Origin of the sequence: Mucilaginibacter tolerans, from assembly GCF_030519375.1 — a bacterium.
Classification (GTDB): Bacteria; Bacteroidota; Bacteroidia; order Sphingobacteriales; family Sphingobacteriaceae; genus Mucilaginibacter.
The window spans coordinates 1-107,990 of record NZ_JAUMKB010000016.1 but is presented as its reverse complement, the minus strand read 5'-3'; the positions used below and the strand labels follow the sequence as shown (position 1 = coordinate 107,990).

General features: G+C 42.2%; 80 protein-coding genes. 24 read left to right on the top strand and 56 right to left on the bottom strand.

Annotated elements, in window-relative coordinates; all coding sequences use genetic code 11:
* Positions 1 to 20 precede the first annotated feature (20 nt).
* The 3 genes from Q3A68_RS19060 (at position 21) to Q3A68_RS19050 (ending at position 11,501) form a co-directional block, all read left to right on the top strand.
* Positions 21 to 9,875 carry an MBG domain-containing protein gene (locus Q3A68_RS19060; protein ID WP_302902718.1) on the top strand — a complete coding sequence of 3,285 codons (9,855 nt, stop codon included), beginning with the start codon at positions 21 to 23 and terminating at the stop codon, positions 9,873 to 9,875.
* 20 nt (positions 9,876 to 9,895) lie between these two features.
* A complete protein-coding gene (locus Q3A68_RS19055) occupies positions 9,896 to 10,804 on the top strand; it encodes a PorP/SprF family type IX secretion system membrane protein (protein ID WP_302902717.1) in 909 nt (302 codons plus the stop codon).
* Positions 10,805 to 10,967: 163 nt separating this feature from the next.
* Complete coding sequence (locus tag Q3A68_RS19050) at positions 10,968 to 11,501, top strand: CAP domain-containing protein (protein ID WP_302902716.1); 534 nt, start codon at positions 10,968 to 10,970, stop codon at positions 11,499 to 11,501.
* 24 nt (positions 11,502 to 11,525) lie between these two features.
* On the opposite strand, the gene Q3A68_RS19045 is transcribed toward Q3A68_RS19050, so the two are convergent.
* From Q3A68_RS19045 to Q3A68_RS19025, 5 genes are all read right to left on the bottom strand, one after another.
* Complete coding sequence (locus Q3A68_RS19045) at positions 11,526 to 13,895, bottom strand: GAF domain-containing protein (protein WP_302902715.1); 2,370 nt, start codon at positions 13,893 to 13,895, stop codon at positions 11,526 to 11,528.
* A gap of 125 nt (positions 13,896 to 14,020) precedes the next feature.
* The gene (locus Q3A68_RS19040; RefSeq protein WP_302902714.1) at positions 14,021 to 16,582 is read right to left on the bottom strand and encodes a BamA/TamA family outer membrane protein; all 2,562 of its coding nucleotides are present in this window, start codon (positions 16,580 to 16,582) and stop codon (positions 14,021 to 14,023) included.
* A gap of 1 nt (position 16,583) precedes the next feature.
* Positions 16,584 to 17,186: a phosphatase PAP2 family protein gene (locus tag Q3A68_RS19035; protein ID WP_302902713.1), complete on the bottom strand. Its 603-nt coding sequence runs from the start codon at positions 17,184 to 17,186 to the stop codon at positions 16,584 to 16,586.
* 23 nt (positions 17,187 to 17,209) lie between these two features.
* On the bottom strand, positions 17,210 to 19,264 hold the full coding sequence (gene ppk1, locus Q3A68_RS19030) for a polyphosphate kinase 1 (protein ID WP_302902712.1): 2,055 nt from the start codon (positions 19,262 to 19,264) through the stop codon (positions 17,210 to 17,212).
* A gap of 5 nt (positions 19,265 to 19,269) precedes the next feature.
* Entirely contained in the window at positions 19,270 to 20,514 is a 1,245-nt protein-coding gene (locus tag Q3A68_RS19025; RefSeq protein ID WP_302902711.1) for a Pycsar system effector family protein, read from the bottom strand.
* A gap of 338 nt (positions 20,515 to 20,852) precedes the next feature.
* Here Q3A68_RS19025 and Q3A68_RS19020 point away from each other — a divergent pair, with 338 nt between their 5' ends.
* A complete protein-coding gene (locus Q3A68_RS19020) occupies positions 20,853 to 21,599 on the top strand; it encodes an ankyrin repeat domain-containing protein (protein ID WP_302902710.1) in 747 nt (248 codons plus the stop codon).
* Positions 21,600 to 21,712: 113 nt separating this feature from the next.
* Entirely contained in the window at positions 21,713 to 22,186 is a 474-nt protein-coding gene (locus Q3A68_RS19015; protein WP_302902709.1) for a VOC family protein, read from the top strand.
* Positions 22,187 to 22,191: 5 nt separating this feature from the next.
* Here the strand turns inward: Q3A68_RS19015 and Q3A68_RS19010 are convergent, their stop codons facing one another.
* Genes Q3A68_RS19010 through leuC form a run of 3 tightly spaced genes read right to left on the bottom strand, consistent with a single transcriptional unit; the run spans position 22,192 to position 25,771 of the window.
* A complete protein-coding gene (locus Q3A68_RS19010; protein WP_302902708.1) occupies positions 22,192 to 23,685 on the bottom strand; it encodes an alpha-isopropylmalate synthase regulatory domain-containing protein in 1,494 nt (497 codons plus the stop codon).
* A gap of 53 nt (positions 23,686 to 23,738) precedes the next feature.
* Positions 23,739 to 24,335 carry a 3-isopropylmalate dehydratase small subunit gene (leuD, locus tag Q3A68_RS19005; RefSeq protein WP_302902707.1) on the bottom strand — a complete coding sequence of 199 codons (597 nt, stop codon included), beginning with the start codon at positions 24,333 to 24,335 and terminating at the stop codon, positions 23,739 to 23,741.
* Between the two features lie 32 nt (positions 24,336 to 24,367).
* Complete coding sequence (gene leuC, locus Q3A68_RS19000; protein WP_302902706.1) at positions 24,368 to 25,771, bottom strand: 3-isopropylmalate dehydratase large subunit; 1,404 nt, start codon at positions 25,769 to 25,771, stop codon at positions 24,368 to 24,370.
* A gap of 1,203 nt (positions 25,772 to 26,974) precedes the next feature.
* On the opposite strand from leuC, the gene Q3A68_RS18995 reads away from it, so the two are divergent.
* The gene (locus Q3A68_RS18995) at positions 26,975 to 27,538 is read left to right on the top strand and encodes a nuclear transport factor 2 family protein (protein ID WP_302902705.1); all 564 of its coding nucleotides are present in this window, start codon (positions 26,975 to 26,977) and stop codon (positions 27,536 to 27,538) included.
* A 119-nt stretch (positions 27,539 to 27,657) separates the two neighbouring features.
* The gene (locus tag Q3A68_RS18990; protein WP_302902704.1) at positions 27,658 to 28,224 is read left to right on the top strand and encodes a dihydrofolate reductase family protein; all 567 of its coding nucleotides are present in this window, start codon (positions 27,658 to 27,660) and stop codon (positions 28,222 to 28,224) included.
* Positions 28,225 to 28,260: 36 nt separating this feature from the next.
* Here Q3A68_RS18990 and Q3A68_RS18985 read toward each other — a convergent pair whose 3' ends face one another.
* Genes Q3A68_RS18985 through Q3A68_RS18935 form a run of 11 tightly spaced genes read right to left on the bottom strand, consistent with a single transcriptional unit; the run spans position 28,261 to position 41,314 of the window.
* Positions 28,261 to 29,211 carry a Nif3-like dinuclear metal center hexameric protein gene (locus tag Q3A68_RS18985; RefSeq protein WP_302902703.1) on the bottom strand — a complete coding sequence of 317 codons (951 nt, stop codon included), beginning with the start codon at positions 29,209 to 29,211 and terminating at the stop codon, positions 28,261 to 28,263.
* 10 nt (positions 29,212 to 29,221) lie between these two features.
* Complete coding sequence (locus Q3A68_RS18980; protein WP_302902702.1) at positions 29,222 to 29,989, bottom strand: glucosamine-6-phosphate deaminase; 768 nt, start codon at positions 29,987 to 29,989, stop codon at positions 29,222 to 29,224.
* Entirely contained in the window at positions 29,986 to 31,164 is a 1,179-nt protein-coding gene (nagA, locus tag Q3A68_RS18975; RefSeq protein WP_302902701.1) for an N-acetylglucosamine-6-phosphate deacetylase, read from the bottom strand. The genes Q3A68_RS18980 and nagA overlap by 4 nt, the downstream gene beginning before the upstream one ends.
* Before the next feature lie 7 nt (positions 31,165 to 31,171).
* A complete protein-coding gene (locus Q3A68_RS18970) occupies positions 31,172 to 32,719 on the bottom strand; it encodes a beta-N-acetylhexosaminidase (protein ID WP_302902700.1) in 1,548 nt (515 codons plus the stop codon).
* Between the two features lie 59 nt (positions 32,720 to 32,778).
* Positions 32,779 to 34,080, bottom strand: a complete 1,302-nt coding sequence (locus Q3A68_RS18965) for a sensor histidine kinase (protein WP_302902699.1) — start codon at positions 34,078 to 34,080, stop codon at positions 32,779 to 32,781.
* Positions 34,064 to 35,437: a sigma-54-dependent transcriptional regulator gene (locus tag Q3A68_RS18960; protein WP_302902698.1), complete on the bottom strand. Its 1,374-nt coding sequence runs from the start codon at positions 35,435 to 35,437 to the stop codon at positions 34,064 to 34,066. The genes Q3A68_RS18965 and Q3A68_RS18960 overlap by 17 nt, the downstream gene beginning before the upstream one ends.
* Positions 35,438 to 35,457: 20 nt before the next feature.
* Positions 35,458 to 36,639, bottom strand: coding sequence for an ABC transporter permease (locus tag Q3A68_RS18955; RefSeq protein ID WP_302902697.1), 1,182 nt, complete (start codon positions 36,637 to 36,639; stop codon positions 35,458 to 35,460).
* A 25-nt stretch (positions 36,640 to 36,664) separates the two neighbouring features.
* Complete coding sequence (locus tag Q3A68_RS18950; RefSeq protein ID WP_302902696.1) at positions 36,665 to 37,897, bottom strand: ABC transporter permease; 1,233 nt, start codon at positions 37,895 to 37,897, stop codon at positions 36,665 to 36,667.
* 21 nt (positions 37,898 to 37,918) lie between these two features.
* On the bottom strand, positions 37,919 to 38,629 hold the full coding sequence (locus Q3A68_RS18945; RefSeq protein WP_489671738.1) for an ABC transporter ATP-binding protein: 711 nt from the start codon (positions 38,627 to 38,629) through the stop codon (positions 37,919 to 37,921).
* Positions 38,607 to 40,061: a TolC family protein gene (locus tag Q3A68_RS18940; protein WP_302902695.1), complete on the bottom strand. Its 1,455-nt coding sequence runs from the start codon at positions 40,059 to 40,061 to the stop codon at positions 38,607 to 38,609. Before Q3A68_RS18940 ends, Q3A68_RS18945 begins: the two co-directional genes overlap by 23 nt.
* A 2-nt stretch (positions 40,062 to 40,063) precedes the next feature.
* On the bottom strand, positions 40,064 to 41,314 hold the full coding sequence (locus Q3A68_RS18935) for an efflux RND transporter periplasmic adaptor subunit (RefSeq protein ID WP_302902694.1): 1,251 nt from the start codon (positions 41,312 to 41,314) through the stop codon (positions 40,064 to 40,066).
* Positions 41,315 to 41,530: 216 nt separating this feature from the next.
* On the opposite strand from Q3A68_RS18935, the gene Q3A68_RS18930 reads away from it, so the two are divergent.
* Positions 41,531 to 43,288, top strand: coding sequence for a family 43 glycosylhydrolase (locus Q3A68_RS18930; protein ID WP_302902693.1), 1,758 nt, complete (start codon positions 41,531 to 41,533; stop codon positions 43,286 to 43,288).
* Between the two features lie 6 nt (positions 43,289 to 43,294).
* On the opposite strand, the gene Q3A68_RS18925 is transcribed toward Q3A68_RS18930, so the two are convergent.
* From Q3A68_RS18925 to Q3A68_RS18825, 21 genes are all read right to left on the bottom strand, one after another.
* Positions 43,295 to 43,786: a hypothetical protein gene (locus tag Q3A68_RS18925; RefSeq protein WP_302902692.1), complete on the bottom strand. Its 492-nt coding sequence runs from the start codon at positions 43,784 to 43,786 to the stop codon at positions 43,295 to 43,297.
* A complete protein-coding gene (locus tag Q3A68_RS18920; RefSeq protein ID WP_302902691.1) occupies positions 43,783 to 45,225 on the bottom strand; it encodes a phytoene desaturase family protein in 1,443 nt (480 codons plus the stop codon). The genes Q3A68_RS18925 and Q3A68_RS18920 overlap by 4 nt, the downstream gene beginning before the upstream one ends.
* Before the next feature lie 15 nt (positions 45,226 to 45,240).
* Complete coding sequence (locus Q3A68_RS18915; protein ID WP_302902690.1) at positions 45,241 to 46,017, bottom strand: NIPSNAP family protein; 777 nt, start codon at positions 46,015 to 46,017, stop codon at positions 45,241 to 45,243.
* 4 nt (positions 46,018 to 46,021) lie between these two features.
* Positions 46,022 to 48,475, bottom strand: a complete 2,454-nt coding sequence (locus Q3A68_RS18910; protein ID WP_302902689.1) for a glutaminase family protein — start codon at positions 48,473 to 48,475, stop codon at positions 46,022 to 46,024.
* 181 nt (positions 48,476 to 48,656) lie between these two features.
* The gene (locus Q3A68_RS18905; protein ID WP_302902688.1) at positions 48,657 to 49,424 is read right to left on the bottom strand and encodes a 3-keto-disaccharide hydrolase; all 768 of its coding nucleotides are present in this window, start codon (positions 49,422 to 49,424) and stop codon (positions 48,657 to 48,659) included.
* A 28-nt stretch (positions 49,425 to 49,452) separates the two neighbouring features.
* Positions 49,453 to 50,331, bottom strand: coding sequence for a sugar phosphate isomerase/epimerase family protein (locus Q3A68_RS18900; protein WP_302902687.1), 879 nt, complete (start codon positions 50,329 to 50,331; stop codon positions 49,453 to 49,455).
* A 31-nt stretch (positions 50,332 to 50,362) separates the two neighbouring features.
* Positions 50,363 to 51,253 carry a hydroxypyruvate isomerase family protein gene (locus tag Q3A68_RS18895; RefSeq protein WP_302902686.1) on the bottom strand — a complete coding sequence of 297 codons (891 nt, stop codon included), beginning with the start codon at positions 51,251 to 51,253 and terminating at the stop codon, positions 50,363 to 50,365.
* A 106-nt stretch (positions 51,254 to 51,359) separates the two neighbouring features.
* The gene (locus Q3A68_RS18890) at positions 51,360 to 52,610 is read right to left on the bottom strand and encodes a nucleoside permease (protein WP_302902685.1); all 1,251 of its coding nucleotides are present in this window, start codon (positions 52,608 to 52,610) and stop codon (positions 51,360 to 51,362) included.
* A gap of 32 nt (positions 52,611 to 52,642) precedes the next feature.
* The gene (locus Q3A68_RS18885; protein WP_302902684.1) at positions 52,643 to 53,080 is read right to left on the bottom strand and encodes a c-type cytochrome; all 438 of its coding nucleotides are present in this window, start codon (positions 53,078 to 53,080) and stop codon (positions 52,643 to 52,645) included.
* Between the two features lie 55 nt (positions 53,081 to 53,135).
* The gene (locus tag Q3A68_RS18880; protein WP_302902683.1) at positions 53,136 to 54,347 is read right to left on the bottom strand and encodes an MFS transporter; all 1,212 of its coding nucleotides are present in this window, start codon (positions 54,345 to 54,347) and stop codon (positions 53,136 to 53,138) included.
* A 53-nt stretch (positions 54,348 to 54,400) separates the two neighbouring features.
* Positions 54,401 to 55,456, bottom strand: coding sequence for a sugar phosphate isomerase/epimerase family protein (locus Q3A68_RS18875; protein WP_302902682.1), 1,056 nt, complete (start codon positions 55,454 to 55,456; stop codon positions 54,401 to 54,403).
* Positions 55,457 to 55,461: 5 nt separating this feature from the next.
* On the bottom strand, positions 55,462 to 56,634 hold the full coding sequence (locus tag Q3A68_RS18870) for a Gfo/Idh/MocA family protein (protein WP_302902681.1): 1,173 nt from the start codon (positions 56,632 to 56,634) through the stop codon (positions 55,462 to 55,464).
* 134 nt (positions 56,635 to 56,768) lie between these two features.
* On the bottom strand, positions 56,769 to 57,338 hold the full coding sequence (locus Q3A68_RS18865) for a gluconate 2-dehydrogenase subunit 3 family protein (protein ID WP_302902680.1): 570 nt from the start codon (positions 57,336 to 57,338) through the stop codon (positions 56,769 to 56,771).
* Positions 57,339 to 57,415: 77 nt separating this feature from the next.
* Positions 57,416 to 58,846 carry a Gfo/Idh/MocA family protein gene (locus Q3A68_RS18860; RefSeq protein WP_302902679.1) on the bottom strand — a complete coding sequence of 477 codons (1,431 nt, stop codon included), beginning with the start codon at positions 58,844 to 58,846 and terminating at the stop codon, positions 57,416 to 57,418.
* Positions 58,847 to 58,985: 139 nt separating this feature from the next.
* Positions 58,986 to 60,668 carry a GMC oxidoreductase gene (locus Q3A68_RS18855; RefSeq protein WP_302902678.1) on the bottom strand — a complete coding sequence of 561 codons (1,683 nt, stop codon included), beginning with the start codon at positions 60,666 to 60,668 and terminating at the stop codon, positions 58,986 to 58,988.
* A 155-nt stretch (positions 60,669 to 60,823) separates the two neighbouring features.
* Positions 60,824 to 62,539 (bottom strand): GMC oxidoreductase, encoded by a 1,716-nt coding sequence (locus Q3A68_RS18850; protein ID WP_302902677.1) that lies wholly within the window; start codon positions 62,537 to 62,539, stop codon positions 60,824 to 60,826.
* Positions 62,532 to 63,080, bottom strand: a complete 549-nt coding sequence (locus Q3A68_RS18845; RefSeq protein ID WP_302902676.1) for a gluconate 2-dehydrogenase subunit 3 family protein — start codon at positions 63,078 to 63,080, stop codon at positions 62,532 to 62,534. Before Q3A68_RS18845 ends, Q3A68_RS18850 begins: the two co-directional genes overlap by 8 nt.
* A 175-nt stretch (positions 63,081 to 63,255) precedes the next feature.
* Positions 63,256 to 64,179, bottom strand: coding sequence for a sugar phosphate isomerase/epimerase family protein (locus Q3A68_RS18840; protein WP_302902675.1), 924 nt, complete (start codon positions 64,177 to 64,179; stop codon positions 63,256 to 63,258).
* Positions 64,180 to 64,209: 30 nt separating this feature from the next.
* On the bottom strand, positions 64,210 to 65,739 hold the full coding sequence (locus tag Q3A68_RS18835) for a TolB family protein (protein WP_302902674.1): 1,530 nt from the start codon (positions 65,737 to 65,739) through the stop codon (positions 64,210 to 64,212).
* Between the two features lie 154 nt (positions 65,740 to 65,893).
* The gene (locus Q3A68_RS18830; RefSeq protein ID WP_302902673.1) at positions 65,894 to 67,810 is read right to left on the bottom strand and encodes a tetratricopeptide repeat-containing sensor histidine kinase; all 1,917 of its coding nucleotides are present in this window, start codon (positions 67,808 to 67,810) and stop codon (positions 65,894 to 65,896) included.
* A 63-nt stretch (positions 67,811 to 67,873) separates the two neighbouring features.
* Positions 67,874 to 68,440: an acyl-CoA thioesterase gene (locus Q3A68_RS18825; RefSeq protein WP_302902672.1), complete on the bottom strand. Its 567-nt coding sequence runs from the start codon at positions 68,438 to 68,440 to the stop codon at positions 67,874 to 67,876.
* 109 nt (positions 68,441 to 68,549) lie between these two features.
* Between Q3A68_RS18825 and Q3A68_RS18820 the strand changes: the two genes are divergently transcribed.
* On the top strand, positions 68,550 to 69,251 hold the full coding sequence (locus Q3A68_RS18820; protein ID WP_302902671.1) for a toxin-antitoxin system YwqK family antitoxin: 702 nt from the start codon (positions 68,550 to 68,552) through the stop codon (positions 69,249 to 69,251).
* Positions 69,252 to 69,330: 79 nt separating this feature from the next.
* Here Q3A68_RS18820 and Q3A68_RS18815 read toward each other — a convergent pair whose 3' ends face one another.
* On the bottom strand, positions 69,331 to 69,831 hold the full coding sequence (locus Q3A68_RS18815) for an FKBP-type peptidyl-prolyl cis-trans isomerase (protein ID WP_302902670.1): 501 nt from the start codon (positions 69,829 to 69,831) through the stop codon (positions 69,331 to 69,333).
* Between the two features lie 24 nt (positions 69,832 to 69,855).
* Positions 69,856 to 71,853, bottom strand: coding sequence for a thioredoxin domain-containing protein (locus tag Q3A68_RS18810; RefSeq protein WP_302902669.1), 1,998 nt, complete (start codon positions 71,851 to 71,853; stop codon positions 69,856 to 69,858).
* Positions 71,854 to 72,019: 166 nt separating this feature from the next.
* Between Q3A68_RS18810 and Q3A68_RS18805 the strand changes: the two genes are divergently transcribed.
* The 4 genes from Q3A68_RS18805 to Q3A68_RS18790 all read left to right on the top strand — a co-directional run bounded on the left by Q3A68_RS18805 (position 72,020) and on the right by Q3A68_RS18790 (position 77,093).
* On the top strand, positions 72,020 to 73,981 hold the full coding sequence (locus tag Q3A68_RS18805) for a M1 family metallopeptidase (protein WP_302902668.1): 1,962 nt from the start codon (positions 72,020 to 72,022) through the stop codon (positions 73,979 to 73,981).
* Between the two features lie 137 nt (positions 73,982 to 74,118).
* A complete protein-coding gene (locus Q3A68_RS18800; RefSeq protein ID WP_302902667.1) occupies positions 74,119 to 74,988 on the top strand; it encodes an ABC transporter ATP-binding protein in 870 nt (289 codons plus the stop codon).
* Positions 74,989 to 74,993: 5 nt separating this feature from the next.
* Positions 74,994 to 76,574: a hypothetical protein gene (locus tag Q3A68_RS18795; RefSeq protein ID WP_302902666.1), complete on the top strand. Its 1,581-nt coding sequence runs from the start codon at positions 74,994 to 74,996 to the stop codon at positions 76,572 to 76,574.
* Positions 76,575 to 76,700: 126 nt separating this feature from the next.
* Positions 76,701 to 77,093, top strand: coding sequence for a hypothetical protein (locus Q3A68_RS18790; protein ID WP_302902665.1), 393 nt, complete (start codon positions 76,701 to 76,703; stop codon positions 77,091 to 77,093).
* A 9-nt stretch (positions 77,094 to 77,102) separates the two neighbouring features.
* Here Q3A68_RS18790 and Q3A68_RS18785 read toward each other — a convergent pair whose 3' ends face one another.
* Positions 77,103 to 77,633, bottom strand: coding sequence for a hypothetical protein (locus Q3A68_RS18785; RefSeq protein WP_302902664.1), 531 nt, complete (start codon positions 77,631 to 77,633; stop codon positions 77,103 to 77,105).
* A 264-nt stretch (positions 77,634 to 77,897) separates the two neighbouring features.
* Here Q3A68_RS18785 and Q3A68_RS18780 point away from each other — a divergent pair, with 264 nt between their 5' ends.
* The 3 genes from Q3A68_RS18780 to Q3A68_RS18770 all read left to right on the top strand — a co-directional run bounded on the left by Q3A68_RS18780 (position 77,898) and on the right by Q3A68_RS18770 (position 81,312).
* Positions 77,898 to 80,177, top strand: coding sequence for an ATP-dependent helicase (locus Q3A68_RS18780; protein ID WP_302902663.1), 2,280 nt, complete (start codon positions 77,898 to 77,900; stop codon positions 80,175 to 80,177).
* A 251-nt stretch (positions 80,178 to 80,428) separates the two neighbouring features.
* On the top strand, positions 80,429 to 80,797 hold the full coding sequence (locus Q3A68_RS18775) for a helix-turn-helix domain-containing protein (protein ID WP_302902662.1): 369 nt from the start codon (positions 80,429 to 80,431) through the stop codon (positions 80,795 to 80,797).
* 227 nt (positions 80,798 to 81,024) lie between these two features.
* Positions 81,025 to 81,312 carry a hypothetical protein gene (locus Q3A68_RS18770; RefSeq protein WP_302902661.1) on the top strand — a complete coding sequence of 96 codons (288 nt, stop codon included), beginning with the start codon at positions 81,025 to 81,027 and terminating at the stop codon, positions 81,310 to 81,312.
* An 85-nt stretch (positions 81,313 to 81,397) separates the two neighbouring features.
* Here the strand turns inward: Q3A68_RS18770 and Q3A68_RS18765 are convergent, their stop codons facing one another.
* Positions 81,398 to 82,837 (bottom strand): tetratricopeptide repeat protein, encoded by a 1,440-nt coding sequence (locus Q3A68_RS18765; RefSeq protein WP_302902660.1) that lies wholly within the window; start codon positions 82,835 to 82,837, stop codon positions 81,398 to 81,400.
* A 476-nt stretch (positions 82,838 to 83,313) separates the two neighbouring features.
* Here Q3A68_RS18765 and Q3A68_RS18760 point away from each other — a divergent pair, with 476 nt between their 5' ends.
* The gene (locus tag Q3A68_RS18760) at positions 83,314 to 83,577 is read left to right on the top strand and encodes a hypothetical protein (RefSeq protein WP_302902659.1); all 264 of its coding nucleotides are present in this window, start codon (positions 83,314 to 83,316) and stop codon (positions 83,575 to 83,577) included.
* Positions 83,578 to 83,918: 341 nt separating this feature from the next.
* Positions 83,919 to 85,289 carry a dipeptidase gene (locus Q3A68_RS18755; protein ID WP_302902658.1) on the top strand — a complete coding sequence of 457 codons (1,371 nt, stop codon included), beginning with the start codon at positions 83,919 to 83,921 and terminating at the stop codon, positions 85,287 to 85,289.
* A gap of 71 nt (positions 85,290 to 85,360) precedes the next feature.
* Here Q3A68_RS18755 and Q3A68_RS18750 read toward each other — a convergent pair whose 3' ends face one another.
* A complete protein-coding gene (locus tag Q3A68_RS18750; protein WP_489671737.1) occupies positions 85,361 to 86,473 on the bottom strand; it encodes a mandelate racemase/muconate lactonizing enzyme family protein in 1,113 nt (370 codons plus the stop codon).
* Between the two features lie 146 nt (positions 86,474 to 86,619).
* Positions 86,620 to 87,201, bottom strand: a complete 582-nt coding sequence (locus Q3A68_RS18745) for a hypothetical protein (RefSeq protein WP_302902657.1) — start codon at positions 87,199 to 87,201, stop codon at positions 86,620 to 86,622.
* A 761-nt stretch (positions 87,202 to 87,962) separates the two neighbouring features.
* On the opposite strand from Q3A68_RS18745, the gene Q3A68_RS18740 reads away from it, so the two are divergent.
* The 4 genes from Q3A68_RS18740 to Q3A68_RS18725 all read left to right on the top strand — a co-directional run bounded on the left by Q3A68_RS18740 (position 87,963) and on the right by Q3A68_RS18725 (position 92,230).
* The gene (locus Q3A68_RS18740; RefSeq protein ID WP_302902656.1) at positions 87,963 to 88,667 is read left to right on the top strand and encodes a DUF4290 domain-containing protein; all 705 of its coding nucleotides are present in this window, start codon (positions 87,963 to 87,965) and stop codon (positions 88,665 to 88,667) included.
* Positions 88,668 to 88,805: 138 nt separating this feature from the next.
* On the top strand, positions 88,806 to 90,113 hold the full coding sequence (gene murA / locus Q3A68_RS18735; protein WP_302902655.1) for a UDP-N-acetylglucosamine 1-carboxyvinyltransferase: 1,308 nt from the start codon (positions 88,806 to 88,808) through the stop codon (positions 90,111 to 90,113).
* Between the two features lie 117 nt (positions 90,114 to 90,230).
* A complete protein-coding gene (locus Q3A68_RS18730) occupies positions 90,231 to 91,772 on the top strand; it encodes an ArnT family glycosyltransferase (protein WP_302902654.1) in 1,542 nt (513 codons plus the stop codon).
* Between the two features lie 86 nt (positions 91,773 to 91,858).
* Positions 91,859 to 92,230 carry a DMT family protein gene (locus tag Q3A68_RS18725; protein ID WP_302902653.1) on the top strand — a complete coding sequence of 124 codons (372 nt, stop codon included), beginning with the start codon at positions 91,859 to 91,861 and terminating at the stop codon, positions 92,228 to 92,230.
* Positions 92,231 to 92,306: 76 nt separating this feature from the next.
* Here the strand turns inward: Q3A68_RS18725 and Q3A68_RS18720 are convergent, their stop codons facing one another.
* The 7 genes from Q3A68_RS18720 to Q3A68_RS18690 form a co-directional block, all read right to left on the bottom strand.
* A complete protein-coding gene (locus Q3A68_RS18720) occupies positions 92,307 to 93,665 on the bottom strand; it encodes a pyridoxal-phosphate dependent enzyme (protein ID WP_302902652.1) in 1,359 nt (452 codons plus the stop codon).
* Between the two features lie 99 nt (positions 93,666 to 93,764).
* Positions 93,765 to 94,619, bottom strand: coding sequence for an AMP nucleosidase (locus Q3A68_RS18715; RefSeq protein ID WP_302902651.1), 855 nt, complete (start codon positions 94,617 to 94,619; stop codon positions 93,765 to 93,767).
* Positions 94,620 to 94,779: 160 nt separating this feature from the next.
* On the bottom strand, positions 94,780 to 96,018 hold the full coding sequence (clpX, locus tag Q3A68_RS18710; protein ID WP_302902650.1) for an ATP-dependent Clp protease ATP-binding subunit ClpX: 1,239 nt from the start codon (positions 96,016 to 96,018) through the stop codon (positions 94,780 to 94,782).
* Positions 96,019 to 96,118: 100 nt separating this feature from the next.
* A complete protein-coding gene (gene clpP / locus Q3A68_RS18705; protein ID WP_302902649.1) occupies positions 96,119 to 96,826 on the bottom strand; it encodes an ATP-dependent Clp endopeptidase proteolytic subunit ClpP in 708 nt (235 codons plus the stop codon).
* Between the two features lie 158 nt (positions 96,827 to 96,984).
* Positions 96,985 to 98,331 (bottom strand): trigger factor, encoded by a 1,347-nt coding sequence (tig, locus tag Q3A68_RS18700; protein ID WP_302902648.1) that lies wholly within the window; start codon positions 98,329 to 98,331, stop codon positions 96,985 to 96,987.
* Between the two features lie 195 nt (positions 98,332 to 98,526).
* The gene (locus tag Q3A68_RS18695; RefSeq protein WP_302902647.1) at positions 98,527 to 99,249 is read right to left on the bottom strand and encodes a head GIN domain-containing protein; all 723 of its coding nucleotides are present in this window, start codon (positions 99,247 to 99,249) and stop codon (positions 98,527 to 98,529) included.
* A gap of 122 nt (positions 99,250 to 99,371) precedes the next feature.
* Entirely contained in the window at positions 99,372 to 99,992 is a 621-nt protein-coding gene (locus Q3A68_RS18690) for a GIN domain-containing protein (RefSeq protein WP_302902646.1), read from the bottom strand.
* A gap of 262 nt (positions 99,993 to 100,254) precedes the next feature.
* On the opposite strand from Q3A68_RS18690, the gene Q3A68_RS18685 reads away from it, so the two are divergent.
* Positions 100,255 to 100,659 (top strand): protease inhibitor I42 family protein, encoded by a 405-nt coding sequence (locus tag Q3A68_RS18685; RefSeq protein WP_302902645.1) that lies wholly within the window; start codon positions 100,255 to 100,257, stop codon positions 100,657 to 100,659.
* Between the two features lie 79 nt (positions 100,660 to 100,738).
* Here Q3A68_RS18685 and Q3A68_RS18680 read toward each other — a convergent pair whose 3' ends face one another.
* The 3 genes from Q3A68_RS18680 to Q3A68_RS18670 form a co-directional block, all read right to left on the bottom strand.
* Entirely contained in the window at positions 100,739 to 101,344 is a 606-nt protein-coding gene (locus Q3A68_RS18680) for a GIN domain-containing protein (protein ID WP_302902644.1), read from the bottom strand.
* A gap of 217 nt (positions 101,345 to 101,561) precedes the next feature.
* Positions 101,562 to 102,491 (bottom strand): hypothetical protein, encoded by a 930-nt coding sequence (locus tag Q3A68_RS18675; protein WP_302902643.1) that lies wholly within the window; start codon positions 102,489 to 102,491, stop codon positions 101,562 to 101,564.
* Positions 102,492 to 102,557: 66 nt separating this feature from the next.
* Positions 102,558 to 104,450 (bottom strand): RecQ family ATP-dependent DNA helicase, encoded by a 1,893-nt coding sequence (locus Q3A68_RS18670; RefSeq protein ID WP_302902642.1) that lies wholly within the window; start codon positions 104,448 to 104,450, stop codon positions 102,558 to 102,560.
* 140 nt (positions 104,451 to 104,590) lie between these two features.
* Between Q3A68_RS18670 and Q3A68_RS18665 the strand changes: the two genes are divergently transcribed.
* A complete protein-coding gene (locus Q3A68_RS18665) occupies positions 104,591 to 107,824 on the top strand; it encodes an amidohydrolase family protein (protein WP_302902641.1) in 3,234 nt (1,077 codons plus the stop codon).
* Positions 107,825 to 107,990 lie beyond the last annotated feature (166 nt).

The following is a 107,990-nucleotide window of genomic DNA, read 5'->3' as shown; positions in this document are numbered from 1 at the left end:
ATGTGAATGGTACACTGACCGTGGATTCTGCTACTTTGACGATTACTGCTAACAGCAATCATAAGACTTATGGTTCTGCTCAGTCTTTCGCAGGCACAGAGTTTACGACTTCAGGTCTACTCAACTCGGATGCGGTCAATTCAGTAACCCTGGCCAGTGATGGCGCTGCTGCTTCAGCTTCGGTTGGCAGCTATGCTACTGTACCTTCTGCTGCGGTGGGCTCTGGTTTGTCTAACTACCATATCAGCTATGTGAATGGTACGCTGACCGTGGATTCTGCTACTCTGACTATTACTGCTAATAATGCGACCAAAGTATTTGGTGCATCGCAAACCTTTGCCGGTACTGAGTTTACAACTTCTGGCCTGCAGAACTCTGACGCAGTTACCAGTGTAACTTTAACTAGTTTGGGTAGTGTTGCTACCGCACCTGTGGGTGGTTATGACATTGTTCCTTCCGCTGCTGTGGGCTCTGGCCTGTCTAACTACCATATCAATTATGTAAATGGTACAAACGCCGTTGGGCAGGCGCTTCTGACTGTAACAGCCAATAATGCAACAAAGGTGTATGGCGCAACACAAAACTTTGCAGGCACGGAGTTCACAACGTCCGGTCTTCAGAATAGTGACGCTATTAATACAGTTACACTAGTAAGTGCCGGTACCCCAGCTTCTGCTCCGGTTAACAATTATCCTATTGTTCCATCAGCACCAGTTGCTGCGCAGGGGACTAATCTTTCGAATTATGTTATTAGTTATGTAAACGGAACAGATGCTGTAGGGCAAACATTATTAACAGTAACGGCTGATAATAAGAGCATATCTTATGGCGATCCGATTCCACAATTGACAGCTAGTTATAGTGGCTTTGTAAATGGTGAAAGTTCTGCAAACTTTATTGAACAACCATCAATAACCACTACTGCAACTGCAGGATCACCTGTAGGCAGTTACCCAATCGCAGTTACCGGTGCTGTAGACAGCAATTATTCATTCAATTACATTGCCGGTACTTTATCTATCAATGCTGTTCCTATCACATTTAATAGTATCCCTTCTCAGGTATACGGAACTGCTGACTTTGATCCGGGAGCTACAAGTGCTGCAACTATCACATATACCAGCAGCAATACTTCGGTAGCAACCATAGTTTCTGGAAAGATTCATATTAAGTCTGTAGGCACATCTTCTATCACTGCCAATAATGGAAGCAGTACAGTAAGTCAGACATTAGTTGTCACTCCTGCTGCTTTGACCATCGTGGCTGACGGTAAATCTAAAAACTACGGCCAGGCGAACCCTGCTCTGACAGCTAGCTATAGTGGATTTGTAAATGGTGATAATTCATCAAACTTAACTACTCAGCCTACAATAACTACTACAGCAACGCAGGCATCGCCGGTAGGCAGCTATCCTATTACTGCAAGCGCGGCGGCAGACTCAAACTATACTATCAGTTATATCCCTGGTAATCTGGTTGTAAATGCTGTATCGCTCGTAATTACTGCAGATAACCAAACTAAAGCATATGGAGCTACACTGCCAACATTAACTGCATCGTACAGCGGTTTTGTAAATGGTGATTCCGCTGCAAGCTTAACTGTTCCTCCTGCAGTTACAACAATTGCAGATCAGACTTCTCCTATAGGTCACTACCCTATTACAGCCGCAGGCGCCGTAGATCCAAACTATAACATCAGTTATAATCCAGGCACATTGACTGTTACCCCAGTGGTACTGGCAGTTAAAGCAGATAACCAATCTAAATATTATGGCGATGCTAATCCACCGTTGACAATAACCTATACCGGTTTCGTAAATGGTGACAATGTAAATAGCTTAACCACCCAGGCAACCGCTTCAACTACTGCAACATCATTGTCAACAGTGGGCACTTACCCTATTACTGTGAGTGGCGCTGCTGACTCGAACTACACTTTCAACTATGTTAGTGGTACTTTAACCATTAACGCAGTACCATTAACATTTAATCCTATTGCTTCACAGGTGTATGGTACAGCTGATTTTGATCCGGGTGCTACAAGCGCAGCGACAATCAATTACTCCAGCAGCAATACTAACGTTGCAACTATTGTATCCGGCAAGATTCATGTTGTAGCTCCGGGTTCTACCAACATTACTGCGAATAACGGAAGTACTATTGTTACTCAGCCGTTGGTTGTAACCCAGGCTCCTCTTACCATTACAGCTGATAATCAAAGTAAAACTTATGCTTCAGCCAATCCGGCGCTGACTATAAGCTATAGCGGATTTGTAAATGGTGAAACTTCAGCAAATCTGACCACACAGCCTACTGCAAGTACTACAGCTGTTACAAGCTCACCTGTGGGTACTTATCCAATCACAGTAAGTGGCGCTGTGGATCCTAACTATAGCATTACATACGTGAGCGGCACGTTGACAGTAGGCCAGGCAACATTGACCATCACGGCTAATAATCAGTCTAAAAATTATGGCGCAGCCAACCCTGCCCTGACAGTAAGTTATAGTGGATTTGTGAACGGTGACACTCAGGCTAACCTGACCTCTCAGCCAACGATCACCACTACTGCAACCACATCATCGCCAATCGGTAATTATACAATCACGGCAAGTGGCGCGGCCAGTCCTAACTATGCTATCAGTTATGTTGCAGGTACGTTAACAGTAGGTAAGGCTACACTGACGATCACAGCTAACAACCAGACAAAAGCGTACGGTACAGCCAATCCTGCCTTTACCGTTGCCTATAGCGGATTTGTAAATGGCGACACTCAGGCAAACCTGACCACTCAACCTACAGTTACAACCGCTGCTACTACCGCATCTCCGGTTGGTAATTATACACTTACACCTGGTGGTGCTGCAGATTCAAACTATGTATTCAATTACGTCCCAGGTACATTGGCAGTAACCCCGGTTGGCTTGCTTATTACTGCGAATAATCAAAACAAGGTTTATGGCGCAGGTATTCCTGTTCTAACTGTAAGCTATAGTGGATTTGTTAACGGTGATAATTCATCAAACCTGACTACTCAGCCTACGGTTACAACTACTGCTACTGCAAGCTCTCCGGTAGGAGGATATCCTATTACTGCCAGTGGCGCTGTTGATCCAAACTATACCATTACTTATGCTCCGGGTACATTAAGTATCAATCAGGCTAACCTGGTTATTACTCCTGATAATCTGAGTAAAACTTATGGTGCAGCTGTACCAACGCTGACAGCAAGTTATAGCGGCTTTGCTAATGGTGATACACCAAGCAGCCTGACGACCTTGCCTACGCTGTCTACTACGGCTACCACAAGTTCACCTATCGGTTCATATTTGATTACTGCTACAGGTGCAGTTGATCCGAATTATAACATTACTTATAATACCGGTAGCTTAACTGTAACTCCTGCTACGCTAACAATCACTGCAAACAATCAGAGCAAAACTTATGGCACTGCGAATCCAACACTGACTGTAAGCTATAGCGGATTCGTGAATGGTGAGACAAGGGCCAATCTGACTACCAGACCTACAATCACTACTACTGCGACTACTACATCGCCTGCAGGCGCATATCCTATTACTGCAAGCGGAGCGGTTGATCCTAACTATACTTTCGTGTACGTTCCGGGAACATTAACCATCAATCCGGCTGTATTAACTGTAACAGCTAATGATCAGTCGAAGATTTATGGTGCAAATAACCCAACTCTTACAGTGATTTACAGCGGCTTCGTAAACGGCGATACCAAAACCAGTCTGACTACCCCTGCAACTGCCACAACTACGGCTACTGCAGCGTCTCCAGTTGGCACTTATCCTATTACAGCGAGCGGTGCGGTAAATCCTAACTATACTTTCGTTTACTTTGACGGTACATTAACTGTTAACCAGGCTACACTTACCATTGCAGCAAATACGCTGGCTAAAACTTATGGTTCGCCAAATCCCGCTCTATCTGTATCCTACAGCGGTTTTGTGAATGGCGATACCCAGGCAAGTTTGTTAGCACAGCCGACTATTGCAACAACAGCAGTTACCAGTTCACCTGTGGGTAATTACCCTATAACTGCCAGTGGTGCATATAGTCCTAACTATACCATCAATTATTTACAAGGCACCATGATTGTTACCCAGGTAGCGTTGTTTATCTCGGCTGATAATCAAACTAAGGCAGCTGGTAGTCCTAACCCAACATTAACTGCAAGCTATAGTGGTTTTGTGAACGGTGATACTCCAGCAAGTTTAACAACTGCGCCGACATTGTCAACTACAGCAACTACCAACTCACCTGCAGGAACTTATCCTATCACTGTGAGCGGGGCTGTAGATCCTAACTATTCTATTGCTTACGCTAATGGTACATTAACGGTAACTAATACTCCATTGACCTTCGCCGCTATCCCGGCTAAAACTTACGGCGCAGCCGACTTTGATCCGGGAGCAACAAGTTCATCATCGATAACTTATAGCAGCAGTAACCCTGCTGTGGCAACTATCGTAGGCGGTAACATTCATATCGTTGGTGTTGGTAATTCGGTAATCACTGCAACAGCCGGTTCGAGCAGCTTAACACAGTTATTGATCGTAAACCCTGCTTCGTTGACGATAGCAGCCAATAATGTTACCAAAACTTATGGCGTTGCACTAGCCGGTGGCGCTGGTTCAACAGCCTTCACTCCATTCGGCCTTGTTAATGGCGAAAATATCGGTAGTGTAACTATCACTTACGGCGCAGGAGCAGCAGCTTCAGCATCAGTAGGTACTTATAGCGGATCAGTAACACCATCTGCGGCTACGGGCGGGACATTTAACGCTAACAATTACTCTATCACTTATAATACCGCAAGTATTATGGTGCAGCCGGTAGCGTTGACAATTACCGCAAACAATCAATCTAAGAACTATGGTTCTGCTAATCCTGTATTGACTGTAAGCTACAGCGGATTTGTAAATGGTGATACCCAGGCAAGTTTAACTACTCCGCCTACTGTAACCACAACGGCCACCACTAACTCACCTGTGGGTACTTATCCTATAAATGTTAGTGGTGCAGCAAGTGCTAACTATACCATTTCGTACAATTCAGGTACTTTAACTGTAGGGCAGGCAGCATTGGTAATCTCTGCTGACAACCATGCGAAGACTTATGGTTCAGTTAATCCTCCATTGACAATAACCTACAGTGGCTTTGTAAATGGTGAGAATCAGACTTACTTAAGCACCTTACCAAACATCAGCACCACTGCAGTCACAGGCTCGCCAATTGGCAATTATCCGATTGTTGTGAGCGGTGCAGTAGCTTCAAACTACAGTATTTCTTATACTGCAGGTACGATGACTGTAACCCCGGCTGCATTGACCATGACTGCTGATAATCAGACTAAGGTTTATGGCTCTGCTAATCCTGCATTAACCATCAGCTACAGTGGTTTTGTAAATGGTGATACCCAGGGTAGCTTAACTACTCTACCAACTGCAGGCACTACTGCAAGCACAAGCTCCGGAGCAGGAACTTATCCTATCACTGTAAGTGGTGCGGTAGATCCTAACTACAGCTTTATATACAACGCAGGTACTTTGACAGTAACCCCTGCTGCCTTGACTATTACAGCTAATAATCAAACCAAGACCCAGGGGTCTGCTAATCCTCCGTTAACTGTAAGCTACAGCGGATATGTAAATGGTGATAACCAAAGCAGCTTAACTACTCCGCCTACAGTAACCACAACGGCTACTACTAATTCGCCTATCGGTGCTTATCCGATTACAGCAAGTGGTGCCTATAGCAATAACTATAGCATCAACTATGTACAAGGCACGTTGACCGTAACAGGTACTCCTTTAGCGTTCGGCCCGATACCGTCTAAGGTTTATGGTGCAGCTGACTTTAACGCAGGGGCAACAAGTTCGAATTCGATAACCTATTCAAGCAGCAACACAGCTGTTGCGACAATTGTGTCTGGCAATGTCCATATCGTAGGCGTTGGCAGCTCAAGTATCACGGCTAATGATGGCACGACCAGCTTGCAACAAACATTGACTGTAACAACTGCTTCACTGACTATTACGGCTAATAATGCGTCGAAAACTTACGGCGCTACTAACCCATCCATGTCAGTAAACTATAGCGGATTTGTAAATGGTGATACCCAGGCTAATTTAACTACGCTGCCAACAGTTAGCACCACTGCCACTACAAGCTCATCTGTAGGCACTTATCCTATAACAGCAAGTGGCGCAGCGAGCAACAATTACAGTATTACCTACAATGCAGGTACACTGACTGTTGGTCAGGCTTCATTGACTATTACTGCTAACAATCAATCTAAATCCTATGGTTCGGCTAATCCATTGCTGACTGTAAGCTATGGCGGATTTGTAAATGGTGATACTCAGGCTAACCTAACCACGGCGCCTACAGTTACAACAACTGCGGTTACAGGTTCGCCTGTGGGTGCTTATCCTATTACTGCAAGTGGTGCGGCAAGTGCTAATTATAGCATCAGCTACGTACAAGGCACCTTAACTGTAGGACAAGCTGCATTGACTATTACTGCTGATAACCAGACTAAGGTTCAGGGCGCTGCAAATCCACCATTAACTGTAAGCTATAATGGATTTGTAAATGGCGATACCCAGGCAAACCTGACCACTGCGCCAACAGTAACTACTACTGCAACTACCGGTTCGCCTGCAGGAACTTATCCTATCACGGCAAGTGGCGCAGTGGGCGCTAACTATAGCATCAGCTATGTACAGGGTACTTTGACAGTAACCAGTAGTCTGGCCTTTAACCCTATTCCATCTAAGGTTTATGGAGCTGCCGACTTTAATCCTGGTGCAACAGGTTCGGGTACTATAACTTATACAAGCAGCAATACCTCTGTTGCAACAATAGTGTCCGGCAATATCCATATTGTTGGCGTTGGAACTTCAACCATCACGGCCAGCAATGGCACCAGCAGTCTGCAACAGACATTAACCGTAACCCCTGCTGCATTGAGCATCACAGCTAACAACGTCAACAAGGCTTATGGCACGGCAATTTCCGGTGCATCTGGTTCGACAGCCTTCACCTCATCGGGCCTGGTTAATGGCCAGACTATCGGCAGCGTGACCATCGCTTATGGTACAGGCTCGGCAGCTAATGCGGCCGTGAACACCTATACCGGCTCGGTAACACCATCAGCTGCTACAAGCGGTACATTTACCCCAGCTAACTACACAATTACTTACAATGCCGGTAATATCGTGGTGACTCCTGTTTCGCTGACCATTACTGCTAATAATCAGACCAAGGTGCAGGGTACTGCTAACCCAACACTGACCGTAAGTTACAGCGGCTTTGTAAATGGAGAAACTAATACTGCACTGGCTACTCAGCCAACGGTAACTACTACGGCTGTTACCAACTCGCCTGTAGGTACTTATCCTATCACTGCAAGTGGTGCAGTTGACGCCAACTATACCATCAGTTATGTACAAGGTACATTGACAGTAACAGCAGCTAACACCCTAACCTTTAATCCAATTCCATCTAAGGTATATGGTGCAGCTGACTTTAACCCTGGTGCAACTACTACCACTGGTTCAATTACTTATACCAGCAGTAACACTTCAGTTGCAACCATTGTATCCGGTAATATCCACATCGTTGGTGTTGGTACTTCAACTATCACAGCCAGCAATGGTACCAGCAGTCTGCAGCAGACATTAACTGTAACACCTGCAGCCTTGACTATCACAGCTACTAATGTGAACAAGACCTATGGCGCAACCCTGACTGGCGGTGCTGGCTCAACTGCCTTCACTTCATCAGGTCTGGTTAATGGGCAAACTATTGGCAGTATAACGATCGCTTATGGTACTGGTTCTGCAGCTACTGCGGCCGTGGGTACTTATACCGGTTCGGTGACTCCATCAGCTGCTACAGGTGGTACATTTACTGCAAGTAACTATACCATTACTTATAATAGTGGTAATATCGTAGTAGGTGCTGCAGCCTTAACCATAACTGCTAACAATGTAAACAAGACCTATGGCGCAACCCTGACTGGCGGTGCTGGCTCAACTGCCTTTACTTCATCAGGCCTAGTTAATGGGCAAACCATTGGCAGTGTAACCATCGCTTATGGTACCGGTTCTGCAGCTACTGCGGCTGTAGGTACTTATACCGGTTCGGTAACTCCATCAGCTGCTACAGGTGGTACATTTACTGCAAGCAACTATAACATCACTTATAATAGTGGTAACATAGTTGTTGGCAAGGCACCGTTGACCATTACTGCCGATAACAAAACCAAAACTCAGGGCTCTAATAATCCAACATTAACAGTAAGCTACAGTGGTTTTGTTAACGGTCAGACAAATTCTGTACTGACTACCCAGCCAACAGTGACTACTACCGCCACCAAAAACTCGCCTGTAGGTACTTATCCTATTACAGCAAGTGGCGCTGCTGCGGCAAACTATAACATCAGCTATGTACAGGGTACCTTGACCATAACATCATCTAGTAACATAACCTTTAATCCTATTCCATCCAAAGTTTATGGTGCAGCTGATTTCAGTCCGGGCGCAACAAGCACTGCAACGGGTACAGGTACTATAACTTATACAAGCAGCAACACTGCAGTTGCAACTATTGTATCAAGTAATATCCATATCACAGGTGTAGGTACATCAACCATTACTGCAAGTAACGGATCAGGCAGTGTATCGCAAACCTTAACAGTAACACCAGCCACTCTATCTATCGCTGCTAATAATGTAACCAAAACTTATGGGGCAACTCTGACAGGTGGCGCAGGCTCGACAGCCTTTACTGCAACTGGGCTTGTATATAACGAGACTATTGGCAGTGTAACTATCAGTTACACTGCAGGTGCAACTGCAACGTCAGCGCCAGCCACCTATTCTGGCGCAATAACCGCATCTTCCGCAACCGGCGGCACATTTAAGGTGGCAAACTATAACATTACCTACGTTTCCGGTACCTTAACTGTAAGCAAAGCTCCGCTGACCATCACGGCCAATAATGTGAATAAGACTTACGGAGCAACCCTGACCGGAGGCGCTGGTTCGACGGCATTCACTGCAACTGGTTTAGTTAATTCACAAACTATAGGATCAGTGACAATATCTTATGGCACCGGATCGGCAGCAACAGCGGCAGCAGGCACTTACACAGGTTCGGTTATTCCATCTTTAGCGACAGGCGGCACATTTATAGCTGCGAACTATACAATTACTTACGCTAATGGTAATATAGTAGTTAATAAAGCTCCATTGACCATCACAGCTAATAACAAGACCAAAACTCAGGGCACTGCTAACCCTCCATTGACTGTGAGCTACAGTGGTTTTGTGAATGGACAAACAAACTCAGTACTGACCACTCAGCCAACGGTGACTACTACCGCGACAATAAGTTCACCTGCCGGTAATTATCCGATCACGGCAAGTGGCGCTGCTGCAGCAAATTATAGCTTCACTTATGTACAGGGTACACTGACTATTACTAACCCTCAGGCTGCAAGTATCATCTCGGTGAACAATCCGTTGCATGAAACGTATGTGCCAGTTGATGAGCCTTCAGTAAGGCAAGCTGTTTCGCCAAACGGTGACGGTATAAATGATGTATTGCACATTGATAACATCGAAAGCTACCCTGATAACAAGGTAATGCTGATGAACAGAAACGGTACAACCATTTATGAAATGACCGGGTACGACAACGTGAACAAAGTGTTCGATGGGCATTCAAATATCACTAAGCAAATGCAGCAGCCTGGTACTTACTTCTACATGATTGAGTACAAAGTGAAGAGCGGTGAGGTGAAACGTAAGACAGGTTACTTTATCATCAAGTATTAATGAACTTAAAGAATTGTAATATGAAAGCAATCAAAAAGTGGGGTATTTGCCTTCTATTCCTGGGATTTGCGCTGGGCCTCAGGGCCCAGCAGCAACAGGAGTTCGGCTATACCCAGTACATGGACAACCTGACCCCTTTTAACCAGGCTTATTCAATGCTTGATAAAAACGGATCTGTAAGTGCATTGGTTCGCAAACAGTTTGTCGGTATTCAAGGAGCGCCGAGTACCTTCATTTTTAACGGCAATCTGCCAATTGAGTCAATTAACGGTGCATCCGGTTTGCTGGTGATGAATGATCAGTTTGCAATCGAATCAAACACTCAATTCAGTGCCTACTTTGCCAAATCCATACAAATGAGTGATGCGGATTTTCTGGCGGTATCTATAAGTGGAGGTATAAAAAGCTACAGAGCTAGTTTTTCAACGCTCGCCCCTACCGATCCGCAATTTAAAGATGATGTCCGCCAAACCCGTCCTAATCTTGGTTTTGGAATAATGTATTACAGCGATAATTATTTCGTGGGGCTGTCGATGCCTGAACTAACTATTACAGGATTAGGTACAGCCAGCGTACAAAACAATACTAATTTCAGAAACCACTATTATTTTTCGGGAGGCTTCATTACGGAAATTGCGGACGGCATTAAATTAAAACCAGCTGCGATGGTAGCCTACGCCAATGGCGTACCAGTTACTGCTAATATATCGGGTACTATCTTCCTGAAAGATATGCTTGGGGTTGGTTTGAACTATCGTTCTGACAACGAAGCTGCAGGGATCATATCTATTAATATGAATTCATTCAAATTAGGATATAGCTACCAGTTTGGCACATCGTCAAGTAACCTGGGTGGTTTTAATAACTCCATACACGAAGTTACCCTGACCTATCGTTTCGGTACCAACCTGGTTCCTAAACTATTGTAAGTAATAATCATTTATCTAATCTGATGTTAAAAGCCTTTTATCACGAAAGGCTTTTTTTATTTTCTCAGGCATTGTTCTTATTAACTATAACATCAAGTCAAACAATTACGTTCTATAATTAATTAACTACATACCGGTCGGCCGGTAGTAAAAGTGCAACGGGATGAAGAGATTATTATACCTTGGGATATGTGCGGCGATATGTTTTTTCTCCTGCGAGAAAAACTCATCTGATGTAAAACCGACAAACAAAACTGATACCACAGGCGGCACATCTAATAATAGCAATGTAGCAACAGGTTTGGATAATGCGGCTATGCTGCAAATGGTGAATAATGTCCGTGCAACCGGTTGTACTTGCGGCACAACGGCAATGCCGGCAGTTGCACCTTTAACCTGGAACGATGTACTGGCTGCCGCTGCTTTAGCACATAGTCAGGATATGAATACCACAGGTAACTTTTCCCATAATTCATCCGATGGTACCTCTTTTAGCGATCGTATTACGGCAACCGGGTATACGAACTGGCGTTCGCTTGGAGAGAATATTGCATACGGCTATACTACAGAACAAGCTGTCTTTAACGGCTGGCTGCAAAGTGAAGGTCACTGCAAAAATATTATGAATGCCTCTTTTAAAGAAATGGGTGCTGCTAAAGCGAGCACCTATTGGACTCAGGATTTCGGCGCAAAGTAATAATTGATTTCTGACTGCTGACTTTTATACAGCAACCCGGGACTTTTTAGGATCGAGTAATTCCTGATATAAGCCGTCATATGAAAAATCCTGAGAGAGGAATCTACTGGTTTCATAGGCTACCCCAACACGCAGCGCTTTTAGTCCGGATACTGCTTGCAGATCTTCCACATCAAGATGCTCCACTTTGTAAGTTAGTATACCTGCCGACCGCAGAATACGAATATATCGGCCATATTCGGCCTGTTCTTCTGCTTTTGAATACACGATGGTTATGGTACCTTCCGAGGTTATACGTTCGCGGGTTCCTTTTATATAAGCCTTATCAATCCGTTTCTTGATTACCTCATAACGGATATTGTAGGCACCGTCTACATCAAAGTGCTTTTCATCCATCCTGAAGCGAATAGCGATCGGCGCACTGAATACTAATATCAATGATGTTACGCCGAGATGATAGGGCAATATATGCTTCAATCGGTGCTGCTCTATTTCCATTTCGGCAGTAACCAGCAATTGCCAGAGGCGCAAACGCTCCAAATCGGCAACATCGAATTTTTTTTCAGGAGCTATCGAAGCACCGATATACACATTATGTTCAACGCCGTCAGTTTTAAAGCGCTCAAAATAATGCGGAAAATGTTTCTGAATCTCAGCCTGGCGCTCATCCAGGATAGTAATCAGTTTTTCATTTACCAGCGACAGCGTTTTTTCATAATTGCGGCGATTGGCATAGAAGTCCCCTGTCAATGGATTAGCATGTTTAAAATATGCCTCAATATCCTCTTTAAAAGAGCCCTGTACTTTTGAAAACAGGGGATATATATTTATTTCCAGGTAATGAAGGACATTTTGCTCTGTATCTGCTTTAATTCCCAATGACAGTTCATTAAGAAGCCTCTGCAGATCCGGCAGATATTGTTCAGAACCTTTTACTGCGCCTCCCAGTTCGAGCTGCTCCAGTAAAACAATCAGCCCGTTGAGTTGATTTTTGAGGTCATTTTTAACACTCAGATTCCTTGTCACCGACGAGTTTTTTATGTCAACTTCTCCGTAAAGCGGATAAACATCCTTAAAGGCAATTTCTTTCAGGTTATAAGCCAATCCCAGATTAAGATTGTAAATATAATTTTTAGCCTCGCGCCTGAACTTCCAATTGACGCTCGGGTGCATGTTAGTGTAATTTTTTTGTATGACTGCGTCTACTTTGTTTTGATGTTCTTTTATCCTATGGTCGATAGTTTCAACAAAAAAAGGCATCACAATTTCCAACCGGTGTGCGTTTACACTGTTCAGAACATTCACCTTAGACGAAACAAGTTCCAATATTCCCAGCAAAACGCCATCTTTGATAAATGGAGCAAGGATAAAACTTCCAATATCCTGATCCTTTAGCCGGGCTGCCCTAAGGTTTGACGGATCATTGGCCGAATATTCCGCCACATCAGATACAGCATAATACTCGTGTTCATTGATCAGGCTTTGATAAGAAGCTTTTGAAAGAATTTCGTGACACTCACCTTCATCCTTATCTGTTAATAAAAAGCTGCGTATTTCTTTCCCAAATACCCTGGTGCTGAACTTACCCTCAGCCTTGTCAAATGCGGTAAACCCTATGCGCAGGTCAGGTATTCTAAATATCGACCTGAAAGCTGAGTCGATGATATTCTGCATCTCTGGCTCTGCCTTATCTGACAGCAGGCTTGTTTTTAATATAGCTACCGCATTTTCGGTCGTGGCGTCAAACAAACTGACAAGGGCAAAGCCTTTGAGTATCCAGCTTCCTGCCGGGAATTTTTGCTTCCACAGAGCCAGGTCATCATAATTATCGATCAGAAGCTTGATATCGGCATCTGTTAACTTAATAGCTTTTTCAGTGGGAACAACTTCAATAAAATCGGCATTGTACAATATACGGTAATGTTTTACAATGCCATCCGCTGTGGGTATATCGTAAAAAAGCGGTTTGGAAAAATCCAGTTCAGTACCATAAAACTGGTTCAGGATCATGCAGCAACTGCCAACGTAAAACTGGTGATCGTTAAAGTCGCGGATATTCATGTCAAAAGACATCCCTGCCGCTTTCAGAATATTCCGGAACCTTTCTGTCTGGTTAAATATCAACCCCTGGTACGGGATACTTACCCCTTTTATTTCATTATAGCTCAATAAAGGCGGAAACAGCGGCGTCAGTAACCTCGAGATCAGAAGCTCATTCTCTTTTATCTGCGATATATCAGTAATCCCATCTCTCAATTCTGGGTGCGCATTCACCTGGTCCAGTAATTTTTTGGCCCCCTCGCTATCGCGAGCAGTCTCTTCCAGTTGCTCTATCACCTTGTGAAACGAGAGCCTTATCTGAAATGGGTTATCAAAAAATTGTGGCAACAGCATAATTTCTACAGGTTCTGTATCACCAAAGTTATATAAAAAATAGCCAGTCGATTATATGCCTGTAAGTTTCTGACAAGCAGATGAATGTAAAATGTCTTTTGTAAAACACAACCAGCAATTAACGGCTAAAATCGCAACAGCAAGGAAAAATACGGATACCATCCCTCTGTTGAGTGTGCTGCCACAACCTGGAATAACGTCAGTCCCGCCGGCATAAAATAGATGCCGCCACCATTGCCCACATGCCATTTATCCGAGCGGTCATTATCGGTCCATACCCTGCCTGTATCAAAAAAGCCAGTTAAGCCAAGTTCACCGGGTAACACATAGCTGGCAATCGAAAATAGTTTAATTCGCGCTTCAAAATTATTATAGGCCATAGCCTTACCTGCAAAACGATAGGCCCGGTACCCCAGCAGGTTTCCTTGTCCACCTAAAAATAATGACTGGTAAAACGCCGCGTCACCAAAAGTGGCTCCGCCTCCTATCCTGTCCGCCAGGGTGACCACCGTATCTGCAAAATGAACATAAAACGCTGCTTCGCCGGTTATTTGGGTAAAGCCCCTCGAATAACTATTTAAGCCTGCCATACTTTGGAGTTTAATATTCAGATAACTCCCTTCTGTGGGCAATAGTTTATTGTTTCGTCTGTCATCAATCAAAAGTGCTGTTGCTCCCAGATGAATCTTATCTTTTGCGATGGTAAGACTGTCGTATGAATGGATGAGGGAGGTATTTTCTATAAGTCTTCCAACATTCTCTCCGGGATTAAAATGATAATATTGGAATGACGGACCTATGCTAACGCTAAAACCCTTTTCATTTCGCCATCTTAATGCAGGATCGAGCAAGTAAGTATTGAAACGTGTACGGTAATATCTTACATAATCACCTGTTTTGTCAAATGATGTTTCGTTACCCAGACCGAAAAAGTTTATGGTATTGTTAGGCGCTTTTACATTCGCGTCGATCAATATGTCCGTGTTACCGATGGCATGTATCCATTCGCCATGATATTTTAGATCAAAAGCCTGGGTGGAGAATGAATGCGTCACCATCAACTCCTGTATCTGGCTGTATGGCTTTGTGCGGAAGCCATCCTTACCTGTATATCTAAAGCCCAATCCCAGTAAAAAGCCATCGTCTTTATTTATCTGGACATTGGCTAAAGGAGCCCATACATGAATTAGATTTACAGGCAAAAAAGTAGTGTTTGCACTATCTTTTGAGATATGCAGGCTTGCCCGCGAGGCATCGCCGGTGAGCGTTAAATTTTCTTTTGATTGATCATAGATGCCCACCGTGTTTGCCGATTTTTCAATATGATATTCTTTATGGTCAATACTATCGATAAATCTTAGCTTGATGGGCGACTTGCTATTGTTCAACACAATTTTATCGTTACCTGCCCCCATATAAAATCTTATTTCCTGGGTAATTTTCGGATCAAAGGTAAAATCAAGCAAAACATCTTTCACATCTCCATCTTTGTTGATCTTATTAATTACTACGCTTAGTCCATTGTCAGGCGCATCCTTAATAGTCACTAATTCATGTTTGTTACTCACACGCATATCAACTATCCTATTAAAGAAGTAGTAATACCAGGAAAAAGCTGTGGGCAAATTACTCCGTCTCTCTTTTAGCTGACTTAATAACCAATCATGCCTTAACTTGAATACCTCCTTGGGTAGCCTTTTTAGTCCATCTTCCAAAACTGCATCGGTTTCTTCGGCGCAAAAGTCATTAACCACTTTCATCCATTCGGCATAAGTGATGCGGCTATAGGGAAACCTGTCAAACCATTGTGAATTGATCAGCGAGTAACGTATATCCCTGATATTACCACCAAAAGTTTGCAGGTAAGGTCCTATCCAATCACGTGAGGCCAGCCAGGGGATCACACCGGTGTTCAAATACAATGCCTGGTCCCTGTCGCGGGGTACAGGCCTATATATCCTTTTCTTATCGTCCTTCTCTTTGGTAAAGCGCCAGTTGTCGTCATGCCTGTCCCAGTCTCCTATCAGAACATCCAGACATCTTGCTTTCAAAAATGCTTTCGCATCAAACGAGTAATCATTATCATCCGTCATGTTCTGCACAGCTTCCAGTGTATTATCTGATTTTCCGGTTGGTTCCCTTTCTTCAAATAAGCACACTTTGTTTACCAGTAAAGGCAGAAATTTCCCGAGCGCTTTATCCGGTGAAACCACACCAATTACAGGATTAGCGTGAGGAATACCGCCAGCCTCGGCCATGGGTGGCACGATCAATGCTGAAAAAGGATGCTGTGCACTCATTGCATCAATAAATAGTTCGCGGGCAAAAGTCTGCTGAAGCTCTAATGGCAATATTTTTACAGGATCTTTTTCGATGCTCCGCAATACCCATTCCTTTCCGGTCGGGTCGATCAACCTTAGTGAAGTGGTCTGGAACCCACCACCCTTTCGTTCGGGCGTAAGTCCGCCCTTCATTTCGGATATCCGGAAAACAGGCAACTTTACGTCCATTCCCCACTCTTTGCGATAGCCCTCACCCAGGAAGAACCGGTGCATCCCGCTCACTTTATCATATTGAGCATGTACTTTCACCACAATACTATCCTGAGTGATAGGTTTGATGTCGTCTTGTGCCCTGGCCAACAGACCGGGCAACATAATCAAAAGGATAAGGATGATCTTCTTCATGTTATTTCATATTATAGCTTTTCAAAACATTGATACTAAAACGGTGACTAACAACCCCGCTTGCTATTCCTAATATCGTACCTACTAAAACATCTGAGGGATAATGTTTGCCCAAATACATTCTTGAGAATCCTACCGACCCAGCCCATAAAAATGCCGGCCCGGTTATATACCATTTATTATACTCCAATGCCAATGAAGTTGCCATCGCAAAGGCCACCAGTGTATGACCGGAGGGGAAAGACGGGTCTTTTGTGTCGCTATTAGCGAAGATGACACCGGGGTATCGCGTAGAAGGCCGCACCTCCTTAATTGTATATTTTAGCACTTCTCCTATTATGCCACTAATTCCGATGCTAATTAATGTTTCATAAGAGCGGTTACGTGTTAAGCCACTTCCCTGGAAAATTCCGTACGATAATTGTCCCAACGAGATGGTTGCCGGTATATAATAAAGGGAATTACTTGTGTATAACCAGTATTTCGAATCGGGGTGCTCAGGGTTGATTGTCTTTAATATATCGACATCAAGATTCTGGGCAAAAAGCCCAGGTCCGCAAAACAGCAGCAGTATAATTGTGATATAGAATCTGATGAATCGCATAAATAAAGTCTAAGGGCGTATTGCTATTGTAAAACCGGTTCCTGCAGCTTGTTTTTCAGTAAAATATATATTTGTTTTTGGGATTCATTCAATGGTTCGCCATTCTCTACCTTCACATTATTCAATTTTTCATCAATCTGTACGGCCTGCACATTATCATTCAACTGCAAATTCAGCATTTCAATAATTTGTTGTTTCATAGTTGGCTCTGTCACCGGGAAACACACCTCAATACGGTGATAAATGTTCCGGTTCATCCAATCAGATGAGCCCATGTACAGGTCCTGCCGGCCATTGTTATGAAACAGAAATACACGGCCGTGTTCCAGGTATCTGTCCACTATCCTGATAATGCTGATGTTCTCGCTAAGGCCTGCAATACCAGGCACAAGACAGCAAATACTGCGAACGATCATTTTTATTCTCACACCAGCCTGCGAGGCTTCATAAAGTTTATTGATCAGCACCCGCTCCTCCAGATTATTCATTTTGATAGTAATGGATGCAGCAAGTCCTTTTTTTGCGTTGGCAATTTCACGGTCGATCAGTTCAAGGAATCTGGATTGCAGATTGAACTGCGCCACAAGCAAATATTTAAAATTTATTTTGTCTTCAGATCCGGGTTTCTTTCGTTTCAACAGGAAAATAAAAAGCAGTTCCACTTCCCGAAGTATATCATGATTAGTAGTAATCAGTATATGATCGGTATAAAAGGCGGCGGTAGTTTCGTTAAAATTTCCGGTGGAAAGTAAGCCTGAATAACTATTGCGACCGTCGATATTTCGTTTTATCAGTGCTACTTTGGCATGTACTTTCAGCGCAGCTACACTATAAACAATTCTCACCCCGGCATTCTTCATTTTCTTGGCCCATTTGATGTTATTCGCTTCATCGAAACGTGCCTTCAATTCAATCATCACAAATACCTTCTTACCATTTTCGGCCGCGCTGATCAAGGCGTTTACTATTCTTGAATTACTGGCTACCCGGTATAAGGTGATGTAGATTTCTTCGACCGCAGGGTCAATCGCTGCTTCATTGAAAAATCTTAATATGGTATTATAAGATTGGTAAGGTGCATGAATACAGATATCCTTCTTTTTTAACTGATCAAATAATGACAACTTATAGTTGATCTCTTTTACCGGCAAAGCAGGCCATTGGTCATAATTGAGCTGAGGATTTTTCACTGGCATCTGGCCGAGGTCTTTCAGGTTATGATACCTGCCACCCTCAGTAATACTATCAACCGATAAATTAAGACGGCTTTGAACAAGATATAATAATCGCAAAGGCAATCCGGGTTCATAAAGAAAACGCGTAGCCAGGCCTGAATCCCGCTTTTTCAGTTCGTTTTCTATTCCGTCTAATATATCCCCCGAATATTCGTCTTTCACATCAATCTCTGCATCACGGGTTATTTTAATACTAAAACAGCCTTTGACGCTGGCACCCTTAAAAATTTTATCGAGGTTGAACCTGATAATATCATCCAGGAACACAACATATTGTGTTTTATCGATGTTTACAGGATAAAATCTCGGCAGCTGATCGGAAGGGATATTAAGGATCATATTCTTTTCCAATCCACCCTGCTCAATCATTACAACGAAGTATATCTTGTTATTTTCAGGAAAAAATGGCGTGTTGTTATCCGTCAGATCGATCGGTTGCAAAAAAGCCAATATCTGACTATACAAGTAATCGTTAACAGCTGCTAATACTTCTTCCGGCAGCGACTCTTGGTAAAATAAATGAACGTTATTCTTTTTAAGCGACGGAATAATATGCTGCGTAAGCGTTTGCCCAAACAATTCCAGTTGTGCGCCAATGACCTTTCGTACCTCCTTGAGGTTCGTTTTGGCGAGCTCTTCACCACCATCGCCTGACAAATAATGTAATGCCATCTGAACTGGCATACGCACCCGGTAAAACTCATCCAGGTTAGATGAATAAATAGACAAGAACCTGATCCGTTCCATTAAAGGCACGGCCGGTTTGCCTGCTTCGCGCAGTACAAGCTCATTAAACGCCAGCCAGCTTATATCACGGTCAAAGTATTGCACCGATGTTTCCATATCAGCTACTGTGGGATTACTGGTACAGGTTCCGTATGAAACATAACCGCTATAACAAAAGCAAGCACGGAGAGAATAAGCCCAAACATAAAGATATTATAAGCAATCCTTAATTGTAGGTATTTTCTGCCTAAAACAACTCCCTGTGAGTACACATCCATGATGAGGGTATGGTACAATAAATCCTTGTCAGCCATCACCTGTTGCATACCTGATGAATAATCATCCAATTTCATCTTGTAGAAGTTGCCAAAAAAAAGCAGGTTTACTTTTTTCTCACCAACCTCGTCAGAAGAAAATATACCTTTTGGTATAGAAGGCCGGGTGGCAAGAATTGAAAAGATGATGCTCAATACACTCACAGAAAGCAGCATAAACGTAGGTATAATAATAAAGCTATTGTTATCCAGTTTACGAAGAACCAAACTGATAATGGCTGATAAAATAATAGAGTTAACTGTAATAAGTATATGCGCCTTCCCATCAGCCATATCGCTCAGGCGTTGATTATTGCCTGACGTAATGCGGAACATGGTTTCAATACCCCGTTCAGGGATGTCTTTATTTTTTTTAGACCGTTCGGTATGTTCTGCATGATCTACATGTTCTTCATGATTAATTTGCGGCAGATCTGTTTCCAATTGTTTCAGATCTTCTTTATTCAGGCGCTCTTTTAGTTTTTCCAGGTTTTGTTTCTTTTTATCGTTCAGCAAAAGATTACAGTAATCAGTAAAATAATGGTGTTGCTCCATAAATTCAACTGTTTTCAGCCTCCATTGCTCCTTTGATATTTCAGTTTTTGTAGCAGCTTCAATCTCTTTCCTGAGCAGTTTGTTCTTCTCAGAGAACGTATCCGATCCAAAATGAAACATGTCGGCGTCGCATATAATTTCTTCCAGCAGGTCTTGAGGATTTTGTGGCATTTCAGTCGCCATAATGCATTGATTGATCTTTGCAATAGTTGCCTGATCTATCTCCTGCTTTCTTAAATAATTGTCGGCAATTTTCACACTTTCCCGTTCATGGTGATCGCGTGTCTTTAAATAACCTGTATCATGAAACCAGGCGGCTGTAACTACCACAAAAAAATCACTGTCGGATAATTGATAGTGATTGGCAATCTGTATAGTGGAATCGACCACAAGCTGGGTGTGCGCCTTGTTATGATAAGGCAATCCGTTATCGGCTTGTCCGCCGAACATCGACGTCACATATTGTGCTACTTGTTCGAGTGAGGCTTTGTAATTCATCGGCAAAAATTTGATATCATTATAATAGCTGTAGTAAAGGCAGTTTTAAGTCTAAAACTACAACTAAAGGTCGAATATTCCTATCCTACTGAAATAGGTATTACATAAGCAAAGCAATGTTGTTTTTGTATTACACGCTATTTCAAATCACCTACTAGTTATTAAATATTTGATTTAAAAGGAGTTGATCACTATTTAAAAATCCGGCTAATGATATTTCGCAAATAGACGAAGAGAAATGACCAAATAATGCAATTATATACCGTCATATTATTTAAAAAAATGACAGAAATAATAGATAATTCTTACCTTCAAATAAGGAATTTATCGGTCTTAATATGCCTGATTATACCCAAATGCTATATGATATCGAAGTGCATTCTGTTGAAGGCATCAGGCGGTATTTTGATCAGGGTGGTGATCCAAACGAGGTGCATAATGGAATACCCCTATTCACTATGATGGTAGAAATGTACTTTCGCTCCCCTCGATTCAAAGATTGTATACAGGTATTTATTGACCGCGGCCTGGAGTTTGACGATAAAGCTTTGCTGGCTGTTTTAACTGATAATGACGAACAATTGGAGGAATTATTAAAAGCAGACCGCGATATAATTAAACGGACCTATTCTCAATTCAATAATACTTTCACGCCGCTAGCTGGCGGCACCCTGATGCATTTCTGTGCTGAATACAATTGTGTGGCTTGTGCAGAGGTGTTATTGCAATATGGCGCTGATATCAACGCAAAGGCTGGGCTGGACGAACATGGCTTTGGCGGGCATACACCTATTTTTCACACCGTTAACCAACTCCTGAACAACTCTAAACAGATGTTGCATTGGCTTTTGGATAATGGCGCTGATCTTAATATCACAGTTAAAGGATTGATCTGGGGTAAAGGATATGAATGGGAAACTTTTATTCCATCAGTGAACCCAGTCAGTTATGCCCTGATGGGGCTACTGCCACAAATGCACCGGAAAGATACTACAGTCGCCGAAACGGTCTCACTATTGATCAAACACGCATACGGTATTGATTATACGCCCGGCAACGTTCCGAATGCTTACCTGAAGCATTAGTCGCTTGTCGGATTTCAACCCTCTCTTTGTCGCAGTTGAGTGTTCCGGACGGTGATTTATCAGCCTACCTTTGGTAAATCAACAAATAATTATAAACCAAAAACGATCTGGCTATGCAAAAAATAACCCCTTTCTTATGGTTTGATCATCAGGCCGAAGAAGCAATGAATTTTTATACTGCGGTTTTTAAGGACTCTAAAGTCGGCGAGGTTAGGCGTTACAAAGCAGCCGGCCCCGGTCCGGAAGGCAGTGTGATGACGGCTTCGTTCGAGTTATTGGGTCAGCAGTTTATCGCACTAAACGGTGGACCAATATTTAAATTCTCACCTGCAACCTCCTTTTTTGTAAGCTGCCAAACGCAGGAAGAAGTAGATTATTACTGGGAGAAATTAGGTGAAGGGGGCAGAACTAATCAATGTGGCTGGCTCGACGATAAATTTGGTGTCACCTGGCAAATTGTGCCTGCGATGCTCGATAAAGTCCTTCAGGGTAGTGAGCCTGAAAAAGCAAATCGCGCCATGCAGGCCATGATGAAAATGACCAAGCTGGATATTCAAAAATTGCAGGATGCTTACGACGGGAAATAATCTGTTTAAATCAGATTCAGCATCTTCTGAGTGGCCTTAATGGCTGCTACCGTCTGGTCACTGTCTAGTCCGCGGGTTTTAAATTCCCGGCCTTTGCAATCCCACGTAATAATGGTTTCGCATAGCGCATCTGATTTACCTCCTGGCGGGATACGTACAGCATAATCCGTTAACAAGGGCAGGTCGAGCCCTTTTTTCTTATAGATCACTTTGAGCGCATTCATAAAAGCGTCATATTGACCGTCGCCTTGCGAATGCTCCTCAAAAATTTCTCCATCCACATCGATACGCAAAGTAACCGATGGCCGGAGGTTTTTTGAATGAGTAAGTACATAATTTTCAATATGTACCTTCTCATCTATTGTATTACTATCCAGTATATCAGAAATGATATAAGGCAGGTCAGATTGTGTCACAACTTCCTTCCTGTCACCCAGTTCGATAACCCGTTCAGTAACTTTTTTTAAGTCAACATCCGATAAACGGATACCTAATTGTTGCAGGTTGTTCTCAATATTGGCCTTCCCGCTGGTTTTGCCCAATGCATATTTACGCTGACGGCCAAAACGCTCGGGCATCAGGTCGTTAAAATAGAGGTTGTTCTTCTTATCGCCATCGGCATGGATACCTGCTGTCTGGGTAAACACATTCTCCCCTACGACAGGCTTATTTACCGGTACCCTGAAGCCTGAAAAGGTTTCTACCAATTTACTTACGGTATACAATGACTTTTCTTCTACCGATGTGTGTACATCTTTCACATAATCATTCAGTACCGCAATTGTACTTGCCAGGGGCGCATTCCCAGCCCTTTCGCCCATGCCGTTGATGGTGAGGTGCAAGCCTTTTACTCCGGCATTTACCGCTTCCAGTACGTTAGCAATGCTCAAATCGTAATCGTTATGAGCATGGAAATCAAAATGAATATTCGGATATTTCGGCACGATGGCATCCAGGTATTTTCTTGTTTCGGATGGAATTAGCACGCCTAACGTATCCGGCAATAATATCCTTTTAACAGGCTGAGTGGCGAGGAAATCAAGATACTGAAAAACATATTCCTGGGAATTGCGCATGCCATTGCTCCAGTCTTCCAGGTATACATTGGTTTCTATGCCGTTTTTGGCAGCATAAGCAATCACTTCTGCAACTTCTTTAAAATGCTGTTCGGGAGTTTTTTTAAGTTGATAGGTCAAGTGATTTAATGAGCCTTTTGTAAGCAGGTTCATCACTTTGGCCCCGGCTTCCACCATCCAGTCCACTGAAGTAGTGCCATCCACAAAGGTTAGCACCTCAATTTTATCAATAAAGCCGTTTTCGGTCGCCCATTCAGTAATTTTCTTCACCGCTTTAAATTCACCTTCTGATACTCGCGCAGAGGCAATTTCAATACGGTCAACCTTTACTTCAGTAAGTAAAAGCTGTGCTATAGTTAATTTTTCGGACGAAGAAAAGGATACCCCGCTGGTTTGTTCACCATCACGCAGGGTTGTATCCATTATTTCAATATGGCGTTGCAACTGGCTCATTGTACTAAAAATATTGCTGCAGATTAATAGATACTCTTTGCAGCAAAGCCACCTATCTCTTCTTTCATCGCCTGCAGGTAGTCAATATCATCAAACCCGTTGAGCAGGTTGTGTTTTTTGTAACCGTTTATAACGAATGATTCCTTATCACCAGTTTTCAAAATAGTGATAGTTTGATCATTCAGGTTTACCTCCAATTCGGTTGATGGATCGCCGATCACATTTTTGAATATCTTATCCAAAAACTCAGGGCTTACCTGAACCGGCAGGATACCTACATTGATGGCGTTGTTTCTGAATATATCCGCAAAAAAGCTGGATACTACACAACGGAAACCGTAATCGTAAATAGCCCATGCGGCATGCTCGCGGCTACTGCCGCTGCCAAAGTTTTTACCGCCTACCAGTATTTTGCCTGAATAGGTTGAATCATTCAATATAAAATCCTGTTTAGGCGTATTATCTGGATTATATCTCCAGTCCCTGAAAAGATTATCGCCAAAGCCTTTACGTTCAGTAGCTTTTAAGAAGCGCGCAGGGATGATCTGGTCGGTATCAACATTCTCTATTGGCAGCGGAACTGCTGTACTTTTTAATATTGTGAATTTATCGTATGCCATTTTAATTTTACTAAGAATTATTCAATTACCGATTACATCAATTCTCTCGGATCGGTTACCTTGCCGGTTACTGCTGCTGCTGCTGCTACCAGCGGGCTTGCCAATAAGGTACGCGCACCGGGTCCCTGTCGGCCTTCGAAGTTACGGTTGCTGGTACTTACGGCATATTTACCTGCCGGAACTTTATCATCGTTCATTGCCAGGCAAGCTGAACAACCGGGCTGCCGCAACTGGAACCCTGCTTCGTTCAGGATATCAAGGATACCTTCTTCTTTGATCTGGCTTTCCACAACGTGCGATCCCGGAACCAGCCATGCTGTTATATTATCTGCTTTCTTGCGGCCTTTTACCAGCGACGCAAAAGCTCTGAAATCCTCAATACGGCCATTAGTACAGCTTCCCAGGAATACATAATCAACCGGCTTGCCGATCAATTGATCATCCTCATGGAAACCCATATAGTCTAATGATTTCTTATAAGATGCTTCACCATCTTTCACTTCTTTGGCAAACGGAATATGGTGAGTAATACCGGTTCCTAAACCCGGATTGGTACCATAAGTGATCTGCGGCTCGATTTCATCAGCATGGTAAGTTAGCTCCAGGTCGAACTTTGCGCCTTCGTCAGTCTTCAAAGTTTTCCAGTAAGTCTCTGCTTTAGCCCATGCATCACCTTTTGGAGCAAGTTCTCTGCCTTTTAAGTAGGCAAAAGTAGTCTCGTCCGGGGCAACCATACCACCGCGGGCACCCATCTCGATAGAAAGGTTACATACGGTCATACGACCTTCCATACTCATGCTTTCAAATACCTCGCCGGCAAATTCTATAAAGTATCCGGTGGCACCACTGGCTGTAATCTGCGAAAGGATAAACAAAGGAACATCCTTCGGTGTAACACCTTTACCAAGTTTACCATTAATAGTAATGCGTAATTTTTTAGGCTTTGGCTGCATGATGCATTGTGAAGAAAGTACCATCTCTACCTCAGAAGTACCGATACCAAAAGCAATAGCGCCAAATGCACCGTGTGTTGATGTGTGCGAGTCTCCGCAAACAATGGTCATACCCGGAAGTGTGATGCCATTTTCCGGACCAACTACGTGCACAATACCATTTTTAGGGTTATTCAGTCCCCAGTGTGATATACCATATTTAGCTGTATTTTCCTCCAGAGCTTTTAGCTGGTTGGCCGAAAGCGGGTCCTGAACAGGCAAATGCTGGTTAATAGTAGGTGTATTGTGATCGGCGGTTGCAAATGTTCTGCTTGGGTACATTACAGAAATGCCCCTGGTCTTTAATCCTAGGAAAGCCACCGGGCTTGTCACCTCGTGAATAAAGTGTCTGTCGATAAATAATACATCCGGGCCATCCGCAATCTTCCTTACCACGTGTGAGTCCCACACTTTATCAAACAGGGTACTTGGACTAGTGCTCATTTTATTAAGTATTTGAAATTAGTTTTATAATCTTCGAAAACAGAGGTGCAAATTCGGAAAAACATTGCAAAATCACTAATATTTTTTCAAATTTATTTGATTTAAAACAAAATAATAAAGAAAATAGCCTAAATACCATAATAGACTAAGGTCTCAAATCAGCCCAAATAAAAAGGGACGGCATTGTTGCCGTCCCTTTTTATTTGAAACTTACGTATAGTACAAATTTATTTTACTCTGCTTTTTGCAGGGGTAAGAGGTACTATAATAATAGCTAGCAACAGAGCAACTTCTAATACAGTGATCATGACGTTTGTTTTTATTTATTAATTATTAAATGATTAAATAGCTTTCAGAAAAATAAAACTGTCTTACGGCTACACCTCAAATTTTGCAATTCAGGGTTCAGGTTGAACAGAGCAATCGTATTCTTCTGGCATAATCACGACGAAAAATATGCCACTTTTTAAAATATTTTTTTAACCCAAAAATGACTAAAAATGGATTTTACCAAAAAGAAAAAATCATTTTAAAACTTTTTACACTTCTTAAAAAAATTTCATAAGAAAGATTCATCAACAAAAAATATAAGCTTGAAGAAAGCAATAAATTATGTTTAGGAGAAAATCATAAATAAATGGAAAAATTAAAGATGTTTTGCCGGGCAGTAGTTGGTTTTAAGGCCAAATCCACCAGAAAACAGAAAAAATGAGGTGATTTTCGGCGAAAAAACACTCCATCTGACATTTTTTTGTCAAAAAAGGCCTCCCAAATCAAAAATCTTCTTCAAAATTATCACCAAATAAAATTTTTGACAATTTGTCACACTCTTTAAATATGAGCGAATTTGCGACAACCTGTCAGTTAAATTCACCTGACAAGGCACTGCCAAAATGACAAAACAGATAAAAATCGGGAAAATCTCTCCCAAACACCCTATGCCAAAGTTTTTATACTGATTACAGCATTTGAATTCTAATAAGTGTTTCCCCCAATAAGGGTGTTGGCTATTAGCGGCCTGCTCTTTATATAGTGGTTTACGAGAAATTCCGCCCATACTATTAGGTAATTACATTAATATGAGTACCTTCATGATAATTGTAATTATTTAACAATCAGATATTTATTATTCAGGGCACTAAACAACTGTCTCCCCTATTTGAAGTCTGCATTCTTTTAACCTAAATTTCAAACTGAAAGTGTATGTATAGGCTAAACCTGTTTTCCCAAAAAGTACTATTTATTCTTGCGCTGGTTTTTGTTGGAATTAAGCCAAATGCTTTTTCACAGGATTTAGTTCCTTCAGATTCGTTAGCCAAAGTGCTGATCAATAAGGAAGCAGAAATGTTCCATATTGTATTAACCGGCGATAAAGTTGCCGCAGAAAAAATGATCGGCCAGGACTACATTACTATCAATGCGGATGGGGTAATGGAAAACAAAATTGAGATGATGAAAACTTTCGGCAAATTCAAAGGTGCCACAACCACCCTATCCAATAAAAAGATACGAGTTTATGGAAACCTTGCTATCATTACCGGCGGCGCCAGCTTTTACATAAAATCAATTATGGCGGCAAAAATATTTTATACGGAGACCTGGGTTTATCGCGATCACCAGTGGTATTTCATAGGCTGGCAAGGTACGATGACAGGCTTGCCCACCTATTATCCTATAATTTTTACTGTCCTGGGGATCATTTTATTGTATTTTGTCATTAGATTGATTGTAAAAAAGATCAGGAAACCGAAGTTTGCGATGGCGTAAGTTCGGAATAAATGCTGTCGCATTTAACCCACCTGATAGTCGGATTTACGCCTCACCCTGGGGTGATCAATCCCTGTATATTTGTTTATATCAATTAACAACGACGAAAAACAACAACTATGAAAAAGCTGAAATTACAGGTACAGATATCGGTAGATGGTTTTATAGCCGGGCCAAATGGCGAAATGGACTGGCTCACCTGGAATGCCACTGAGGACTTTATACAATATGTAACCGACCTAACCGACTTATGCGATACCATGCTATTGGGACGCAAACTGGCCGATGGCTTTATCCCATATTGGACAGATATCACCACCAGGCCCGACGACCCTCAGTATTCATTTGCCCGGAAAATGGTGGACATGCCTAAAATCGTTTTTAGTAAAACTTTGGATAAATCCAGCTGGGACAATACAACCATTGCAAAAAATGACCTGGTTACCGAAGTCAATGATTTAAAAAAACGGGACGGGAAGGACATTGTAATGTATGGGGGTGCTGAGTTTGTGTCGTCGGTAATCGAAGCGGGCTTGATAGATGAATATCACTTATTTGTTAATCCTGCAGCAGCCGGGAGAGGCATGTCGATATTTGGAGGGCTAGAAAAACCACGTCAGTTAAACCTGATAAAAGTTACTCCGCTTAACAATGGGGTAGTAATTCTATGTTACAAGCCCGCATAATATGTCAAAGGTCCATTAGCCAATGGGCCTTTATGCCTAGATAAACATCAACGAATTTTCGCAATAAATATGCGTCGCTTTTACCGATGGCACATTATCTTTCAGCCATTGCAGCATAAATGCCGACCCTGGCTCCTCACTGGCAATGTGACCTAATACTACTAATGATAAATTGTCGCCTTTGGCACGTGCATCACGGACATATTCCGCTGTTTCCCATTCGGCTATCTCACCGCAGAATAATACGTCCGGTTTTATTTTTCCAATGCTTTGAATCTGACGCGTACCGCCTGATGCACCAGGCATAAACAACACTTTGGAACAATTTTGATTTAGGTCTCCGATAAATCGCACTTTTTCAATACGTAGTTTGTCTTTTGTTTGAGCTATCAACTCCTTTAACGGTATTGAAGGTAAAGTCAGGATATTTGGAATATCTTTTCCGGCATATTGCTGCCATTCCAATTGTTCTAATACGCCTTTAGTAACGCCATCGGGTTTTAACTGGTGAATAGTATCATGATTCCGCCATACGGCAATACCGTGTTTATTCAGCAGATCCATTTTATACTGCAATACATCATCATCTTTTATCCAATCTGTTGCATCCAGGTGGTTATAGAAAGTAGGCTCGTGAGCAACAATGAAGTTAGCTCCCAGATCAATTGCCTTACGGATAACATCAATAGTGGCAAACATCGTCGTAACGATGCCCGTCACTACTGTATCCGGGCTGCCTGATTTTAGCGTATCAACAGTATTTGCGAATGGCGCACCGGGCACCTGTTTCATAAATAGGTCGATGATCTGTTTTACAGTATAACGTTCTGGCTTTTTAACAAAATCGGCAGTGTGGCCTATCAATGGCGATGACAATATCATACCGGCACCTACTGCTGTAGCTGTGTTATAAATAAATTTCCGGCGACTTTGACCGCCGAGATTAAGTGACAGGCTATTTTCTGATATCATAACGGGTTTTGTCATGATATCAAATTTATGATTTTATCAATGCAGCGCTATCCTCATCCAAAAATAAAACTGAGTCAGGGTGTGTACGTAATACTGAAGCAGGGCATTGCTCACTAATCTTTCTGTACAAAGTATTGTAAACGGCAATAGTTTTATTTTTACCCGGAACAATACAGTAAACATATCTGCCAGCCATTAAAGCGGGGATAGTCAATGTAATAGCTAGTTTGGGCACGCTGTTCAACGTATCAAATGTACCATCACTTACCTGTTGTCGCCTGCACTCAAAATCCAGATCGACGATCTTGACCCTTACCGGGTCATTCAGATCGGCCACATGAGGGTCGTTGAAAGCAAGGTGTCCATTCTCTCCTATCCCTAAACAAACAATATCAGATGGATATTCATGCAATAGTTCTGCATATCTTCCGCACTCTGCAAAAGAATCCGGAGAATTACCATTGATATAATTCAGGGTATTGAATGGTAAGTGCTTAAATATCTTTCGGTCTAAAAAAGAGCCAAATTTTTGAGGAGAGTTTTCAGGCAAGCCAATATATTCATCCACATGAAACGCATTGACCCGTTTCCAGTCAATACCAGCCTGCTTAATTAAAGCTGCCAGGAACTCATTTTGCGATGGCGCCGAAGCGAGTACAATATTAACATATTCTTGCCGGCTTAATAGTTCAACGATTCGTTCACCCACTGCCGAGGCTGCCGCCTCTCCCATCTTTATTCTGTCCTGATATATTTTTACTTCTAAATCGTCAATCTTTAATTCCTTTATCATGTATGTGTATGAACTATTTTACCATTCACAATGGTGGCAGCAATATGAACATTTTCATCAAAAATTACAACGTCTGCATCATTTCCTTTTTTAATGGATCCTTTTTTTTCAATTTTCATAATTCTGGCCGGAGTTTCTGATGCCATTCGTACGGCCTCAATTAAGGGCACATCCGCAGTTTGTATCATTGTTCGTATCAAGCGATCGAAAGTAGCGACACTTCCGGCGAACGAACTCCGGTCAGGCATTTTGGCTACGCCATCTTCAACAATCACTTTCGTGCCGTCCTTTTTGCTGCCTAAGATACTTTCGCCCGGCGGCATACCTGCAGCACGCATCGCATCGGTGATCAACGCTGTTCGTTGCGATCCTTTAATCTTATAAATTAATTGAAGCAGCGGTTTTGGCAAATGGATTCCATCTGCAATAATCTCTACATCCATATCATCGATCAGGTAGACGCTTTCAATCACTCCGGCATAACGAAATGCATTCCTCCTGGTTACACCCGACATGGCCGAATAAAAATGCGTAGCCAACGTATAGCCGTTATTAAAAGCTTCGATCACATCTTCATAGATAGCATCTGTATGGGCAATTGCAGGCAAAACACCATGAGCTACCATATATTTACCAAATTCGATAGCGCCATTACGTTCGGGTGCTGCGCTCCACCTTCTGATTGATTTTGAGGCTGATAATATTTCAGCGTATTCTGCCGGGTCAGGGTCACGGATATAACGTGGGTCCTGCGCTCCCCTTTGATTCATGGCAAAATAAGGCCCCTCAATATGAATACCGATAAATTGTGAGCCTTTTGTATTAAGTCTATTTGCTTCCTCGTAAATCCGGAGCGTTTCCAGCAGATCAGCCTTTTCGCAGCTCAAAGTAGTTGGCAGCATAGCTGTCGTGCCGTGTTTAACATGTAGTTCTGCGATGCCAAGAAATGCATCTACGGCGTTATCCATAAAATCATGCCCGCCACCGCCGTGTATATGGATATCTATAAAGCCCGGAGAAACGTATTCACCCTTTGCGTCCAACTCAATAGCATCAGGCGCATCGATGTTTGAGCTGCTGACTTCGACGATCTTTCCGTCATCAATCAACAAATTCCCATTTTTTATAATACCATTGGGGGTAATTACCTGCCCGTTAAATATCTTTAAGCGCATGAGGGGGTTATTTCTTTCGTGATAAGCGATCATATAAAATCCGGGCCTTAGCTCCTCTTAATTCATTCTCCTGGACCAACTCGGTTGGATATAAAACATCCTTGTTGAGATTATTGAACCGTTTGTCCAGTTCGACCTCATCGTCAATCACTTTTTTAAGCTCGGTAAGTATTTCAGGGATACCGGCAACTGTAAATTGAGGCGCGTTGGCACGTTTTTCAATAGCCTCGTATTGCAGATAATTGGCTCGTATATCCGTCATCAGCTGGTATTGTTCAAACTCCTCTCGGTTTTTAAGCGGATTGAGGCGATGAAGGACTGCCGAAGCCGTGCGTATGCTATCCAGCATTGCATCAACAGATAATGGCTGCGGCGACTGTACCTTACCCTGATGAACCGTATAAGGTGTTACTTTAAGCGCTTGCCAAAACTGCTTTGCCTGTGTCTCATTAAAACCATATTGTTTGTGGCAATATGTAGTAACAAAATGTTCTATATCAATCGGGGCGGTCGATTTTAAACTTTCAAAATAGCCTGCAATCAGCATATTAAACCCGCTAATCGGGTATACATGCCTGATGGCATACAGGTCTGTGATCTCGTCCTCGTTCTCAAACACCGCCGAATAAACTCCGGATGTCGACCACGATGTCATTACTATACCGCGATATTTCAACTTTCGGCAAATCGGTATAAAATCGCGGATATTTTTAAAATGTTTTTCCCACTGGGTCAAATAATAGTTATCCGGGTTGGAGCGTATAGCGGGCGCACCCCATATTTCATACCCACTCTCCACCAGTTTCTGGTGTTCACCAAAATTATTCATATCCCAGCCATAATTCCAGTCAATCAACACAGTGCCCTTTGGCAGCAGATTAATTGCTTCGGGATATTTAAGCGCGATATCGGCCCACAGCACAGGCTTTTTGCCCATTTTTATCACGATGTTGCAAAGCATCCGGATGTAATCGATATACAATTTCGATTTACCCTCTTTCTCAGCCTTTGCCTTGCATCGTTCGTCATGACCTAACAAGTAGGTCTCATCGCCACCGATATGGATGTATTTTGAAGTATGTGTAGACGCCAGTTCAGCATACAGGTCGCTGAAAAGTGTACTATCCTGTTTGGTTTGCAGCGGGCACACTTGCGAATAATCTTTCTGATCTTCTCGCAGGTCTTTATACTTTTCATTGCGAAGGAGATACTCCACATGCCCGAAGCTTTGCTGCAAGGGGATCACATCTATACCTAAGCCGTTGCAATATTTAACAAAATCAATTATTTCGGCTTTGGTGTAAGCGTACCTATTGGGTATCAGCGGATGTTTTTCAAACGGATAAGTACCCTCCCATTCCATGATCAGCGTATTGATACCATTGCCACTTAGCCTTTTTGCAAAGGCTTTCAGTTCAGGCATCGGCATTACCTGTATCCGAAGATCGAGGTGAAAGCCGCGTACCGTGAATTGATTGTTTGAAACTGAAACTGCTTGTGAAAAAACGGAGGAGGAATAAACAAAAAGAATAAAGACAAGCAGCAGTTTTTTCATATCGGTATAGTTGACTTCAGTGGATACCAAGTTAAAAAATCTGCCACAAAACCGGCTCATTATTTGAAGGTGATGGTAAATTCTGTCTGTCGCTCGGCAACCGTCTTTAATGAAAATTCAAAACTATGATTGATGAGTATCTCGCGAACCAAAGTTAAACCAATACCCTGACCGTCCTTTTTGGTACTATAGAATGGTGTAAACAGGTTTTCGCTTTGTTCAGCGCTGATGCCTTTTCCACTATCTGAAACAATTAATTGTCTGGACCGAAGATCAGTAACAAACTTTATCACTCCATCCCTCTCAATGGCTTCTATTGCATTTTTTACAATATTGATGAAGGCCTGCTCCAACTGCTGTTCATCTGCCGAAATATAAAATGGCTCTGCGGTGAGCTCAGCTCTGATCGCTATATTCCTTTCAGCCGCCCGTAATTCCATCAGTTTAACGATAGAATATATCAACTCATTCAGGTCGATTCGTTTCTTATTAGCCTGCGGTAATTTCACCAGGTCGGCAAAATTGCGCATAAAGAGATTGAGGTTTTGGTTGCGATCCAGGGCCACCTGCAATGCATCTTTTAATGGGTCGGAATGGTGCCCATTCCACAATTGGTCTGTCTTTAAAGCTGAATCGATAATAGAATTAACCGGCCCAATGGTGTTATTCACCTCATGCGCCATCATTCGGATAACCTTACCATATACATTCTTTTCGGCTGCCAGTATTTCTGCGGTTAATTCTTCCATCATAATAAAATCCCGCGCAAAGCCCCTGTCTACAAAATGCGCCCGCTGCAATTTATACGTAGTCGCGCCGCTTAATTTGATGGTTTTAGTTTCGCCAGGCTGTAAGGCCCGGAGATGTTTTAGAAGATTTTCCGGCAGGTCAGTTACCGGGTGATTGATCAGGCTTTTTTCATCAAGGTTAAATATCTGCAAAGCCTTAGGGTTAATTTGCTGGATATTCTGATCATAATCAAGAATAATGATACCCGTTGGTGAAGTCAGGATCAGTTTTTCAAGGAAAAAATGCTGCTCTTCCTGCAAAGTACGTTCGGTGCGCAACTGATCGATCATCTGGTTATATACATCAATTAACTGATCAACTTCATATTTGCCTGTCGGCAAAAACCTCACATTAAAATCGCGGTCTTTTATAGCGTCAACACCCTGCATTAATGATTTTAGTGGTTGTATGAGCTGCTTGTACAAATTCCATGAAATACCGATAGAGATCAGGATGAATATCTCGCAAGCGATGAAATAAATACGATTTTGTTCAAAAATGATCCAGGTAAGCACCAGTGCAATCAGGTGCAGGATGATAACAAATAAAAGGTACTTAGTCCTCAGCTTCATCGTAAGGGATCTGGTATTTATCCAGTCGCCGGTATAATGCGCTGCGCGTGAGCCCTAATGATTTTGCCGCTCTTGCTATCTTATTTTTATGATATTCGAGCGCACGTTTTATCATTTCGACCTCCATTTCTTCCAGCGTAATGGCACCAACTCCGGGCAGCTGCAAATTACCTTTTTTTACCGGGGATAGCTCCAACTGCGAACGAAAATCATCAATATCCAGGACATCTTTTTTGCTGACAAGGATAGACCGCTCCACCAAATTCTTCAATTGCCTGATATTGCCGGGCAATGGCAAAGCTTGAAGCCATTTCATCGCAGCCGGCAAAACAGATAGTTGCGGACGGTTATAAATCTCCTTCAGGTTATTGATAAAAAAACTAACCAGCAGCGGAATATCTTTGGATCTTTCGCGCAGAGGCGGCAAAACGACCGTGATCAGGTTAATACGATACAGCAGATCCTCGCGAAAGCTGCGCCGGTCGACCATCTCATTCAGATCTTTGTTGGTGGCACAAACTACCCGAACATCAACTGCTTTGGTGCGACTGCTGCCCAAAACCTCATAGGTGCGATCTTGCAATACACGCAGAAGTTTTACCTGGCTGCCCGCATCCAAATCTCCGATCTCATCCAGAAAAATGGTTCCCTTATTAGCCATTTCGAAACGACCCACCCTGTCAAACCTGGCATCTGTAAAAGCCCCGCGCACATGGCCAAACATTTCGCTCTCGAACAATGAAGTAGAAATTCCACCCAGGTTTACTTTGATAAATGGCTTATTTCTGCGCAAACTGTTTTGGTGTATCGCTTCAGCGATCAGTTCCTTGCCTGTACCACTCTCCCCCATTACCAACACTGACGCATCCGTTTCTGCCACACGGCCAATAGTCTCCAGTATATCCAGCATCTTCGGGTCTTCACCAATAATGTGCTGAAAGTTGTATTTACTGTCTAACTGTTTACGGGTGCGGTGTTCTGCTTTTTTATCCTGAAGATCAATCAGCGTCTTCACAGACTGTAACAGGTGTTCGTTGCTCCAGGGCTTATTGATAAAATCATTGGCACCCAGCTTCATTCCTTTTACCGCCAGCTCAATACTTCCCCAACCCGTAATCAATATCACCGGAACGATTGGATTGATTTTTTTAATATTCTCCAGCAATTCCAATCCTTCCTGTCCTGAGGTATCTATGGAAAAATTCAGGTCGAGGATAATCAATTCGGGATTTCTTTTTTTGATGATGCTCAAAGCCTCGCCAGGCAAGGGCGTCCCCTCGGCTTCGTAGCCTTCGCTCTTCAGAAGCAAGAGCAATGAAGTACGTACGGCGATATCATCATCAATTATTAGTATCATATTCGGTTTCAATATCGCAATTATTCTTCATGTAAAGCCACCGCCGGATAAATAGCCGCCGCCTGTTTGCCAGGATAAAGCGAGCAAACAAATACCAAAAGGTAAATAAATATGATCGACAGGATCATAGCCACAATATAAATTTCGGCTTTCAGGTCGAACACATTTAATAGCGGAAACTGGATTGCGAAGAACGTCCCAATAATCAAAGATAGCGTAGCCAATATTAGTGATTCAGATACCAGTTGAGATGATACTGATTGTCCAGAAGCGCCTATTGCACGGCGTAATCCGATCTCGCCTCTTCTTTTATTAATATTATACCATAAAACCCCGAATAACCCCAAAGCAACGTTGATCACAAGGAAGCAGGCTACGATCAATGTCACAATCATTGGTACCAAGCTGAATAAGTTAGTGCTTTTGCGTTTGTTCACCATATGCTCAATCTCTACGTGGGAGTCTCTCATGTAATTGGCCAAGGTTTTATACAATTTCCCTTCAAAAGCTGCATCGGCATCGGGCGTCACTTTCACCATCATCTTGCCAAGTGAACTATATGAGCCGGTATCCGTTCTGAGATAAATAGCTGGTTTAGCTGGCGAATAATCACCTCTTGCTTTTACCCCCTGTATCACCCCAACGACCTTATAATCAAACTTACCATCTTCAACACCGATCATCTTGCCAAGCGCAGTTTCATTGCCGAATAGTTTCTCGCGCGTTGCATCACTAATGATTATTGGCTTAGTTTTTAAATTGGCATCGGCTTTATTAAACCACCGGCCTTCCAATAACTGCAGGTTCATGGCATTTTTATAATTATCATCCGCTATATAATGGTCGACGCCTATTGCTATTTTTTTATAATGCGCATCACCTGTCCATTGATTTTGGGATAACGGGACATTGCTACTACAAAAACTAACTTCTTTCACTTGCGGCATTGATTTAATAGTTTGCCTCAAATTGTCATAAAAAGTATTAAGCGAATCGGTGCTTTTGGTTTGATAAGTATTATTATAGTTTACCAGCCAAAGATTCTCATAATCAAACCCCATGGTTTTCTTATAGTTGTTGTAGTAATATACCATCAGCGTAAACACCGCAAATATGACCAGAAACGAAACCAGCATTTCAGACATCAGCAGAAAGTTTTGTTTCTTCTTGTTCCAAATCAGTTTAAATAAATGCTTTGTCATAATATCTTTATTTATCTACATTAATTTATTGCGCCTTTAGGGCAGTTACTACATTTAGTTTCGACATGCGCCAGGCTGGGTAAACGCCGGATATCAACCCAAAAACGAGACAAACCAGTAGGCCGATAAACAATACCATAAAATTGATACTTAACTCCAGGTTGGCGATCAGGTGAGCACTGTTGATTACCTGCAATACGATAAATGAAAGTATTACGCCAATTACACCGCCCAACAAGGTCAGTATAATGTTCTCGACAATAAACTGGTAAACGAGTGTGCTTGATGAGGCCCCAAATGCTTTACGTACGCCGATCTCCGACGAGCGCTCCATAATACGGGTAATATTGATATTCACCAGGTTGAGCGTTGGTAATATCATCAATATAAATGCAAATATGCTGATGGCGGTTACCACAATAAATACCCCGGAATGCCTGTCATCCCCTGTATCGACGTATGATCTGATATAATTATCAGCGTGGCTACTCACCCTATCAAATTCCTTTTGCTCAGGTTTCAGCCTTTGTATCATTTGCTCATACTCATTATGCAGTTTGTCAAGATCGCTTGCAGAGTTAGCCAATAAAATTCCATAGTACCCACCCTGATAACCTTTATTGTTTTTATAGTCTCCATCTTTTGCTACTGTATAAGGCAGATAAATATCACTATAGGTCATATAACTGGTAATAGGTACATTTTGAACAACACCAATCACCCTGTATTTCACATTGTCCGCCTCAATGTACTGGCCGACTACATTTGGGACATCGCCGAAATACTCCTTCTTCATATCAGCAGAGATTATTGCAACCTTGTCTGAGTTGGCTACCTGTTGTTTACTAAATGCTTTTCCCTCAAGAAAATCATATTCGAGTACTTCCCAATATTCGGAATTAGTGTATTTGTAGTTTACCGCTATCTTCTTATTATTAACATAGGTATTGGTACCATTAAATCCGGAAGAAATAGCAATTGTGATCGGCGTTTTAATCGTCCGCACATAGTGATCCAGAAAATAAAATGAAGGAGGGCTCGATGACATGGTATTTTTCCCTGTTTGTGATACACGGGAAACGTAAAGTGACCTGTCCCTCTTTTTATCCGGATAATTATCCCCAACCACTTTATCGATAAATGCAGTGAGTACCAACAGGATAGTTAACGTAAAACTGATACCAAACAGGCTGATGAAGGTGAAGAACTTCCTTCGCCTTAAAACCGCAATGGCAATTTTGAAATAATTCTTAAGCATGGCTGTCTCTCTTAAAAGTGATTACTGAACCTGTGATCCGTCAAATAGGCGTACCAACCGATGGGTTTTATGGGCCATGTTTTCATCGTGCGTAACCATTACGATTGTGGTGCCGTCATTTTTATTTAACTGTAACAGGATATCCATGATCTCGTTCCCCATAGCACTGTCCAGGTTACCGGTGGGCTCGTCGGCCAAAATAATTTCCGGGCGACCAACTATCGCTCTGGCTATAGCAACGCGCTGCTTCTGACCGCCTGAAAGTTGCGTGGGAAAATGCTTGATTCTGTTCGACAGACCCACCTTGGCTAATGCTTCGGTGGCCAATTGCTTTCTTTCCTTGGCCGTTGTGTTACGATACAGCAATGGCAATTCGACATTATCCAGTACCTGCAAGTCATTGATCAAATGGTAGCTCTGGAAAATAAAACCAAGTTTGCTATTGCGAAACTGAGCCAATTGCTTATCTGACAGATTTTCGGTTTTCTGATCATCAATTCTGATCTCCCCTTTTGACGGTTCATCCAGCAGGCCGATAATATTAAGAAGCGTGCTTTTTCCGCAGCCGGACGGGCCCATAATGGATAAGAATTCGCCTTTGGCCACATCAAGGTTCACCTTGTTAAGCGCCAGTGTTTCAACCGTATCGGTACGGTAAACTTTTTCAATGTTTTGTAAACGTATCATATTGTGTTGATGGTTATTTGATTCATTTATAGTTGATTTTTTCATTTTTTTCAAAGTCAAACAGCGATAGGTAGCGTAGCTGATAATATGCACCCCAGAAGTCGCGCAGGGCTGCTATATAATCTCTTTTTGCCTGGTCATTTTCCTGAAAGGCAATGCTCAGATCGGTGATACTCAGGTTACCCAAAACATAACGTTCCTTTGCAATTTTATACTTTTCGCCGGCTATACTATCGGCCTGTTCTGTTAAAGCTACCTGTTCTTTCATTTGGTTAAATAGAGTTACCTGGGTTACTATCTGCTGTTTGAAGGTTTGTTTATCCTGTTCTACTGCATATTCGGTAAATTTCTCGTTCGCTTCAGCGGTTTTTATTTTTGATTTCGATCTTCCCCAATCCAATACCGGGATCGAAAATGTTAACTGTACCAACTGTTGGTTTTGCGGCGAACGGTAAACATCGGGAATATTGGCAGCAGTATTTGAAAAACCCAGGTTGGCGGTAAGGGAGGCGGTAAGCCCGGTTTGTCCTTTGGCAACGGCCACATCACGCTTAGCCTCAGCTATCCTACGCACAAAGGCTATAGCGTCTGAGCGATTGGCATATGCCTCCGCCAAAACTCTGTCTGAGGTTACACTCATATCGCTGATGGTTTCCGGCAAAACGAGTTCGATCTTATCACTTCCTTCCTGGCTGATAAAACTCCGCAATGTCAGTGTTGAAACTTCGATGTCACGTTTGGCAATTCCTACCGCCTTTTTTGCATTCAATAATTCCAATTGGAGTTGCAATATCTCGTTCCTGGTTACTTTTCCCAGATCGAATTTCATTTTAGCTATCTTCAGGATATTCTCCGTATTGGTATAATTGGTCTGAGCAATTTGCAGATTAACCTGCGCCAATAGCAAGTCGAAAAAGAACCCTTCTGCCTTAATAGATATTTGCTCCTGCGCCTCGATATAAGCCTGTTTACTTTCGTTGTACAATAATGGCTGAATCTTTCTGTCCCATTTCAAACCGTTGTACTGGCCGATAGGTTGACTGACCCCTATCGCATAAGGCACGCCATTGTATAATACGTTATGTCTGTCGAAATCATCAAACCGTTGCAACTGGCTTTCGCCATAAATAGTAGCGCCGGTAGCCGTAATAGATTGGCTAAAATTTAGCGTCATTTGCGAATTATCATTATGTACCTGTTGAAACAAGATGGATCCGTCAGGCTGAATTACAGGTGAAGTTGTTTTACTATACCCGGGCAAATTACCGCTTAGTGATAACTGCGGATTATAGTTTGATTTGTAGGTGCGCCACAGCCAATATTTGGTTGCGCGTGTGGTGACAGCCTGCTTTGAGGCAATGGAATTACCCTTAGCCAGTTCAACCACATCGTGCAGCGAAAGCCTGATCGTATCGGCATCTGAGCAAAATGCTCTTGAGCTGATGAGTAATAATAGTATGATATATAGATATTTCACGATCAATTGCCTTTAACAGTTAATTCCTTTGAATTCTTAAACTCTGTCATATCCGAGGTGATCACCGCATCGCCGGGCTTCACGCCATCTTTCAGTTCAACAAAATCAAAATTGCTGAGGCCGGTATGAACACTTCGTTTTTCTGCCTTTCCATTACTGAGCACAAAAACTTCCTGCGGACTTGCGCCTTTAAAGGCTGGACCATTAGCTACACGCATCACTTTATTGTGCACCGCGGTTACCAGGTAAACATCCACTTTCATATTCGGCCGCAGCTGCTTATTGTTACGTTCTTCCAGTTGTATATCAAAAGTGATAATGCCATTTTGCACAGATGGATTAATGTTGGACACGCTTCCGCGCAATTGAGTATCATTAAAGCGGACGATTACGGGCATACTGTTGTGCAGTTGATCGAGGTAACTGTCTGATAGGCTACCTGTCACTTTGAAACTGCTCAAATCAGCAATGCGAGCCAGTGTTTCACCCTCTTTTATATTGGCCCCGATATTTTTGTTGACGTAGGTTACCACCCCGCTACGTGTTGCCACCACATTGGCCAGGTTCAGCTTACGTTGCAATTCGTTCAAGTCATTTTGCTGAATAGCGGCCGCTATTTCCGCTTCTTTTTCTTCGAGCTGCATGGTTTTCTGCTTACTTTTTATCTCGTTCTCGATCTGTTTCTTTTCCAGTTGGGCCACTTTCAGGTTCAACTCTGCCTGCTCAATATCCTCACGCGTACCGCCGCCTGCTTTGAATAATCTTTTGGCGTTTTCAACTGCGTCGGTCAGGTTGCCTATGCGGAGTTGTTTGATATCATTATTGGACTGAATGTCGTAATAGCTTTTTTCCAGGTCGAGTTTCAGTTTGCTGATCTCATTTTTCTTGGTCTCTAGTTGGAATTTCATTTTGGCATAGTCATTTTCAGAAGCTGACTTATCAAGTGTGAGGATAGATTGCCCGGTCTTCACTTTACCACCGGCGTCAGTTACTACATTTTTGATCGAAGCATTTATCGGGCTGGTGATCACTTCTTCAAACTCGGGTAGCACTTCCCCTGTGGCATTCAACGTATTCTCAACATTTCCTATTTCCACTTTAGCGGTATTGATCTCCGAAGCATTTACTGAAGACCCCAGCCACGTCCTGATCAACACAATTATGATGATTATAATAGCTACAGCAATAAGGCCATAGAAGATTCCTCTTTTCCTTTTTTGTTGTACTACTTCCGCTGTAATCTCGGTATCCATATTAAATATTTTACACAGTACCTTGCAATACCTATACCAAAGTCAATATTTTGATTTATAGTCATTTATGAATTTTAGGTTGAAAAAAAGTGATCGATATCGGACAAAATATTTGATTATGGACAAATCCATTGTCCTTTAGAAATTGAATTAAAGGTCTATTTAGCCTTTTAAACTACCTATATTAGCTTTGTTTTACCGGTATTAAATCCACTCATGAAACGACTGTCCGGCTATCTGTTATTGATCGTCTGCCTATGCTTTTTTGCGCAAACCAATGCACAGCAAAAACAGCTCACCTACTGCAATCCGTTGAATCTCGATTATGGTTATACCCCTTTTAAGGATTTTTCCAAATGGGGGCGCCATCGTGCGACAGCTGATCCGACCGTCACATTGTTTAAGGGCAAATATTACCTATTTTCTACCAACCAGTTTGGGTATTGGTACAGCGACGATATGCTGAACTGGCGTTTTGTTTCGAGACGTTTTTTAAGGCCCTATAATGAGAACCAGGGCGACGAACTGTGTGCCCCTGCTACGTTGGTTTTGGGTGATACTTTGCTGGTGATCGGTTCAACGTACAATAAAGATTTTACCCTATGGATGAGCACCAATCCGACTAAGGATGATTGGAAACCAGCAAAGGACTACTTTAAAGTAGGCGCCTGGGATCCGGGTATGTTTGCTGATGATGACGGGCGCGTCTATATCTATCATGGGTCAAGTAATACACTACCTTTATATGGACAGGAGATTGACCGTAAAACATTTGAGCCAATCGGTCCAAAAGTAGAAACGTTACACCTTGATTATAACGAACACGGCTGGGAGCGCTTTGGCGAGAACAACGACAATGTGTTTTTAGGAGGATTTATGGAAGGATCCTGGATGAATAAGCACAATGGCAAATATTACCTTCAATTTGGCGGATCAGGCACTGAAGGTCGCGGTTATGCGGACGGTGTTTATGTAGGTGATAAACCACTCGGGCCGTTCACTTATCAAAACCATAATCCATTCTGCTATAAACCGGGCGGCTTTGCCAAAGGGGCCGGTCATGGTGCTACCTGGGCCGATAAATATGGCAATTACTGGCATATATCTACTATGGTAGTAAACGTGAAGAATAATTTCGAGCGTCGTATTGGTTTCTGGCCTGCGGGTTTTGATAAAGACGGCGTACTTTATTGCAATACCGCTTATGGCGATTATCCGCAATACCTGCCAACAGGCAATGAAGATCACCTAAAAAGTAATTTTACCGGCTGGATGATACTGAATTATAACAAACCTGTCGAGGTTTCCTCAACACTTGGCGGTTTTGAACCGAATTATGCTGTAGATGAAGACATCAAAACCTATTGGTGTGCTAAAACAGCCAATAAAGGCGAATGGCTCAAATCTGATTTGGGTGAAGTAAGCACGGTAAATGCCATCCAGGTAAATTACGCCGATCAGGACGCGGAGTTCCTGGGCAAATCACACGGTGTTTATACACGATATATTATTTACTCGTCGATTGACGGTAAAAACTGGAAGGCGCTGGTTGATAAGAGCAAAAACAAAACAGACGTTCCTCATGATTATATCGACCTGAAAACACCTGTTAAAGCACGTTATTTAAAGATCGTCAATATTCACATGCCGACTGGTATGTTTGCTTTATCGGGTTTCCGCGCTTTCGGCAAAGGCACAGGTGCAAAACCGGATACCGTGAAAGAATTTATGGTGCTGCGTGGCGACACCGAACGCAGAAACTCGTGGATCAGGTGGCAGCCGGTTGATAACGCTATTGGCTACACTATATACATGGGCATTGCACCCGATAAATTATATAGCAATGTGATGGTGTATGGCAAAAATGAATATTTCTTCAATGGAATGGAGAAAAGCCTGCCTTATTATTTCCAGATCGAATCTTTTAATGAGAATGGGATATCGCAGCGATCAAAGGTGATTGAGGTGAAATAGGAAAGGTCAATTTGAGCAGTTTTGCTTCCAACCAACAAAATAATCGTAGATAATAGTATTAATATTGGCTTTGTCGGCCCCGTTCCAATACCATTGATTATCTGAGTATTTCAAGTCCTCTTTAGCAAAGTACAGCAAATAAAAATCATATAGGTTTCGATCATAGTCAAGCTCTATGCAAAGTACTTTCAAGATGTTTAAAACATCATCAGCTTGCATTTCGCCTGTCAACGCTTTATTTATCAGATAGCACGCATATTTCTTAATAATTGTATCATCATCGCTTAAGTCAATATTCAGTTCATCAAAAATTTTATTTGTTAAACCTATTAGTTCAAATTGGTTATAAGGCACCTGTTCGCCGGCAAGGATAATTAGATTTTCCGTGTCAAAGCCTGACATCAACATATCAGTGGCCCAATTGACCCACCGCTTATCAATATTTCGGTTTAGTACTTTGAATGCCAATATTTCCGCAGTTGAGTCTATTAATTTCATTTTACATCTATTGAAAAAACGTCCTTCATCGCACGTTTTGCCGCATGGTACCCGCACATTCCATGTACCCCACCACCTGGCGGAGTGGATGATGAACAGATATACAATCCTTTGGCTGATGTCCGGTAAGGCGACCATCTTAAAGCGGGCCTGGTGAATAATTGTCCTAGGTCAAAAGCGCCACCGTTAATATCTCCCCCAATATAGTTAGGATTATATTCTTCTACCTGGATGGGATTCATTGTATGTCTTGCCAATATGCGATCCTTGAAACCCGGCGCAAAGCGCTCTACCTGCCGTTCAATTGCCTCTGTCATATCTATGGTCGATCCACCAGGCACATGGCAATAGGCCCAGGCGGTCTGCTTGCCTTCAGGCGCGCGTGAACTGTCAAAAAGGCTTTGCTGCGCCATCAGCACAAAAGGCTTTTCAGCAATTCGACCATTCCAGGCAGATTGCTCTGACGAGGCTATTTCGGCAAAAGTATTACCCAAATGTACTGTACCAGCTTGACGGCATAATTCATTGATAAAAGGTATTTGCCCATCTAATGCCCAATCAATCTTAAATATGCCCATGCCATACCGGTAACGTCGCAACTGCCATTTATAGATACCGGAGAATTTATGCCCGGCAATCTGCAGCAATTGTCTGGGTGTAATATCAAACAATACCGCATTTGATGAAGGCAGCTGACCCAGTGATGTGATGTCAGTATTAGTTTCGATCTTTCCGCCAAGCGATATAAAATAGGATGCTAATGCATTCGCAATCTGCTGTGAGCCTCCTTTAGGCAAAGGCCAGCCTTTTATATGGGCTGCGGACATTAACACCAGTGCGGTAGCCGCGGAGCTTAAATTGGTTAACGGCTGCATGCAGTGTGCTGCCATTCCGGCAAATAATCCTTTTGTTTTTTCGGTTTTGAAACTGCCTGCAATTGATGAGGCCGACCGAAATGCTTTCAAGCCAAATCTTGCCATTGCAATAGGATGCCTGGGAATGTGAAGCGGACCTAAGACATCGGAGGCCATCAAAGGCCAATCGTTTACAACAGGTTGAATCAGATCGATATAAGCCTTTTCATCGATACCAAACTGAGATGCTGTTTCTTCTATCGAATTCTTTAAAATAGCTGCCGCGCCATTATCAAAAGGGTGTGCTGCTGCAATATCCGGATAGATGAATTCCAATCCATACTTGGCAAGAGGGAGTGTCTCAAAAAATGGTGAGGAAACTGCCAGTGGGTGAATGGCAGAACAAATATCATGAAGATAGCCGGGGAGTGTCAGCTCTGCTGAGCGCATCCCCCCGCCTATCGTTTCTTTACCTTCTATCAGTAAAACCGAAAGACCGTTTTGCTGCATTAATATGGCGGCTGCCAATCCGTTCGGACCGGAACCAACTATTACTGCATCATATTGGCGCTTTTCAAGCTTCATTCATGGCTTTAAATCCTAAAAGTCGGAATAATCTGCCGGGTGAAGAAATATAATATCGGCCTTTGATACATTGTGCTGGTACTCCGGCTTTGCCACCAATGTCTTCCATTCCGGATCATCAGAAAATGCCTTCCAATGTTGCTCCCTGTCCTCTTTGCTATTAAACGTCGTCATGTACATCAGGTTTGGCTGATGACTTCCGGCAAGCACTTCGGCATAAAACACCGCATTAAACTTAAGCCGGTTAAACAATGCCGTTTCCCCTCCGTCATTAAACATTTTTACTTTGTTTACGTTCAGTTTTTCCGTCGGACTTTCATAGCTGCGCAGTTCATAAATACGATCAGCCTTCTTTGCAGTCAGTTGTGGAACCGTTGCCGCAGGCCATTTTGGAAATGCTTTCAAAATAATGGTCTCCATACGGGTATAGGGTTGCTCATTGTATGCTGCATCCAGATAATCTTTACCCGCTTCGAGCAATTCTTTATCCTGCATCAGGCCTTCTTCTACCTTCTCCATTTGTGCAACATTGTTGAAGGTGATCAAGACATACACTCGCTTATCTGTATCTTGTTCCAGGGTCCTGAAAACACCTACATTGCCTAACCCTTTGCGGTGTAATGCAGGGAGATAAGCATCTTTCAGATATTTGTCCAGCCTTTCCTGCTGGCTTGGTGTTTTTATATGATAAACTTTCAGCTCATAATACTGTTGACTGGCAGCACTTGCTTTTAGGATGAATCCCTGAACGATAAAAATGAGGATCAATAATGTTTTAATCAGCTTATTCATGGGTTTATTTTTTGTTTTTTGTCAGCCATTTATTTGCAAGCACCTGCATAAAATACCCGCCAACTACGCTGCGGGCCTGAAAGCCTACCATTCTGCCATCAGTCGTTTCGTGCCAGTCGCTCAGAGGAACTCTGGTAGTCGTTTCTGTGGCATATTTATAAATCGGATCGGTCAATGCTTTAAAGTTTGCGGGGTTATTAGCTAAAGTCGCTGTCCACATGATCCAGTCCGATTTCGTATAGGTTTTCCTGCTATCCAAAGGTAATCCGAATTTATTTTGTTTGGTTAGGTAATAAGTAATCTCTTTGTTATAAACGCTCTGAGGGAATAAGTTTAATCCCAATACTTTATCCCAAACCAGGTTATACTTCTGGCTCCAGCTATTCTTATTGCCAAACACCAGCGAATAATGATCACCTGCATTGTCGATATTCATCCAGTTTTTGACCATTTCAGCAGCAGTTTTGCGATATTTTTCTGCAACAGCTTTTTCTCCTAACCGGTCAGCCAAACGGGCATAGCAAGCGATCCCAACAATAGCTTTGGCAGAAAGGTTGGCATTATGAGCCAAATGTCCGGCAAAATCATCGGTACACAATTGATTTTCCGGATCGAAGCCAGCCTTCTCCAGGTATTTAACCCATTTGGTTAAAGTTGCCCAGTGTTTTTTGGCAAAAGCCGGGTTGTTTTCTGCTTTAACTATCGCTTCGGTCATTATGATCATATTGCCTGATTCCTCTACAGGCATGCCTTCACCATAGGTTTGGCCGTTGGCTAAAGGGTACGTTCCCAAGTCGTGCGCGGCGAAATCATCCTTAAACTTGCCGCTCTCGCTGTAATAGAAAATGCCGTTCAACATACCTTCCAAAAACTTTGGAGCATAAGCCAGGTAAAGCGGAGCTGATGGATAAGTTACATCGACGGTATTAATGGAGCCATTGCTGAAATTCTCTTTTGATAGGAATAATATCTCACCCTGCGGACTTTTAACTAATGCATGCGCAGCAATGCTTTGACGGTAAGCTAATACGCAAAGTTTCGCATACTTTTCCCCGCCGGCTTTCAATGCATCCTGGTAAATTTTAATGTTGAATGCCGTGCATTTTTTCATCACAGCGGCATATTCAATTGCAGCAATATTTAGTTCCTGGTCAATAGTCGCACCGCTGTTTTTCCACCATGGTTTTAGCTGCGTGCCGAAGTATTCTACTGCGTACAGGTCATCGTAGCCAAGCTCAACAAACTTCTCAGCATAAGTTGCTCCTACATTGCCAAAGGATAGGATGGTATTTAATGATAACTCCCGGCCTTTTACGGCCTCTTTACTCGTTGGGGCTTTAGTTAAAAATGGATTACCGATTTCTTTTTCGCTGCTGATGTATTGTAATACGCTAGCCGACTTTGGTGCAGCAACGTACATATACCCCCAGTCGATGCGGAGGTCATCGCCCTTTTTCTTTAAGATAGGTTGCTCTACAGTTCCTGCCTTTAGGATAGAAAGTTTGTTATCATCTGCCGATTCAGCCGCAACTTCCTGTGTCGGTTTGTTTACAGCAATCTCGGTAGAAGCACCGAAGAATACTTTTACATTGTGTTGCTTGCCATCATTCGAGCGGACTTTGTAGGTAATGTAGGATACCGGCCTTTGAAAAACCGCAAGATCGTTAAGTAGTAAAGGTGAAGTGAAAGTCAATAACAAATCGGCTTTGCCACATTTAAACTTATAATTTGTTTGTGTGGCAGTAACGGTTACGTTGGTTTGTACGGCTTGCTTGATGGTTTCGTCCGACTTTGTTTTTTCCTGTTCTGCCAGACCTGCATCAAGGAAGGTGTCACCACCTGTATTCTTACAATGTATCGCAAGAACGTTTGTTCCTTTCTTCAACACATTTTTGATTGGGAACATTTCAAAATCGCCATTGGCTCCTGGTCTGTCCAGTACCTTTTCACCATTCAGAAACACTTCCGCGTCGTCATCATGGCTCAATTTTAAAAAGAGCTTATATGCATCAGCATTGCTAATCTCAAAAGTGCGACGAATCCAGAGGTCATTTTTCCATACGGTTTTGCCTTTGGGCTTGCTATCTGCAAAAGGAGCAGCACCTGTTTCCCAGCCTTTGTCGTCAAATTTTTCTGATTGCCAGCCTTCGGCGGGTTGTGTTTCGGTGTATTTACAGTCGTAAGCCTGTTCATCTGCGGCAGGCAAAATAGTTTTGTACGATTTTGGCTCCTGTCCCATAAAACGGTACGCGTCACCATCCACTTTTATAAAACCTATCATCGATTGATCCTTGCCTGTCCAGTGTTTGGTAGGCGAATCATTCAATTGATCGGTAAACGACCAGATGCTGAAATAGGTGTTGTGAGTGATCAACGGATAAGCCGGAGCTTTCTGCATCTGTGCAAAAACAGAGATACAATACAATAGAAGAGCCGACAATAAGAAAGCTTTTTTCATGTTGGTAAGAAGTATGTTTTTTAGGTTATGAATGACAAATATAATCTAAAAAATGTTGGACAAACAGTTATTATGTGGCATTAACTGTCAACGACTGAATCATCAATATATTTGTTACAAAAGCAATAAAAAAGGGTCGCCAACCAGTTGGCAACCCTTTTTTATTATTTAGTTTTTAAGATTATAACTCGCGTATCCAAATGTTGCGGAAGCTTAACGGCTCACTTTTGTCGCCATGTGCTTGTAATTTGATAGGACATGCCCCATGAGCTTTGTACTCAGGTTTACCGATGTACAAGGTTGGGCCTTTCAACTCAAAATTATTTTCGACCAATACACCATTGAAGAATACAGTAGCATGGGCAGGCGTTTTAACAGTACCGTCTGTGTTAAATGCAGGTGCATTCCAAATCACATCATAAGTCTGCCACTCACCGGGTTTGCGGCCCGGGTTTGCGAGCGGAATAGCTTGTTTGTACAAGCTTCCTGCCATACCATTCACGTAAGTTTTGTTATTGTACGAATCCAAAACCTGCAATTCGTAACCTGCGTCACCTTTACCAGTTGATGCCAGGAACAATCCACTGTTGCCTCTTGCCTGTCCGCTACCAGTGATATTGGCAGGTACGCGCCATTCTAAATGCAACTGATAACTGTTGAATTTGCGTTTGGTTTCAATGTTACCGTAGTTCTTGTTCACGGTCAATATGCCATCAGCAACATCCCATTTTGCTGGCGAGCCATCAGCATTTTGAACCCATTCATCCAGATTTTTGCCGTCAAAAAGTATAATTGCATCCGAAGGAGCATCTTTAAAAGTTGCACCGGGGGTAACAACTTTGGGAATTGGTTCCCAAGTTTCGGTGTCTTCGGGTTTTGCTTGCTGCGCGAACGCCATAACAGCCCCTCCTGCTAACAGGGCGGTTAATATGATCGTTTTTTTCATCATTAATTTAGTTTGGTTTGAACAATTGGTATTATATGTTTAGTGTATTCTTCATGTAATAGCAGCTCTGGGTAATGCTCACAAACGGATCAATGTTGGTGAAGTTTTCCTGCTCCATCATAAAGTGTCTTACACCCGCAGCTTTTGCTTTCGGAATAATGGCCTTAAAATCAATACTGCCTTTACCTATTTCTGTGTTCAGATCGGTTTTTACTTTGTCTCTGTCTTTCACGTGGGCGAAAGCAAACCTTCCCGGATGTTTCGCCAGTATCTCAATAGGATTTTGACCCGCGCGAACTACCCAGAAAATATCCATCTCCATGTGTACCAGCTTAGGGTCAGTTTCTTTCAGGATAGTATCATAAAAGGTCGCACCTCCGCCAAGTGGTTTCCATTCAAAATTGTGGTTATGGTAGCCCAGTTTTAAGTTAGCTGTTTTTAAAAGATCAGCCGCTTTATTCATTTTTTCAGCTACAGTTTTGCACTCGTCAACCGTTTTGATGAATTCACCATTTAATGAAGGGATAATGATATAGCTTTGCCCGATAGTATTCGCCACTTCCATATAGCGTTTCAGATCTTCGGTATCACCCTTTCCAAAGAAAGAGTCGATGCCATAGTGACCGCTTGGTGAGCTCAGGCCATTATCTTTTAGAAGCTTGGCAAAATCTTTTGACTGTAAGCCCCAGTAGCCCGTTTTCGCATCATAGCCAAACGTTTCAACCTCTTTATAGCCAGCTTTAGCCACTTTGCCTATCACACCTTTTACATCCTTTGGCAACTGATCGCGCAATGAATATAATTGTATACCTGGTTTATGTACGGAAACAGCCTTCAGCAGCGATGGGGCGACAAATACTCCCGCCGTTGCTAATCCGGCCTGGGCCAGAAATTTTCTTCTTGTAGTCATTATTTATTGCTTAGATAGATTGGTTAAGTTATTACACATCACATATTTGAATCGCTTTGCGCAGCGATCCAATTTTATCTTTCTCCTTAGGGACAAATTCCTGTCCCACATAACCTTTAAAGCCGGTTGCAGCAATGGCTTTCATTACTGCAGGATAATACAATTCTTGCGTATCATCAATCTCGTGCCTGCCGGGTATGCCGCCAGTATGAAAATGAGCGATATATTTATGATAATCATTAATGTTTCTGATGATATCACCTTCCATTATCTGCATATGATAAATATCAAACAACAGCTTAAAGTTTTCAGAATTAATGCGTTTTGCCAACTCTACACCCCACTCTACGCGATCACATTGATAATCCTTATGGTCAATTTTGCTGTTCAACAGCTCCATGCATAAAACTACCTTATGTTTTTCGGCTAGCGCCACCAGCGGCTTCAGTCCTTCTTCACAGTTTTTCCAGCCTTCTTCATCACTTTTTCCCCTGCGGCTACCGCTAAAACAGATTAGATTGGTATAGCCGTTCTTTTCCACCAGTGGAATCATTTCGGTATAGTTTTTCTGCAAAGTTGCGTGGAACTGTTTATCACCGAAACCATCTGTGAGGTTGATTTCGGCTCCGTTGCACATCGGTGAATACATACCATGTTTTTGTAGCGTAGGCCAGTCCTTTGGGCCACATAGGTCGACTCCTTTGATGCCAATACTTTTAGACACTTCGCACAATTGGTCCAGTGTCAGTTCGCTGTAGCACCATGGGCTTACCGAGTGATTGATATTTCCTTTTAAAGGAGCAAATTCCTGCTCGTTATCGGCAGGCGAGGTGAACGATGATATCATTCCAGATGCGGTTATTGCGGCCGTGCCTGCAATCAGGTTCTTAATTGCCGACCGACGATTTTGTGAGTTATTCATTGGTTAGTTTATTTGAAAATTTGAAAGTGTGATAATTTGAAAATGATTTGCGGATCATGTGCTTGTTAATTTCCAAATCTTCAAATCGATACATTTTCAAATTAAGTTATATTTCCAGGTTTGCGGAAGGTTCCTCAATATCTAATCCTGGTTGTGTTTCTGTTTTGTTCTTATCGGTAAAAAGCAACATAAATAATAGCAATACCACTATTGCGATTCCACACGGCACCAACCAAATAGATTGCCAGTTATGTGAAGTCGGAGATGTTTGCCAGTGGCCAACTACCGATCCGGCGATCGAAAAGCCGATCAGCATACCCACGCCATATGTTGCCAATGTAATAAACCCCTGCGCTGCACTTTTAAAGCGATCACCAGCCAGTCTGTCTGTGTAAATATATCCTGTGACAAAAAAGAAGTCATAACAAACGCCGTGCAGTACTATGCCAGCAATTAACATCCAGTAATTTGCGCCTACGTCGCCATAAGCAAAACATACGTAGCGCAGCGCCCAGGCCAACATACCAAATGCAAGCATTTTCTTGACACCCAAACGCACAAAAAAGAATGGCATTAAGGCCATAAAGCCTAATTCGGAGAACTGTCCTAAAGTTTGAACCCCCGCGGCTGATTTCATACCTACTTCATTTAAGAAAGGATTGGTGAAATTGTAGTAAAATGCCAGGGGAATACAAATAGCAATCGATGCCAGGAAGAATACCAGGTAAGATCTATTCTTTAATAAGCCAATCGAATCAAGGCCTATAATATCACCAAGCGATGTTTTCTGACCTTTTTTTGCGGGCGGAGTATCAGGCAGGGTAAAGCTCAATAAACCCAAGCCTAAGGAAGCTATAGAAGCCATTAAGAATGTCGAGGATAACGCCCCTTTTTGCTCCCATTGCAGCCACCCAATGATCAATCCTGCAGCTATCCATCCACCTGTTCCAAAAATACGAATTGGCGGAAACTCTTTACTGGGATTGGCCATTTGTTTGAAGGAAACCGAATTCACTAATGCCAGAGTCGGCATATAAATGATCATGTAAGCCAATATACCCGGATAAAAACCACCAAAGTCGGGTGCTTTATATTCATAGTACATTAATGCTGCGCCAAACAGGTGCAAAACGCCCAGAATTTTTTGTGCAGAAAAATACTTATCGGCAATAAGGCCTACAATGAATGGGGCGATGATAGCTCCAAATGATTGTGTTGCATAAGCTGTTGCGCTTTGAACATCGGTCGAATGAAGTCCCTTGGTCAGATACGTGCCCATGGTAACAAACCATGCCCCCCAGATAAAAAACTCGAGGAACATCATCGTAGATAGTTTAACCCGGATACCTGCGGTCATGGTTTGTTTATTTGGATAAGAAGTTTATATCCCTATTTTTTCAAGGATAAAATATAATTAACCATTGATTTGGCGTCGCCCACAGAAATGGTTGGGTGCGGGCTCATTGGAACTGTTCCCCAGTGGCCGCTACCACCTTTAATGATTTTGTTAGCCAGCGTATCAGCATCCGACGAAGTATATTTTTTTGCCACATCTGCGAAGGCGGGGCCAATCAGTTTTTCTTGTTCTTTATGGCAAGTGCCGCAGTCTGATTTAGCAATCAATTGAGCTCCCGCTGCTGAAGGCGTTCCCGCAGTTTTCTCAGTACCGTTATGGCTTGCCGCTGTATCCTGCGCTGCATCGGAATTGCTTGCCGTAGCGGTTTTGTTAGCAGCTGATGTGCTGTCAGCTGATCCGCTGTTAGATTTACTGCCGCCGCAAGCAGCGAGTGCAAGGCTTAAGCCCAGAACGATGAATGTCTTTTTCATTTTAGAGGTTATTATAGCTTGATTAAATTTTAATTAAGCGCAATTTATAAATTTTTTAAACTACCGGATTAGCTATCGGTTGTGTTTTGTTTTTATAACGCATATATAATACTAAACCGCCAAAAGCTACTATTAATGCGATCGGAATAACCAGTGTTGTCTGTAATATTTTTTGTCCTGCAAAGCTGTTATCACCATTTGCCTCTTTAACAATGTTATCATAATATGAGCCCATGAATATGGTGTAGATAGATACAGCAAACATACCAGCACCGCCCATCAGGTTTAAGCCAACTGCACCTGTTTTTGGCAGGTTTTGATTGACAAACCCAAGCATGGTGGGCCAAAAATAACAAACCCCCATACCAAATATAACAGCCGCACCATATATTGCCGGACCAGTTACGGTACTTAGCAGATATATTCCTAAAGCAGCCAATGTAGTTGATATTAACAATAACACCTGTGGTGGAAAAAGTTTTAATACAGGTTTGGCAAATGCGCGGCCAACCACCATTACACCAGTATCGAGTGTTAATATAAGGATCGCATTGTCAGTGACATTCTTTAACAATACATCTATCCACTGTCCAGTAAACAATTCGGTTATAGCTGTTCCGAACATACAAATGAACATGAAAATAAATAGTGGGTTCCAAAGCGCCCGGTACATTCCTGCAGTTGAAACACCGGAAGCAACCCTTTCGGTAACAGGGAAATCCAGTTTAGAGAATAGATAGCCATATACCAACGTAGGAATAAGCATTAAGCCTACCTGTATCTGCCAGCCCAAGCCAATCTTATTCAACAGAAGCACGATCAATGTGCCAATCACTATGCCTCCGGGAAACCATAAGTGAAAGTGATTCAGTTTGGTTGTTTTATTATCGGTATATAACGAAGTTACCAAAGGATTACACGCTGCCTCAACTGTCCCGTTTGCAAGTCCGACTAACAGAGTTGAGATATATAATGTCCAAAATCCCTGGGCAAAAATTGTTAATAGTATCCCTGCCAGATGGAACAAGAATGCCATTACCAGCAATCGTTTCATTCCGATGATATCAACTATAAAACCACCGATGACTACAGCTATAGGGAATCCATAAAAAGCAGTTGCGGTGATTGAAGCTAATTGTGCTTTATCCAACTGAAAATCGGTGCCCAGTTTATTTAGGATGCCGGCACGAATACCAAATGACAGTGAGGTAACTAAAAGGGACAAACAACTTGCCCGAAAGAGTTGAGTACGGTTTATAGTCTGCATGAATTTTATTTTAGGGTTATATTGGTTTCTTTAGTTTAATTACAAGGCGATGATTATTCTAATCCCAGTAACCTGCGATTAAAAGTTTCGTCTGATCCGGAGGCGGCAAAATCATCAAATGCTTTTTCCGTTACCCTTATAATATGATCTTTAATAAATCCGGCACCTTCTCTTGCACCATCTTCCGGATGTTTCAGTGCGCACTCCCACTCCAGCACAGCCCATCCTGTATAATCATATTGAGTCAATTTACTAAAAATACTTTTAAAATCAACCTGACCATCCCCTAACGAACGGAAACGACCTGCACGTTCAACCCAATTCTGGTAACCGCAATAAACACCTTGCTTGCCCGTTGGGTTAAACTCAGCATCCTTCACATGGAACATTTTGATCCGCTCATGATAATTATCAATGTATTCCAGATAATCGAGGCATTGCAGTACAAAGTGTGAAGGATCGTACAACAGGCAGGCACGCTTATGCTGATCGACATGATCCAGGAACATTTCATAAGTAATGCCGTCATGCAAATCTTCACCCGGATGAATTTCGTAGCATAAATCGATACCACACTCTTCGTAATAATCTAGTATAGGTCTCCAGCGTTTGGCTAATTCTTTAAAACCAGTTTCAACCAAACCGGCAGGGCGTTGCGGCCACGGGTAAACCATTGGCCAAAGCAATGCACCGCTGAATGTAACAGACGCATTCAATCCTAAATTTTGCGATGCTTTAGCTGCATATTTAACCTGCTGAACAGCCCATTTCTGACGTTCAACAGGATTATTTTTATAAGCTTGTGGTGCAAATGCGTCAAAAAGGGTATCGTAAACAGGGTTTACAGCAACTAATTGCCCTTGTAAGTGGGTAGACAATTCCGTGATTTCTAATCCACAAGAATTCACCTGCCCTTTTATCTCATCAGCATAAGTTTTGCTTTCGGCTGCTTTTTGAAGATCGATAAAACGGGTATCATTTGTAGGCAGTTGCACGCCCTTGTAACCAAGGCTCTTTGCCCATTTACATATCGATGTTAAGTTATTAAACGGTTCCTGGTCGCCGATGAATTGCGCCAAAAAGATTGCCGGCCCCTTGATGGTTCTCATAATGCTTAATTAATAACGTAATCAGTCCATTTTTTATCCGACTGGCTTGAAGCAACAACATTGTCGATAAATGCCATTCCTCTTATACCGTCTTCAATACCCGGAAAATCCAGCCATTCTTTGTGCGGCTCTTCGCCATTCAGTTTGGCACTCAGACTCAAAGCGAAATTGCGGTAAAGGTTGCCAAATGCTTCCAAATATCCTTCAGGGTGACCTCCCGGAGTACGGCAGTTGTGCGTAGCATAGGTTGATTCACGATCTGAATAGTTATTGCCTGCACGGAAAGTCTGGGCAGGTTTATCGCTCCACCTAACAGTCAGAGTGTTTGGCTCCTGTTGTGCCCATTCCAAACCGCCATTTTCGCCATACACACGAATCTTCAAAGCATTTTCTTCGCCGGCAGCTATCTGCGAGGCGGTAAGCACACCAGTCGCATTCTGTTCAAACCGCAGCAGTATGCCACCGTCGTCGTCCAGTAAACGGCCCTCAACAACAGTATTTAACGAAGCACACATTTGTGTGATCTTCAATCCTGAAATATATTCGGCTAAGTGAGCAGCATGTGTCCCTATATCACCCATACAACCGCTTTTGCCCGAGCGTTTAGGGTCAGTTCTCCATGCGGCCTGCGCATTACCTTCACGTTCTGAAAGTTTGCTCAGCCATCCCTGGTGGTATTCAACATATATTTTACGGACTTTACCCAAAGCGCCGCCTTTCACCAGCTGGCGGGCCTCTTTTACCATTGGATAGCCTGAATAAGTATGCGTCAGTAATAACATTAATCCGGTTTCTTCAACCTTCTTTTTCAGTTGTTTGGCTTCATCCAGGGTAAAAGTTACCGGCTTCTCAATCACCACGTTAAATCCGTTATCCAGTGCCATCATGGCCGGACCAAAGTGCGCGAAATTCGGGGTAACGATTGTCACAAAATCCATGCGTTTGTCTGCAGGCAGCCGAGCCTCGGCAGCTATCATTTGTTCGTAACTGGTATAGGTTCTGTCTTCGGGCAGGAAAAGCATTTTACCGCTTTCTTTTGCTACATCCTCGTGAATGCTGAGTGCACCGCAAACCAGCTCGATCAGCCCGTCCATGTTTGCAGCAATGCGATGTATGGCACCAATAAAGGCGTCTTTACCGCCGCCAACCATACCCATGCGCAATTTTCTTTTGCTCATAAATAGTGTAGTAGTTTTAGTTTAGTAGTTGAATGGTTGATTAAGTTAGATTAGGTCGATTAAGTTCAAATCGAAATAAATTTCAAAACTAAACTCAATCAACCTAATCAACAAGTCACTTAATCAACTAATTATCACGACAACGCCCAGGCCTTATCACCTTTTTTGTAAGGGATGCAACCGTCAAATCTTCCTGGTACCGGTACATAGCGTAATGCTTTTGTACATCCCACTTCAGATGTAAAGTAACCTAACAAGGTAAGTTCTTTGATCATTCTGAAATAATGGTTAGGATCTTTCGGTTTTTTAGTTTTTGAGTATTCCTGTTGTTCTTTATCCAGATCGGTTAACAATGCGGTGCGCTGGGTGGCGTCCAGATCCATAAATTTCTTGCTGAATTTTTTGTTAGCAGCATCATCAATTTTATCCAGGCCTTTTAAGAATATATCCTGATCAGCAGGTTCGTAACAATCTCTTACCATTACCGCCATAAAGTTGCCTACATCAGCAGCCTTTGCACCAGGGGTACTGGTAGTTGGTAAAATAGTTTCACCTACCTCGTTCAAGAAAGCTACGTGATCTGTATTGAACAGATCTTCTACCTTGGCAGCCTTTGGTTTACAGCCCGATAAAAGATATTCGGCACCTATAAGGGTTCCGCCCATGATCAGGGCCACCCTGCCGATTGCGTCTCTTCTATTCATTTCTTTAGTTGATTTATTGAATTAATGAAATTACTGATTTATTAATTGGTTTGCGGGACTAAATATAGTTTTTAAATTTATGCTTTTAAAACAAATCCTTCCCTATAGTTACGTTTTACGTATTCGTTTACTGCATCAAAATTGCTCACTTTCATAGCATTGTTATCCCACTCGTATTTGATTTGACCACCTCTAAGGTCATGCCCGCGAACAGCTAAGTTGGCCATCAGCAAAGCTTCGGTCAGTGGGCCTGCTTTTTCAAACGATGAACTCATCTCCATCTTACCATAACCGGCAATACAACCTTCTACCCATTGTGCATAGTGACCTTCGGCACCGTGTGGCACCCTATCGTATTTTTTAGGTACGGTTACTTCTTTAGTACGAGCCAAAGGCAACAATGTCGCTCCGTCAGAATAAGTGCTGGCATACATTTTCCCTTTGGTACCGATAAACAACGTACCGTTGCCTTGCTCACCAGGGAAATGCTCGTTTGGCCCTAATTCTTCAGGCCTTTCAGGCTGAATACCTCCATCCATCCAGTGAAGGGTTACATCGCCCTGAGTCTTACCCGTTTTAGGGAAAGTCATCGTAATGTGGCTCGATGGCGGACAGCTTTCCGGGAAGTGCCCCTGCTTAAATTCATCAACAAACACCGTCCCTACACTAGCCTGCACATCCTTAACATATTGCAAGCCCAATACCCTGAATGGTGCTTCAACCAGGTGACAGCCCATATCGCCTAATGCGCCTGTGCCGTAATCCCACCAGCCGCGCCAGTTAAACGGAACTAGTTTATCTACATAGTCTTTTTTCGGAGCCGTTCCCAACCAAAGATTCCAATCCAGTTCTTTTGGAATATTGGGCTGCGGTGAAGGCCATGCGATGCCTTGCGGCCAAACCGGGCGGTTTGTCCAGCAATAAACAGTATGCACATCACCAATGATACCTGCATCATACCATTCGGCCATTTGACGCGTTCCATCATTTGATGAACCCTGGTTACCCATTTGCGTTACCACCTTGTATTTTTTGGCAGCTTCCGTTAGTAAACGTGCTTCCCAAATATCATGGGTCATTGGTTTTTGAACATATACACCTTTACCCAACTGCATTGCAGAATAGGCTATGATAGCGTGGTTATGATCGGGAGTTGACACCGAAACGCCGTCTATGTGTTTATGCTCTTTATCCAACAGCTCGCGCCAGTCTTTATAGTATTTAGCTTTAGGGAAATTTTTAACACTGGTGGCAGCCTGGCGATCATCCACATCACACAAATAAGCAATATTGGCTTTGCCGCTCTTGGCAAAATTTGCAATATCACTCTGCCCTTTGCCACCTGCACCCACACCTGCAACCTGTAACATATCACTTGGTGCAATAAAACCTTTGCCGCCTAAAACGAAACGCGGAACAATCATAAAGCCCGCAGCAGCGAGCGAAGTATTCTTGATAAAATCCCGCCTTGTGGGATTTTTAGGGGCATCTTTTGGTTCTTCAGTCATTGGTATATGTTTTAATAATTAGTGATTTACTGAATTAGTGAATTAGTGATTGGACCGTTGATTAAGGTGATTAAGTGATATCTTATATTCGATATCAACTTCACCTAATTAACTCATCTCTGATTAACTGATCTCTAACTTAAATATTCCCTTTCTTAAGTTCCTCCACTGCATGGTTAGCAGCACGGGCTGTTAATGCCATGTAAGTTAATGATGGGTTCTGGCAGGCAGTTGATGCCATAGCTGCGCCATCCGTAACGAACACGTTTTTAGCATCCCACACCTGGTTCCATTCGTTCAATACAGAAGTCTTAGGATCACGGCCCATACGAGCGGTTCCCATTTCGTGGATTCCACGGCCCAATACAGGCTCGCTGGTAAACGTATGCACATTTTTCACACCGGCTGCTTCCAGCATTTCTTTAGCATCATTAGCCATATCGATACGCATTTTCAGCTCATTATCCTTACAGGTAGCGTCAATGGCCAATACAGGGAGCCCCCATTTATCTTTTTTGTCTTTATCCAGGTAAGCACGATTTTCATGATACGGCAAGGTTTCGCCAAAGCCACCCATACCGAAAGTCCATTGTCCTGGCTCTGATAAAGCATCTTTAAATGCACCTCCAATGCTCATTTCAGGAATGCTTCTGCCCCACTCGTCGCGGCCTCCGCCACCCTGATAACCAAATCCGCGGATATAATCGCGTTTTTCGCCGTTCAGGTTTCTGAAACGTGGAATATAAATACCATTAGCACGACGGCCGAAGTAATATTTGTCTTCGTATCCTTCAATCACACCGCCGGCACCTACGCCTAAGTGGTGATCCATCAGGTTATGTCCAAGCTCACCGCTGCTGCTGCCCAAACCATCAGGCCAGATATCGGTTGCAGAGTTCATCAACACCCATGCAGAGTTTAATGCTGAAGCGTTTACGAAAACGATTTTTGCATAGTACTCATAAGTCTTGTTAGTTTCTGCGTCCAGCACCTCAACGCCTTTTGCCTTTTTGGTGTCTTTATCGTACAATATCTTGGTAACGATAGACCATGGCCTTACGGTCAGGTTACCGGTTGCCACAGCTGCAGGCAAGGTTGATGACTGTGTACTGAAATATGCTCCGAACGGACAGCCTAACCAGCATTTGTTGCGATACTGACAGTTAGTACGGCCCGGAAGCGGCTTGGTGATATTGGCAGTACGGCCAATGATCATATAACGGTTATGTTCTTTATAGAATTTATTGAAACGCTCAGCCACGTCCTTTTCCACGCAGTTCATTTCCATTGGCGGCATAAAGTTGCCATTGGGAAGAATAGGCACGTTGTCCTTATTACCAGAAATGCCAGCAAAACCCTCTACATAGGTATACCATTGTTCCAGGTCTTTATAACGGATAGGCCAGTCAGTACCAATACCATCTTTCAAGTTAGCTTCAAAATCTGTATCGTGCCAGCGGTAGCTTTGACGGCCCCACATCAGCGAACGGCCGCCTACGTGGTAACCACGAAACCAGTCGAACCGTTTTACTTCTACATACGGGCTTTCTTTTTCATCTACCCAGTAATCAAGGTTGGTTTCATTTAGCGGATAATCTCTTTTCAGGACCGGATAGTCATGGATCATCTTTTGCGTCCGCCCACCACGATGTTCAAATTCCCATGGAGCCTTATTGGCGTTTACATAATCCTTAACGTGTTCGATGTTACGACCACGTTCGAGCATTATGGTCTTCAATCCTTTTTGAGTAAGCTCTTTTGCTGCCCAGCCGCCCGAGATACCTGAGCCAATGACGATCGCGTCATATGTGTTTGTAGACATGATTTTTTAGTTAAAATTGGTTAGTCCGACTAATGTATAAAAAATAAATTTCGTTCCTATGTATCATTGTGTTTTTTTAACACAATATTGGCTTTTTAGAGCCCTATGGGTGATTTTACCCCATTTTATATAAGCTCTTGAGGCCAAAAACCGACCTAAATATTGCCCTTTTTCATCTCAGAAATAGCATAATCCGCCGCTCTTGCTGTCAACGCCATATAAGTGAGTGACGGATTCTGACATGAAGTAGACGTCATGCTCGCACCATCCGTTACAAAAACATTTTTACAGGCATGCATCTGATTCCAATTGTTCAATACCGAAGTCTTCGGATCAAGGCCCATTCTGGCGCCACCCATCTCATGAATGTCCAAACCGGGTGCCCGGCGATCAGTCTCCGCCTTAATATTTTTGAAACCTGCACTGGTAAACATTTCCGTCAACTGCTCTACGTAATCCTTCTGCATTTTCATATCATTATCATCATATTCGACAGAGATTTTGAGCAGAGGTACTCCCCAGGCATCTTTCCGGCTCGAATCAAGTGCCACGAAATTGCTTTCTTTCGGAATAGTTTCACCCATCATGTGTGACCCTACATACCATGGCCCATATTCCTTGCTTGACAGGCCGGCTTTAAAATCCTGGCCTACATCTTCATGGCTATGTTTATAACCACGATAAGCGCCTAAACCGCAGGCATACCCACGCAGAAAATTAGTTTCCTGTTTAAATACATTTCTGAAACGTGGGATATAACCGCCGCCTGCCGGGTTACGACCGTCTGTAGCCCATTCTTCAAAACCTTCAACCTCAGCACTGATATGTGCAGAATAATTATGGAAAGCTACATATTTACCCAATACACTACTGTCATTACCCAAACCATTAGGAAAACGATGTGAAGTAGAGTTTAGCAAAATAAGATTGGTATTTAAAGCTGCGGCATTTACGAAAATGATGCGGGCGTAATAATCTATAGTTTCTTTGGTATTAGTATCTATTACACGAACGCCTTTAGCCTCGCCTTTTTGCTCATCATAAATTATGGATTGTACTACTGAGAAGGGCCGTAAGGTAAGATTACCTGATTTTAACGCCCATGGAATGGTTGATGCATTAGCACTGAAATATCCCCCAAAGGGACATCCGCGCTGGCAAAGGGTACGTCTTTGACACTGTGCACGCCCCTGATCCAGATGTATCTGATTAGGAGTCGACAAATGAGCGCAACGCGCACTAATTACATGGCGGTTTTTATATTTTTCTTTAACGTGCTTGCTGAAATAAGTTTCAACTGCATTTAAAGGGAACCCGGGCAAAAACTCACCGTCAGGCAGCACATCCAGACCATCTTTATTGCCTGAAATACCAGCGAATTTTTCGACGTAGCTATACCATGGAGCAATATCTTTATAGCGTATAGGCCAATCAACTGCAAAGCCGTCGCGTGCAGGACCTTCAAAGTCAAAATCGCTCCAGCGTTGGGTTTGACGCGCCCAAAGAAGGGATTTACCACCTACCTGGTAACCGCGTATCCAGTCGAAGGGCTTTGTTTGTACATAAGGATGCTCATTATCCTTTACAAAAAAGTGCATGGCGTCTTCCTTGAAAGCATAGCAGCGGTTCACTACCGGGTTGGCTTCTTGTATATCCATCGGTACCTCTCCCCTGTGTTCAAACTCCCAGGGATACATGTTGGTCGTCGGATAGTCTTTCAGATGTTTTACGTCACGGCCACGCTCCAGCATCAACGTCTTCAGTCCTTTGCCGGTTAGTTCTTTTGCTGCCCATCCGCCACTCATCCCCGAGCCTATCACGATCGCATCAAAGGTGCGTTCTTTAGCGCTATCTATATTTAAATTAGCCATTCTTCGCTACTGCCTTCCCATTTTTTACCGGATACCATGCATTGTATCTACCAGGCACCAATTCATAAACAATTTCTTTAGTCATGAAATACTTCGACTCGGTATACCCAAACACCGTCAATCCTTTTACAGTCTGGTAAAATGCCTGTAGTTCTTTAGAATAAGAATTATCTTTTTTCTCAAAACTTTTCAGCACATCTTCCTTTTCTTTCTTATTACACTCGGCAAAGGGCTTGCTAAACATCTTTTTCGGCACATCTTCAAACTCAGCCATGCCTTTCAAAAATGCTTCCTGGTCTTTCTTTTTGGTGCACTCATCCACCATTTTCATAACAAAGCCATACAGGTTCAAATCGGTGGCGCCGGGTGTGTTAGTTTTTGGAATAATAACTTCAGCAATATCGGTTATCAGTGTTTGCTGATCGAATGTGATATCAAAATGTTTAAAATGAGCGGATGGATTGCTTTTGGAACAACGGGGTAAAAGCACTGCACCACCTATCACTAAAGCCAGATTCTGGATCGCTGTACGCCTGTCCATCTTTAAAATTGGTTACTAAATTGGTTGGGCTTTTCTCTCAAAAATAGCCGGGCACAATATAGATGTATAATTGACATTATTAAAACAGAAACGGAAAAAAATTCAGAAAAATATGGATTTATCTTCCTGAATTTCTTTGCGTGATAACTAAGTGTCTAATTTACACGAAAATGGGTCAGAATCCCCACTTTTTCATGGTTTGTAAATCAATTTTTACACAATCGAACGGATCTTTACCCTGATAAGATTCTTGTTCAATAATAAATTGGGAAGTACCACCATTTTTTCTGGCTTCCTTTACGATATCTTTTACCGGCATTACACCCTGACCAAGTATGGTGCTGTCGTAACCATCCATACCGCCACCTGTTGTGCTTTTTATTTCGTCCTTTACGTGCATCAGCTCAAAACGGCCCGGGTATTTTTTAATCAGGTCCAAAGCTATACCGCCCGCACCAAGCATATTGCCGATGTCCATTTGCTGTGCTACCAATTTAGGGTCGGTATTAGCCAGAATGAAATCGTACAAGGTACCGTCGCCTACCTTGGTACTGAACTCAAAATTATGATTATGGTATCCAAACTGAACACCTGACTTTTGCGCCAGTTCACCACATTTATTGAATAAGTCCATAAACCATTTTAACTTATCATGGTCATGGCGCAGGCTTTCATCCAGCCAGGGGCTCACCAAATAACGTTGTCCTGCTTCTGCTGCATCTTGGATAGTATATTTCCACTTATCAGTAAAGTCATTTTTTGATGTATCCCAATCCTTTTCAGTCATTACTACGTGACCGCTGTTCATTTGCAGGCCCAGGTCGCCCAATATTTTTTTAAAATCCTTTGCGCTATAACCATAAAACTTCCTGTCAATATAGTCGGCATGTTCAACATGAATATACCCCATATCGGACAGCTTCTTCAATGAACCTTTCGGATCAGTGTGCATAGCATCGCGCACGGAATAAAGCTGTACGCCAACACGTACAATTTTTTTAGGGGATGATGCAAACAGATCACCTGATTTTGACAACAAAGCAGCGCCTGCTACTGCCATGCTGGTATTTTTGATAAAATTTCTGCGTGAAGTATTCATTTTTATGCGTTTATAATTGGTTAAATAATTCTATTGACCTATCGGGAATACCGGGAATAACAAATTGGAATTGCTCACAAATGCCAAATGCTTGCTATCCGGTGCCCATGATGGGGTATTGATAGTCCCCTGCCCTCCATACAGATAAGCTACTACTGTTGACGGACCGCCCCCAACCGGCATTATTCTTAAATAAACATGCTTATAAAAAGGGTGATCGGCTGGCGTAACTTCGTCCTTCAGAAAGGTAATATAAACGATCCATTTACCATCAGGCGAAATATGCGGGAACCAGTTATTAAAATCGTCGTTGGTTAACTGAGTTTGCGCGCTGCCATCAGCCTTCATGCGCCATACCTGCATCAAACCACTGCGTACCGAATTGAAATAAATATACTTACCATCGGGGCTATATTCCGGGCCATCATCCAACCCCTTTGTGGTCGTCAACCGCACTTCAGGGCCTCCCTTTGACGGGATACGGTAGACATCATATTCTCCGTTCCGTTCACCGCAAAAAACAATGTATTTACCATCGGGCGACCAGCCATGCATGTATGACGGGCCGGTTGGTGTGATCTGCTTTGCTTCTCCTCCACCTATTGGCACCGTAAAGCCCAACGAGGCGCCATTCTCACCATTCCCGCTGCTAATGGTCAGCATTTTCCCATCGAATGAAATTACGTGGTCGTTATTATTTTTATTTGCGGTACCTGTATTGATCTCTTTTGGTGTCCCGGAAGCCAGATCGAAATTGTATAACTTGCCTTCACGATTATAAATAAGTGATTTACCATCCTTTGACCAGTTTGGTGCCTGTAATGAGTTTGGTATCTGATAAATTACTTTACTGGTCTGATTTTCTACGTCGAGTATTTCGATACTGCTCCCTAAATAGTCTCTGTAGGGAACCAAATCTTTCCCCGCCGGAACAACAATACGTACATTATCAAAAGTGGCCTTCTCCGTCACATCAACATTGTGCGAACAAATGAATATCCCTACATACACATCATCACCCAAATCAAGGTCGTCCAGTTTTTCGCTTACAAATGTTTCTCCTTTATGAGCTACCGACATGACATAAGAGCTTCCTTTTCTTTCCAATTGAATTATATCGGCATGAGTCAACGTTGATTTCTTTTCTTCCGTTGTTCCACTAACTGTTCGTCTGAACTGTAAGGAAGTTAAGCCATCGCCATGTAATACAGCATTAATATGTTTTGAATTGGTATCAAGTGATGAACGCACCATCCAGCCTATTTTTCTATGATCCTCTACCCCTTTTCCGATAAATGCAACATTGGCCCTTAAGATAAAATCACCTTTCATCTTCTTCCATGCAAAATGGAATTCATCATGCGTGCCCCAAATATTGGCACCCGCTCCTGTAAGGGTATATTGCTGGGTAGCTGTATCAAACGAAGCGGTTCCCGGATGCTTAACCGGGCCAACATCAGACTGATTATCAAATATACCTACCTGAGCATAGGCATTGGCACCTAAAAGTACTAAGCTAAAAAAAGCACAAGTCAGCCATCTGAGCGTCTTATTTTTCATTTGGGAAGGGTGTTTGGCTTAAATTAAATAATCGGGTTCACTAAATTATAAATTACATTGATAAAAGCTACAGAACGCGCTATCAATTTGCATAAAATAACAAGAGAGATACGGTTTGTATCTCTCTTGTTACATTTTAACCCATTAATTCAGATCAGGCATATTCTGCATTAAGCGGTAAGCTAAAAAAGAAGGTGCTCCCTTTACCCGGCTTTGAGTTGATCCACATTTTTCCACCATTTAGCTCCACAAGTTCTTTACACAACAGCAAACCTATTCCTGTGCCCTGTTCGCCTAATGTACCCGGCTGCGAGAAATGTGTTTGCGGGTAAAACAATTTACTTATTTCATCGGCAGTCATTCCCTTGCCTGTGTCCTGTATGCTGATGATCACCTTATTTTCCTTATAGGCCGAATTCAGTTTAATCGTCCCTTTGGCATCGGTGAATTTAATGGCATTGCTAATTAGGTTGCGCAATACTACCTTAATATGATTCTCATCGGCCATTACCGACTGGCCTGCTGTAGCCTGGTTCAGAAATTCAATATTTTTACGATGAAGTGCATGGTTAAAGGTTTGCTCCATTTCAACCCCCAGCAGAAATATATCCAGCCTGGTTGAATTAATACTCTGTCCTTTAATCTGGCTTCCGGCCCATTCCATCAGGTTCGATAGTGTTAATTCTGCGCTCTTTACCAGCGGGTTTATATCTTTCATCAGCCAATGAATCTCGTCTGCCGAAATATAATCAGCCTCAAACATTTCAACCATATTGCGCAGGTTAGCCAGCGGCGTACGCAGGTCATGACCAATAACTGCCAGTAACTTGTCTTTAATTTTACTGATCATCTGAAGATTCTCTGTCTGAGCCTCAATAAGTTTTTTATGTTCCAGCAAAGCATCATGCTTTTTGTTCAACTCGTCGTTTAGATCCTTCTTCTGTCTATAAAAATGGTAGGTGATCAGCAATAATGTAAGAACAGCCAGCAAAGACAGGCTCAACGAAATAATAATGATGCGTTGAAACTGCATCTTGGCTTTTATTTGCTTGGCATTACGTTCAAAGCTGGCTATTGCATCCAGGCGGTTATCCAATTCGAAATAGCTCTGGATTAATTCCGAATTTTTAGACCGGTAGAAGCTGTTCAGCATATCCTTAATGGCGATGTATTTCTTTTGATAGACCATCGCTTGTTTCAGATCGCCTTTTTGTTCATAGCTGGTTACCATTTCCCGGTATGCTGTTGATATGGCATCCATTACGCCAATGCTATCGGCCAGGGCCGCTCCCTGTTTGGCATAAGGTATGGCTTTGTCATAACTGTGCAGCAGGTTATAAATTGTGGCATAGCCGACCAACGTTTTTGCCCGCAGACGGTTATTACCTACCTTTTGGCTCATCTGATATGCAGTGTCAGAATAGGCCAGTGCCGCTTTATAATTTTTGGTATATAGGTAAATACTACCTAAGCGGCCGTAAATGACAGCTGTATTTTTATAGTCTTTGGAGATTTTATTTAAAGCCAGCGATTGGTTTGCTTCACTTATAGCCCGGTCGTAATCTTTAAGCAGCATATATGTATATGAACGCTCACTATGCACTTCGGCCAATTCGTCTTTATTATCGCCGGCATATTTTTCAGCAATCAGCAAGTTATTGAGCGCGTCTTTGTAATTACCAAGTTCTGCGTAGGTACGGCCGCGCAACTCATAACAGTCAGCCAATAATAAGGGCTTTTCTTTGGGTAAATTGATCAGCGCCTTATTAAGAAACACCAGTGCCATAGCATAATACGACTGGGACCAGTATACATGCCCAATGTTTAGGAAGCTGCGGCCAATACCTGCTTCATACTTCGATTTTTCTGCCAAAAGGAGTGCCTTTTCTGCAATAGCGCGGGCTGAATCGGGAGCATTTAGATACAAGCCATAAGCCACATCATTAAGATCATCTATTGTTTTTTGGGCCGCATAAGTAGTATCCTTTGGGGAGGGTGCAGGCACAGTACTATCAGCAAAAGCTACTTTTTGTACCAGCAGCGTCAGTACCAGGCCAATAAAAATCTTCATTTAACTTAATACGGTAAAAAACAACCAATAGTTTGTGGAAATACCCCTGCTCAAAGATACATTTTAGGAAGATACGATGCAACGCTCATCTGCCAGCATTTCCATGCATTGCTCCTCGCTTTCAGGCACTTTTATTTCACTCGCCTCGCGCTTGTAGTTTTGTTTCAACAACCTTCGGCGTTTGGCTTCGACAAAGCGCCTTACCTGTTCCTTGTTCTCTAATATTAAACCGGGTACCACCACAGGCATATTTTGTTCGTCTTTGGCTACCATCGTAAAATAACTGGTATTTGTGTGGTAAACTTTATTTGTTTTAATATTCTCTGATTCTACCCGGATACCGATCACCAATGAGGTCTTGCCTACATAGTTGACGGATGCCATTAATGATACCAAATCGCCAACTTCAACTGGCTGCAAGAAATCCACGGTATCGATAGAAGCTGTTACGCAGTAATTCCCTGCATGCTTTGCCGCGCATACATAAGCCACTTTGTCCATCAGTGACAATAAGATACCGCCATGTATCTTACCACCAAAGTTGGAATAAGAAGGGATCATCAATTCAGTAATAGTGGTTTGCGAAAAACTTACCGGTTTGTAGTTTGATTGATCGTCGGTGATTAGCATGTCTGCATTTTGTTTACAAGTTTAGTGATTATTGGTTGTAGTTGTTGGTTGTTTTAGCTTTCAAAATACCGAAAGTATCCCTATTATTGCCATAAACCGACGACCAATTTTGAAGAATTTTCTGCTATTTGTTTGTTTTCTTTTCTATCTGACCGATTGCTTTGCCCAGGAGACGATCGAAAAAAAGAACAGACTCAATGATAACGTTATCGAGAAATTCCATGTGCTGAAGGATAAGCCTGAGATAAGAAACGGCTCTTATGAGGCTTTGTACAGGCGCCGGGTGCCCGTAGCTCAGGGTAGTTATACGAATAACATCAAAACCGGAACATGGCGATTTTATGACCCAAAAGGAAAGCTAATGCAGGTATATGATTATGACAATAAAACGTTCAAATACGAGGCTAAAGAGTTTATGCAATCTTCTGATTTTTATTATGGCGTCGATAAAGAAATATCGGATTCCGACAAAGTAACGAAACCGATAAAAGTCGGAGGCAGGTATTTTGGCTACCTGCCTTACCTGGGATTATATCAACCACCATTTAACCCTTATCAGTATAGCACATATGGCTGCGTAGCTCTAGTTGAACTGCTGATAAGTCCCTTGGGCAGATTGGCTGATTTTAAAGTACACACTAATTGTTCGCTGATACAATACGACCAGACCATCAGCATGCATGTTAATTTATTTAAGGAAGAAGACAGGCAATTTATTCCAGCCACCTATAATGGCGAACCTGTAGTATCCCGCATCGTCATCAGGTGCGTGCTCAGGACAAATGGGGAGCTTGAGTTTATGAGCTATTGAAATAATGAGCACCGAATTTCGAATGCTGAATAATGAAATATTAATTCAACATTCGAAATTGAAAATTTGATATTCGAAATCAATGGTGGTGGTGTCCGTCCGGACCATGGGCGTGGCCATGAGACAACTCCTCAGGTGTAGCCGGGCGAACATTGATGATCATCCCTTTAAAATGTAATTCCTGGCCTGCCATTGGGTGGTTCAGGTCAACTATAACTGAATCCTCAGCTATAGATACAACCTGTCCCTGGAAATGATTGCCGTGATTATCCTGCAAAGGCAGCATGCTTCCTATCTCAGGAATGTCAGTTCCCTGGAACATTTCCTTCGGCAGGCTCGCTACAGCTTCGTCGTCGTAATTACCGTAAGCATCTTCTGCTGATAAGCGAAACTCATAAGGATCGCCTGTTGAAAGCTCATTTAAATTCTCTTCAAATTTGGGCAGCATTTGTCCGGCACCGTATAAAAAAACAAGTGGTTGTTCTTCAGTAGCGCTTTCTACCAATTCTTCTATGCCACTATCTTGTTTAACGTACAGATCATATGTTAATGACACTACGTGTTGTGGTTTAATCTTCATTTGTATCTTTTTTTGATAAGTATTTTAATTCCAGATTTGTTTTAGTGCTTCTTCGGTATTTTCAGATGGTAAACCACAGGTTTTGTCTTTACAAATGAATATGCGGGTGGTAGCGGCAAACTTGTCTTGCAGCAAAGGTAAACTTCCTTTTTTACCTCCCAAGATAATTTTATTGGGAATGTAATTTTTTTCCATTTCAACCCGCAGCGCCGCAGCCCTATCACCTACAACTGCCACCTCATTTATGCCAAATATTTCAATTAACAGCAGCGAACACCAGTTGGAATAAGATGAGCCATATTTGGCTATCTGTCCGGCCACATTCCGCAAAAGCTGGGCAGATTTTTCATTATAATCCTCATTATCAAAAAGTAATCCCACTTTTTTAAGATTATTGGCCATTACCGAATTGGATGCCGGTATCACGCTATCCATGATCTCCGACTTACGGGCGATCAATTGCTCATCATCTGCAGCTGTAAAATAAAATATGCCTGTCTGTTTATCGTAATAGTGTTTTATAGCCTGCTCCGTTAAATCTTTCGCCTTTTGCAGCCATTCCTCATCAAAAGTCACTTCGTATAAAGCAATAAATGCATCGATGGTATTGGCATAATCGTCGAGGAAAGCGAATGCCTCCTGATCTGAGGCAATCCTTTTTAATCTTCCCCCTTCAATTATCATATTGTCAATTATAAACCTTGCATTTCGTAAAGCCAGGTCAAGATATTCTGGTTTATGAAACGCCCGGTAAGCCTCACAAAGCCCTTTCAGCATTAATCCGTTCCATGAGGTTAGTATTTTGTAGTCCAACCCTGGCCGTATGCGTTTACTTCGTGCTTCCAGTACTTTATTTCTTAATGAATTAATTTTAGAAACCAGATCATTCTCACCCAAACCTAATTTTTCAGCCAGTTTCTGATCGGTTTCTTTTCTGAAGAACACATTGGTTTCTTCTTCCTCCCAATTACCATCATCGGTCACGTGATAATAAATGCAAAACAAATCAGCATCCGGGCCGAGTATTTTTTCTATTTCTTTTTTGGTAAACGTATAGAATTTCCCCTCAACACCTTCGCTATCAGCATCAAGTGCTGAGTAGAATCCGCCTTCGGGCGAGGTAAGCTCCCGTTTTACGAATGCAATTGTTTCGTCCACAATCTGAAGATATAGCGGATCATATTGCCAAACAGTTGCCTCAGCGTATAAGGCAACCAATTGGGCATTATCATACAGCATCTTCTCAAAATGCGGCACATGCCAGTAACCATCAACCGAATACCGCGCAAAGCCGCCGCCGATATGGTCGTAAATTCCGCCAAAGGCCATTTTATGCAGGGTCAGTTTAACCTGCTGTGCTACATCGTCGTCCTGCATCAGGAAGGCATAACGCATCAGGAATTGCCAGTTATTCGGCATTGGGAACTTTGGTGCGTTTCCTATCCCCCCCTCAACCCTGTCGAAATATCGCTCCCAATTTTTCAGGATGGTTTCCAGGTCATCCTTCGTGTATTCAGGCTGACTATCAATAAACTTCACCGACTCGTACTGCCGGATGCCTTCGGTCAGTTTTATTGCATATTCTTCCGCTTCTTTGGGTTTTTGCTTATAAAAATCAGCCAGGTTAAACAACAGGCTTACCCAGTCGTTTTTGCGGAAATAAGTACCGCCATAAATGGGTCGCTGATCGGGCAGACAAATACAATTTAATGGCCAGCCACCGCGTCCGGTCATCAGTTGCACCGCGCTCATGTAAATCTGGTCAACATCCGGCCGTTCTTCCCTGTCCACTTTAATACAAACGAAGTATTCGTTCATTACGGCAGCTACCTGCTCATCCTCAAAACTTTCGTGTTCCATTACGTGACACCAGTGACAGGCCGAGTAACCAATACTCACCAGGATCAGCTTATTCTCCTCTTTGGCTTTTTGCAATGCTTCGGCGCCCCAGGGATACCAGTCGACCGGGTTATTGGCGTGTTGCAGAAGGTAGGGTGAAGCAGAATTAGCGAGACGGTTCATAGACGGAAAATTAAAACGCGAAAGTGCATATTCAAATCAAGAATTATGTAATCCGAAAGTTTTAAAAATGTGCAATTATCACATTTTCAACCTTCCCCCCGTCTAAATCGATAGTTCCTCAATTTTATTTGGTTTCTTTGCTTCCTGATTATCAAATTCTCAATTAATGAACCGTTTTAAATTAAAACATGTGGCAGGCATCGGCCTGATGCTGCTGATTGCCGTTAACGCCTCGGCGCAAACCGATACCATTAAATATGACCACCAGGACTTGTTTGGCCCGATTACCTGGCCGGTTACCAGCGGTAATACCCGCTCGGCTAACGGCAATCCTGGAGAGCATTACTGGCAAAACCGTGCTGATTATTTAATCAAAGCAACACTTAACGAAGCGCAGCAGGATACGACCATCACTGGCGAAGTAACCATCAGCTATACCAATAACAGCCCCGATCAACTGGATCATTTATGGTTGCAGTTGGATCAGAACCTGTTCAAACCCGGTTCTCGTGGAGCCGATGTTACCCCATATACCGGCGACCGTTTCGACGTAAAAGGATTTAGCCGTGGCGGTTATCACATCGAGGCTGTTTCAGTAACCTACAAAACTCAAACTTATACTGTCGACCCGGTTATTACCGATGCACGTATGCAGGTACGCCTATACACTCCGTTGGGTGCTAAAGGCGATAAGATTCAGGTAAAAGTTAAATATTCATTCTCTGTGCCATTCTATGGTGCCGACCGTATGGGCCGCAAGAAATTTAAAGATGGATATGTGTATGAGATTGCGCAGTGGTATCCGCGTATGTGCGTTTATGACGACGTTGAAGGCTGGAACACTCTGCCTTACATGGGGTTAGGCGAATTCTACTGCGACTATGGCGATTTTGATTATTACATTACGGCACCGGCAAGTATGACCGTTGTTGGTTCAGGCGACTTGCAGAATGGCGAGCAGGTGCTTTCGACTAAGCAACAGAATCGCCTGGCCGAGGCCCGAAAAAGTGACAAAACTGTAATGATCACCAGTCCCGAAGAAGTTGGTAAAAATAATAGTGCAAAAGGCGCCAAGACATGGCATTTTAAAATGCTGAACAGTCGCGATGTTTCCTGGGCAGCCTCAAACGCATTCATCTGGGATGCAGCAAGGGTAAATTTCCCCTCAGGAAGAAAAGGCATTGCGATGTCAGCCTACCCGGTTGAAAGTTCGGGTAACGACAGATGGGGCCGCTCAACCGAATACCTGAAAAACAGCATGGAGATCTATTCCAAGAAATATTTTGAATACCCGTGGAATTCCGCTGTAAACGTATCGGGCGTAGCCTTAGGTATGGAATATCCCGGCATTATTTTTTGTCTGAGCGACCTGAAAAACGGCGGCCTTTGGGGTGATGTAACACACGAGATCGGGCATAACTGGTTCCCGATGATCGTCGGCTCGAACGAACGTAAATATATGTGGCAGGATGAAGGGTTTAATACTTTTATTAACGAGTACGCTACTGAGCAGTTTAACCACGGTGAATACAATGATACGGCAAAACGCGCTCAAGCCATTTTGCGTCAATTCAAAAACAGCAAAGACCCATTGATGACCCCTCCTGAAGCTATAGGCCTGAATGATTATGGTCAGTATTATGTTAAAACAGCTTTAGGTCTGGATATACTGCGTAATGTAGTTTTAGGCCCTGAGCGTTTTGATTATGCTTTTAACGAATACGTAAAGCACTGGGCTTTCAAACACCCGCTGCCTTATGATTTCTTCCGTGCCATGAACGATGCTTCCGGCGAAGACCTGAACTGGTTCTGGAAAGGCTGGTTCTTTACCACCTGGAAGATAGATCAATCGGTACAATCTGTAAGCTATATACAAAATGATCCAGCAAAGGGTGCACTGATCACCATTGTAAATAAAGAGAAACTGGCTATGCCTGTTGACCTGCTGGTCACGCAGGAAAACGGCACAACCGAAACACTGCACCTGCCTGTAAATATTTGGCAGCGCGGCGGTGTATGGAAATTTAAATATCCATCCAAATCAGCGATTAAAGGCATCGTCCTCGATCCAGGTCATGAGTTACCGGATATTGATCTGAAGAATAATGTTTGGAAAGCGACGAAATAGCCATTGGTCATTAGTCTTTAGTGCGAATTTCTTAGATAGCGATGGATTTGAAATCCATCGCTTTTTTTATCCCATTAAATGATATTACACTTGTAACTTAATCAGGACGGTGTCGTCATAGAACGAAAAATAAATCAATGTCATTAGTTATAACCAACCTTACCAAGCAATACAATAAGAACAAAACCGGGCTGTCAGATTATTCCATTACGATCAATAAAGGCGTTTTAGGCTTACTAGGGCCAAATGGAGCAGGTAAATCAACCCTGATGAAAATTATAGCCACTATAAGTAAACCCACCCAGGGCACTTTGTTTTTGGACGGCGAAGATATAGTGAATAACCCTGACCGTATCCGTAAGGTATTAGGTTACCTGCCTCAGGATTTTGGTGTATATCCTAACCTGAATGCTTATGAATTCCTTGAATATATTGCGGCAATGAAAGGTGTTGGCGGGAAAGACCTGCGCAAACGGATAGATATGCTTTTGGAAGGCGTTAACCTGACGGCTGATGCCAAAAGGCCAATAGGCACTTACTCCGGCGGAATGAAACAGCGTATCGGCATTGCACAGGCACTGCTTAACGACCCTAAGGTATTGATCTTTGATGAACCTACAGTTGGCCTTGACCCCGAAGAAAGGATGCGGTTCCGTCAGTTGATATCGGACCTTGCAGATGATTGTATCATTATTCTTTCGTCACACATCGTATCGGATATTGAAACTATTTCGGATGAGGTAGCTATTATGAAAAGCGGTCGCCTATTGGAGAAAGCTATACAACCCGATATTATTAAACAAGTAGAAGGAAGGGTATTTGAAACCCTTATTGATAATAGCGAACTAACCACGTTCAAAATTAAATATCTGGTTGTTAACACTATCAGGCAAAAAGACAAAGTGAATGTGCGTTATATCACAAGAGGCAGCGGGTCAGAACCGGGTTCGGTAATCGTTCCCGCCACTTTAGAAGACGCTTATTTATTTCTGACCCAAAATAGCTAAGTCTTATGAAACATAGCTTTACCCTGATAAAAGCGGATTATCTGCAACGCACGCGTAGTTATTCTTTCCTGATCACACTGGCGATTACTGTTTATGCCGCCTATTCGTTTGTGCCGCCTACAAACGCGGCGTATACCACATTAAATGTTACCGGCTACCGTGGGGCTTTTAACTCGGCCTGGGTGGGTTATGTTTCCGCAACCATGACGGCGGTAATGTTATCATTATATGGTTTTCTTTTGGTGAACAATGGGATTAAAAAGGACATAGAGACTGAAGTTGGCCTAATTATAGCTACCACACCCATTACCAATTTTGGATACCTCATAATCAAGCTATTCAGTAACTTTTTGGTATTGCTTACCATTGCGGGTATCACTTTTGCTGTTAGCATGGCGATGTTTTGGGTACGTGGCAGCGGCGTTTATCCTTTTATTTTTGCTGATTTTATAACTCCTTATGTAATGTTTGCAATGCCTGCCTTATTCGTGGTATCGGGGCTGGCAGTTGTTGCCGAGGTTTTTTTAGGCAAACGGAGCATATTACAGTTCATCATTTATTTTTTTATTTGCGGAGCCGTGATGGCCGGCATTAACAGTCCAAAACCCGGTATACCGACCGCAGTATTTGATCCTTTTGGTTTAAGCCTGGTTACCGGCAGTATCAAAAGCCAGATCAATACCGAGTTTCATGAAAATATTAAAGAGGTTTCATTTGGCTTTATATTCGCCAAACATAAATCGTTCAGAACATTTGAATGGAATGGCGTCAACTGGAACGCTATTTTTATAATAAGCCGCCTTATTTGGATGGCTTTTTCGCTGTCTCTGGTTTATCTATCCTCGTTTTTCTTTCACCGGTTTGATTTTAATCAAACTGTAAGCAAGAAAAAGAAAGCATTAGCCCCGGATTACCAGGCCGGATCAACTGACACTAACCCTTCTTCGATAACTACTGGCACTCTTCCGCCCGTAGTTACCGACTACGGTATTTTCCCTTTTATCAAAACGGAATTATTGCTATTAATCAGAAAAGGTGCTAAATGGTTCTGGCTGGTAACTGGTGGGGTATGGATAGCCATGCTGTTTACTCCGCTTGACATTGCCCACACTTATTTATTACCTGTAATTTGGTTCTTACAGGTTACTCGTTTGTCGGAGTTAGTGACTAAAGAGCGCACGAACAGGCTCCATTATTTTACCTACTCATCCTATAAACCTTTACTTAGGATGCTACCGGCACAAATACTGGCTGGCGTCTTGCTTGTTGTTGTACTGGCGCTACCTGTGATGGGGCGTTATTTGATTGGGCTTAACTTTTATGCTGTTTTTAATATCCTTTGGGGCGCAATATTCATTGTGATATTAGCAGTATGCCTGGGTATTGTTAGCGGCGGCAAAAAATTGTTCGAGATTGTATTCTTTATGCTCACTTATGGCGTTACACAAAAAATACCGTTTATAGATTATTTAGGGGTTACACCACACCCGGATCACACCGCTTATATAGCTGTTATAGGTTTATTGATTTTATCTTTGGGAGCGTTAAGCTTTTTTGTGAGAAATTACCAGGCGAGGCATTTGTAGCAATTGCAGAATAAAGCAGAATAAATAGTTCTATTACACATTTAACGACCGGGTTGAGAAACCTGGTCTTTTTTATTGTATAAGAAAACGTTTTACCTTTATCATTTCACCTTTCGACCTTAGGTAATGTCAAAACTCCAATGGGCTAAACTGATCATGCTGCTGGCTGCTATTTATAATGCAGTTTGGGGAATGGTTATTTCGATTTATCCGCAAGTCATTCTATTTGATTATTCATCTACTAATTTCACCCTTATCTTAGTGCGATGTATCGGAATGCTGGTGGGCACTTATGGGTTAGCTTACTATTTTGCATCGGCTGATCCTGTACGGTACTGGCCTTTGATATTTGTTGGTTTTGTGGGAAAGATATTAGGGCCAATTGGTTCAGCTTACTATATTATTAAAGGCGAACTAACTATGAGATTTCTCTACGTCAATGTGTTGAATGACCTTATCTGGCTAATTCCTTTCGGATGGATATTGTATAGTATCTGGTTAAAAAAGATTACTGATTGAGGCTTTGCGTTATCCTCTCTGAAGTTTTTTCCTCGCAAAATTTTTTTTATATTTTCTTCTTTTAACATCCCAAAATACGATACCAGCGGTTATAGCGATTATCCAGGATATAGGTACTAACCATCTATTGTTGTCAATATTTTCATTTACACAATTGGTATTCAAATATTCGTGGCCATTACAAGATAATGCAACTACTAAGCGGAGATCGGAATTAGTTATCAGACTATTTTTATTCATTATTCTCATTTGGACCAAATGATTTTCTTTCACGTTGCCGGTAAAGTCTTCATAATTGAAACAGTCTGCGCAATCAGCCGAAATCTTATAATGCTCATTATTTTCTTTAATATAAAGATCGTAATTCAGGCTACCTCTTGCTGGTTTGCTTCTATAGATTCTTGCCAAATGACCAGTTATTACTCTAGTGTTATTTACAGTAGCCTTTTCAGTTGTTAAAATACCGATCGTCAGTACGAACACAGCAATTAGAAATGTTCCTATAACAAATTTTTCCTGGAGGTTTAGTTTTATCATCATCCTAAAATAATAAAATTATAATGCCTGCACTGTCCGGAGTTTGTAACTCCTGGCAGTGCAGGTAATTTTTTTAACTATTGCGGGTGTTAACTATTGACTCGCCCTAAAAAAAGGTTACAACGGAGACATAAGTGTGGACTAAAAGGCCGTCGTGTTTAAAAAAAATCCGAAATCGAACATTCGAAATTCGAAATCATGGAGTCTCCCTTTCCTCCTTTCGCCCCAAAATCATAACTTCGCCAATTCAGAAAAGAGGACAAGATTTTGGATTATTTAAAGGGATTAAACCCGGCCCAGCGCGATGCAGTATTGCAGATGAACGGTCCGGTAATGATCATTGCTGGTGCAGGTTCGGGCAAAACAAGGGTGATCACCATGCGTGTTGCACACCTGGTTGCCAGCGGAGTTGATGCTTTTAATATACTGGTGCTTACCTTTACCAATAAGGCAGCCCGCGAGATGCGCGAGCGTATTATGCACGTGGTAGGCGATGAAGCCAAAAACATCTGGATGGGTACCTTCCACTCTGTTTTCGCCAAAATTTTGCGCGTAGAGGCCGATAAAATTGGCTATCCGAACAATTTCACTATTTACGACACTGACGACAGCAAAAGTGTTATCCGCGCCATTTTGAAAGAAATGCAACTGGATGACAAGCTCTATAATGCCAACTTCGTTTACAACCGTATTTCAGGTGCTAAGAATAACCTGATCTCGTGGCAGGAATACCAGCAGAATGAACAAATACAGGCTGATGATTTTTCATCGGGCCGGGGGCAGTTGGGTAAAATATATGAAACGTATGCCAACCGTTGTTTCCGTGCCGGTGCGATGGACTTCGATGATTTGTTGTTTAAAACCAACGAACTTCTGAAACGCTATCCTGAAGTATTGAATAAATACCAGCACAAGTTTAAATACCTGATGGTGGATGAGTACCAGGATACCAACTTTTCGCAGTACCTGATCGTGAAGAAGCTCGCTGCAGTAAATGAGAACATCTGCGTAGTGGGTGATGATGCCCAAAGTATCTATGCCTTCCGCGGGGCCAATATTCAGAACATCCTGAACTTTGAAAAGGACTACCCTGATCTGAAAGTATTTAAATTGGAGCAAAACTACCGCTCTACCCAAAATATAGTAAACGTTGCCAATAGCATTATCGCCAACAATAAAGAGCAGCTGAAAAAGAACGTTTTTTCCGAAAAGGAAGAAGGCGATAAAATAAAGGTAATGCGCGCCTTCAGCGACAATGAAGAAGGCAAGATAGTTGCAGAGGCTATTATGCAGGAGCGCTCGACCAGGGGCATGAAATGGCACGATTTTGCCATTCTGTACCGTACCAATGCGCAGTCGCGCTCTATGGAAGAGGCGCTTCGCAAGTTGAACATTCCTTATAAAATATATGGTGGTCAATCTTTCTATCAACGCAAGGAAATAAAGGACCTGATCGCTTATTTCAGGCTGACTATAAATCCCGCTGATGAAGAAGCGTTGAAACGCGTAATCAACTACCCTCGCCGTGGAATAGGTGACACAACTGTCGACAAGATAATTCTTGCAGCTGACCAAAACATGGTGACCGTGTGGGAAGCGGTGATCAACCCTTCAAAATACTTGGATGGGCGTAGCTCCGCAGCCGTTGGGACATTTGCGACTATGATCCAGAGCTTCCAGGTAATCACCCGTACGCAGTCGGCTTATGACGCTGCCCTACACATTGCACAGCACTCAGGCATATTAAAAGACTTGTATGAGGATAAATCTGTCGAAGGATTGAACCGTTATGAGAATATACAAGAGTTGTTGAACGGTATTAAAGAATTCTCGGAACGCGAGGATATTGAAGAAAAAGGGCTGGATGTGTTTATGCAGGATGTGGCCCTTTTAACCAGCGATGATAAAAACGAGGATAAAGATGCCGATACAGTATCCTTAATGACCATACACTCAGCCAAAGGGCTTGAATTTCCTCAGGTATTTGTGGTGGGGTTAGAAGAGAATCTTTTCCCTTCGCAAATGTCACTAAACTCGCGCAGCGATTTAGAAGAAGAACGCCGTTTGTTTTATGTGGCCGTTACCCGTGCTGAGCGCAAGCTCCACATCAGTTATGCTACCTCACGTTTTAAATTCGGCACTCTGATCAGTTGTGAGCCAAGCCGTTTCCTTGATGAGATCGACGCACGGTTCCTTGAACTTGATTTCACTGCGAAACCTGCCCCATCGGCCAATAATCCTTTTTTTGACGATGAACGCAACTCGTGGAACAAACGTAGCGGTGATGTATTTTCAAAACCTAAACCTGCGGCAGCACCCGTTAAAACAACATCCATCCTTGCCAAGGCCCACGTACCATCACCAGGTTTTGCTCCCTCAGATACCAGCAACTTGCAGGTGGGTATGGAAGTTGAACATGAGAGATTTGGCTTTGGAAAAGTTATTAACCTGGAAGGTAATAAACCCGATATAAAAGCCACTATCTTCTTTAAAGAAATTGGTCAGAAGCAACTCTTGCTTAAATTTGCAAAACTTCGTATATTATAAATTATTAACTAATTGTTTATTGTCTTGTTTATTAACTAAGTTTAATAGGATTCGTATTTCCAAATACATTAAATCATTGAGAATTGGTTAAAATTCCATGACAAATATTTCCGCTTCGTAGAAATATTTCCCCAATACTACCCGAAACAAAATTGCTTATAATGTAATAACCCTTAATTAAGCGCAAATTGACTGTGGCACGCAGTTTGGACAATATTTTTCACCCTTAAACAATTTTAACTTATTGAATTATGAGCGATCCAAACAAAAGAACCGCAAACAAATCGATCGGCAAAAGCATCAGAATTTTGCGCCATCAGCATGGCTGGAGCCAGGAGGATATAGCTAACCGTTTAGGTATTTCAATTCCTGCCTTTTCAAAAATTGAAACTGGTGTAACCGATGTTAACTTATCACGCCTCGAACAAATCGCAAACATCTATGAAGTTAGCGTTGTTCAGTTATTAACTGTTGATAATGAACAAGCCGAAGTAGCGCCTTCACACTTAAACCTTATTCAAAAGAAATTAAGTGATCGCGAAAACGAAATTGCTACATTGCAACGTAAGGTAATTGAGTTGTATGAAGAGCTTCGCAACAAAGGTTCAATTGCCAGTTAATTGTTAGTTGTGTGCTAAATACTACATTTTAAGCTCATTTTAATCATTTATTATACAATAATTGATTAGAGCTTATTTGTATTTATTAAACACTGAGAAATAATATTAATTATAAAAAATAAAGATTTCTCATAAATAAATTAAGGCGGATTTTATCGAATAATCTATACAAAACGTATTTTTTGGAGTAACAATTGTAGAGTTCACAGATATTAATCGAATTTGTGATGCTCAATTATCTGATTTCAATTCCAAAAAATGGTGTCCCCACAAAGGAAACCATCCACGACCCTGAAACCAAATTAAAGATCAAAGTATTCGATCTTCTAAAATCAAAGTTTAGACCTAAGCAGGGCGAAGTAACGTACTTTGTTACAGCTGGCGAAGAAACACTCGCTTTCGAAACAGAGGGCTATGGTAAGCACCACCGCAATCTGCTTATTCTGCATATGATATCCTGGTACTGCGTTTACCTTGGATTATTTGAAGCACAGATACATACCAACTGGCCATGATTTGGTAGTCTTAAGTCCTGAGTTCTAAGTCCTGAGTTCTAAGTCTTGAGTTTTAAGTGTTGACTTGCGACTTCAGACTTTCGACTTAAAAACTGGTTCTCTTAGGATCGTGCAGAATATCGGTCATATCGATGATTTTTTCATCGATGTCCGACACGCACTTGTTCATCATATTGATACATTCTTCCTGGTCAACAAGCCCCTCCTTCTCCAGGTTCATCAAGCCTTTCAATGTTGCAATCGGGCCGCGTATCTGGTGCGACAAGTAAGATGAGTATTCAGAAAGTTTCTTGTTTTTGATCTGCAGGTCGCGGGTGCGTTCATCAATTATTTCTTCGAGGTGATGGTTGATGCGGTCAAGATTATCTTTCTGCCGCGAGACCTCGCTATTCAGTTCAGTAAGTCTTGCGTTAGTCATTGCTTTGCGTTTCACATTACCCACTAACAAACCAACCACTATCAATAACAACCCAGAAGCTGAAACGGCCCACCAGAATTTAACCCGGTCATTTTTCTGCCGCTCAATAATCAGTTCGTTTTCCCTTTGCTTTTCCTGCTGATCATGCTGCTTTTTCATCAGGCTCAAATCCGATGAAAGCATATTAGCCTGTAAAGTACTGTCCCTTACATATATAGTATGTAAATAAGACATTGCCTGCGGGTAGTTTTTCTGATGAAAAGCAAGCTGGTATGAATTATATGTAAATTCCGCTTCCAGCTCCTCGTCTTTTGTAGCTTGTGCGTAACCCACACCTTCTTCCAAAAACTTCTTAGCTTCTTCTAACCTCCCCCTCTCCAGGTACAGGGACGAAAGTGTCAGATCTATAGTGCCTATAACGGTATTCAGGTCTTTATTTTTGGCCCCTTTATTTGCCTCAAGCAAAAGTTTCTCAGCTTTATCGTACTGTTTCAGTTTATAGTATATAACGCCGATATTTTGTAATATAATAATAGGATTTACCGGCTCATTAATTTTCACGAACAGATCACGACTTTTGTTATAATAATCAAGCGACGCATTAAAATTCTTTTTCCGTTGGTAAACGTTTCCAATATTTAGATAGGCGGAAGCTATTAATTTATCGTTAGCTAATTGCTTAGCTATCGCAAGGCCTTTTTGCAGGTAAACCAGCGATTCATCATAGTCCAACTCCTGGTAGAGGTTGCCTATATTATTATAAACTTTTGCCTGGCCAAGCAAATTATTTGCGCGCTTAAAGTACGAGAGCGCATTTAAATAATCAGCTATGGCCACGGCACTATTACGGGAATAAGCTTCTCCGATACCTAATATTCTATAAGATTCAGCAATACCATTAGTATAATTAAGTTTTTGCGCGAGTTCAAGTGCCTGCTGACCTTTTGCTAATGTTTGTTCGTGATCAGTCATCCGTATACCAAACCCCTGCCGGTTCAGTAGATTAACCTGCGCCGTATCTTCCTTGCCATCGATAGCCACTTCGGCAAATACTTTTGACAAAGACAGACACAGAAATATAATAAGTAATAAATAAGCTTTTTTCATTAATGCTGAACAGGCTTGGAAGCTGTGCTAAGACCCTATTACGAGAAAGTAATTAAAAAGATGCGTTAAATATTTTTTTACTAAAATTTTTTATTCTAAAAAACATGTTTATATTTGTAAAGCAACTTTAGTTAACTGCTGTAAATAGCTAATAATTAGCTTTTTATAATTTGATTTTTTATGCAATTTTTAGGTTATTTTTTAGAAGATTTTGACAATTTTTCATAAAAAAGGCCTAAAAAATATAAAAAAAGTAAAAAATCGATAAAAAACAGGCTTTTAATTACTTATACAGCTTATATAATTAAAAAAGCGAAAAGGCTTTTTTAAGAATTTCTAAAGGAGCTTATACCTAGATGAAAGACGCCTTACTCTTCCGAATTGGTCGGAGAATAAGGCTTTTTGTATCTAAGTGAAGTTTTAAAAAGCATTTTATTAACCACCAAATTCTATAACCATTATTAATTAACATTCACATGAAAAAAGTAATCTTGGGTGCTCTTCTTGTCGCGAGTATTGCTACATTATCTTCGTTCACAGCGAAATCAGATAGTGTAAAACGCGGTGCAGTTGCAGACAGAACTGCCTTAGGTAATGCTGATGACAGAACTGCGTTAGGTAATGCTGATGACAGAACTGCATTAGGTAATGCCGACGACAGAACTGCATTAGGTAACGCTGACGCAAGAAAGCTGAACCAGCACGTTGCTGACAGAACTGCATTAGGTAATGCTGACTAATTAGATTAGTCAGGCATTTACGGCCAGTAAAAAACTGATCGTGGGGTAGTATAGTATTAAGTATAGGTACTTATACGCCATTTCACCCCGGATAAAGATAATGCCCGGCTTAAAGCCCTTTAGTTAAAAGGGTCTTTAAGCCTTTACATAGGGCATTCGTCCGGAAGATATTATTTTGCTTATTAAATAAGCGGTAATATTCCTTACCACCAGAAAAACAGCCTTTTTTATTACTCCCTTTTACCAGGTTTTTCGAACCTGTAGCTAATCTTTTGTGCAATTTTTTTCCTGGACAGCTGCGCTATTGCCATAAAAACTATATTTGCTGCAAATTCATCGCAATGCAAAATATAAAGCAATATGTGGAGCAGAATAAACAGCGTTTTTTAGACGAACTGTTTGAATTATTGCGCTTTCCATCTGTAAGCGCCGACGCTAAATATAAGCCTGATGTATTGAAAACAGCAGATCATGTAGCCCAAAAGTTGCGTGATGCCGGTGCTGATAATGTTGAAGTGTGTCCAACAGCCGGCTACCCGATTGTTTATGGGGAAAAGATCGTCGATCCATCAAAACCCACCGTATTGGTCTACGGGCATTACGATGTTCAGCCTGCTGATCCGCTGGAGCTGTGGAAGACTCCTCCTTTTGAACCCACCGTTCGTGACGGCAAAATATATGCGCGTGGTGCCTGCGATGATAAGGGCCAATTTTACATGCATGTAAAAGCCTTTGAATTGATGATGCAAAATGGCGGTCTACCCTGCAATATCAAATTTATGATAGAGGGTGAGGAAGAAGTGGGCTCATCAAACCTGGGCATATTTGTTAAAGCGAATAAAGAAAAGCTTAAAGCTGATGTAGTGCTTATATCTGATACTTCCATGATTAGCATGGAACATCCGTCATTAGAGACTGGTTTGAGAGGATTATCCTACCTTGAAGTTGAAGTTACAGGCCCTAATCGCGATCTGCATTCTGGTGTTTACGGCGGCGCTGTAGCTAATCCCGCTACTATATTGGCAAAAATGATTGCTTCCTTGCATGATGAAAATAATCATATCACCATTCCTGGTTTTTATAATGATGTAATCGAACTAACCTCTGAAGAGCGCAAGGCATTGAACTCTGCACCCTATAATGAGGATGAATACAAAAAAGACCTAGGAGTAGATGAGCTATGGGGAGAAAAAGGCTACTCCACCTTTGAACGCACCGGAACCCGTCCGACGCTTGAGGTAAATGGTATTTGGGGAGGTTATATCGGCGAAGGGGCTAAAACAGTTCTCCCGTCAAAGGCAAGTGCCAAGATATCAATGCGCCTGGTTCCGAACCAGACATCTGATAAGATCACTCAGTTATTTACCAATCATTTTATCAAAATTGCTCCACCTTATATAAAAGTAAAGGTAACCCCGCATCACGGAGGCGAACCGGTAGTAACACCGACCGACGGTATTGCCTATAAAGCTGCTCAAAAGGCAATAGCCGAATCATTTGGTAAAGATCCAATCCCAACCCGCGGAGGTGGCAGTATTCCGATTGTAGCGTTATTTGAGGCTGAATTGGGGATTAAAACTGTTCTTATGGGCTTTGGTTTGGATAGTGATGCCCTGCATTCCCCAAATGAAAAGTATGATATATACAATTACTATAAGGGGATTGAAACCATTCCTTTGTTTCACAAGTATTTTGCGGAATTGAGTAAGTAGACCATGATTAGTTACAGGTTATCAGTTAATGAGGAAACAACCCTCATAACTGGTAACCGGTTAACTGATAACTAAACAGTAAACTTTTCACAACCTGCTAAAAACTCTTCCGAGGCATCAGCGCCAATGCCGAGCGCATCACCGATGTTAAGAGTATAACCATTATAAGTAACACCTCCCACACACGGGTCAATCAGGTGCCCCAGCATACACGTATCCATATCGTAAAATTTAATATTCGGGCTGGCATACACAAAATGCAGTTTGGCACTCAATGCTATACGAGTTTCCAGCATCCCCCCCATCATACATGGAATGCTCTTTTCAGCAGCAAGATTATGTATCTTTTTGGCTTCATTAATGCCTCCGGATTTCGAGAATTTGATATTGATGTAATCACATGAATTGCTTTGGATCTGCTTGCGCGCATCATGATGATTGAAAACACTTTCATCAGCCATAATTTTAACCGGAGATAGCTTTTTCAATTCAGGCAAGCGGTCATCATACCAGGTACGCATTGGTTGTTCACAAAACTCGACGTCATATTTACTTATGTTCTGCAAAGCATAAACTGCATCCTCAAAACCCCAGCCCTGGTTGGCATCTACCCTGATTTTCATCCCCTTTCCCGCAGCGTCACGAATTTGTTTGATCCGCTCTACATCACTTTTGGCATCTTTCCCAAGTTTAACTTTCAATATCGTAGCACCAGATTGCTTAAACTCGACCGCCTTTTGCGCCATTGCGGTCGGCTCTGCTATCCCGATAGTGATATCGCTTTCAATCCGACGCTTAGACCCACCCAAAAACTGGTATAATGGCAATCCGGCATTTTTAGCGGCGATATCATACAAGGCGATATCAAATGCGCTTTTTATAGTGCTGTTTCCAGCGGTAAAATTGTGCAATTGCTGCAAGCGCGCGGGAATATCTAAAGCATCTTCACCCTTCCATAACCGGGCAAACTCCCTGGCCATTACCAGGCAGGTGTCCTGTGTTTCACCAACTATCATTGGGAAAGCCGAGCATTCGCCAATGCCATAAAAACCAGCATCGGTATGTACGCGGATAAACACATTCTGGGCGTGAGTCATAGTACCGGTTGCAATGGTAAAAGGCTCCATAGGGATACTAAAACGGTAGATATCTATTTTAGTGATGATGGTTCCTTGCTGTGTCAAAGTATGATGCGTTTTTAGCGAATTTAATAAATTGTCTTATTAATGGGAATGCCAAATGCCTTTCTTGTTTGATTATTAACCTGGACAATAATCAAAGCCACTTGCCTATCAGCAATTTCAATAATTCACTTGATGATTTCTATGCCCTAATAGTAAACAAAATGTAAACCAGCTAAAGGATATTGTTTCTGAAGCTTTTTCGCCAATACTTTATAAGCCCTTAATTCGGGATAGATCGCGACATTTGTTTCTGCCGTTGCCCAATTCCCCATGTTAATTATTGCCTGTCCGGCGCATGGTGTAAAAGCTGTATTTTTATTAAAATAGCGGCTGAGTTTCCGGCACTTAGTGGTATTGCTAATGCAAACAATCATCGTTGGCAATTTACCTGAATACAAGCTTGATGATAAATAATAATCCCAGTAACCAACAAAACTCAAAGCGGGTAAAACTCCCCAACACAACACTACCAGTTTGTTCCATCCAGTAAACATTATCGGAAAGATCCCTTGATGTTCTGCTTTGTTAAGGAAAATAAAATACAGGTATAATATCATCGCGACATTCCATGGCCAAACAACTAAATTCAATTTTAAGCCGAAAATGCCTAACAATAAAATGACAAACAAGTGCCTCAGGATTAAAACTACAGCAGCTTGTTTGAAGGTTTTAACAAAAAGCAAGCCCAGCCCTGCAAACAGTTCAGTCACCCCCAGAAGGTATCCCATATGAAAAATCCAACGATTAAAAACAATACGGCTTGGGATTTTAAAAAAATGCCGAAGGATGGTGCCACTCCATGTTTACTGCAAAAAATTTTGATTTAATTTCCAGGCACCACTATATATAAGTAAACGCAAGAATGAACGATATTGCTACAGGAATCAGCTTTGGCCGGCCAGCATTAATTATGAATATAAAAACTGCGAATAAATACTGATATTCCCAGGGCTGCAATCTGTTTTGATCAAGCACGCATGAAAACAGTTCAATGATTAGTATCACGGTTAATAATAGCCTGTTAATGCCAGAAAACAAAAGAAAGATTAGCAATCAAACAACTATATAAAACAATGAAGTATCTATAAAAAAAGGTATGCCGTTGAGCCACTCAAAAAAAGGGGCCGTAGGGAACAATCGGTGGGCGGTAAACATCCTCCATCCAATTAGCTTTACCGACAACGCAAAAAGGCAGGTTATCTATAAAATTAAAGCGTTTACATTATCGACCGATAAGTTTGTCCTGACCTTAAACATTATCAAATTTAAAATACGATCACGTGTTCGATTCAATATCCCTGTCTAAAATTTCTTAACTATTCTTATACTGGGATACTTATTATAATTTGCAACCTAACACAAATACATTATATTTGCGATACTACATCCAGTAGTATTCAACTTTAGCCTCCGGTCCCGGCACTATTGGGATACCGACTCTGCGCTAATTTTATTCTTAATTGCTAATTTTTATTAAATTCATTATTATATGGCTATTGAAGAAACGCCTCAATTTGACTATAACTCCACCAGGAATAAACTGATATTATCCGAGTATGGCCGCAATGTACAAAACATGGTTAAATACATTGTTGCACTACCGACCAAAGAAGAACGTAACCGCTATGCACAGGTTGTGATCGATTTGATGGGTTTTCTGAACCCTCACTTGCGGGATGTTGCTGACTTTAAGCATAAACTTTGGGACCATTTGCACATCATTTCTGATTTCAAGATCGATGTAGATTCGCCTTATCCAAAACCCGCTCCTGATGCTATTCATTTAAAGCCTGAGCCGTTGAAATACCCCCATCAGCGTATTAAATATAAGCATTATGGCAAAACCATTGAGCTGATGATCGAAAAGGCTAAAAGTATAGATGAGCCCGAGCGCAAACAACACATGGTACAGGCAATTGCTAATTTTATGAAGATGGCCTATGTACAATGGAATAAGGATTCGGTAGCAGACGAGAGTATCCTGGCTGATTTGCGGGCTATGTCAGGTGGTGCATTAAAACTCGAAGAGAATGTAAATCTTGCAAAAGTTGAATATCGCACCAGCAGCAATCAAAATACCAGCAGAGGACGTTCTAATAACAATAATCAGAACAAAAACCGCAACAACAATCCGCGGAATAACAACCAGAATAACCGTAATCGCAACAATGGCGGTGGTAGCCGGAAATATTGATCTCTCCTATGGTTCATTGTTGATAGTTCATAGCTGGCTAAGCATTATTTTTTTATAATATTTGCAAAGCAACAACAAACAATTGCTGTTTGTGAGTAGTGTGGCTATGAACTATGAACCACCAACTATAAACTAACTATGAATAACGCATTTGAGATAATTGGCGGCAAGCCATTAAAGGGCGAAATTGTACCACAAGGTGCCAAAAACGAAGCGCTTCAGATACTTTCAGCGGTACTTCTGACCAGCGAAAAAATCACGATCAGTAATATTCCTGATATAAAGGATGTGAATAAGCTGATCGAACTGCTGGGTGACATGGGCGTTATTGTTAACCGTCTTAGCCCTGACACTTATACCTTCGAAGCAAAAAATATAGATCTTAACTTTTTCGAGTCCGAAGCTTTTAAAACTAAAGGCGGTGGTTTGCGGGGGTCGATCATGATTGTAGGTCCGCTGCTGGCACGCTTTGGAAAAGCATCTATACCCAAACCAGGGGGTGACAAAATCGGTCGCCGCAGGCTGGATACTCACTTTTTAGGTTTTGAAAAGCTAGGCGCCAAATTCAATTATAATCCAGATACCGGCTTTTTCAATGTAGATGCATCTGACCTGAGAGGTACTTACATCCTGTTGGACGAAGCCTCGGTAACCGGTACAGCCAACATAGTTATGGCTGCCGTGCTGTCAAAAGGAATTACCACCATATACAATGCAGCCTGCGAGCCTTACTTGCAGCAATTATGCAAAATGCTGAACCGTATGGGGGCAAAGATCAGTGGCATCGGTTCAAATTTATTAACTATTGAAGGTGCAACAGAGCTACATGGCACAGAGCATCGCATGCTGCCTGATATGATCGAGATAGGCTCTTTCATCGGTTTAGCAGCCATGACCGGTTCTGAGATCACCATAAAGGATGTGCATTATGATGAGCTCGGCATTATTCCCGATACGTTCAAACGTTTAGGCATCAAGTTGGAGCGCCGCGGTGATGATATTTACATCCCTGCCCAAAGCCATTACGAGATCGAGACTTTTATTGATGGTTCCATCATGACCATAGCCGATGCGCCATGGCCTGGCTTCACCCCCGATTTACTGAGCATTGTTTTGGTGGTTGCTATACAGGCGAAAGGTTCCGTTCTGATACATCAAAAAATGTTCGAAAGCCGCTTGTTCTTTGTAGATAAGCTGCTAGACATGGGCGCACAGATCATACTTTGCGACCCGCACCGTGCAACCGTGATCGGATTGGACAACCAGGTAAAACTAAGAGGCATTTCGATGACTTCGCCTGATATCCGTGCCGGTGTTTCATTGCTAATTGCTGCATTATCAGCCCAGGGCAAATCAACCATTTACAATATCGAACAGATAGAACGTGGTTATCAGCATATTGATGATCGCTTGAGAGCACTTGGCGCTGATATAAGAAGAATTTAGTAGGCAAGTCTGAAGGTCCACATAGTCCGGGAGATAAACTACTAACTCTTTGGGACTTTCCGACTTACGCGGACTTTCAGACTCAAATAACTATCTTTATAAAAACCATTTATACTCTTGCACAGCTATAAAAATAACAGGTCTAAATACTCTTACTTCCTACTGATTTTTGTTGCTATTAAAGTAGGGTTGAATTTGTTGGCTATCTCTCGTTTTGGCTTTCAACGTGATGAGCTTCTGCACCTGACCTTAGGCGATCATCTGGACTGGGGTTTTAAGGAAGTGCCCCCCTTTATTGCAGTACTTGCCAAAATCACTACATCTGTATTTGGCAATTCGGTTTTTGCAGCGCGAATATTCAGCACCATATTTAGCGGACTGATCATATGGTTTACCGGACAGATCGTTATTGAATTGGGCGGAAAGAAATTTGCCATCACCCTGGCCTGCCTGGCTTTAATATTTTCACCTGCATTTGCTGCAAGCGGGTACCTCTTTCAGCCCGTGGTTTTCGATCAGCTATGGTGGGTGCTGACCGTGTATCTGCTTATCCGGTATATGAATACCTCTTTGCCCGTTTACATTTACCTGTTGGGTATTGTAATAGGAATTGGGCTACTGACCAAATATACAATGGCCTTTTTTGCCATTGCCCTAATGCTAGGACTACTGTTAACCAGGCAGCGCAAATTATTGTGGAACAAGCACGTATTATTTTCGGCCGTAATTGCATTGACCATATTCCTCCCGAATATCATCTGGCAAATGACCCATCATTTGCCTGTGGTTACCCACATGAAAACGCTTCGTTCGCAACAACTCGAATATATCAAACCAACAAATTTCATCATACAGGAACTATTGATCAACGGCATTGCCTTATTTATCTGGCTTACCGGGTTTGGCTTCTTACTATTTTCGGCGCGGTTGCGAAGGTTCCAGTTTTTGGCCTTTGCATTTATACTGATATTCATTTTCTTACTAGCCATGAAAGGTAAAGAGTATTACCTGTTTGGTGCATTCCCGATGCTTTTTGCTGCCGGCGGCTATGGGTTTGAGCGATGGATGAAATCTAAGGGTTATGTATTACGCACGGCAATTGTCTTGTTTTTCACATTGCCCAATCTCTTATTGCTTCCTTTAGCATTGCCAATATTCTCGCTGGATCAAACTATGGCAGCGTTCAGGTTCATGCATATAGCTCCAAAGTGGGAAGACCAAAAAGAGCATTACCTGAGCCAGGATTATGCTGATATGCTGGGATGGGATGAGATGACCGAAAAGGTAGCCAAAACCTACAACAGTCTTACACCCGAACAACAGAAGCATACCCAGATCTACGCTGATAATTATGGGGAAGCGGGGGCCATACATCACATTGGCAAACAATATAATTTGCCGGATGCTGCTTGCCTTAACAGCAGTTTTACACTTTGGACGCCCGACAGTCTGAATGCGCGGTATATTATTTATGTGGACGAGACAAACGGTAGTAACATAAAGAAATTCCAGTCCTATTTAGAAAGCTATATTAAAATCGGCGAAATAGATTCTCCTTATGCACGGGAAAAAGGCACGGGCATTTTCCTGCTGGTCAATCCAAAGCCTGAATTGGATGAAGCGTACCGGAAGGAATTGGCAGAGAAACGACTGGAGTAGATATTTGATGTGCGAATGTGAGGATATGCTGACGTGCGGATCAGCTACAATCTTGCCGAGAATAACTATTTTTGACAAATCAATCTATGCGCGCACTAAAAACGATCATTCTTCTCTTCATCTCTAACACTTTTATGACCTTTGCCTGGTATGGGCACCTGAAATTTAAGGAGTACACATGGGGTAAAAATCTGGGACTGGTCGCTATAATACTGATTAGCTGGGGACTGGCTTTCTTTGAATATGTATTCCAGGTGCCGGCCAACCGTGCAGGCTCACAGGAAACCGGCGGACCATTCAGCCTTGTTCAACTCAAGACTATTCAGGAGGCCGTTACATTGACTGTCTTTATGATATTCACTCTGCTTTTCTTCAAAACAGAGAAACTGGCCTGGAACCACCTGCTAGGCTTTTGCCTGATCGTGCTGGCCGTGTTTGTGATATTTAAAAAATGGTAGCTTGGATGTGCAGATGAGTGCATGTGCAAATTAAAAAGGTGTCCCGCTTACCACAAAACACCTTTCAGCTTTCATCTCACGCTGATATCGCATTAATGATATCGTACTGCGTAATAATCTCAATATTGCCCTGATCCTCTACCAAAACAGCTATATTATCTTTATTGATCATAGCCGAAATACGATCTATCGAAGTATTAACATCAACAAACGGGAATGGCGCTGTAGTGATGCTTTGTATCGGGTGCGATTTGAGTGCAGGGTTTTCGAGTAATGCATCCAGAATATCACTCTCAGTAATCTTGCCGATCACCATGCCTTTTTGAGTAACTGGTATCTGTGATATATTGAGCGATTTGATCATATTGATGGCCTCCAACACCGTCTTTTCGCAATCGATAGTGATGATCTCCTGCCTTTCTTTCTTCTTGATAATGTCTTTAGCAGTCAACTTTTCGTCCTTCAAAAATCCGCGTTCGCGCAACCAGTCTTCGTTGTACATTTTAGCCATGTAGCGTGAGCCGTGATCGGGGAATATGATAACCACCACATCGCCTTCTTTAAACATGTGTTTTACCTGCAAAACCCCTGCAACAGCTGAACCTGTGGAGTTCCCGGCAAAAATGCCTTCTTTTAAGGCTACTTCACGGGTCATCAGGGCGGCATCCTTATCGGTTACTTTTTCAAAATGATCAATCAGGTTGAAATCGACGTTCTTTGGCAGGAAGTCCTCTCCAATGCCTTCGGTGATGTATGGGTAGATCTCATCTTTATCAAAAATGCCGGTTTCCTTATATTTCTTGAATACCGAACCATAGGTATCAATTCCGATCACCTTAATATTGGGGTTCTTTTCCTTCAGATATTTAGCTATACCGGATATTGTACCGCCAGTGCCCACTCCCGCTACCAGGTGTGTTATTTTTCCTTCAGTTTGCTCCCATATTTCAGGCGCTGTCTGCTCGTAATGAGCCTGTGAGTTAGACAAATTATCGTACTGGTTTGGTTTCCACGAATTAGGCACCTCACGCTCAAGGCGTGATGAAACTGAATAATATGAACGCGGGTCTTCCGGATCAACATTGGTTGGGCACACAATCACTTCGGCACCAAAAGCACGCAGCGCATCAAATTTCTCTTTCGATTGCTTGTCAGTACTGGTAAAAATACATTTATAGCCTTTTATCACTGCAGCGATAGCCAAACCCATGCCCGTATTACCCGAAGTGCCTTCAATAATAGTTCCGCCGGGTTTCAATAAGCCGTTCTTCTCAGCATCTTCTATCATTTTAAGCGCCATGCGATCTTTAATCGAGTTACCGGGGTTGGTCGTTTCTATTTTGGCCAGCACAGTCGCCGGGATATCTTTAGTAATTGTATTTAGCCTGACCATGGGCGTGTTGCCGATGGTTTCGAGTATATTATTGTACCACATAGTATATCAAAGTTAGTTGATTAAGTTGATTGAGTTAAGTGGTTAATGCAAATTTACGGGGCCTGACTTCTCCCCTAGCCGACCACTCACTTGTTCAACTTAAAATTTGAGGTGCTTTACCGTCAAGCCATTATTGATCAATTGTTTCAATGATTCGATACCAATATGTAAATGAGTTTCTACATATTGTTCAGTAACCGACGAGTCACTTTCAGCTGTCTTCACTCCTTCCGGGATCATCGGCTGATCGGATACCAGCAACAATGCTCCTGTAGGTATTTTATTGGCAAAACCGGTTGTAAAAATAGTCGCCGTTTCCATATCAACGGCCATAGCACGCAGGGTTTTTAAATATTTCTTAAATTCTTTATCATGCTCCCAGACGCGGCGGTTGGTGGTGTAACAGGTTCCGGTCCAGTAATCACGGCCGAAGTCGCGTATGGTTGTTGAAATAGCCTTTTGGAGAGCGAATGCCGGTAGCGCAGGTACTTCAGGTGGAAGATAATCGTTCGATGTACCTTCACCTCTGATGGCTGCGATGGGCAGTATCAGGTCGCCCACATTATTCTTTTTCTTTAACCCTCCGCATTTTCCCAAAAATATAACTGCCTTTGGTTTGATAGCAGTAAGCAGATCCATCACCGTAGCCGCTACCGAACTCCCCATACCAAAGTTGATGATCGTAATTCCACCTGCTGAAACGCTTTGCATTGGTTTATCCAGCCCTACAATCTGCGCATTCTCATTCCATTCAGAAAAAAGCTGCAGGTACTTAGAAAAGTTGGTAAGGATAATATATTCGCCAAAATCATTCAGCGGGCGACCGGTATATCTCGGCAGCCAGTTCACCACAATGGCTTCCTTTGTTTTAAGACCTGATTTTACTGGCGTTTCTATTTTACTTACTTCTCTGGGATCGAGTTCGTCTTTTTTTATGTCTTTTTCTTCGTTCATAGTGTATTAGTTAGGTGTGTAAAGAGGCATTATATCGTTTGCCCCGGGAGGTCCTGACCTAAGTTCAGGAAACGATTTCTGACTATACAACAAACCCCGGCGTTTCACCAGGGTTCGTGTTTTGATATTACAAATATAAGCTTTTAAACTTATGGCGCTGTTAAGCTACTTTTAATTTTTTGAGATCTGATTTCTCGAACTTATCGTGCGCATAATCCAGCGTCACGTTCAAGCGTTTGATATCTCTCTTAGACGGAAATTCAAACATTGCATCAATCATGATTGCTTCGCAAATAGAACGCAAGCCACGTGCCCCAAGTTTAAACTCCATCGCCTTGTCGACAATAAAATCAAGTACTTCCTCATCAAACTCCAGCTTTACACCTTCATACTCAAACAATTTTTTATACTGCTTAAGTAATGAGTTTTTAGGCTCGGTAAGGATATTGTGCAACGCTTCCCTATCTAAAGGATTCAGGTAGGTTAACACCGGCAAACGACCGATCAACTCAGGGATCAATCCGAAAGACTTCAGATCAGCTGGGGTAATATACTTGTACAGATTTTTCAGGTCGATCTCGCCTTCGTGGTGTGCAAGCTTATAGCCAACGGTTTGTGTACGCAAACGGTTAGCTATCTTCTTTTCAATACCGTCAAACGCTCCACCACAAATAAAGAGGATATTATTGGTGTTCACCGTGATCATTTTCTGATCAGGATGTTTACGACCACCCTGAGGCGGTACATTTACCATTGTACCTTCCAGTATCTTTAACAACGCCTGTTGAACACCCTCCCCCGATACATCACGGGTTATGGATGCGTTATCGCTTTTGCGGGCAATCTTGTCTACTTCATCGATATAAACGATACCTTTTTCAGCAGCGGTTACATCATAATCAGCAGCCTGCAGTAAACGCGTCAGGATACTTTCCACGTCCTCTCCTACGTAACCTGCCTCTGTTAGTACAGTTGCATCGCAGATACAGAAAGGCACGTTCAGTATTTTAGCCAGCGTTTTTGCCAGTAAAGTTTTACCCGTACCGGTTTCGCCCACCATAATGATATTCGATTTTTCGATCTCTACTTCGTCCTTCTCTATCCGCTGGTTTAATCGCTTATAGTGATTGTAAACGGCTACCGAAAGAATCTTTTTGGCGTCATCCTGACCAATCACGTACTGATCGAGATGCACCTTAATCTCAGATGGCTTTAACAATGCAGGCAAAGACGGTGATGTTTTAACCTTACGCACTTTCAACTCCTCAGCCAATATTTCATTAGCCTGATTCACACATTTATCGCAAATGTGCGCATCCAGCCCGGCTATCAGCATGAGCGAATCCTGCTTACCGGCACCACAAAACGAACACCTTATCTCTTTGCTGTTCTTATTCATTATTATTCTATCTAACCAAACTTAGCAAATTAATGCAACTATTGCAACGTTTTTGGATAGTCGTTTATTATTTAATACGTTGTTGCCAGGGAGTTGTTTCTTATTTTTTGCCCTTTGTTCCGCGTAAAATCTCGTCAACCATACCAAATTCTACTGCTTCTTCCGCAATCATCCAGTGGTCACGGTCCGATGCATCCCAAACTTTCTGATATGGTGCACCGCTGTGGTCAGCAATGATTTGGTATAACTCCTGTTTCAATTTAGTAATCTCGTGGTAAGTGATCTCGATATCAGACTGCTGGCCCTGAGCACCGCCAGATGGCTGGTGGATCATCACCCTTGAGTGTGGTAAAGCAGCTCTTTTACCCTGTGTACCTGCGCACAACAATACGGCAGCCATTGAAGCAGCCATACCGGTACAAATAGTAGCTACGTCATTCGAGATAAACTGCATGGTATCATAAATACCTAAACCTGCATAAACTGAACCACCTGGGGAATTGATATAGATCTGAATGTCGCGTTTGCTATCTGCAGATTGCAGGAACAACAACTGCGCCTGAATAATATTCGCGATGTTATCATAAATAGCATCCCCCAGGAAAATGATACGGTCCATCATCAAACGCGAGAACACGTCCATTTGTGCAACGTTCAATTGGCGCTCTTCAATAATATAGGGAGTCATTCCCATAGGAAGATTGCTCTTGTCGACGTTTGAAATAAATTTATCTACATATAAGCTATTAATACGATGGTGTTTCACAGCGTATTTTCTGAATTCATTCTTATCGATATTGCTACTCATGATTTTTGTTTCCTTATTTTTTATTTGCGTTAAATATAGTTTTTAGTTGAATATAAATATTGATATTAAGTTTGGTAAAAGTAAAAATAAGATGCTTATAAAAAACGAAAGCAACCCATTAAGAGCTGCTTTGGTTTTAGTACGATATTTTTTAGAGATTATTCTACTGAGCTAAAGTCTTTAGCGTCAACTTCTTTATTTTCTAAAGTAACTACACTTTTCAAATAGTCTAGCGCTTTCACCGCTTTCACTTCTTCAAAAATCTTGTTAGCCTCGTCCCTGTTCTGTAAATACTGAACAGTATATTGACCTAATTGCTCCTCGCTTAAAGGCTGTGGGCTGTACATTCTGAATTGTGCATCCAAACGTTGTTTTGCTGCTGCGAAAACTTCCTCGTATTTGATTTCGATCTTGTTATCCTTAATGATCTTGTTTTCAAGCAAGGTCCATTTCAGGTTTTTTGCAAAATCGTCATAACCACCTGTCAGTTCTTCCTCGGTCAGTTTTTCGTTAGTTGCTTTTAACCAGCGTTTCAGGAATTCATCAGGCAATTGGAAAGTTGCTTTATCAATAGCCAGTTTATACAGGTCGTTTTGCAGTTTACGCTCAGAGTCCTGTGCGAACATCGCTTCAACTTCCTCAGTAATTTTATTCCTGAACTCCTCTTCGGTAGTTACTGTACCTTCACCAAATAATTTATCAAAGAACTCCTGGTTCAGATCGCTTTCCTCCAAACGGTTAACATTTTTAACAGTCAGGCGGAAATTTGATTTCAACTCGGCTGCTGTTTCATCGTCTACCTTTAAGATAGCAGCAATACGTGTTGCATCGTTATTATAAGCTTTCTGGATATCCAGTGTTACTTCATCACCTTTTTTCAGACCGATAAGCGACTTTTTGATTTTTTCGTCCTGTACCTGGTCTAAACGAATGGATGTAGTATTGGTAACACCACCCTCAAAAACAGAACCATCCGGAGAAAGCTGTACTAATTCGGCATAAAGCACATCACCATCTGCCGATACGTCAGGATTTGTCATTTTGCCATAGCTCTTGCGGATATTTTTGATGCGTGCTTCCAAAGTTTCTTTGTCAGCTTTGATCACGTATTGAGTCACTTTATCTTTTGATGAAAAGTCAACCTCGAAAGCTGGAGCTAAACCCACTTCATAATTAAATTCAAAATCATCAGCAAAATCCCAGTTGTATTGTTTGCTGTCGTCCATTTTTGGCAATGGCTGACCCAATACTTCCAATTGCTGTTCGTTGATATAGTTGTTCAGCGTATCAGAAAGCAGGTTATTTACTTCGTCAACCAAAATGCTTTTACCATACATTTTTTTGATATGCGCCGGCGGCACCATACCCGGGCGGAATCCTGGGATCTTTGCTTTTTTCGCATGGTCTTTTATCGCTTTTTCAACTCTGGGCTGATAATCCTCAGGTTTGATGTTGATGGTTACAACGGCATTCAGGCTGTCGATTTTTTCCTGTGAGATGTTCATCTTGTTATTTCGTTTTTTACTAAAATCCTGTGTCAGTCATGCCATTATCAAATAGCATGCCCTTTGTTTTGGGAGTGCAAAGGTAAGAATTATTTTAGAAAATTTGCCGAAAAGCCGCTTTCAATCAGATCATTTTGGCAGGCAAAATAAAAAAGCCCCGACAAGCAGGGCCTCTAAAATATTCCAAGTGAATATTTACTGTATTTTAGTAACGTTTGCAGCACCGGTTTTACTGGTGTTTACGTTTGTTGGATTGCCACGGTATTTGATATCAGCGGCTCCTGTGGTGTTCACATTCAGGTCTTTTAATACGTTAATACTGCACTCGCTTGCTCCTGTTGTCTCAATGTCGTAACTACCTACTACAAAATCCAGTGCTTTTACTTTACCGCTGCCTGCAAATTCAATCTTGTGTGAAGAGGCCTGCCCTTTTAGAGTCATGTCAGTTGAGCCGCTGCCTTCTGTAAACAAATTAGCTGCATTCAAATCCATGTCAACTTTACTGGCGCCGTTAAGTTCAAGGCGAAGGTCTTTTGTGTTTAGTTTCCCGTCGGTAGCTAAATTGATACCTCCTGACGTTTTTATTACTTCAAGGTTCCTCACTCCTATGTTGAGCACGAGCTCGCCGCTGCCGCATATGCTTTTCTTTGAGTAAATGCGCAGCTTATCGCCATCTGAGTTTATGTGAATATATTTCATCAGATTATCATCCGCGGTAACAGATACGGTCAGGCTGCTGTCCTGTTTCAGGTTAATCTTAAAGCCGCCAGAAATATCGAGTCTGGTAAAATCGCTTACTTTATGATTTTCGGTTACCTGGTGGCCAGAGCCCTTTATACAGCCGAACCGGCACGATGATAAAACAGATAACGATATGGCTGCAATAAATAATATCGCAATGGAGTATAATTTTTTCATGGTTTGATTTTTTTAGGTATTGGACGTGTTTGATCAGATCTGGTTACATCAAAAATAAAAAAAGCCGTTCGATTTACAAGAACGGCCCTCTGAATATATGATGAACTTTTGCAAAAGTAGGATTAAAGTACTGCGATGTCTTCGTTTGTATTTACATTCAATCCGTCAACAGTTTTAGTAATATGCCCAGCGGCAAAGTCAGTGCTGTTTACAGTAGCTGAACGATCGTATTTTAAGTTACATTCATTTATGTTACCAGTTAAGTCAGCTTTTGCACGGTTGTTTAAAGTGATGTCTGCACTGTAGCCGTCCAAATCCAGTTTAGCATAAGCGTTGTCGTGTAAAGTAACATTCATTTCTATTGGTGATAGTTTACCGAATGATTTTACTTCAGCGTTGTCATAAGCTGAGATAGCAGTTAACTGAGCTGCGGTAACCCAAACTACCAGTTTCTGATCGGCAAAAGATGAGATGCGTAATACCCCGTTCTGGCTTTGTATCAAAGCGCTTTCTGAATAGTAACGGTTGTATACTTTTACCTGATCGGCTGAACCGTCTGATACGAATACTTCAACGTTTCCACGAACCTCAATTTTGTTGATTTTGCTTACATTAGTTAACACGGTGCTAACTTCGCTTTTGTTGTTTGCAGCTGCGCTGTCTTTTACTGCTGCTATGGTTGTGTTGCTTACTCCTAATACTATTGCTGCGATAGCTACGAAGGATAAAAATTTAGTTTTCATGATATTTAATATTTTGATTGTCAATTTGTTTGTTTCTAAATACACCCATAAGACGACCCCAAAAAGGAATCGTTACAGCCAAAACCCCACTATTAGATGTATGGCCCTTTTATCTCGGTGAACGGCTGAAAATGGTCGGCGAAAATTCTGTTGGGCGGCCGTGTCGTGGCTTTTACTACCTCTTTTTTAACTGAAATTTTATTGAACGGCTGTTACATATGCTGGCTGCCTTGCGTAATGAGTATATTACCTTGAGCCAAATATGAAAAGTAAAACTATCCTGACTTTATTCACTATTGTTGCACTTGTTGGTGTACTTACATCATGCAAAAAAACGCAGGATCCCAACTTGCCCGCTAAACAGGTCACTTCGCAAGATAATGGTAAAACCGTTACGCTTTTAGAAGGTCAAATTCTTAAAATCAAACTTGGGAACCCCGGCGATGGTGGATATACTTTTGATGCGCCAAAATATGATTCATCAATGCTGAAGTTGAATAGTCATATCAATACCCCACCTGTAAACAATATGAACGTTGGAGATTTCGGAACAGATACCTGGGAGTTTAGCGCCTTAAAATCAGGTACCGCCGCATTGATTATAACTGCCACACGAGGTTCAGAAAGCCCGATTATTATATTTAGCGGAACAATAACAGTTAAATAATAAAAACTGCGCCCATAAAAAAAGCCACCTGTTAAACAAGTGGCCTGCGATGTATATGTTGAACTTTTGCAAGTGATGATTATAAAACTACCAGATCATCGTTTTTAGCGACTCCGTCAGTTGTTCTTGTCATGTGCGCTGCAGCGAAGTTGGTGCTGTTTACATAGGCTGAGCGGTCGTATTTTAAGTTACATTGTTCTACGTTACCTGAAAGATCAGCTTTTGCGCGGTTGTTTACGGTAATGTTCATGCTGTAACCGTCTACATCTAATTGGGCATAAGCATTATCGTGTAAAGTTATATCCATTTCAAGCGGAGAGATTTTACCGAATGATTTTACTTCAGCATTGTCATAAGCAGCGATTGAGCTTAACTGTTCTGCTTTAACCCAAACTACCAGTTTCTGGTCGGCGAAAGATGAGATACGTAATGTACCGTTGTTGTTTTGGATCAAAGCGCTTTCTGAATAGTAGCGGTTATAAACTTTAACCTGATCGTCTGAGCCATCAGTTATATACAGCTCAACATTACCGCGAACTTCGATCTTGCTGATTTTGCTTACCTTCAATACAGTGCTAACTTCACTGTTGTTTGCAGCTGAATCTTTTGTTGCTGCCAAGGTGGTGTTGCTTACTCCTAAAACTACTGCTGCAATAGCTATTAAGGAAAAAATTCTTGTTTTCATGATATTTAATATTTTGATTGTCAATTTGTTTGTTTCTAAATACACCCATAAGACGATCACAGGAAAGATCCGTTACAGTAAAAAGGCCTCTATTAGTTGTACAGCAGGGTTTTCCCGGTAAAGCGGGGATTTTGGTCGGTGAAAAAATCAGGTTTATACCGACCGGTAACAATTACAATGTCAGGCAATCTCGTTCAAAACTTCTGATGATCAGAATCTATTTAGTGGTTATCGGCGATAGACGGCTCTTCAGTTCTTTGCCGATGCCGATAAATGTGCGGTGATTTAACGGGAACTCCAGGATTACGTGAATAGTGCTCAATAGGAAAAGCCATTTTAATCCTGTATTATAGTTATAAAAGTATAACCCGACTGATGCGATCCAGATGACAATGATGAATACAGCCCTTTTTACAGATATCCGGTGCCAATTAATAATCCGGGTTTTGCTAAACCAATTTAAATAGTGATAAGTGTAGGCAAAAGCAATGAACCTTGTTAATAAAACACTTGTTTTATCGGCATAAATATTAAGTACATGAGTATGTAGTGTAGTAAAATTAAGCCGCGAGAAGGCTCCATAGTTACTTGCAGCCCATGCGGTAGGTACATTATGCCATCCGGCAAATAAAAAACATAATAATACCGGACATAATACAAACACTAATATTGACAGGTAACCCGAAATATTCTTGCTTTTCAAAGCGCCATACAATATAAACGCCCCGGTAAACACATATACATGAATAAGGGTGCCCAGATACAACCCGAAAATAGTCCGGAGTAGATTATGTGATAATAAAAAATACCCGGCAACTATTAATATCACAAATGCAAGCACTCGATTCGTGCTATCCTTAATAAACAAGAAAAGCAATGTTAATCCAAATGTATAAAATAATAGGTTAGCATATGGCAGTTTAATCAGCAGAGCAACAATCACGATGATTATAATGATAAAATAGTCATGTTTTTTAACAGTAAAGAACTGCCTTTCTTTAAGCCATGATATCTCAGTAAGATAATGTGCCGGCCCCAGGATAGCATACGATAACAAGGCTAGTTCAAAAGGGATGAGTATCGCAAGACATGCAGACAGCACCATCGCCAGAATGTTATAGTAATTAACGCGATCCAACTGGTTCATTCCCATCATCATATTAAAGATGCAAAATATCTCTTTTAGGAAACCTTCTATCTTTTAATTATAAATTTATAAATAATACCTCTCCCCGTCCGTCTTGATCTTACCGGCATCCAGCAGGGTACGGATGGTTTCGATGCGGTCTTTTTCAGTACCGGCTTTTATGGAACTCATCAAGTCATCAATAGTAAGCGCATCGACACTAAGCAGATGGGCTATCTCGTCGGTGATGTTGTCAGAGGTTTCGGAAAGGTTTTTCAGGCGTTTTTCTTCCAGGCAAATATCGCAGATACCGCATTTATCGGCATCAGATTCATCAAAATAAGCCAGCAACATCTGGCTGCGGCACTTTTTATGTTCTGCATAAGCAAATACCGCTTCGAGTTTTTTCAGGTAGATGGCTTTGCGCTCATCAATATAACGCTTATTAACCACCATCTCATTATTTTGCAACCGCGGCTTCAGGTAAGTTACCTGCGGCATGTCAGTTTGTTGCATATAGCTGAGTATACCGATTTCCTGTAGTTGTTTTAAGCCTTCAATTACTTGCTGAACACTGAGATTGCTTCGCCGGGCAATATCGAACTCGCGCAAACGAACATAGTTCTCAAACGAGCCTCCATAGGAGCGTAGTAGTGTTTTGATGAAAGGATCCCATGAAGCATTTTGAATTTGGAAGTTATATAGTTCCTCATTATGCACTTCGAAACGAAAACGTGAGGGTAAAAACACACTTTCGTTAAATGACAGGTATTCATCCTGCTCGAGGAATTTCAGCGCATTTAGCGTTTTATTGGGTTCAAGTTTGTAACGAACACAAAAATCGCTCAGATCGATATCAAAACTCACTCCCTCGCCGGTTCCGAAGGCTAATTGAAAATAACTGCCTAAATGGTGATAAACCAGTTTGATCTCGTCTACCGAAGGAAAGTTGGTCAGCAGTTTCTTTTCATTCTTCAGGCGGTCGGCATAATTGTATAGTAACACGGCATAAGCCTTTTGTTCATCACGTCCTCCCCTGCCGGCTTCCTGGTAATACGCCTCCAGGCTTTCGGGTATATCCTTATGGATTACGAAACGAACATCCGGTTTATCAATCCCCATCCCGAAGGCATTTGTTGCCACTATGATCCGCGTTTTATTGTTTTTCCATTCTTCTTGTTTCTTTGATCGTTGTTCCATCGTCAGGCCAGCGTGGTAAAAATCAGCCCTGAAACCATTCTCATTATAGAGCTTAGCGATCTCGGAAGTTTCCTTACGACTGCGGACATAAACAATACCACTACCCTTCACCCCTCTCGCAACATCCAACAGTTTGCGTAGCTTGTTTTCTTCGTTCTGCACCACGTAGCTGATATTCTTCCGCTCAAAGCTTTTGCGGTAAATATTTGGCTGCTTAAATAATAGCTTTTGCTGAATATCGTCACAGACTTCAGCCGTAGCGGTAGCGGTAAGCGCCAATACGGGGACGTCTGGCTGTATTTCGCGCAAATCAGCGATATGCAAATATGGCGGCCTGAAATCGTAGCCCCATTGTGATATACAATGCGCTTCGTCAACTGCGATCAGGTTGACATTCATATAAGCAATCCGCTCACGAACCAGTTCTGATAGCAGGCGTTCGGGAGACAAGTACAGAAATTTAACTCCACTGTAAACACATCTATCCAAAGTAATATCCACCTCTCGTTTGCTCATACCGGATACGATGGCAACAGCCTCAATGCCTTTTGCTTTCAGGTTCTCTACCTGGTCCTTCATCAAAGCGATCAGAGGCGAGACAACTATGCATAACCCAGCCTTAGTTAAAGCTGGTACCTGAAAGCAGATAGACTTACCTCCGCCCGTTGGAAGCAAAGCCAGCGTATCCTGACCCAGTAAAACAGACTGGATGATCTCCTCCTGTAATGGCCGGAAGGTATCGTGGTTCCAATAATGTTTTAGTATTTGCTGGATAGTCATTATTAATCTCGGATGTCGAATTTACAATTTCGGATTTAGTATTCGCTTGTAAGATAGCCGTGAAATGTAACATTCGAAATCCAAAACCTTTTTAATAACTCAATATTTTTAACTTCGCGGCGTTAACATATTGATACCTTATGAAATATCTGATTCTATCTCTACTATTTTCCTTATCAATCAATATAGTTTCTGCCCAAAAATGGAACGTGGAGGCGCCTCCCGGACCGGTAAAAAAAGTAAGTATTACTACCGACGAAGGTACCTGGATGAATCTGGATGTGAGTCCGGATGGCCAGAATATTGTCTTCGACTTGCTGGGCGATATTTACACCATTCCAATAAAAGGTGGAAAAGCTACGACACTTACCTCCGGGAAGTCGTGGGACTTACAGCCGCGCTACAGTCCTGATGGTAAAATGATATCCTACACCAGCGATAAGGATGGCGGTGATAACATCTGGATCATGAACAGTGATGGCTCCAATAAACACCCCATCACCAAAGAGACTTTCAGATTATTAAATAACGCATCATGGACACCTGATGGCCAGTATTTGGTAGCACGTAAGCATTTTACAGCAAGCCGTTCATTAGGCGCTGGTGAAATGTGGTTGTATCACAAAACAGGTGGTGATGGTATCCAGTTAACCAAACGCAAAAATGATCAACAGGATGCGGGTGAGCCTATTGTATCGCCTGATGGTAAATATGTTTACTGGAGCGAGGATGTTACACCTGGGCCATATTTTCAATATAACAAAGACCCTTACCAGGGCATTTACGCTATAAAAAGATTGAATCGCGAAACAGGCGAAATAGAAACAGTAACTGGTGGAGGCGGCGGTGCTTGCCGTCCGCAGATCTCTCCTGACGGCAAATTATTGGCATTTGTGAAGCGTGTAAGGCTGAAGAGCGTATTATACCTGCACAACCTGGCAACAGGCGAAGAATGGCCGGTTTATGACGAGCTTTCAAAAGACCAGCAGGAAACCTGGGCCATATTTGGTGTTTATCCTAATTTCGGATGGACTCCCGACAGTAAGAGCATCATTTTCTATGCTAAAGGCAAGATATGGAACCTGGATATTACGACATTAAATGCTGCGCAGATACCGTTTGAGGTTACTTCACAACAAACGATAACAGATGCGCTTCATTTCCCTCAACGGGTTTTCCAGGATGAGTTCTCAGCTAAAATGATCCGTCAGTTGACCACCTCGCCGGACGGTAAACAAGTGGCATTCAATGCAGCTGGACACATTTACATCAAAACTTTGCCCGATGGAGCACCTATGCGAATTGATAGCACAGCTGATTTTGAATATGAACCGCAGTTTAGTCCGGATGGAAAATCACTCATTTATGTCGACTGGAATGACGAACTGAAAGGCTCTATCAGCAAGGTCGATCTGACAACGCATTTTGTAAGCCGGCTTACCCCAGAGAAAGGCCTGTATTATTCGCCAAAATTCTCCAACAAGGGCGATAAGATCATTTTCCGAAAGGGTGAAGGTAACGATGTGTTAGGCTTCGCGTTTGGTAAAAATCCGGGAATATATGTCATGTCGGCAACGGGCGGCAAACCAAAAATGATTATCAATAATGGTATCTGGCCTCAGTACTCTGCCGACGATTCAAAAATCTATTACCAAAGCAGCGAGGGCGATAAAAAGACCTTTATGGTGATGGATACCACCGGCGCAAACCAAAAAACATTATATACTTCAACTTATACTACCCAGTTCACGCCTAGTCCTGATGGGAAATGGATGGCATTCACAGAGTTATTTAACTGTTATATCACACCAATGGTTTACTCCGGCAGTCCTCAGGATTTGTCGGCAGGCAATAAAGCCCTCCCGCTCAACAAGCTAACTCGTGATGCAGGCACCTATCTCCATTGGAGCAAGGATAGTCAGAAATTGATGTGGACGCTGGGATCAAAATATTTTGTGCGCGATATTCATAGCGCGTTCCCGTTTGTAGAAGGCGGTGACGATAAAACAAAAGTTGTTGATACAGCGGGAACCGACGTTAACCTGAAACTGAAATCAGATATTCCGGACGGCAAAATAGCCTTCACCAATGCCCGTATTATTACTATGAAGGGCGATGAGGTGATTGACAACGGCACTATTGTAATTGAGAAAAACAGGATAGCCGCTATAGGAAAAGCATCTGACATACAAGTTCCGTCTGATGCGAAAGTCTTCGATGCTAATGGTAAAACCATTATGCCGGGCATGATCGATGTTCATGCACACCTGCATCCAAGTCCGGATGGTATTTCACCACAGCAGGACTGGAATTACTTTGCCAACTTGTCATTTGGCGTAACAACGGCGCACGATCCATCCACCAATACGGAGATGGTTTTTAGCCAGTCGGAAATGGTAAAGGCCGGCATTATGGTTGGCCCGCGGATATATTCGACCGGCTCGATCTTGTATGGCGCAGATGGTGACTTTAAAGTAGTGATCAACAGTCTCGACGATGCTTTGTCCAATCTTCGCAGATTAAAAGCGGTAGGGGCATTTTCAGTGAAAAGCTATAATCAACCACGTCGCGAACAACGTCAGCAAATCATCGCAGCAGCCCGTGAATTGCAGATGCAGGTAGTACCTGAAGGAGGGTCAACCTTCTTCACCAATATGAATATGATACTAGATGGGCATACCGGAATTGAGCATAATATTCCCGTTGTACCGATTTATAAAGACGTGAAGTCCCTTTGGAATGCTAGCAAAACCGGTTATACTCCTACCCTGATCGTATCCTATGGGGGCTTATTTGGCGAGAACTACTGGTATGACCGTACTGAAGTTTGGAAAAACGAACACCTGCTCAGCTTTACGCCGCAATCTATTGTAGACGCACGCTCACGCCGCAGAGTAACTGCTGAATATGGCGACTACGGCCATATCGAGGTCTCCAAATATGTAAAACAAATCGCTGACGGTGGTACCAAAGTTAACCTGGGCGCACATGGTCAGCTACAGGGCCTTGGCGCGCATTGGGAGCTTTGGATGTTGACACAGGGCGGTATGACTCCATTGCAGGCTATCCGGTGCGCAACTATGAATGGCGCATCTTATTTGGGAATGGACAGAGATATAGGCTCATTGGAGCAAGGCAAACTGGCCGATTTGATTGTTCTGAATGCTAACCCATTGATTGATATCCGCAACAGCGAAAAGATAAAATACGTGATGGTAAATGGTCGGCTGTATGATGCCAATTCGATGAACGAAATTGGCAATCACGAAAAACCGCGCCTGCGTTTCTGGTGGCAGCAAAACAGGGGTGAAATGGTGAACTTACCTGTAGGCAATACCGAAACCTGGCTGTATACCTCGCAGGATGGAGACTAATTAGTCAGAAAGTCCGAAAGAAAGACAGCTTCCGGACATACCGACTTTCCGACTTCTCATAATCTTTAGCTACAAAAAAAGCCCGTCAGTTTGGACTGAACCCCAAAAGTTGGACGAATTTAAAAATTAATTGTAATGATGAGCCCGATAATTTATCGGGCTCATC

What these genes read in the sequence shown, in the direction of transcription:
- Q3A68_RS18800 (WP_302902667.1), top strand. Translation starts at nt 74,119, where the DNA reads ATGTCATTAGTTATAACCAACCTTACCAAGCAATACAATAAGAACAAA.
- Q3A68_RS18865 (WP_302902680.1), bottom strand. Translation starts at nt 57,338, where the DNA reads ATGAATAGAAGAGACGCAATCGGCAGGGTGGCCCTGATCATGGGCGGA.
- Q3A68_RS18835 (WP_302902674.1), bottom strand. Translation starts at nt 65,739, where the DNA reads ATGAAAAATAAGACGCTCAGATGGCTGACTTGTGCTTTTTTTAGCTTA.
- Q3A68_RS18795 (WP_302902666.1), top strand. Translation starts at nt 74,994, where the DNA reads ATGAAACATAGCTTTACCCTGATAAAAGCGGATTATCTGCAACGCACG.
- Q3A68_RS19045 (WP_302902715.1), bottom strand. Translation starts at nt 13,895, where the DNA reads ATGCTGTTGCCACAATTTTTTGATAACCCATTTCAGATAAGGCTCTCG.
- Q3A68_RS19015 (WP_302902709.1), top strand. Translation starts at nt 21,713, where the DNA reads ATGCAAAAAATAACCCCTTTCTTATGGTTTGATCATCAGGCCGAAGAA.
- Q3A68_RS18825 (WP_302902672.1), bottom strand. Translation starts at nt 68,440, where the DNA reads ATGCTAATCACCGACGATCAATCAAACTACAAACCGGTAAGTTTTTCG.
- Q3A68_RS18935 (WP_302902694.1), bottom strand. Translation starts at nt 41,314, where the DNA reads ATGGATACCGAGATTACAGCGGAAGTAGTACAACAAAAAAGGAAAAGA.
- Q3A68_RS19020 (WP_302902710.1), top strand. Translation starts at nt 20,853, where the DNA reads ATGCCTGATTATACCCAAATGCTATATGATATCGAAGTGCATTCTGTT.
- Q3A68_RS18950 (WP_302902696.1), bottom strand. Translation starts at nt 37,897, where the DNA reads ATGCTTAAGAATTATTTCAAAATTGCCATTGCGGTTTTAAGGCGAAGG.
- leuC (WP_302902706.1), bottom strand. Translation starts at nt 25,771, where the DNA reads ATGAGCACTAGTCCAAGTACCCTGTTTGATAAAGTGTGGGACTCACAC.
- leuD (WP_302902707.1), bottom strand. Translation starts at nt 24,335, where the DNA reads ATGGCATACGATAAATTCACAATATTAAAAAGTACAGCAGTTCCGCTG.
- Q3A68_RS18725 (WP_302902653.1), top strand. Translation starts at nt 91,859, where the DNA reads ATGCGCGCACTAAAAACGATCATTCTTCTCTTCATCTCTAACACTTTT.
- Q3A68_RS18715 (WP_302902651.1), bottom strand. Translation starts at nt 94,619, where the DNA reads ATGAACGAAGAAAAAGACATAAAAAAAGACGAACTCGATCCCAGAGAA.
- tig (WP_302902648.1), bottom strand. Translation starts at nt 98,331, where the DNA reads ATGAACATCTCACAGGAAAAAATCGACAGCCTGAATGCCGTTGTAACC.
- Q3A68_RS18895 (WP_302902686.1), bottom strand. Translation starts at nt 51,253, where the DNA reads ATGAATAACTCACAAAATCGTCGGTCGGCAATTAAGAACCTGATTGCA.
- Q3A68_RS18880 (WP_302902683.1), bottom strand. Translation starts at nt 54,347, where the DNA reads ATGCAGACTATAAACCGTACTCAACTCTTTCGGGCAAGTTGTTTGTCC.
- Q3A68_RS18775 (WP_302902662.1), top strand. Translation starts at nt 80,429, where the DNA reads ATGAGCGATCCAAACAAAAGAACCGCAAACAAATCGATCGGCAAAAGC.
- Q3A68_RS18790 (WP_302902665.1), top strand. Translation starts at nt 76,701, where the DNA reads ATGTCAAAACTCCAATGGGCTAAACTGATCATGCTGCTGGCTGCTATT.
- Q3A68_RS18915 (WP_302902690.1), bottom strand. Translation starts at nt 46,017, where the DNA reads ATGAATAAGCTGATTAAAACATTATTGATCCTCATTTTTATCGTTCAG.
- Q3A68_RS18925 (WP_302902692.1), bottom strand. Translation starts at nt 43,786, where the DNA reads ATGAAATTAATAGACTCAACTGCGGAAATATTGGCATTCAAAGTACTA.
- Q3A68_RS18665 (WP_302902641.1), top strand. Translation starts at nt 104,591, where the DNA reads ATGAAATATCTGATTCTATCTCTACTATTTTCCTTATCAATCAATATA.
- Q3A68_RS18720 (WP_302902652.1), bottom strand. Translation starts at nt 93,665, where the DNA reads ATGTGGTACAATAATATACTCGAAACCATCGGCAACACGCCCATGGTC.
- Q3A68_RS18855 (WP_302902678.1), bottom strand. Translation starts at nt 60,668, where the DNA reads ATGTCTACAAACACATATGACGCGATCGTCATTGGCTCAGGTATCTCG.
- Q3A68_RS19035 (WP_302902713.1), bottom strand. Translation starts at nt 17,186, where the DNA reads ATGCGATTCATCAGATTCTATATCACAATTATACTGCTGCTGTTTTGC.
- Q3A68_RS18830 (WP_302902673.1), bottom strand. Translation starts at nt 67,810, where the DNA reads ATGAAGATTTTTATTGGCCTGGTACTGACGCTGCTGGTACAAAAAGTA.
- Q3A68_RS18995 (WP_302902705.1), top strand. Translation starts at nt 26,975, where the DNA reads ATGTATAGGCTAAACCTGTTTTCCCAAAAAGTACTATTTATTCTTGCG.
- Q3A68_RS18765 (WP_302902660.1), bottom strand. Translation starts at nt 82,837, where the DNA reads ATGAAAAAAGCTTATTTATTACTTATTATATTTCTGTGTCTGTCTTTG.
- Q3A68_RS19040 (WP_302902714.1), bottom strand. Translation starts at nt 16,582, where the DNA reads ATGAAGAAGATCATCCTTATCCTTTTGATTATGTTGCCCGGTCTGTTG.
- Q3A68_RS18920 (WP_302902691.1), bottom strand. Translation starts at nt 45,225, where the DNA reads ATGAAGCTTGAAAAGCGCCAATATGATGCAGTAATAGTTGGTTCCGGT.
- Q3A68_RS19055 (WP_302902717.1), top strand. Translation starts at nt 9,896, where the DNA reads ATGAAAGCAATCAAAAAGTGGGGTATTTGCCTTCTATTCCTGGGATTT.
- Q3A68_RS18930 (WP_302902693.1), top strand. Translation starts at nt 41,531, where the DNA reads ATGAAACGACTGTCCGGCTATCTGTTATTGATCGTCTGCCTATGCTTT.
- clpX (WP_302902650.1), bottom strand. Translation starts at nt 96,018, where the DNA reads ATGAATAAGAACAGCAAAGAGATAAGGTGTTCGTTTTGTGGTGCCGGT.
- Q3A68_RS18760 (WP_302902659.1), top strand. Translation starts at nt 83,314, where the DNA reads ATGAAAAAAGTAATCTTGGGTGCTCTTCTTGTCGCGAGTATTGCTACA.
- Q3A68_RS18980 (WP_302902702.1), bottom strand. Translation starts at nt 29,989, where the DNA reads ATGATAAAGGAATTAAAGATTGACGATTTAGAAGTAAAAATATATCAG.
- Q3A68_RS19025 (WP_302902711.1), bottom strand. Translation starts at nt 20,514, where the DNA reads ATGAATTACAAAGCCTCACTCGAACAAGTAGCACAATATGTGACGTCG.
- Q3A68_RS18905 (WP_302902688.1), bottom strand. Translation starts at nt 49,424, where the DNA reads ATGATGAAAAAAACGATCATATTAACCGCCCTGTTAGCAGGAGGGGCT.
- Q3A68_RS18945 (WP_489671738.1), bottom strand. Translation starts at nt 38,629, where the DNA reads ATGAAAAAATCAACTATAAATGAATCAAATAACCATCAACACAATATG.
- Q3A68_RS18890 (WP_302902685.1), bottom strand. Translation starts at nt 52,610, where the DNA reads ATGACCGCAGGTATCCGGGTTAAACTATCTACGATGATGTTCCTCGAG.
- Q3A68_RS18815 (WP_302902670.1), bottom strand. Translation starts at nt 69,831, where the DNA reads ATGAAGATTAAACCACAACACGTAGTGTCATTAACATATGATCTGTAC.
- Q3A68_RS18685 (WP_302902645.1), top strand. Translation starts at nt 100,255, where the DNA reads ATGAAAAGTAAAACTATCCTGACTTTATTCACTATTGTTGCACTTGTT.
- Q3A68_RS18850 (WP_302902677.1), bottom strand. Translation starts at nt 62,539, where the DNA reads ATGGCTAATTTAAATATAGATAGCGCTAAAGAACGCACCTTTGATGCG.
- Q3A68_RS18840 (WP_302902675.1), bottom strand. Translation starts at nt 64,179, where the DNA reads ATGAATACTTCACGCAGAAATTTTATCAAAAATACCAGCATGGCAGTA.
- Q3A68_RS18690 (WP_302902646.1), bottom strand. Translation starts at nt 99,992, where the DNA reads ATGAAAACTAAATTTTTATCCTTCGTAGCTATCGCAGCAATAGTATTA.
- Q3A68_RS18970 (WP_302902700.1), bottom strand. Translation starts at nt 32,719, where the DNA reads ATGAAAAAACTGCTGCTTGTCTTTATTCTTTTTGTTTATTCCTCCTCC.
- Q3A68_RS18990 (WP_302902704.1), top strand. Translation starts at nt 27,658, where the DNA reads ATGAAAAAGCTGAAATTACAGGTACAGATATCGGTAGATGGTTTTATA.
- ppk1 (WP_302902712.1), bottom strand. Translation starts at nt 19,264, where the DNA reads ATGGAAACATCGGTGCAATACTTTGACCGTGATATAAGCTGGCTGGCG.
- Q3A68_RS18670 (WP_302902642.1), bottom strand. Translation starts at nt 104,450, where the DNA reads ATGACTATCCAGCAAATACTAAAACATTATTGGAACCACGATACCTTC.
- Q3A68_RS18695 (WP_302902647.1), bottom strand. Translation starts at nt 99,249, where the DNA reads ATGAAAAAATTATACTCCATTGCGATATTATTTATTGCAGCCATATCG.
- Q3A68_RS19010 (WP_302902708.1), bottom strand. Translation starts at nt 23,685, where the DNA reads ATGGATACAACCCTGCGTGATGGTGAACAAACCAGCGGGGTATCCTTT.
- Q3A68_RS18745 (WP_302902657.1), bottom strand. Translation starts at nt 87,201, where the DNA reads ATGGGATACCTTCTGGGGGTGACTGAACTGTTTGCAGGGCTGGGCTTG.
- murA (WP_302902655.1), top strand. Translation starts at nt 88,806, where the DNA reads ATGAATAACGCATTTGAGATAATTGGCGGCAAGCCATTAAAGGGCGAA.
- Q3A68_RS18900 (WP_302902687.1), bottom strand. Translation starts at nt 50,331, where the DNA reads ATGACTACAAGAAGAAAATTTCTGGCCCAGGCCGGATTAGCAACGGCG.
- Q3A68_RS18740 (WP_302902656.1), top strand. Translation starts at nt 87,963, where the DNA reads ATGGCTATTGAAGAAACGCCTCAATTTGACTATAACTCCACCAGGAAT.
- Q3A68_RS18675 (WP_302902643.1), bottom strand. Translation starts at nt 102,491, where the DNA reads ATGAACCAGTTGGATCGCGTTAATTACTATAACATTCTGGCGATGGTG.
- Q3A68_RS18985 (WP_302902703.1), bottom strand. Translation starts at nt 29,211, where the DNA reads ATGACAAAACCCGTTATGATATCAGAAAATAGCCTGTCACTTAATCTC.
- clpP (WP_302902649.1), bottom strand. Translation starts at nt 96,826, where the DNA reads ATGAGTAGCAATATCGATAAGAATGAATTCAGAAAATACGCTGTGAAA.
- Q3A68_RS18965 (WP_302902699.1), bottom strand. Translation starts at nt 34,080, where the DNA reads ATGAAGCTGAGGACTAAGTACCTTTTATTTGTTATCATCCTGCACCTG.
- Q3A68_RS18805 (WP_302902668.1), top strand. Translation starts at nt 72,020, where the DNA reads ATGAACCGTTTTAAATTAAAACATGTGGCAGGCATCGGCCTGATGCTG.
- Q3A68_RS19050 (WP_302902716.1), top strand. Translation starts at nt 10,968, where the DNA reads ATGAAGAGATTATTATACCTTGGGATATGTGCGGCGATATGTTTTTTC.
- nagA (WP_302902701.1), bottom strand. Translation starts at nt 31,164, where the DNA reads ATGCGCTTAAAGATATTTAACGGGCAGGTAATTACCCCCAATGGTATT.
- Q3A68_RS18770 (WP_302902661.1), top strand. Translation starts at nt 81,025, where the DNA reads ATGCTCAATTATCTGATTTCAATTCCAAAAAATGGTGTCCCCACAAAG.
- Q3A68_RS18910 (WP_302902689.1), bottom strand. Translation starts at nt 48,475, where the DNA reads ATGAAAAAAGCTTTCTTATTGTCGGCTCTTCTATTGTATTGTATCTCT.
- Q3A68_RS18755 (WP_302902658.1), top strand. Translation starts at nt 83,919, where the DNA reads ATGCAAAATATAAAGCAATATGTGGAGCAGAATAAACAGCGTTTTTTA.
- Q3A68_RS18885 (WP_302902684.1), bottom strand. Translation starts at nt 53,080, where the DNA reads ATGAAAAAGACATTCATCGTTCTGGGCTTAAGCCTTGCACTCGCTGCT.
- Q3A68_RS18785 (WP_302902664.1), bottom strand. Translation starts at nt 77,633, where the DNA reads ATGATGATAAAACTAAACCTCCAGGAAAAATTTGTTATAGGAACATTT.
- Q3A68_RS18870 (WP_302902681.1), bottom strand. Translation starts at nt 56,634, where the DNA reads ATGAGCAAAAGAAAATTGCGCATGGGTATGGTTGGCGGCGGTAAAGAC.
- Q3A68_RS18810 (WP_302902669.1), bottom strand. Translation starts at nt 71,853, where the DNA reads ATGAACCGTCTCGCTAATTCTGCTTCACCCTACCTTCTGCAACACGCC.
- Q3A68_RS18960 (WP_302902698.1), bottom strand. Translation starts at nt 35,437, where the DNA reads ATGATACTAATAATTGATGATGATATCGCCGTACGTACTTCATTGCTC.
- Q3A68_RS18680 (WP_302902644.1), bottom strand. Translation starts at nt 101,344, where the DNA reads ATGAAAACAAGAATTTTTTCCTTAATAGCTATTGCAGCAGTAGTTTTA.
- Q3A68_RS18845 (WP_302902676.1), bottom strand. Translation starts at nt 63,080, where the DNA reads ATGGACAGGCGTACAGCGATCCAGAATCTGGCTTTAGTGATAGGTGGT.
- Q3A68_RS18860 (WP_302902679.1), bottom strand. Translation starts at nt 58,846, where the DNA reads ATGACTGAAGAACCAAAAGATGCCCCTAAAAATCCCACAAGGCGGGAT.
- Q3A68_RS18955 (WP_302902697.1), bottom strand. Translation starts at nt 36,639, where the DNA reads ATGACAAAGCATTTATTTAAACTGATTTGGAACAAGAAGAAACAAAAC.
- Q3A68_RS18875 (WP_302902682.1), bottom strand. Translation starts at nt 55,456, where the DNA reads ATGAGAACCATCAAGGGGCCGGCAATCTTTTTGGCGCAATTCATCGGC.